This window comes from Clostridium senegalense, from assembly GCF_018916625.1.
In the GTDB taxonomy this organism is placed as follows: Bacteria; Bacillota; Clostridia; order Clostridiales; family Clostridiaceae; genus Clostridium_J; species Clostridium_J senegalense.
Map to the genome: position 1 here is coordinate 115,343 of NZ_JAHLNC010000001.1, position 115,343 is coordinate 230,685.

General features: G+C 26.2%; 108 protein-coding genes, 1 pseudogene and 1 riboswitch (1 of these 110 cut by a window edge). Of the genes and pseudogenes, 20 read left to right on the forward strand and 89 right to left on the reverse strand.

Translation table 11 applies throughout. The features are described from left to right. Window positions 1–11 precede the first annotated feature (11 nt). The 5 genes from KQI36_RS00610 to KQI36_RS00630 all read right to left on the reverse strand — a co-directional run bounded on the left by KQI36_RS00610 (window position 12) and on the right by KQI36_RS00630 (window position 3,346). Window positions 12–266: a hypothetical protein gene (locus KQI36_RS00610; protein WP_010291986.1), complete on the reverse strand. Its 255-nt coding sequence runs from the start codon at window positions 264–266 to the stop codon at window positions 12–14. Between the two features lie 178 nt (window positions 267–444). Continuing rightward, entirely contained in the window at window positions 445–1,086 is a 642-nt protein-coding gene (locus KQI36_RS00615; protein ID WP_216449205.1) for a lactate utilization protein, read from the reverse strand. A gap of 275 nt (window positions 1,087–1,361) precedes the next feature. Further along, a complete protein-coding gene (locus KQI36_RS00620; RefSeq protein WP_216449206.1) occupies window positions 1,362–1,967 on the reverse strand; it encodes an NUDIX hydrolase in 606 nt (201 codons plus the stop codon). A 290-nt stretch (window positions 1,968–2,257) separates the two neighbouring features. Then, the gene (locus KQI36_RS00625) at window positions 2,258–2,683 is read right to left on the reverse strand and encodes a type II secretion system protein (RefSeq protein ID WP_216449207.1); all 426 of its coding nucleotides are present in this window, start codon (window positions 2,681–2,683) and stop codon (window positions 2,258–2,260) included. Between the two features lie 246 nt (window positions 2,684–2,929). Continuing rightward, complete coding sequence (locus KQI36_RS00630; protein ID WP_216449208.1) at window positions 2,930–3,346, reverse strand: hypothetical protein; 417 nt, start codon at window positions 3,344–3,346, stop codon at window positions 2,930–2,932. 424 nt (window positions 3,347–3,770) lie between these two features. On the opposite strand from KQI36_RS00630, the gene KQI36_RS00635 reads away from it, so the two are divergent. The 4 genes from KQI36_RS00635 (at window position 3,771) to KQI36_RS00650 (ending at window position 6,878) form a co-directional block, all read left to right on the forward strand. Then, window positions 3,771–4,481, forward strand: coding sequence for a ribonuclease H-like domain-containing protein (locus KQI36_RS00635; RefSeq protein ID WP_216449209.1), 711 nt, complete (start codon window positions 3,771–3,773; stop codon window positions 4,479–4,481). Window positions 4,482–4,669: 188 nt separating this feature from the next. Beyond that, window positions 4,670–4,936 (forward strand): FeoA family protein, encoded by a 267-nt coding sequence (locus KQI36_RS00640; RefSeq protein ID WP_010291996.1) that lies wholly within the window; start codon window positions 4,670–4,672, stop codon window positions 4,934–4,936. Between the two features lie 2 nt (window positions 4,937–4,938). Further along, window positions 4,939–6,714, forward strand: a complete 1,776-nt coding sequence (gene feoB, locus KQI36_RS00645; RefSeq protein WP_216449210.1) for a ferrous iron transport protein B — start codon at window positions 4,939–4,941, stop codon at window positions 6,712–6,714. A gap of 23 nt (window positions 6,715–6,737) precedes the next feature. Next, window positions 6,738–6,878, forward strand: a complete 141-nt coding sequence (locus tag KQI36_RS00650) for a FeoB-associated Cys-rich membrane protein (protein WP_147582140.1) — start codon at window positions 6,738–6,740, stop codon at window positions 6,876–6,878. 103 nt (window positions 6,879–6,981) lie between these two features. On the opposite strand, the gene KQI36_RS00655 is transcribed toward KQI36_RS00650, so the two are convergent. Beyond that, window positions 6,982–7,587: a LysO family transporter gene (locus KQI36_RS00655; RefSeq protein ID WP_216449211.1), complete on the reverse strand. Its 606-nt coding sequence runs from the start codon at window positions 7,585–7,587 to the stop codon at window positions 6,982–6,984. Between the two features lie 18 nt (window positions 7,588–7,605). Beyond that, window positions 7,606–7,947, reverse strand: a complete 342-nt coding sequence (locus KQI36_RS00660; RefSeq protein WP_216449212.1) for a LysO family transporter — start codon at window positions 7,945–7,947, stop codon at window positions 7,606–7,608. Window positions 7,948–8,229: 282 nt separating this feature from the next. Here KQI36_RS00660 and KQI36_RS00665 point away from each other — a divergent pair, with 282 nt between their 5' ends. After that, window positions 8,230–9,024, forward strand: a complete 795-nt coding sequence (locus tag KQI36_RS00665) for a hypothetical protein (protein WP_216449213.1) — start codon at window positions 8,230–8,232, stop codon at window positions 9,022–9,024. A 538-nt stretch (window positions 9,025–9,562) separates the two neighbouring features. Here KQI36_RS00665 and KQI36_RS00670 read toward each other — a convergent pair. The 19 genes from KQI36_RS00670 to argS form a co-directional block, all read right to left on the reverse strand. Further along, a complete protein-coding gene (locus KQI36_RS00670; RefSeq protein ID WP_216449214.1) occupies window positions 9,563–10,954 on the reverse strand; it encodes an RNA-guided endonuclease TnpB family protein in 1,392 nt (463 codons plus the stop codon). Window positions 10,955–11,653: 699 nt separating this feature from the next. Next, window positions 11,654–11,848: a hypothetical protein gene (locus KQI36_RS00675; protein ID WP_216449215.1), complete on the reverse strand. Its 195-nt coding sequence runs from the start codon at window positions 11,846–11,848 to the stop codon at window positions 11,654–11,656. A gap of 446 nt (window positions 11,849–12,294) precedes the next feature. Next, entirely contained in the window at window positions 12,295–12,930 is a 636-nt protein-coding gene (locus KQI36_RS00680; protein ID WP_216449216.1) for a chloramphenicol acetyltransferase, read from the reverse strand. A gap of 15 nt (window positions 12,931–12,945) precedes the next feature. Further along, complete coding sequence (locus tag KQI36_RS00685) at window positions 12,946–13,491, reverse strand: nucleotidyltransferase family protein (protein ID WP_216449217.1); 546 nt, start codon at window positions 13,489–13,491, stop codon at window positions 12,946–12,948. Window positions 13,492–13,836: 345 nt separating this feature from the next. After that, entirely contained in the window at window positions 13,837–14,877 is a 1,041-nt protein-coding gene (locus tag KQI36_RS00690) for an aldo/keto reductase (protein ID WP_216449218.1), read from the reverse strand. Between the two features lie 149 nt (window positions 14,878–15,026). Continuing rightward, window positions 15,027–15,821: an arsenite methyltransferase gene (gene arsM / locus KQI36_RS00695; RefSeq protein ID WP_216449219.1), complete on the reverse strand. Its 795-nt coding sequence runs from the start codon at window positions 15,819–15,821 to the stop codon at window positions 15,027–15,029. A 241-nt stretch (window positions 15,822–16,062) separates the two neighbouring features. Then, the gene (locus KQI36_RS00700) at window positions 16,063–16,329 is read right to left on the reverse strand and encodes an ArsR/SmtB family transcription factor (protein ID WP_216449220.1); all 267 of its coding nucleotides are present in this window, start codon (window positions 16,327–16,329) and stop codon (window positions 16,063–16,065) included. 155 nt (window positions 16,330–16,484) lie between these two features. Then, window positions 16,485–17,354 (reverse strand): uroporphyrinogen decarboxylase family protein, encoded by an 870-nt coding sequence (locus KQI36_RS00705; protein WP_216449221.1) that lies wholly within the window; start codon window positions 17,352–17,354, stop codon window positions 16,485–16,487. A 27-nt stretch (window positions 17,355–17,381) separates the two neighbouring features. Continuing rightward, the gene (locus tag KQI36_RS00710; protein ID WP_216449222.1) at window positions 17,382–19,109 is read right to left on the reverse strand and encodes an ASKHA domain-containing protein; all 1,728 of its coding nucleotides are present in this window, start codon (window positions 19,107–19,109) and stop codon (window positions 17,382–17,384) included. A gap of 2 nt (window positions 19,110–19,111) precedes the next feature. Then, entirely contained in the window at window positions 19,112–20,110 is a 999-nt protein-coding gene (locus KQI36_RS00715) for an MtaA/CmuA family methyltransferase (RefSeq protein WP_216449223.1), read from the reverse strand. Between the two features lie 26 nt (window positions 20,111–20,136). Beyond that, window positions 20,137–21,213, reverse strand: coding sequence for a uroporphyrinogen decarboxylase family protein (locus tag KQI36_RS00720; RefSeq protein ID WP_216449224.1), 1,077 nt, complete (start codon window positions 21,211–21,213; stop codon window positions 20,137–20,139). A 91-nt stretch (window positions 21,214–21,304) separates the two neighbouring features. Then, window positions 21,305–21,949 (reverse strand): corrinoid protein, encoded by a 645-nt coding sequence (locus KQI36_RS00725; protein WP_216449225.1) that lies wholly within the window; start codon window positions 21,947–21,949, stop codon window positions 21,305–21,307. Between the two features lie 63 nt (window positions 21,950–22,012). Next, window positions 22,013–23,089, reverse strand: coding sequence for a uroporphyrinogen decarboxylase family protein (locus KQI36_RS00730; protein WP_244991443.1), 1,077 nt, complete (start codon window positions 23,087–23,089; stop codon window positions 22,013–22,015). Between the two features lie 266 nt (window positions 23,090–23,355). Continuing rightward, the gene (locus KQI36_RS00735) at window positions 23,356–23,739 is read right to left on the reverse strand and encodes a hypothetical protein (protein WP_216449226.1); all 384 of its coding nucleotides are present in this window, start codon (window positions 23,737–23,739) and stop codon (window positions 23,356–23,358) included. A 12-nt stretch (window positions 23,740–23,751) separates the two neighbouring features. After that, window positions 23,752–24,171, reverse strand: coding sequence for a hypothetical protein (locus KQI36_RS00740; protein ID WP_216449227.1), 420 nt, complete (start codon window positions 24,169–24,171; stop codon window positions 23,752–23,754). 163 nt (window positions 24,172–24,334) lie between these two features. Then, entirely contained in the window at window positions 24,335–25,246 is a 912-nt protein-coding gene (locus tag KQI36_RS00745; protein ID WP_216449228.1) for an alpha/beta hydrolase, read from the reverse strand. Window positions 25,247–25,587: 341 nt separating this feature from the next. Further along, window positions 25,588–25,884 (reverse strand): hypothetical protein, encoded by a 297-nt coding sequence (locus KQI36_RS00750; protein WP_216449229.1) that lies wholly within the window; start codon window positions 25,882–25,884, stop codon window positions 25,588–25,590. A gap of 146 nt (window positions 25,885–26,030) precedes the next feature. Beyond that, window positions 26,031–26,903 carry a DegV family protein gene (locus KQI36_RS00755; RefSeq protein ID WP_216449230.1) on the reverse strand — a complete coding sequence of 291 codons (873 nt, stop codon included), beginning with the start codon at window positions 26,901–26,903 and terminating at the stop codon, window positions 26,031–26,033. Between the two features lie 878 nt (window positions 26,904–27,781). Continuing rightward, a complete protein-coding gene (gene argS, locus KQI36_RS00760) occupies window positions 27,782–29,476 on the reverse strand; it encodes an arginine--tRNA ligase (protein ID WP_216449231.1) in 1,695 nt (564 codons plus the stop codon). Between the two features lie 591 nt (window positions 29,477–30,067). Here argS and KQI36_RS00765 point away from each other — a divergent pair. Further along, a complete protein-coding gene (locus KQI36_RS00765) occupies window positions 30,068–30,934 on the forward strand; it encodes a cation diffusion facilitator family transporter (protein WP_216449232.1) in 867 nt (288 codons plus the stop codon). A gap of 105 nt (window positions 30,935–31,039) precedes the next feature. Here KQI36_RS00765 and KQI36_RS00770 read toward each other — a convergent pair whose 3' ends face one another. From KQI36_RS00770 to KQI36_RS00805, 8 genes are all read right to left on the reverse strand, one after another. Continuing rightward, complete coding sequence (locus KQI36_RS00770) at window positions 31,040–32,059, reverse strand: hypothetical protein (protein WP_216449233.1); 1,020 nt, start codon at window positions 32,057–32,059, stop codon at window positions 31,040–31,042. Between the two features lie 113 nt (window positions 32,060–32,172). Further along, on the reverse strand, window positions 32,173–32,997 hold the full coding sequence (locus tag KQI36_RS00775; RefSeq protein ID WP_216449234.1) for a hypothetical protein: 825 nt from the start codon (window positions 32,995–32,997) through the stop codon (window positions 32,173–32,175). A 180-nt stretch (window positions 32,998–33,177) separates the two neighbouring features. Then, window positions 33,178–33,888: a hypothetical protein gene (locus tag KQI36_RS00780; protein ID WP_216449235.1), complete on the reverse strand. Its 711-nt coding sequence runs from the start codon at window positions 33,886–33,888 to the stop codon at window positions 33,178–33,180. A gap of 139 nt (window positions 33,889–34,027) precedes the next feature. After that, window positions 34,028–35,644, reverse strand: coding sequence for an ABC-F family ATP-binding cassette domain-containing protein (locus KQI36_RS00785; RefSeq protein WP_216449236.1), 1,617 nt, complete (start codon window positions 35,642–35,644; stop codon window positions 34,028–34,030). A gap of 428 nt (window positions 35,645–36,072) precedes the next feature. Then, window positions 36,073–37,341, reverse strand: a complete 1,269-nt coding sequence (locus tag KQI36_RS00790) for a DEAD/DEAH box helicase (protein ID WP_216449237.1) — start codon at window positions 37,339–37,341, stop codon at window positions 36,073–36,075. Window positions 37,342–37,659: 318 nt separating this feature from the next. Further along, the gene (locus tag KQI36_RS00795) at window positions 37,660–39,162 is read right to left on the reverse strand and encodes a hypothetical protein (RefSeq protein WP_216449238.1); all 1,503 of its coding nucleotides are present in this window, start codon (window positions 39,160–39,162) and stop codon (window positions 37,660–37,662) included. Next, window positions 39,155–40,666: a YncE family protein gene (locus KQI36_RS00800; protein ID WP_216449239.1), complete on the reverse strand. Its 1,512-nt coding sequence runs from the start codon at window positions 40,664–40,666 to the stop codon at window positions 39,155–39,157. Before KQI36_RS00800 ends, KQI36_RS00795 begins: the two co-directional genes overlap by 8 nt. 236 nt (window positions 40,667–40,902) lie before the next feature. Further along, complete coding sequence (locus KQI36_RS00805) at window positions 40,903–42,408, reverse strand: hypothetical protein (protein WP_216449240.1); 1,506 nt, start codon at window positions 42,406–42,408, stop codon at window positions 40,903–40,905. Window positions 42,409–42,571: 163 nt separating this feature from the next. Between KQI36_RS00805 and KQI36_RS00810 the strand changes: the two genes are divergently transcribed. Both KQI36_RS00810 and KQI36_RS00815 read left to right on the forward strand, forming a co-directional pair. Then, window positions 42,572–43,333, forward strand: a complete 762-nt coding sequence (locus KQI36_RS00810) for a hypothetical protein (protein WP_010292045.1) — start codon at window positions 42,572–42,574, stop codon at window positions 43,331–43,333. Window positions 43,334–43,488: 155 nt separating this feature from the next. After that, window positions 43,489–44,055: a DUF4489 domain-containing protein gene (locus KQI36_RS00815; RefSeq protein WP_216449241.1), complete on the forward strand. Its 567-nt coding sequence runs from the start codon at window positions 43,489–43,491 to the stop codon at window positions 44,053–44,055. A 305-nt stretch (window positions 44,056–44,360) separates the two neighbouring features. Here the strand turns inward: KQI36_RS00815 and KQI36_RS17935 are convergent. Then, window positions 44,361–44,628, reverse strand: a pseudogene (locus KQI36_RS17935) (transposase); the annotation flags it as partial. 443 nt (window positions 44,629–45,071) lie between these two features. Here KQI36_RS17935 and KQI36_RS00820 point away from each other — a divergent pair. Together KQI36_RS00820 and KQI36_RS00825 are read left to right on the forward strand one after the other, a co-directional pair. Continuing rightward, window positions 45,072–45,869, forward strand: coding sequence for a hypothetical protein (locus KQI36_RS00820; RefSeq protein WP_216449242.1), 798 nt, complete (start codon window positions 45,072–45,074; stop codon window positions 45,867–45,869). Window positions 45,870–46,025: 156 nt separating this feature from the next. Next, window positions 46,026–46,550: a DUF4489 domain-containing protein gene (locus KQI36_RS00825; protein ID WP_216449243.1), complete on the forward strand. Its 525-nt coding sequence runs from the start codon at window positions 46,026–46,028 to the stop codon at window positions 46,548–46,550. Between the two features lie 484 nt (window positions 46,551–47,034). On the opposite strand, the gene KQI36_RS00830 is transcribed toward KQI36_RS00825, so the two are convergent. The 7 genes from KQI36_RS00830 to miaB all read right to left on the reverse strand — a co-directional run bounded on the left by KQI36_RS00830 (window position 47,035) and on the right by miaB (window position 56,693). Then, a complete protein-coding gene (locus KQI36_RS00830; protein ID WP_216449244.1) occupies window positions 47,035–48,312 on the reverse strand; it encodes a methionine gamma-lyase family protein in 1,278 nt (425 codons plus the stop codon). Between the two features lie 161 nt (window positions 48,313–48,473). Next, the gene (locus KQI36_RS00835; protein WP_216449245.1) at window positions 48,474–49,040 is read right to left on the reverse strand and encodes a hypothetical protein; all 567 of its coding nucleotides are present in this window, start codon (window positions 49,038–49,040) and stop codon (window positions 48,474–48,476) included. A gap of 174 nt (window positions 49,041–49,214) precedes the next feature. Further along, window positions 49,215–49,481, reverse strand: a complete 267-nt coding sequence (gene hfq / locus KQI36_RS00840) for an RNA chaperone Hfq (protein WP_010292053.1) — start codon at window positions 49,479–49,481, stop codon at window positions 49,215–49,217. A 218-nt stretch (window positions 49,482–49,699) separates the two neighbouring features. After that, window positions 49,700–50,644, reverse strand: a complete 945-nt coding sequence (gene miaA / locus KQI36_RS00845) for a tRNA (adenosine(37)-N6)-dimethylallyltransferase MiaA (RefSeq protein WP_216449246.1) — start codon at window positions 50,642–50,644, stop codon at window positions 49,700–49,702. A gap of 25 nt (window positions 50,645–50,669) precedes the next feature. Beyond that, the gene (gene mutL / locus KQI36_RS00850; RefSeq protein WP_216449247.1) at window positions 50,670–52,592 is read right to left on the reverse strand and encodes a DNA mismatch repair endonuclease MutL; all 1,923 of its coding nucleotides are present in this window, start codon (window positions 52,590–52,592) and stop codon (window positions 50,670–50,672) included. A 38-nt stretch (window positions 52,593–52,630) separates the two neighbouring features. Then, complete coding sequence (gene mutS / locus KQI36_RS00855) at window positions 52,631–55,297, reverse strand: DNA mismatch repair protein MutS (RefSeq protein WP_216449248.1); 2,667 nt, start codon at window positions 55,295–55,297, stop codon at window positions 52,631–52,633. Between the two features lie 70 nt (window positions 55,298–55,367). After that, window positions 55,368–56,693, reverse strand: coding sequence for a tRNA (N6-isopentenyl adenosine(37)-C2)-methylthiotransferase MiaB (gene miaB, locus KQI36_RS00860; protein ID WP_216449249.1), 1,326 nt, complete (start codon window positions 56,691–56,693; stop codon window positions 55,368–55,370). Window positions 56,694–57,352: 659 nt separating this feature from the next. Here miaB and KQI36_RS00865 point away from each other — a divergent pair. Genes KQI36_RS00865 through KQI36_RS00875 form a run of 3 tightly spaced genes read left to right on the forward strand, consistent with a single transcriptional unit; the run spans window position 57,353 to window position 60,034 of the window. Next, a complete protein-coding gene (locus KQI36_RS00865) occupies window positions 57,353–58,582 on the forward strand; it encodes an aminotransferase-like domain-containing protein (protein ID WP_010292062.1) in 1,230 nt (409 codons plus the stop codon). 48 nt (window positions 58,583–58,630) lie between these two features. After that, window positions 58,631–58,819 carry a hypothetical protein gene (locus tag KQI36_RS00870; RefSeq protein ID WP_010292063.1) on the forward strand — a complete coding sequence of 63 codons (189 nt, stop codon included), beginning with the start codon at window positions 58,631–58,633 and terminating at the stop codon, window positions 58,817–58,819. Between the two features lie 18 nt (window positions 58,820–58,837). Next, a complete protein-coding gene (locus KQI36_RS00875; protein WP_216449250.1) occupies window positions 58,838–60,034 on the forward strand; it encodes a pyridoxal phosphate-dependent aminotransferase in 1,197 nt (398 codons plus the stop codon). Between the two features lie 29 nt (window positions 60,035–60,063). Here the strand turns inward: KQI36_RS00875 and KQI36_RS00880 are convergent, their stop codons facing one another. The 9 genes from KQI36_RS00880 to KQI36_RS00920 form a co-directional block, all read right to left on the reverse strand. Continuing rightward, complete coding sequence (locus KQI36_RS00880; RefSeq protein ID WP_216449251.1) at window positions 60,064–60,951, reverse strand: GNAT family N-acetyltransferase; 888 nt, start codon at window positions 60,949–60,951, stop codon at window positions 60,064–60,066. Between the two features lie 112 nt (window positions 60,952–61,063). After that, complete coding sequence (locus KQI36_RS00885; protein ID WP_216449252.1) at window positions 61,064–62,980, reverse strand: bifunctional 4-hydroxy-3-methylbut-2-enyl diphosphate reductase/30S ribosomal protein S1; 1,917 nt, start codon at window positions 62,978–62,980, stop codon at window positions 61,064–61,066. Between the two features lie 131 nt (window positions 62,981–63,111). Beyond that, the gene (cmk, locus tag KQI36_RS00890) at window positions 63,112–63,768 is read right to left on the reverse strand and encodes a (d)CMP kinase (RefSeq protein ID WP_216449253.1); all 657 of its coding nucleotides are present in this window, start codon (window positions 63,766–63,768) and stop codon (window positions 63,112–63,114) included. Between the two features lie 16 nt (window positions 63,769–63,784). After that, entirely contained in the window at window positions 63,785–64,141 is a 357-nt protein-coding gene (gene aroH, locus KQI36_RS00895) for a chorismate mutase (protein WP_216449254.1), read from the reverse strand. Between the two features lie 3 nt (window positions 64,142–64,144). Next, a complete protein-coding gene (locus KQI36_RS00900; protein ID WP_216449255.1) occupies window positions 64,145–65,368 on the reverse strand; it encodes a BaiN/RdsA family NAD(P)/FAD-dependent oxidoreductase in 1,224 nt (407 codons plus the stop codon). Window positions 65,369–65,727: 359 nt separating this feature from the next. Beyond that, window positions 65,728–67,080 (reverse strand): NADP-specific glutamate dehydrogenase, encoded by a 1,353-nt coding sequence (gene gdhA, locus KQI36_RS00905; RefSeq protein WP_216449256.1) that lies wholly within the window; start codon window positions 67,078–67,080, stop codon window positions 65,728–65,730. A gap of 848 nt (window positions 67,081–67,928) precedes the next feature. Further along, window positions 67,929–68,804 (reverse strand): MurR/RpiR family transcriptional regulator, encoded by an 876-nt coding sequence (locus KQI36_RS00910; RefSeq protein WP_216449257.1) that lies wholly within the window; start codon window positions 68,802–68,804, stop codon window positions 67,929–67,931. A 491-nt stretch (window positions 68,805–69,295) separates the two neighbouring features. Then, on the reverse strand, window positions 69,296–69,838 hold the full coding sequence (gene mnmM / locus KQI36_RS00915; protein WP_216449258.1) for a tRNA 5-(aminomethyl)-2-thiouridylate-methyltransferase MnmM: 543 nt from the start codon (window positions 69,836–69,838) through the stop codon (window positions 69,296–69,298). 4 nt (window positions 69,839–69,842) lie between these two features. After that, a complete protein-coding gene (locus KQI36_RS00920) occupies window positions 69,843–70,568 on the reverse strand; it encodes a pseudouridine synthase (RefSeq protein WP_216449259.1) in 726 nt (241 codons plus the stop codon). Window positions 70,569–70,729: 161 nt separating this feature from the next. On the opposite strand from KQI36_RS00920, the gene KQI36_RS00925 reads away from it, so the two are divergent. Next, entirely contained in the window at window positions 70,730–71,821 is a 1,092-nt protein-coding gene (locus KQI36_RS00925; RefSeq protein WP_216449260.1) for an iron-containing alcohol dehydrogenase family protein, read from the forward strand. Window positions 71,822–71,891: 70 nt separating this feature from the next. On the opposite strand, the gene KQI36_RS00930 is transcribed toward KQI36_RS00925, so the two are convergent. From KQI36_RS00930 to KQI36_RS00940, 3 genes are all read right to left on the reverse strand, one after another. Beyond that, entirely contained in the window at window positions 71,892–72,041 is a 150-nt protein-coding gene (locus KQI36_RS00930) for a hypothetical protein (protein WP_216449261.1), read from the reverse strand. Between the two features lie 136 nt (window positions 72,042–72,177). Then, entirely contained in the window at window positions 72,178–72,750 is a 573-nt protein-coding gene (locus tag KQI36_RS00935; protein WP_216449262.1) for a GNAT family N-acetyltransferase, read from the reverse strand. 36 nt (window positions 72,751–72,786) lie between these two features. Continuing rightward, window positions 72,787–73,539 (reverse strand): nucleoside phosphorylase, encoded by a 753-nt coding sequence (locus KQI36_RS00940; RefSeq protein ID WP_216449263.1) that lies wholly within the window; start codon window positions 73,537–73,539, stop codon window positions 72,787–72,789. Between the two features lie 201 nt (window positions 73,540–73,740). Between KQI36_RS00940 and recQ the strand changes: the two genes are divergently transcribed. The 3 genes from recQ to hcp (KQI36_RS00955) all read left to right on the forward strand — a co-directional run bounded on the left by recQ (window position 73,741) and on the right by hcp (KQI36_RS00955) (window position 79,070). After that, on the forward strand, window positions 73,741–75,888 hold the full coding sequence (recQ, locus tag KQI36_RS00945; RefSeq protein WP_216449264.1) for a DNA helicase RecQ: 2,148 nt from the start codon (window positions 73,741–73,743) through the stop codon (window positions 75,886–75,888). Between the two features lie 318 nt (window positions 75,889–76,206). Further along, the gene (gene gap / locus KQI36_RS00950; protein ID WP_216449265.1) at window positions 76,207–77,238 is read left to right on the forward strand and encodes a type I glyceraldehyde-3-phosphate dehydrogenase; all 1,032 of its coding nucleotides are present in this window, start codon (window positions 76,207–76,209) and stop codon (window positions 77,236–77,238) included. Between the two features lie 179 nt (window positions 77,239–77,417). Continuing rightward, on the forward strand, window positions 77,418–79,070 hold the full coding sequence (gene hcp, locus KQI36_RS00955) for a hydroxylamine reductase (protein WP_216449266.1): 1,653 nt from the start codon (window positions 77,418–77,420) through the stop codon (window positions 79,068–79,070). A gap of 127 nt (window positions 79,071–79,197) precedes the next feature. On the opposite strand, the gene hcp (KQI36_RS00960) is transcribed toward hcp (KQI36_RS00955), so the two are convergent. The 4 genes from hcp (KQI36_RS00960) to KQI36_RS00975 all read right to left on the reverse strand — a co-directional run bounded on the left by hcp (KQI36_RS00960) (window position 79,198) and on the right by KQI36_RS00975 (window position 87,292). Continuing rightward, a complete protein-coding gene (gene hcp, locus KQI36_RS00960) occupies window positions 79,198–80,898 on the reverse strand; it encodes a hydroxylamine reductase (protein ID WP_216449267.1) in 1,701 nt (566 codons plus the stop codon). Window positions 80,899–81,311: 413 nt separating this feature from the next. After that, entirely contained in the window at window positions 81,312–84,737 is a 3,426-nt protein-coding gene (locus KQI36_RS00965) for a pyruvate carboxylase (protein WP_216449268.1), read from the reverse strand. 245 nt (window positions 84,738–84,982) lie between these two features. Next, the gene (asnA, locus tag KQI36_RS00970) at window positions 84,983–86,002 is read right to left on the reverse strand and encodes an aspartate--ammonia ligase (protein WP_216449916.1); all 1,020 of its coding nucleotides are present in this window, start codon (window positions 86,000–86,002) and stop codon (window positions 84,983–84,985) included. A 603-nt stretch (window positions 86,003–86,605) separates the two neighbouring features. Beyond that, window positions 86,606–87,292, reverse strand: a complete 687-nt coding sequence (locus KQI36_RS00975) for a Bax inhibitor-1/YccA family protein (RefSeq protein WP_010292102.1) — start codon at window positions 87,290–87,292, stop codon at window positions 86,606–86,608. Between the two features lie 200 nt (window positions 87,293–87,492). On the opposite strand from KQI36_RS00975, the gene KQI36_RS00980 reads away from it, so the two are divergent. Both KQI36_RS00980 and KQI36_RS00985 read left to right on the forward strand, forming a co-directional pair. Continuing rightward, on the forward strand, window positions 87,493–87,846 hold the full coding sequence (locus KQI36_RS00980) for a ribonuclease G (protein WP_216449269.1): 354 nt from the start codon (window positions 87,493–87,495) through the stop codon (window positions 87,844–87,846). Window positions 87,847–88,479: 633 nt separating this feature from the next. After that, window positions 88,480–89,733: a pyridoxal phosphate-dependent decarboxylase family protein gene (locus KQI36_RS00985; RefSeq protein WP_216449270.1), complete on the forward strand. Its 1,254-nt coding sequence runs from the start codon at window positions 88,480–88,482 to the stop codon at window positions 89,731–89,733. A gap of 34 nt (window positions 89,734–89,767) precedes the next feature. Here the strand turns inward: KQI36_RS00985 and KQI36_RS00990 are convergent, their stop codons facing one another. From KQI36_RS00990 to KQI36_RS01085, 20 genes are all read right to left on the reverse strand, one after another. Then, entirely contained in the window at window positions 89,768–90,766 is a 999-nt protein-coding gene (locus KQI36_RS00990) for an FUSC family protein (RefSeq protein WP_216449271.1), read from the reverse strand. A gap of 255 nt (window positions 90,767–91,021) precedes the next feature. Then, window positions 91,022–91,966: a siderophore ABC transporter substrate-binding protein gene (locus tag KQI36_RS00995; protein ID WP_216449272.1), complete on the reverse strand. Its 945-nt coding sequence runs from the start codon at window positions 91,964–91,966 to the stop codon at window positions 91,022–91,024. A 40-nt stretch (window positions 91,967–92,006) separates the two neighbouring features. Continuing rightward, entirely contained in the window at window positions 92,007–92,762 is a 756-nt protein-coding gene (locus tag KQI36_RS01000) for an iron ABC transporter ATP-binding protein (protein WP_216449273.1), read from the reverse strand. Next, a complete protein-coding gene (locus KQI36_RS01005) occupies window positions 92,759–93,721 on the reverse strand; it encodes an iron chelate uptake ABC transporter family permease subunit (RefSeq protein WP_244991445.1) in 963 nt (320 codons plus the stop codon). The genes KQI36_RS01000 and KQI36_RS01005 overlap by 4 nt, the downstream gene beginning before the upstream one ends. Further along, on the reverse strand, window positions 93,711–94,664 hold the full coding sequence (locus KQI36_RS01010; RefSeq protein ID WP_216449274.1) for an ABC transporter permease: 954 nt from the start codon (window positions 94,662–94,664) through the stop codon (window positions 93,711–93,713). Before KQI36_RS01010 ends, KQI36_RS01005 begins: the two co-directional genes overlap by 11 nt. Window positions 94,665–95,000: 336 nt before the next feature. After that, window positions 95,001–96,194 (reverse strand): ABC transporter permease, encoded by a 1,194-nt coding sequence (locus KQI36_RS01015; RefSeq protein WP_216449275.1) that lies wholly within the window; start codon window positions 96,192–96,194, stop codon window positions 95,001–95,003. Next, window positions 96,184–96,918, reverse strand: coding sequence for an ABC transporter ATP-binding protein (locus tag KQI36_RS01020; protein WP_061994775.1), 735 nt, complete (start codon window positions 96,916–96,918; stop codon window positions 96,184–96,186). The genes KQI36_RS01015 and KQI36_RS01020 overlap by 11 nt, the downstream gene beginning before the upstream one ends. A 189-nt stretch (window positions 96,919–97,107) precedes the next feature. Then, complete coding sequence (locus tag KQI36_RS01025; protein ID WP_244991446.1) at window positions 97,108–97,842, reverse strand: GNAT family N-acetyltransferase; 735 nt, start codon at window positions 97,840–97,842, stop codon at window positions 97,108–97,110. Window positions 97,843–97,953: 111 nt separating this feature from the next. Next, window positions 97,954–98,259, reverse strand: coding sequence for a hypothetical protein (locus KQI36_RS17670; RefSeq protein WP_243151897.1), 306 nt, complete (start codon window positions 98,257–98,259; stop codon window positions 97,954–97,956). A gap of 224 nt (window positions 98,260–98,483) precedes the next feature. Then, window positions 98,484–99,026, reverse strand: coding sequence for a GNAT family N-acetyltransferase (locus KQI36_RS01035; RefSeq protein WP_216449276.1), 543 nt, complete (start codon window positions 99,024–99,026; stop codon window positions 98,484–98,486). A 156-nt stretch (window positions 99,027–99,182) separates the two neighbouring features. Next, on the reverse strand, window positions 99,183–100,370 hold the full coding sequence (locus KQI36_RS01040; RefSeq protein WP_216449277.1) for a sensor histidine kinase: 1,188 nt from the start codon (window positions 100,368–100,370) through the stop codon (window positions 99,183–99,185). Between the two features lie 4 nt (window positions 100,371–100,374). Further along, window positions 100,375–101,049 carry a response regulator transcription factor gene (locus KQI36_RS01045; RefSeq protein ID WP_216449278.1) on the reverse strand — a complete coding sequence of 225 codons (675 nt, stop codon included), beginning with the start codon at window positions 101,047–101,049 and terminating at the stop codon, window positions 100,375–100,377. 92 nt (window positions 101,050–101,141) lie between these two features. Then, entirely contained in the window at window positions 101,142–101,447 is a 306-nt protein-coding gene (locus tag KQI36_RS01050) for a hypothetical protein (protein WP_216449279.1), read from the reverse strand. Between the two features lie 316 nt (window positions 101,448–101,763). Beyond that, on the reverse strand, window positions 101,764–102,291 hold the full coding sequence (locus KQI36_RS01055) for a GyrI-like domain-containing protein (protein WP_216449284.1): 528 nt from the start codon (window positions 102,289–102,291) through the stop codon (window positions 101,764–101,766). A 347-nt stretch (window positions 102,292–102,638) separates the two neighbouring features. After that, window positions 102,639–103,193 (reverse strand): GNAT family N-acetyltransferase, encoded by a 555-nt coding sequence (locus tag KQI36_RS01060; protein WP_216449285.1) that lies wholly within the window; start codon window positions 103,191–103,193, stop codon window positions 102,639–102,641. A gap of 236 nt (window positions 103,194–103,429) precedes the next feature. Continuing rightward, on the reverse strand, window positions 103,430–104,143 hold the full coding sequence (locus KQI36_RS01065) for a class I SAM-dependent methyltransferase (RefSeq protein WP_216449287.1): 714 nt from the start codon (window positions 104,141–104,143) through the stop codon (window positions 103,430–103,432). A 130-nt stretch (window positions 104,144–104,273) separates the two neighbouring features. Next, window positions 104,274–104,594, reverse strand: coding sequence for a DMT family transporter (locus KQI36_RS01070; protein WP_061994787.1), 321 nt, complete (start codon window positions 104,592–104,594; stop codon window positions 104,274–104,276). A gap of 117 nt (window positions 104,595–104,711) precedes the next feature. Then, a riboswitch (guanidine-I (ykkC/yxkD leader) is annotated at window positions 104,712–104,816 on the reverse strand. A 126-nt stretch (window positions 104,817–104,942) separates the two neighbouring features. Beyond that, window positions 104,943–105,452, reverse strand: a complete 510-nt coding sequence (locus KQI36_RS01075; RefSeq protein ID WP_216449288.1) for a hypothetical protein — start codon at window positions 105,450–105,452, stop codon at window positions 104,943–104,945. Between the two features lie 52 nt (window positions 105,453–105,504). Then, on the reverse strand, window positions 105,505–105,930 hold the full coding sequence (locus tag KQI36_RS01080) for a hypothetical protein (RefSeq protein ID WP_216449293.1): 426 nt from the start codon (window positions 105,928–105,930) through the stop codon (window positions 105,505–105,507). Between the two features lie 215 nt (window positions 105,931–106,145). Then, entirely contained in the window at window positions 106,146–106,601 is a 456-nt protein-coding gene (locus KQI36_RS01085; RefSeq protein WP_216449294.1) for a GNAT family N-acetyltransferase, read from the reverse strand. A gap of 256 nt (window positions 106,602–106,857) precedes the next feature. On the opposite strand from KQI36_RS01085, the gene KQI36_RS01090 reads away from it, so the two are divergent. After that, the gene (locus tag KQI36_RS01090) at window positions 106,858–107,112 is read left to right on the forward strand and encodes a hypothetical protein (RefSeq protein WP_216449295.1); all 255 of its coding nucleotides are present in this window, start codon (window positions 106,858–106,860) and stop codon (window positions 107,110–107,112) included. 162 nt (window positions 107,113–107,274) lie between these two features. Here KQI36_RS01090 and KQI36_RS01095 read toward each other — a convergent pair whose 3' ends face one another. The 11 genes from KQI36_RS01095 to KQI36_RS01145 form a co-directional block, all read right to left on the reverse strand. Continuing rightward, the gene (locus KQI36_RS01095; protein WP_216449296.1) at window positions 107,275–108,147 is read right to left on the reverse strand and encodes a glycoside hydrolase family 25 protein; all 873 of its coding nucleotides are present in this window, start codon (window positions 108,145–108,147) and stop codon (window positions 107,275–107,277) included. A gap of 416 nt (window positions 108,148–108,563) precedes the next feature. Beyond that, window positions 108,564–108,719 carry a hypothetical protein gene (locus tag KQI36_RS01100; RefSeq protein WP_157450842.1) on the reverse strand — a complete coding sequence of 52 codons (156 nt, stop codon included), beginning with the start codon at window positions 108,717–108,719 and terminating at the stop codon, window positions 108,564–108,566. A 264-nt stretch (window positions 108,720–108,983) separates the two neighbouring features. Then, on the reverse strand, window positions 108,984–110,744 hold the full coding sequence (locus tag KQI36_RS01105) for an ankyrin repeat domain-containing protein (RefSeq protein WP_216449298.1): 1,761 nt from the start codon (window positions 110,742–110,744) through the stop codon (window positions 108,984–108,986). Window positions 110,745–111,260: 516 nt separating this feature from the next. After that, window positions 111,261–111,545 carry a hypothetical protein gene (locus tag KQI36_RS01110; RefSeq protein ID WP_216449300.1) on the reverse strand — a complete coding sequence of 95 codons (285 nt, stop codon included), beginning with the start codon at window positions 111,543–111,545 and terminating at the stop codon, window positions 111,261–111,263. Between the two features lie 107 nt (window positions 111,546–111,652). Next, window positions 111,653–111,787, reverse strand: a complete 135-nt coding sequence (locus tag KQI36_RS17805) for a hypothetical protein (RefSeq protein ID WP_280527020.1) — start codon at window positions 111,785–111,787, stop codon at window positions 111,653–111,655. A gap of 195 nt (window positions 111,788–111,982) precedes the next feature. Continuing rightward, window positions 111,983–112,720 (reverse strand): hypothetical protein, encoded by a 738-nt coding sequence (locus KQI36_RS01120; protein ID WP_216449302.1) that lies wholly within the window; start codon window positions 112,718–112,720, stop codon window positions 111,983–111,985. Between the two features lie 174 nt (window positions 112,721–112,894). Beyond that, window positions 112,895–113,680, reverse strand: coding sequence for an N-acetylmuramoyl-L-alanine amidase (locus KQI36_RS01125; RefSeq protein ID WP_216449304.1), 786 nt, complete (start codon window positions 113,678–113,680; stop codon window positions 112,895–112,897). Window positions 113,681–113,682: 2 nt separating this feature from the next. Continuing rightward, on the reverse strand, window positions 113,683–113,880 hold the full coding sequence (locus KQI36_RS01130) for a hypothetical protein (RefSeq protein WP_216449306.1): 198 nt from the start codon (window positions 113,878–113,880) through the stop codon (window positions 113,683–113,685). Window positions 113,881–113,895: 15 nt separating this feature from the next. Beyond that, on the reverse strand, window positions 113,896–114,126 hold the full coding sequence (locus tag KQI36_RS01135) for a hemolysin XhlA family protein (RefSeq protein WP_216449307.1): 231 nt from the start codon (window positions 114,124–114,126) through the stop codon (window positions 113,896–113,898). Between the two features lie 142 nt (window positions 114,127–114,268). Next, a complete protein-coding gene (locus KQI36_RS01140; protein ID WP_199868918.1) occupies window positions 114,269–114,448 on the reverse strand; it encodes a hypothetical protein in 180 nt (59 codons plus the stop codon). Between the two features lie 485 nt (window positions 114,449–114,933). After that, window positions 114,934–115,343: the 3' portion of an HIT family protein gene (locus KQI36_RS01145; RefSeq protein WP_216449308.1), read on the reverse strand. Its footprint extends 37 nt past the window's final position; 410 of the gene's 447 nt are visible here — the last part of the coding sequence; the start codon falls outside the window, past its right edge; it ends in the stop codon at window positions 114,934–114,936.

Genomic DNA, 115,343 nt, shown 5'->3' on the forward strand with positions numbered 1-115,343 from the left:
AATAATATATGTTAAAGTTCTTCTATTAACTCCTCATTTTTAGTATATATTCCTCTGATATAATCATCACTATAAAGAATACTTATAGGAGAGGTTTTATCTTCTTTATAAGCTTCATATTCAGAAATATGTTTCAATGCTTTTTTGGATTTTTTAAGTTCCATAAAGGGACATTTGTTATCATTGCCTTCCCATTTATATAAATCACATTCCTTAAAACATTCTACATCTTCATCAATTGTGCTAAGCAAAGGACATTTAGCCATATTTCATCCCCCCATCCCAAGTCATTATAAGCTATACTATCATTATAATGTATAATTGACATAATATAAAGTATTTTTAGAAAATTATATCAGTTACTTAACATATTTTATATTTTATTTGATTTTTAATACTAATTCGTGGAATTTTTCAAAAAAAATTAGACCAATAAGGTCTAATCTAATATCCTAGTTCTTCGCCTACTATAATAACACTAATATCACTTTGCATAGGTCTTTTAGTTATAACTGAAGAAATTCTACAAATTCTACTTTGTGAATTACAATTTACACAAGTACCTTCTATTATACAAGGATTTTTCACACCTAACCTTTTGCAATTTTTAGGTGCTACATTATTTTGTATTCTTTTAAATCCTTCTTCAACATTTTCTACTATTTTATTTATTCCTGCCACAATTATAACCTTCTTAGGTCCAAAACTCATAGCTGCAACTCTATTTCCAGCTCCATCTATATTAACTAATTTACCATCAAGTGTGATGGCATTACTACTGCAAAGAAATAAATCACTTATTAATTCTTTTCTCATTATAGACAATTTTTCTTCTTTACTTAATCCTTCTTCACCATGATCAATTATATTTCCACCTAACTCTCTTATTTTCCTTTTTAAATTCATAGCCTTTATAGTTTGAGAACCACCAAATGCTATATTATCTCCAGATTTAATATGATACATTATAAAATTTTCTGCTTCTTCTTTCGTATCAACATATATTGCATGGAATTGATTTTTTTCTAAAGCCTTAACAACTTTTCTTCCTAAAGTATCATTATGCCAATGATGTATATGCTCCATAATTTCCCCTCCTAATCCCTCTTTGTTTAACCAAACTCTAATTATATTTATTTTTTACAAATATTAAACATATAATAATTTTTTAACTTAATATTCACATTTTCATTCAATTATTAACTAATTTTTTATTTATTTTTTATTTTAATATACTCTAATTTAATATATATATATTCACAATTATATCACAATATTACCAACATATATAAGCTTCAAATAAAGTTACTATAAGGCTTTAAATTTTAATTATAGTTTATTCATTAAATATTTTTTACTATTTATTTTGATTTTATTATATCTAAAAATTCTTTTAAAATATATGCAGTATAACCCCAAATTGTATATCCTTCAAAAGTATAAAAATATTGTTCTATTACACCTTCTCTAAATTTATAAGTTTCTCCTCCATTTATAAGTTCAAAAGGAAAACCATTTTTATCTATTGGACCTATTTTCATATTATATAATTTAGGTTCATATTTTAATAACTCGTCCAAAGGTATTTTTATAATTTTTTCCACTTCAAATTCACTAGGTTCTATTGCTCTTATTGAAGTTTTAGCTATAAATGGATATATTATAAGTCTATATGGTGTTACAAACTCGTCCATTTGCCCTATGTACTTTATATCCTCTTCTTGTAAATTTAATTCCTCTATGGTTTCTCTTATTGCAGCGTCTTTTTCACTCTCGTTTTTTTCAATTTTACCTCCAGGAAAACAAATATCTCCAGGCTGACTTTTTAATGTTTTAGCCCTTAATTCAAAAATTAAATTTAATTTTTCATTATCTTCTTGTAACAATATCATAACTGCTGCTTTTTTGTATTCACCCATCTTATTGACTTTTCTATTTTTAAATATTTTCTCTATATTATCTATCATTTTTCCACTCCCATTGTTTAAAATTTATAAGCTATCGGGAAACAAGCTCCCCCTTTAAATTTATTCAATAATTTTAAAATATTTTTTAAAATGTAGTTCTAAGTTCTAAGTGATTTGCAGCATGTTTCATTATTCTAGGTATCCAAGTTTTAGAATGGATAGTTTTAAAAGTCAACCTAAAATCCTATGCAACTTTTAATTTATACTCTTAATAAATATAGTCCTAAATTTAAATAAAACTTAAATACTATTTTAACTGAATATTTCATTTATTTAAACCCTTTATAAACTTAATTATTTCTATTACATTTTATACTAATAGATTTTCCTGTACCACTGCTAGTATAATCTTCTTTAACTGAAGGATATACCTGTCTACTTCCTGTAGTTATTACTATATTATCATTTGCCATTAAATATACAGTAAATTCCCCTGGAATTTGATTTCCTACTTTTGCTTGTTGCTTTATATCACCATTAAAGTACTCATAAATTTCTGTTTCATTTAGATTGTCTATAGTTTTTCCACAAGATAATTGAGAGTTTACAGCCATAGCTATATTTTTAGCTGTCGCAATGTCCGCTCTTTGTTTTGCATTTTGCTGAATTTGTCCAAATTTAGGCACTGCAATAATTGCAAGTATGGCTATTATTGATATAACTACTACTAGCTCTATTAAAGTAAAACCTTTCTTTTTTCTTCTTATGTTTTTCATAAATAAATCCTCTCCCTTTCCTATTTATTTAATAATTAGTTTTATTTATACCATTTCCATTTTTTATTAAATTAAACAATTTAAACATTAAAAAAAGCTAGCTTTAAAAACTAACTTTTTTTATTACCAAAAATATATTAGGAGATGAAATTTATTCTATATAATTTAAATAAAATTTTAAATAAATGGCTATCTAAAATTTATAATACATAAACTAAAATGTAATTTTAGATCCATATATTATAATTAACTTTGTAAAGATGTTCTATATGCCTCTTTAATTGCTCCTTTGTAAGCTTTAAGCAGATTCTCATTTATTTTAGGATTTAAATTTTCAATTTCTAACTCTTCTTTTATTCTATTAGAAATTATTTTTAAAATAGAATTTTTGTATAAATAATTCAAGCTTTTTCCTTCACATAACATTTCTACCTCATAAAGCCTCATTGGTATTTCTTTTATTTTAAATGCTAGCTTAAACTTTTCTATTATACTATCATTAATTCTTAAATAAACAATACTTTGTATGTCTGGGGATAAATTTTTATTTTCACTTTTAATCTTAAAAACTCCTTTGTTTTCTCTTAAACTCAAAATTTCTTCAACATCCATAAGTTTTCTTATAAGAATTTTCTCTTCTGATATATTATTTATTAACTCCATTTTTACATACCCCCTATTTTTTTTATGTAAATTAGCAAATTAAACTCATTGCACATAATCACTATAATTATGTAAAATAAATAATTAATTATTTATTTGGGGATATTTTTAAATATCATTCATTAATTTTAAATCTTATATTAGTTATATATTATTTTACAAAGTACAAAAATATAACACTTTTTAAAGTTTTTCATAAAACATTATTAACAACATGTATTTAGAATAAGATAAATTTGAAGTAAAACTTCATCTTTATTCAAAATATTAAATAAATTCTAATTGGTTTAATATAATGGTAATTTTTGATAAAATAGAATTTGATGGAAATACTTATTCTATGATATAATATTTTTTGTGTTATCGTCTAAAAAGACTATTAACTATATGTTTTACATAGATAATTTTTTAAGAAAAGAGTGATATGGTGATTATTAGGCACGAAAGTATCCCTGTTGGAGATTTTGATTTAGACTCATCTCTATTATTTGATAATCAAAATGATTTATTTAAAGATGCTATATTTTTTGATTTAGAACATTATGTATACAAAAAACCTATATGCATAGGTGTTTTTGGAAGTGCTTATTATGAAGCAAAAGATAATACATTAAAAATTACTCAATATATGCTACAAAATAGATTTGAATTAAAAAAATTATTGGATTTATCTGAAAAATATTTTAAAGATTTAATTGATAATCACAATAAAAAATATATAGTTACATTCTCTGGTAATAATGATTTTACAGTTATAAATTATCTTTATAAGAAATATAATATAAATTTTAGTATTGAAAATTCACTAAAAGACATAGACCTTCAAAAAGAGTATGAAAAAATTATGAATACTTCAATAGGCCTTAAAAACTTAGAATGTAAATTTAATATTAAGCGTGAAAGTGAAGTTATAAGTGGTTCTAATCTTGCAAAAACCTTTAGCAAGATTATGAAAGATGACACCTACTTTGATAGAATGCCACATGCTAAAAAAGAAAAAATACTTTTATATAATATGCAAGATGTAGTAAGTTTATTTTATATCTATGTAAATTGGAACAAATATATTTCAAATAAAGATACTGAGAATAGTAAAGATACAAATATATCATCTTTAAATGAAAGCTGTAATTAAGTGGTTTTATCCATTTAGTTACAGCTTTCATTTTTATTATAATTAAAATTTTATTTCTATTTTTAAATTTTATTATATAGATATAGAAAATTTTAATATTCTACAGTATATTTTAAAAAAATATTGACAAAATAACTTTCACTTAATATAATGATATTGAGAATTGTTTTCAATGAGGAGTGATTTTAATGACATTACAAGATTTAAAACCTGGAGATATAGGTTTTATTAAAAATATAAATTGTGATAAAAAACTTTCAAAACGATTATTAGCCTTAGGTTTTGTTGAAGGTACAAAGGTTTTAATGAAACAAACTGCACCTTTAGGTGACCCTATAGTAATAAATGTACGTGGTACAAATTTGGCTATAAGAAAAAAAGATGCTAAAACAATAGATATAGATTTAAATAATAATTCAAATGAAGAAAAATTCAAACTAGCTATGGAGGTATGATGATGGCTAATATTGCACTACTTGGTAATCCTAATGTTGGAAAAACTACTTTATTTAATGCATTAACAGGCTCAAACCAACATGTAGGAAATTGGGCTGGAGTTACAGTAGATAAAAAAGAAGGTTTTATAGATAAAGATATAAAAATTGTGGACTTGCCTGGAATATATGCTATGGATGCATTTTCAAACGAAGAAAAAATTTCAAAGGATTTTCTTAAAAGTGATGAAGTTGATTTAATAATAAATATAGTTGATGCTTCTAACTTAGAAAGAAATTTATATCTTACAAGTCAATTAACACAGTTTAAAAAACCAATTTTACTGGTTGTTAACATGATAGATGTTGCTCGAAGCAAAGGAATCAATATTAATTTTGATTTACTTTCTAAAAAATTAGGAGTTAAAATTATGCCTATATCTGCTTCTAAAAAAGAAGGCATTTCAGATGTAAAAGATTTTCTAAAATCAAAAGATTATTCTCTTTTAGATTTAAGTATAAATAATAGGCATAATTTTGAGTCAATGAATGAAGAAAGAACATATAAATATATTAGTAATATTTTAAACTCTTGTATAACTAAACCTAATGAAAACAAAATAACAATAACTGAAAAAATAGATAAAATCGTTCTTAATAAATTTTTAGCATATCCTGCTTTTTTATTTATACTATATATAATTTTTAAATTTACATTTAATTGGGTAGGAGCTCCATTGCAAGAATTGTTAGCAAGTTTCTTTGATGGACCATTTTCTAGTATGGTTTCATTACTACTTTCTAACACGAGCCCATGGTTTCAATCATTAATAGTTGAAGGTATTATTGCAGGTGTTGGCGGAATTATAACTTTTTTACCTATAATATTAACTTTATTCCTAGGTATGTCAATACTTGAGGATAGTGGATATATGGCTAGAGTTGCTTTTATAATGGATAAGATAATGAGAAAGGTTGGTCTATCCGGAAAAGCGTTTATCCCTCTTATGATGGGATTTGGATGCTCTGTTCCAGGAATAATGGCATCAAGAACTCTTGAAAGTGAAAAGGATAGAAAGCTTACAGCTCTAATCTTACCATTTATGTCTTGTAATGCTAGACTTCCAATTTACGCAATGTTTGTTCCTCTATTTTTTCCTGGTCATGAAACATTAGTAGTATTTTCATTATATTTTTTAGGCATAATTGTAGCATTATCAATTGCTTTATTATTTAAAAATACTTTATTTAAAAAGTCTGAAGAACCATTTATAGTTGAATTACCTGAGTACAAGCTACCTGAAGTAAAATCAGTAATCTTTTTAACTTGGGAAAAAGGAAAAGGTTTCTTAAGAAAAGCAGGAACAATTATATTTTCAATTTCAGTTTTAGTATGGTTCCTATCTAACTTTAGCTTTAGTGGTATGGTGGAAATGGATAAAAGCTTTTTAGCAGCCATTGGTACTTTCTTAACTCCATTATTTAAACCTTTAGGATTTGCAAATTGGCAAAATTCAGTTGCACTTCTAACTGGTCTTGGAGCAAAAGAAATAGTTATAGGTACTTTGGAAGTTCTATATCCAACTGGTCTTGAAGCATCACTAACAGCTACTTTAACAAGTATAAGTGCATTATCATTTTTAACATTCTGTCTATTATATACTCCTTGTGTAGCAGTTATAGGTACACAAAAGAAAGAATTTGGTGGTAAATTTGCAGCATTTGGAGCAATATATCAGTTTGCAGTAGCTTGGATTGTATCATTTTTAGTATTTAACATTGGAACACTTTTATTTTAAAATTTAAGGAAGGTGGTCACATGATGGAAATAGTAATAACAGCCGGTATTGTTGTAGTTGCTTTATATATTTTAATTAAACAAGGTAAGAAAAAACTTAAAGATGGTGGTTGCTCTGGTTGTAATGGTAGCTGCCAAGGTTGTAATATAAAAAAGAAAGATTAACATAAAAAGTTTAGAATGAATTTTTAATTTCATTCTAAACTTTTTTATTTAGTATGTTGATTTTAATATATTAACTGGTATTACTTTATTAAATCCTAAACTTTTATAAATTATAAAAGAAAGTCACAAAAACTGGTACTAGAGAACTTAATATAACTCCATTTATAAAAGATATAACTCCAATTTCACTATTTGTTGCCTTTGCAACTATTGGAAGAGTTGTATCCATAGAAGTTGCTCCACATGGCGCTATTGCTGTATAATTATTTAGTTTTTTTGCTAATATAGGTATTAAAATAACTGCCATAACCTCTCTAAATACATTTGATAAAAATGCTATAGCTCCAAGATTAGGATTAGCTACATTAGCCATATCTGTAAGCAATATAGCTGATAAACTATACCATCCAAATCCAGATGCTACAGCTAAACTTTCATTATAAGGCATTTTAAATATTATTCCACTTATTAATCCTCCTGCTAAACTACCTACTATTGTTCCAAAAGGAATTATTAAAACTTTAAGTCCAGTTTCTTTAATATCTCTTAATATCTTTTTATTAGAACCAACGTCTAATCCTACTAAAAATATTAACATGAATAAAGCCATATTAGCTATATTACCCATATTTCCTATAATTTGTTCTGGAAAAATAAATTTTCCAAATAATATTCCTATCATCATTGATATAAGTATTACAATAGTCAAACTTAAATCTCCTCCCCTTTAAATATTTTCTTCATAAGATGTTGTACATTCATCTATAACTTTACCATCATTGGAAGCATTGGTACCCTTATGCTTTTTAATAATTAATTTTTCACTTAAAAAATATACTAACACAATGCTACCTACTACTGATAATGCAGAAAATATGAATGCAATTAACCCTATAGAACCTATATTCTTTATAATTTCATCATTTGATCCTATAGATGCTCCCATAAAGAAAAGTAAAAACACAACACCTAATTGTTGTAGTTTACCATTGATTTTCAATTGTTTTTCTTTCAATGGCTTTATGTACCCTAAAGTCATGCCAATTACTAATGCAATTAAAATTTTCATAGCTATCCCCCTTAGTTGAAATTTTTCGAAAATTATCACTTTTAAATTATATCATTTTTTTAAATCTTTTAACATATTATAACTACGTTTTTGTTTACAACAGTTCTACTTTAGAATATTTTTTATACACTTAATAATAAGAAATATTTATATAATATTAAATTTTATAATTCAATAAACGTATAATTTAAAAACATATATAACTAAAAAATTAGTTCTATTTAAAGAGATTTTAAATTAGTAAAAATTATAGTGTAAAATGAATTTTAGGAGTTGATTTTTATGCCTATTGTAACACCAATATATTTAAATCCACCATACTTAGTTTCTATATTTAAAGCTACTGTAATCGCTCTTGCTAACACTGAATTTTTTATAAATAAAAAAGAATTTTCTATCAAGTCAACATTGCCATTAAGCGAGCTTACCTGTGGAAGAATTACTCAAGGAAATGGAACCATAGAATATACTCAAGCTTTTGTAACTGTAACTATTGAATCTATTTGTCAGTGTCCAACTACAACTTTTTTAAGACTGCATGAAATGCTAGAAGAAAATAATCTTATAAAAAACTTAAATAATTTAAATGATTTAAAATCCCTTAAAGCAGGAGATATGATTGAAGTTACTACTTTATTATTCAAAGATCCTGAAGTGAAAAATCTTTGCTCTATTGCTAATTCACTAGAACTTCAAATGTTCTCTAACATTGATTGTAATACAGTTGACCCTACAAAATTTTTAACATACTTAAAATCTACTTTAACTGATATAGATACTAATCATTGTGTAGATTATTTTTCTCAACTACTGTTTTATAAATATAGATTAGTAATACCTCTTAGTAAAGATAATTTTTCTTCATTAAGTTGTATAGAAAATAAACCTGTAACCATCTTCGGTAAAGTAGCTTATATAGATTCTATCTTAAGAGATACTATGGTAGATGATGTTATAGAGCCTATAAAAAAGTTTATATCAACAAATAATTTAACTTTTCCATATGCTGAAAACTTTGATTTTCCAGAACCTACTCCTATCTACATAGGCATAGTTCCATTATGTATTCATGTTTAACTTTTACTTTTTCAAGTATATAGGGAAACAAGCTCAAATTTAAATTTATTCAATAATTTTAAAATATTTTCATACAAGATTCAGCATTGAATTCTAAATGATTGGGAGCATGTCTCACTATTTTAGGTATCCAAGTTTTGGAATGGATAACTTTAAGAGTCAACTTGGAACCCTATATAATAAAACCTATAGACTTAAACTTTTCATTATTCTAGTCTATAGGTTTTTATGTTAATCATCTTTTAGCCATGTCTTAACAATATTAGTTTCCTCTTCTGGTTCTAAAAATATGTACAAACGTACTTAAATTAGATAATTCGCACTTATTCTATCTTTTGATAGTTTTAAGCCTTGGATGTACCAGTTCATAAAGCTCGTTATAACTAATTTCTAGTTACAACTCACTAAATTATCCTACAACCGCATTTTAAAATTTTATAATTTAAAGATTTATTTAACCCCTAGCTTTTCTAGTAAAATATATGCTTCATTTCTGAGATACATATATTTGTGATTAAATTATCTTTTTTATATTTCATTAGCTTACTTTTATTCTTTTTTCTAAAATATCTTTAACTTTTTTATAGTTAGTATATAAAGTAATATCCTTATCATATTTTCTATTTAATATATTTTTACTTGCATTAATATCAGCGTGAAATTTATTACATTTAGGACAAATAAACATATCACCATCTCTTCTACCAAAACTTCCACAAATATTACATATTTTACTTGTATAGGCTGAATTTATATAAGTATATTTAATACTATAAAAATCGCATTTATACTCTAACCTTTCTCTTATATAACCTTTAATCCATCTTGATAATTTACGTTTTACACTTTTAGGATATTTGTCATTCCAATTAACAAAATCTAAATTTTCCATAACTATTTCTTTCGGTTTTTCTTCTTTTATTAATTGATTTAACGAATAGTTTACATAAGATTTTACTGTTTGGTCATGTTTTAATTTATTATGATTATATTTTACTTTTCCTAAATTGTTTTCTTTTATTTTATTAGCTTTCTTAATATAACCTTTATCTAAATATTGATTGTATAAAGCCCAAAATCTATTTCTTTGAGCATTAACTTTATTTAGCCTTTCAGTTTCTTTACTAAGATAATTATTAAGATTTTCTCCATAAAAATTTTCACTTGATACTGCAAATAAACATCTATATCCTTTATCTATTCCTATAATATAGGTATTTTTATTCTTTCTAGTTTTTATTTTCAAAGGACAATTTATAGTTATTCTATTATCTATAATTTTAACTATCATTGTTTTATCGTACTTATTGTTGTCAGTTAATCCTATAGATAGTCTTTTACCTTTCGTTGTGGAGGTTATATTAATACAGTTATTTTTGTAAGAATATAATCCAGTATCTATAGAAAATGTTTTTCCTATTTTAGAATATGGTATATGTCCTTTATATTTTCTTGTATATCTTCTAATAAGATTATTTAGATATTTAAAATTTAAGTTTTTCTTCTTAAATATCTTAGGAATATCAAAGCCTATATAATTTAATACTTTATAATAGTAACTATTAAATTTAACAATGTAATTTATATAATGTTTATCTTCATCTGACAAATTTCCATTAACTTTAACTTGCTCTTTAACTTTACTTTTAATATTAGACCATTTAGACTTAATATTTTCCATAGCTTCAGTTAATGCTAATTTCCAATAACGAGCAGGTAACTTCCATTGCTTTGCAAATTCTGATTTTACCCATTCATTTCTTATTTGTCTTTCTTTACTTAATAATGGGATACTATTAATTCCACTATATCTTGAATAAACATAATTCTTTACATTCTTATATTGGTTAGCTATAAATTTTAATTCATTTAACGTTTCTGTATCTAATATATAAGAATATTGTTTAACGTTTTTAATAATAGTTCCCATTATCTTTCACCTCACTTTTTTCTAGTATCTTATATAGCTTATTTATAAGTATTCCCACATTATTAACACTTATTATTTATAACGCTATATTGATAAGATGAATAAAATGACTATTAGTAATTGCGTTTAATTTAATAGTTAAAGATTTAGAAAAATAATTTTAGATTTACTATAAAGTAGACCTATTTTTATAAAATTTTAAAATACGGTTGTTTAATTATCTAATTCACATTTGTATATATTTTTAGAGTGTTCAATACGGTTCGTTACTCCATATCAGTTCTCTTATGAACTTCTCATACTTTCATATGAGCACAGACTATATCACTATCCTAATATAAAATATTATAATTTTAATATTAGGACACTCCCCATTTCCCCACACTTGCAGGTACGAGATTCCTCTCTAGTCGTTGAGCCTTCCCCTATTCGGGGCTTGGTTGCTGATTACCCATTATTACGGTGTTTAGGATTTAACCATGCACTATCTAACTAATTTTTTCTACTTTCGTAACCTTCACGTTTAGGCTTATTTCATCCTTACGTTGTGGTTTAGTTAGCTTTAGGGACTTCCAGCAGTTAAAGGAGTTTTGGATGATTTTAAATCACCACTCTACACTCTTTACGAATGTAGGGAGCTTTTGTTTTTAAAATATACTTTTGTCTATATTTATTTTTATTTGAGTATATTTTTAACAACTAATTAGTTGCTCCTAATTCTATAGTCCCTTTACTTTCCTCTATAACCTTTTTCAATGCATTTATATCTTCTGATTTTGTACTTTTTTTGCTACTAACTTTTCTTTTATTCTTTTTCTTTCTTCTAAATGGAGAAGTTAATATATCTATAATTTCATCTATTACTTCACAAAATAATGATTTTTTTCTGCTCACTTTATCAGCTCCGTATACTACTTTTTATTATTTTAAAATACTATAAACTTTTCTTTTTTATAATCTTTATTATTTTCACCAGTAACCATATAATACCACCCCATATTATTATGTTTATTATAAAAGCAATAGCCACCGAAATATCAAATTCCAAAACATCACCTCATTCAATATACCCTTTATTTAGTTACAATTATATTAATATTCTCTAACATCTTAAATCACTTTTATTCCCACATGTTTATTAGATAAATTACTTATATCTTTTATAATATCTTATTTTACATTCGCTATTGAATAAACCTTACATTTCCTAAAATCACCACCTAAACGCTTCAACCTCCACCTTTTTTACTTACATATAATAGTATAATTCTTAAACCATCATGTCCATACCTTTATTTTACATAATTTCATCATTTTTCTCAATGCTATCATAGTGACTTTTAAAGATAAATTTCTGGATTATTTAATATTTGTTGAATTTTTTCAAAGTACATTCCTATATGAACACCATCTACCAAAGCATGATGTGCTTGAATTGATAATGGCATTTTTATTTTTTCATTTTCTTTAAAATACTTTCCCCATGCTATTCTTGGAATAGTATCAACTGGGCTCATGTGTATAGGATGTGACATACTAGTAAATGATACCCATGGAATACTTGTAATAAATAAGAAATCATCTCTGTTAGGCTCATCTTTAAGATCTACAAACTTTTTTCTTTTATCAATCTCATTAGTCCCTCTACTTACAAATTCATTAAAATCTTCACTAAAGTCTACAGGACAAAAATTAAATACTCCATCATCATTCATTATTGTAAATGATGGACTAACAACATCATGTACTATAACTTTTTCATCTCTAACTCTATATTTAAATTCATTTATAAGATTGGCTGTTTTAGTAACGACATATACAAAGGATATAAAAAAAGGTTTTCTTTTTGTTTTTATATAATTATAAAAATTTGTAATATCTATATTAGCACATACACTAATGTGTGGATAATCTAAATTTTTAAAATGCTCATATTGTTTTTTTCTCTTCCATTGGTCTATATTTAACTCTTTCAAATCAAACTCTCCCTACTACATTAAATTTAACATTTCATATTCCAAATTTTTAGACACTTTTTGTTTCAATGCTCTTTCAAGTATCTCCTTATTTTCTACTCCATTTTTTATAAAATATTCTTTTATTATAGGAACTCGTCCCTTTGGGTCACCCATTAAATAGTATGCTACAATCCAATCTTCTAATGATGATACATTTACTTTTACACCACCTATATCCATTTTGTCTACTATGGTTTTTTCATCTAATAAAAAGGAGTATACATTATCATTACAAACTATTTTAAAATCACCCATAAACTCTATGTTTATGCCATTAATCTTATATCTAAAAAATGCCTTTGTTTTAAAATTATCTTTATATTTAAGTTCTAGCTTTTCATACCTTGCATCCATTACATTCTTTACTTTTTCTACATCTTTAAAATTTATTAATATATCTATATCATTGGGACATTCCCATAAACCTTTATTATAAAGTACTAACGAACCTCCTACTGCCCATAAACAATTCAGTTTATTTAATATTGCACTAACCTCTTTTAACACATTAAAATACATTTTTTCACCTTCTTTCTCTAGGTATTATACAATTTTTTGTTATATTCATACAACATATTTCAAATTAAATATGACTATTTAGAATATAATAAAAATATAGCACCTAAAAAGATGCTATATTTCATGAAATAGTTCTAATTTAATTTTTAAATTATCTATTCCAAAACTTGGATACCAAAACAGTGAGACATGCTCTGAATCACTTAGAATTCAACACTTAATCTTGTATGAAAATATTTTAAAGTTATTCAATAAATGCTTGTTTCCCTATACAAATTGAACTTTAATTTACATATTAAAATTAAAGTTTGAATTTAAAGTAGCAATAAATTATAAATTAGGATTCTATAAAATAGCATCCATATTTTTTATTAAATTCTCTCTTCTCTTACTTCCTATCATAGCAGCATATACTCCTTTAGTATTTATAACATAATCTATAAGTTTTTTATAATCAAATTCACTGTTGTCAAAATCCTTACATTGATTAAGTGGAGAACTTATTGTAACAAATAAATCCAATCTATTTGCAGCTTCTATCGGAGTAACATATCTGTTGTTTACCTTTTGAGTCTTACTTGTAGATGCTTCAGTATTCTTTATATTATATGGCATTTGAATAAACTTAAAATGATGTCCTTCTCCCCCTACTTTTTTTGCTAAACTTACTACTTTTTCTAAAGAAATATGCATTGGATTATTTTCTCCTACTCTAAAAGCATACCAAGTTGCCATACCATAGAATCTTATTCTACCATTTTTAACTTGCTGTTCATAAAATTTAAATAGCTCTTGTAATTGATTATAAAATTCTTTTTCTTTTAATATACTCATTGATAACTCCGGATTGTGTATATACATAATATCAATAGTACTTACTTTTAAATTTTTCATACTATTTTTTAAAGAAAATTCATGTAGTGCACTATCAATTGAATATATAACTTGATTTTCTTCTATTATTTGATTTTCTCTTTTTATTGAAGGTTCTTTTAAAATTATATTATTTATATAATCACTACAACTAATACCTAAATCATAATTGTTATCAATAATACCTGCCTTTGATGATATAACAATTTCATTTCTCTTAATTAACCTTTTTTCATTTATTAAATATTCTAAGGCTTTTCCTATATCTTTTTCTGATCTCATTTCTCTATAAATGGCTGCTGTATCAACATAATTAACGCCATGACTTAATCCATAGATTATACTATCTACATAAAGTTCTGAATGAACTTCCTTAGTCTCCCCAAGATATGTGCCAATGGCTATTGGTAATGTATAAAACCAAGGGGTTCTTCTTAAAATAGAATTATCCACACTCATTTTGTTAAAGTACATCTTCGTACCTTCTAAAGTTGCATATCCATTTATGTCCATAAATCAACCTACCTTTTTAATATTATCTCTATAGTATATTCATATATTAGACTATATATGGTATAAGCTTAAATTCAAATCTATTTTAAAATTACAAAAGGATGATTTATAAACAATTATAAATACATCCTTTTAATATCCTTTATAACTTATTTTTTTACTGCTTTAACAGCTGCAGACATAATATACTCTCCAACTTTTAAATTATGTCCCCATTTTTCTTCATATTCCTTAGGTACTTCTTTTACATCTATTGTTATATCTTCAAAACCAGCTTTATAAAGATATGCTTCTAATTCCTCAACTGAGGATGCACCTGTAACTCATCCACAATAAAGCTTTTCATCATTTTTCATTTCCTCTGTAAGCTCTTTCATTATTACTATATCTGATATAGCAATTCTTCCACCTTTTTTTAAAGCACGATAAGCCTCATTATATACCCTCTGCTTATTAGTAGATAAATTTATAACACAATTAGATATGATAACATCCACTATAGCATTTTCTACTGGAAGATTCTCAATCTCACCAAGTCTAAAATCAACATTTTTATACCTATTTCTTCTACTCGTAGCTCTTGCCTTTTTTAACATCTCAAAGGTCATGTCTACCCCTATTACCATTCCTTTATCGCCTACTTTATCAGCTGCTAAAAAACAATCAAATCCTGCTCCACATCCTAAATCTAATACGGTTTCACCTTCCTTTATATTTGCTATAAGCTGTGGATTTCCACACCCTAGCCCCATATTTGATTCTTTTGGTGCAGATTCTAGTTCTTTCATTGAATATCCTATTTTACTTGATATATCTACTGGTGAATTTTTTATTGTTAAAGTTTTATTGTTACAGCAACTCTCACTTGCACCATTAGCTATTGCAATTGACTTGTAACTTTTTAATACAGCACTTTTTATCTTTTCATCACTTAAATTTTTCATACTATATTCTCCTTTTGTATTTATCTAATATCATTAACTTTGATTATTTATAGGGTTCCAAGTTCACTCTTAAAGTTATCCATTCCAAAACTTGGATACCTAAAATAGTGAGATATGCTCCGAATTACTTAGAATTCAATACTACATCTTGTGCAAAAATATTTTAAGGGTGTTGAATAAATTTAAATTGGAACTTGTTTCCCTATAATTCTCGTTTTCCTTTTTTATTTAATATATATTATCACCTATTTGCAATCACTTTAGTTAATTCTAAAATTTTGAGTACTTCTTCATTTTTTATACTATAATACATCCACATTCCCACCTTACGAGAATCTAAAATATTTGCTTCTTTTAATATTTTTAAATGTTGTGATAAGTTAGACTGAGTAAATTCAACATCTTCATTCAATTTGCACACACATAACTCTTCTTTAGATAATTTTTCTACTATTTTTAATCTTATTGGATGGGCCAAGGCCTTTAAAATTTTTGTTTCCTTCTCCATAAAATCCTCCTTAAAGAAAAACATACTATATAAGTATTTTCTAATATACTTATATAGTATGTTTTTTATTTATTATTGTCAATACATTTTTATTTTTCCTATAAAAAAACCAGCACCTAATACATTTTAGTAATTAGCGGGCTGGTTTCTAAATTTTATTTTAATTCTAATAATGTTATTATGTTATCACTTTTATTTAAAAAAGTTCTTTTTATACACCAATGTCCAACAACAATTAATTTATCATTTTCTTTATTTAGTGATAAATTAATTAAATTCTCTCCATAAGTTAACTCTTCATTTCCGTGAATACATTTTTTATTAACAAAGTCACATTCTTCTAAGGATGTAGATGTTCTACCACATATGTGAAATAAAACATTATTACTTATTAAAATGTCTTTCACACTTCTTATAATATTACACGTCATAGTACCTGTTAACTCTTTAAAATATTTAGGTCCAATTATATCTATATTACCAACAGGGTCTGCATACGATATAACTTTAACTCCATTTTTAATAGCTTCTCTAATATATTCTACTATACCTTCTTCTATCAAGTTTAAAAGTTTTTCTATAGCATCTTTATTTTTTCTATATAATTTATAAAACAACCTACTATCCATAAGTGAAGTAACTATTGTCATAGGACCTTCTACCATTAATACAACATTTTCCTTATCTTCACTTAAATTCTTTACAGAATCTAATACTTCTTTTATTCTACCTTTAGAAAAATTTATTGGCCTTATTTTTTCTAAATCCTCAACACTATTAATTAAATATTCCCCAACTCTTGATGATGTGTTTTCATCTGCTAATTTTATTATACCTCCAAAAGCTTCAGCCTCTATAGTATTACAAAATGGCACTTTACAAAATACATCATTTCTTATTTCTTTTATTTCCTTGGAAATTTTTGACATAAATTCGTTGGTATTTATCCTAGTGTAAAAGTCTGGATAGCAATCACATATTGTTTTAGGTATACTTTCTATATTATCACTAACACATTTAAACATATTTTTAATCACCTTTATTTATAAATTTTAAAAACTTAATTCTTTTACAAAATGCTTTTGAAATTCTTCACTAGTTGAAAGTTCTAATATTGATATCTTTTCTTTTAAGTCTATCATAGACTTTAATACATCTTCATTTATAGTTGCGAGCCTTGCTCCTTCTAAAGATGTGTTTCCTAAGAAATCTATTTTACCACTAAATCCTTTTGGAATAAGCCCTATACTGGTAATGCTTTCACCTTTAACATGATATCCGAAAGCTCCAGCTATATATGCATTTTTCACATTTTCTATTGATATACTCATTTCTTTTAACAACATAGTTATTCCTGCTGCAATTGCTCCTTTAGCTAGTTGAATTTGTCTAATGTCCTTTTGCGAAATATATAGATTATCTGTTATATAAAATTTTTTCTCTTTTAATTTACTTTTTAATTCATCTGGTAATTCTTTATTAAATCTCCCACTGCTTAATATTACATTAGCTTTTACAAGTTCTGCAGCTATATCTAAAAGACCACTACCACATATTCCTATTGGCTCTGAATCTCCTATTACTGAGTATTCAATATGATAATTTTCATCTATTTTAAATCCTTCAATAGCTCCTTCTTGAGCTCTACATCCACAACTTATATTCATACCTTCTAATGCTGGACCAGCTGCTGTGGATGTACCCATTATCTGTCCATTATTTATAGCAACTATTTCTCCATTAGTTCCTATATCTACAAATATGCTACACTCACTACTTCTATCAAATCCACTAGCTACAACTCCAGCAATTATGTCTGCGCCAACGTAAGCAGATCCATTAGGTAGAATTAAAATTGTACCTTCATGATTTATATCTATATTTAAATCTGTAGCTTTTATTTCTAACCCATTCAAAAATATCGGTCTATATGGCGCTTTTGCTAATGAAATAGGGCTAATTCCCAATAATAAATGTAACATTGTAGTATTACCTGCAATAGCTATATTATAAATGTTTTTTCTTTCCCCTATTCCTCTTATAAGTTCTCCACTTAATCTATTTATTTCTAGTATAATTGCCTTTTGTAAGTCTTCTAAACCGTTAGGATTCTCCATACAATATGTTATTCTTGTTAAAACATCTCCACCAAATTCTGTTTGAGGATTTAATGAAGATAATTTATTTAAAATTGTTCCATTTTCTAAATTTATAAGATAACTGGATATTCCTGTTGTTCCAATATCTATTGCTACTGAGTAAACTTTTTCTATCTTACTATCTATATCTAATATTGTTGCTTTATTTTTCACAACTTCAAAAGAATCCACATTTTCTGATTCTAACTTGTAAATTTTTTCATAAAGTTCTATTGAAGATACATCCCCATTTACATACTCTATATATGGTATTGAAACTTTATTATCTAGATTATTTACTAATTCTTTTTTTATTTTAGGTAACACTTTTACATCTATTGATTTACCTTTAGTTACTGTTTTTAAATTTTTATTGTTTTTAATAAATTGTACATCAACATCCCCTTGAATCTTTGCTACACATGCAAGTCTTTCATTTTTTTCTTTATTTATAAAAGGTAATTCTATAGTATCTATTTCATTTAATTTACCCTTTGCAATAACTTTACATTTTCCACAAATGCCAATACCATTACATGGAGTTTCTAATTTTAAATTGTTGTTTCTTATAACTTCCAGTATAGTTTTTCCTTCTTCACATTGTACCTTTAGATTCTCATCTATAAAATGTGCTATTGCCATTCCTATCTTCTCCCTTTCACATAATCCGTCATAGCTCTTAAATTTTCTTTTGGAGTTGACATACCAAGTCCACAGGCTGGTGAAACTATATCAACACCAGAGTTAATACAATTTTCTGTTACCCTTATTATTCTTTCTTTATCACCTTGATGTAATAGTAAGGTACTTACATTCCCCATAAGTGCTTTATTTATTTGTTTTCTTGCACTTCTCATATTTACTATAGAGTCAAAACTTACTGCATCAATATCTAAGTCATCTAAACTTTCTATAATATTTTTTGTATCACCACAAATATGGATTATTACAGGAGTATCTAGTTCATGTATTTCAGTTAAAAACTTCTTATACATAGGATACGCAAATTTTTCAAAGTTTTTTCTTCCTAGAATTTCACCTGTAGCTGTAGGATCTGATATGGCTATAACATCTGCTCCTGCATTAATCATAGCTTTTGCATAATCTATAGAGTAATCATTTACATATTCTATAAATTCATATGCTAAATCTGGATTTTTTCTAAACATTTTTATAAGCTTTAAAGGATCTACAATAGAAGTTGCAGTACTTATGGGACCAGTTATATTACCTATCACTGGTACTTCATTATTTTTAAGTTTTTCTATAGCCTTTAAAACAATTGGCATTCTTTTATCTTTTATAGGATTTATATCATATTTTTTAATAATTTCCCCTATCTCTTCTTCATTATATTTGGTTACTCTTGGCTCTACTGTTTTATCTCCGAAACTCAATTCTATACCTAATGGTTCTGCCTCAACAGTCATACAAAATGGTACTCCATAATTTTCAAAGCCAATTTCTTCATTCACCATTTTTGCTGCCATTACCATACCTTCTAAATCACAATTATGGTTTTCTTTAATTTCTTTTAATATATCAGTAACAGCTGCATTCATCATACCACCTGGACATATAACTGGAGGCCTGTCTACCTTTTCACCTTTTAAAACTTTTAATAATCTTTCCTTTTCATTCATAACTAAAACCTTCCCTTTTTAATTTTTTAAAGTTTACTTATGTCTATAGGATATCTTCCATATATTCTAGCTGCATTCATAAGCGCTTCTATATTTTCAATTTTAGTTCCAGTAGGAATTTGACATCCAGTTCTTAATATATATCCTTTAGGACTTCCATAACCTTTTTTTATACAACTTTTAGCTTCATTCATAATTTCTTCTATGGTTCCATTCTTTATAGTTTCTACTGGCTTAACATTACCTGAAATACAAATTTTGTTACCTAATATATCTTTTGCATCTTTAACATCCTCAATATTATCTATACTTATAGATGTTATTCCTGTTTCAGCTACTAAATCCCAAATTTCTTTACTTTTACCACAAATATGAATACCCATTCCTCCACCAGTTATTTCTTTAACCTTGTCAACACATTTTTTCTCATAAGGCATAGAAAATTCTTTATATTGCTTTATACTTAAAAGACTTGTAGATGATACTGGGTCTGACATTGAAAAACCTACACCCAAATTTGATGCAGCTTCTATAATTTTCATATTACATTGTGTAACAATATCCAAAAGAATATGAAGTTTATCAGGATTTTTTATCATAGCTCTTAAAAGTTTGTCTGTTCCTATAACAGCTGAAGCTGCGCTTAGTGGGCCTGCTAGATTAAATCCCACATTTACAACTTTAGAAAGTCTATCAACCACTTTAGCTAATGCTTCTAAACAAATAGGAATCTTTCCATCTTTAAATGGGTTAATAACATCTAAATTATCTACATCTTTTATATCCTTTAATATCGGTTCTCCAACATAAGATATATTATTCTTTGGAAAAACTAATTTACTTCCTAAAGCTTCTCCAACACCTCTTAAGGTTGTATTTATTCCAACTGAATCATGACCTAATTTATTAAACAGAAATTCTTCTAAATCTGCCATTTTATCTGCTGAGTGATAATACTCATTAATTGTTATTCCTATAAGTGGTGCCATAGACTCTCCCATATGAGGCATACATGGTATTCTATCAATTTCTAATCCCTTTGAAAAAGCTGACATTCTTTCTTTAGAAGTCATTTCATCTTTTTTAATAATAATTTTCTCCATATTTTCCTGCAACTCCTTTTAATATATAAAAATGCTCTATAAAAAATTAAGAGCATTTTTCCATATAATAATTATTAAATTATTTATATTTCTAGATTACAAAGACTTCTTTTACTTTTCTAACTGCCTCATTTGCATCAACTGTATAAAAATCTGCACCTATTTCACTAGCAAATTTTTGAGATACCGGACCGCCACCTATCATAACTTTAAATCTTTCTCTAATATTTTTATTTTTTAAATTATCTATAACACTCTTCATTCCTGGCATAGTCGTTGTCATAAGTGTTGACATACAAATGATATCTACCTCTTTTTCTTCTGCCTCTTCAACAAATCTAGTAACTGGAACATCCCTGCCTAAATCATATACAGTAAATCCTGCTGCTTCCATCATTACTTTTACTAAATTTTTTCCTATATCATGAGTATCCCCTTCTATAACTCCTATAACAACTTTTAATGGTTTGTCTAATATTCCTCTATCTAAATGAGGCTTTAAAATATCTAACCCTTCATTCATTGCATCTGAACAAATTAGTACTTCTGGAAGAAAATATTCCTCTTCCTCATATAATTTTCCTACTCTATCCATACCTTTAATTAATCCATTATTTATAGTTTCATAAGCAGGAATTCCCACTTCTAAAGATTTTTCACATAACTCTCTAGTTACATCTTCCTCCATATCTACTATGGCATCACTAATATTTTTAAATAACTCTTCTTTATTCATAATAACTACCTCTTTTCCAAAACTATATAATTACTTTTATTACCTTTTTATTACCTTTTCATATTAAAGTTCATCTACATTAATTGGGTATCTTCCGTATATTCGAGCTGCATTCATGAATGCTTCTATATTTTCAATTGGTGTTCCCATAGGAATTTGACATCCTGTACTTAAAACATATCCCTTAGGACTTCCATAGCCCTTTTTTATACATAATTTAGCTTCATTCATTATTTCTTCAATTGTTCCATTTCTCATAGTATCTACAGGCTTAACATTACCTGAAATACACACTTTAGGTCCTAATATTTTTTTAGCTTCTTCTATATCTTCAGCATTATCAATACTAAAAGAAGATACTCCAGTTTCTAAAATTGATTCCCATATCTCTTTGCTTTTACCACATATATGTATGCTAGTTCCTTTTCCAGAAAGCTCTCTCATTTTATCTACACACATTTTTTCATAAGGCATAGAGAATTCTCTAAATTGTTTTACACTTATTAAACTTGTAGATGACACTGGATCTGACATTCCTAAATCTACACCTAAATTTGCAAAAGCTTTTACTATTCTTAAGTTTGTTTCTGTTACTATTTCTAACAATGTATGAACTTTCTCAGGATATTTTATCATTCCTTTTAATAAGTTCTCTGTTCCAACTACAGCTGCTGCTGCACTTAGTGGTCCTGCTATATCACTTCCCACATCTACTTTATCACCTATTTTTTTCACTATAATTTCTAGCGCTTTTAAAGCTAATGGCAATTTTCCATCTTTATATGGATCTGCTGGTGAAAGATTATCTACTAATCTTATATCTTTTAATACTGGTTCTTCTAAATAAGATACTCCATTATTAGGATAAGCAATTTTGCTTCCCATAGCTTCTGCTACTCCTCTTAAAGTAGTTCCTACCCCTACTGAATCATGACCTAATTTATTTAATAAAAATATTTCAAGTTCTGCCATGTATTCTGCAGAATTATAATACTGATTTGTTGTTATACCCATAAGTGGTGCCATTGTAACTCCCATTTGTGGCATACATGGTATCCTGTCTATTTCTAAACCTTTAGAATAAGCAGCCATCCTTTCCTTAGGCGTCATTTCATCTTTCTTAATAATTAACTTGTCCATAAGGCCCCTCCTTTTCACTGTTCTTCAACTGTATTTTAAAGTATTTATCAATTCTATTCCAATAGAAAAAGGCTATAGAATATACAATATCTATCAGTATATTCTATAAAGTTACATTTTATTACTTATTTTTCTATTAACATTTTTTCATATTAAATATAATTTATTAAATAATAAAAACCTACATTAAAATATTGTAGGTTTCTTATGTATATTAAAATTTTACATAAAATTATGAAGTAGTATTTTAGTTTGATTCTATATATTTAAAAACTTTCTACTTTGCAATCTTCCATATATATTACTAATCCTAAAAAACCATTGTTAATCTTTTTTAAAGTCCCCTTTATTAAAATATTATCACCTTTTTTCAAACTTTCTATCTGCTCAATATCATAACGTTCAAATTCAAAATTTCCTCTAATAATATTGTAATCTTCAATAGATTTTATTATTATTTTTTCATCTTTTTTTTCAATTTTATCAATAGTAGTTTTTACTACTATTTCAGTATCTTTAGTTCTATTATATTTAACTTCATTATATTGCATCATCACTATATCTTTTAACGTCATAGGTTCTATTGCAATTACATTTTTACACCAAAATACAGTTATTATAATTGCAAAAATAGCAAACTTTTTCTTCATATTTACAGCTCCTTAATTACTCTCTATATTTTCATATATTGTACAGTTATCTAATTTTAATGTTCTAACTCCACATTCTGTCAAAACACCCTTTATTGATACTTCTGTCCATACTTTTAAATCACATATTTTTTCTATATCAGAACTTTTCATTATACATTTTGCTCTTTTATCTAAATCAATTGTAGGTGTATTTTCTAATGGAGAATTGTGCTCCTTTATAAATATTGCTATCTCATCATCCTTTTCAGTTATTTTGTATATCTTTCCATAAACTACAATTTCATTATTTAAATACTTTTCTTCATATAGTTTTTTGTTATCATACTTTAAATCAAACACATTTTTTACATCAGTTGGATTTCCATAACAATTTGAATACCCTATTAAACATATTAAGATTGAAATTATAGTAATACTTACTCTTTTCAAATTAATCCCTCCTCCATGAATTTTCCATATTTAAAATTAATATTCTACCTATGATTGTTTTTTATTCATAAATCTTACCAAAATTTTTAATTACTTATAAAAATAAAATTAGCTGTCTAAAACATAAAATTATTATTTTAGGCAGCTAATTTAGATTTTGATTTTAATTTAAAACATTATTTATAAATTCATGAACTGTATCTTCATATTTTTTCTTATCCTTGTCATATGCAACAACATGTCCTGCATTTTCAATTATAAGTAATCTATCTTTTTTTCCATTTTTAACTTTATACATTTCCTTACTCATAAAGCAAGGTACTGTAGTATCTGCTGTTCCATGTATAAACAAAGTTGGAATTTCACTTTCTTTTATATCATCTATTGGTGATACATCATTCATTGAAAACTTACATTTGATTTTAAATACCATATTTAGAAATGGATATATCGGTGTTAGAGGCACTTTGGCTTTTTTAAATTGATATTTTAAAATTTCCTTTCCATTTGAGTATCCACAATCAGCTATTATAAAATTTATTTTTTCTTCATGTATACCACCATACATAAGAACAGTTGCAGCACCCATAGATTGACCACATAATCCTATAATAACATCTTCACCTAACTTTTCTTTAATTTTTTCAACCCATATATCTAAATCTTCTCTTTCTAATATACCATAGGTTGGATATTCTCCATCACTATCACCATGCGCTCTTACATCTATTTGTAATATGTTGAATCCATCTTTTAAAAATATATCGATGTATTGAAGAGTTAAATAATGGTTTGCTGTATATCCATGGCATAATATAATAACCTTTTTGTTATTAGGAAATTTATTTATATAATATCCCTTAAGTTTATATCCATCCTTACTTACAACCTCTAAATTTTCATATTCTATACTATCATATAAACTTATATCATAGCTCCCTCTATTTTTTAAAACATTAAAAGCTTCTTCTTTATCTTTCTTTTTTCCTAATATAACTTTTCCATAAGAGTAATTAACTAAATATACTACTGTTAATACTAAAACTAACAATAAAAATATAATTATTTTAATCATAGTAAATCATCCCACCTTACACTACTTAAACAATACAATTATATTCAAAAGAATTTTTTCAGTCAACAAAGTATTCTTATATATAAGGTTTCAAGTTAAATTTTAAGCTTATTCATTTATCACCTGAGAAAACTTTAAATTAGTAATGAGACATACTCTAAATAACTTAAAGTTCGATACTAAATTTTGTATAAAATTTATAAGGTGACAACAAATTTTAAATCTGTTGTCACCTTATTTTATATAAAAATTTTTATAGAATAAATCCATAAAAATTAATTATTAGTTTAACATCATTTCTATTAATATATATTTTTAAAATAATTATTTATTCTAATTTTCTATTTTTTACATATATATATTAAAATAATTATTATACATAAGCCAATAAAAAAAGGACTACATACTATAAATGATAATACTGCAATTATGCTGGTTAAAATACCACCTATAGTTACCCCTATAATACCTAATGAGGCTATCACTGGGAGAATTATAACTAATATAATTATAGATGCTATTATACTCATTAAAATACCTAACCCTATTCCAACACCTTTTATAATAAACTTACAGGTAATACAAATTATATAAAATATGAAAATTACCATAGCTAAAAAACATAAAATACTTATCATAATATTAATACCCCCCCCTATATTATAATAGTATTATATAATTAAATTTATTTTACATTTTTTGTACAATTTAACATATTTTTAATATAATTTCAAAATAAAAAGTTTACTTTATGTCTTAATAAAGTAAACTTTCTACCAATCTTTTAACTATTTCTACTCTCACCAATAAAAATAACAGCAAGCGTTCCCGGTCCACCATGTGCTCCGATTACAGCTCCCATAGAATTTAAAATAACCGTTTTTATATTATTTTCTTTTAAAACTATTTCTTTAAGTTCATTTGCCTCTTTTTCACAATCTGCATGGGCTATAAATATAATTTGATTTTCTATATCAAATGCTTTTTCTTTAACTTGAGAGCCTAAATATTTAATTGCTTTTTTTCTTCCTTTTATTTTTCCAGCTTGAATAACTTTACCTTCATTATTTATAGTAAGTATAGGTTTTATATTCAATAAAGATCCAACTGTTGCTGCTGCAGATGAAATTCTTCCACCTCTTTTTAAGTGGGATAAATCATCTACAGTAAATGCATGTAATATCTTACCTTTATTTTCTTCTATCCAATTTACAACTTCATATTTATCCTTACCGTCTTTTAACATCTCACAAGCATAGTAAACTAAGGCTCCTTCTCCTAAAGATGCACTTATAGAATCTATTATGCTTATATCTGCATTTTCATATTTTTCTAAAATATTTTGTTTTGCTATATTAGCACTATTAATTGTACCACTTAAACCTGAAGATAATCCTATATATATTATACTTTTACCTTCTTTAACATATTTTTCAAAAACTTCTTCAAAAGCATAAATGTTTACTTGAGATGTAGATGCCGTTTTACCATCTCTTAATTCCTTATAGAAGTAATCATATTTTAAGGTATCACCTAAGTCATCTAAAATATACTCATTATTTAAATTCACACCTAAAGAAAGAAATTCTATATTATTATCTTTAATATAATTTAATGGCAAATCACAAGCCGAATCTGTTATAAGCTTTATATCCATTTACTTTCGCTACTAAAATATGCATTTTAGTAACTTCCTCCTTCCAATCCCTTCATTTATATCTTTTTTCTCTTTATAATCCATATTAAATCATTTTCTAAATTTCTGTTTATTAATGACCTTTAAGATAGTTTGCTATTTTAAAATATTAATATTCAATAAAATTTAAATAAACGATATCTTATCAAGATATCACATTATAACATAACTTATTTTGATATTCAAATGGTTTGATTATCAAAATAAGTTCGCCGTCTAACTATTTATTGCAAAATACATTTTGGGAACTATTATAGGGTTCCAAGTTGATAGCTAAAATTATGTAAGGAATTTATTGTTAGAAAAAATGGTAAATATAACTTTAAACCGTCATTCAGTTAGTTATTTCGAGAAATTCTAATAATATTTTTTAAAATTTTATAAGAATTTCTAAGTCACAACTAAAAATCATAACTAACTTAAAGTTCTATGTATCATTAAAAAATATCTTAGGTAAGCGAATAAATCAAAAATTCAGTTTGGAACCCTATATAGTGAAACAAGCTCAAATTTAAATTTATTCAATAACTTTAAAATATTTTCATACAAGATACAGTGTTGAATTCTAAATGATTCAGAGCATGTCTCACTATTCACTCTTAACTTTTAACTAAAATAATCTGTTAGTTATTGATAAAATATTAATTTGAGTTTTCTCATTTTATAAATGAATAAGTCTAAAATTTAATTTGCAATCCTACAGTGTGTTGTTAATCTTAAATTTTCTTAATTTAATAAATTACACATATAAATCATTGCTTAAATAAATGTAATTATACATAAAAAGAGCTATTGACTAATTAACTTTTATTAGTTAATTTTCCAATAGCTCTTATTTTCTACATTTTTTCTACGACTTCTAAACCTATTAAAGATAATCCATTTTTCAATACTTGAAGTGTTGCCTTTACAAGATTAATTCTTGCATTTTTAATTTCTTCACTTTCTGAGTTTGCTATATTGTGAGCATTATAAAATTTATTGAATGCTTTAGCAACATCTATACAATATCTTGTTACCATACATGGTTGAAGTTTATCTAATGCAAAATTAATTACATTTTCTAAATTTCCAAGTTCTTTTACAAGTTCAAATTCCTCTTTAGAAGTTAATTTGCTATAATCTATATTTTCTTCTAAACCTTCTCCAACTTTTCTTAATATACTTTTTCCTCTTGCATAAGTATATTGTACATAAGGACCTGTTTCACCTTCAAAACTTAGCATCTCATCCCAGTTAAATACTATATCTCTTTCTCTATTATTTTTAAGATAAGTAAATACTATTGCTCCTATACCAACTTTTTTAGCCACTTCTTCCTTATTTTCTAATTCTGGATTCTTTTCATTTATTATTTCTAAAGTTTTAGCTACTGCTTCATTTAATAAATCTTCTAAAAATACAACATCACCTTTTCTTGTTGAAAGCTTTTTATCAGCAAATCTTACAAGTCCAAATCCTACATGTGTACAATCATTAGCCCACTGATGACCCATAAGCTCTATTGTTTTAAATACTTGATTAAAATGAAGCGCTTGATCCTTTGCAACTACATATATATTTTTATAAAAATCATAAGTTTTTTTTCTATAAAATGCTGCTGCTAAATCACGAGTAGCATATATTGTAGCTCCATCTGCTTTTTTTATTATACAAGGAGGCATATTATATTCATCAAGCATAACTACCTTTGCTCCTTGGCTATCTGTTAAAAGTCCCTTTTCGTCTATTTCTTCTATAACTGCATCCATTTTATCACTATAAAAACTCTCACCTGCAAAAGAATCAAAAGATACATTTAACATTTTAAATAACTTATCAAATTCTTTTAAACTTAAATCTCTAAATCTAGTCCAAAGCTTAACTTCTTCTTCATTGCCATCTTCAAGCAATTTAAAATGTCTTCTACCTTCATCATTAAGAGATGGATCTTTTTCTGCTTCATCATGAAACTTAACATAAACCCTTAACATTTCTTTTATAGGTTCTTTTTCTAATGCTTCTTCATCGCCCCAATTATTATAAGCATATATAAGTTTACCAAACTGTGTTCCCCAATCACCTAAATGATTTATTCCTATAGCATTATATCCATGAAACTTAAATAATTTATATAAAGAATTTCCAAGCATTGTAGTAAATAAATGTCCTACGTGAAAAGGCTTTGCAATATTAGCTGAACAATACTCAACTATTACATTCTTTCCATCTCCATCATTATTACTACCATATAAATCTTTTTCTTTTAGAATTTTTTCTATAGTATTTTTTATAAGAATTTCTTTATTAACAAAAAAATTTAAATATGGTCCAAAAGCTTCAACTTTTTCAAAATTATTATCCTTTATTTTTTCTTTTAATTCTTGTGCAATCATCTGCGGTGCTTTTCTCATTGATTTTGCTAATGAAAAACAAGGAAATGCATAATCACCCATATCTGACTTTGGTGGTATTTCTACTAATTTTTCTAACTCATCTATTGATATATCTACATTTGAAGATAATATACTTGCTATATGATTTTTGTAATCCATTTAAAATTCCTCCTAATTTTTTATAATAAAAAAACCGCCTCTTTACAAAAGTAAAGAGACGGGTAAATATCCGTGGTACCACTCTATTTGATCCTAATTATAAGATCCTCTCAAAATTTAACGCTATTTAGCGGCAATTCTTTGTTACCTTTTACTAAAACTAACTTTCTAAAATTGCATCTCCAAGGGTCTATTCCTATAGCAATTGCTACGCTTTCATGTCACCACTTAAGCTTCTTTGAAATATAAGGCTCACACCAGTTCCTTACTCGCTTAATTTCTTTAAAGAAAGTACTATCCTTTTCATTGATTTTTTCATTAAATTATATATTACATTATATACATATACTTAATTTTGTCAATAGTTTTTATCATTTATTTTTTTTATATAATTTTAAAATTATCTTTCCCCTTATGCATTATATATATTCATTACTAAATAACCGTTGTTTTCATTCTCAATTGATAATAAAATCCACATATATTTTTATTTAGTTTTTATTCACAAAACAGGAATTTTAGTATATTATAGTTAGTATACTTATATATAAATAAACTATTTATGTTATATCAATTGATAATGGAGGAATTATGAATAACAATTTAAAAATCGGAGTAAAAGTTAGTAAAAACACTATAATAGTTAACGGACTATTATCTTTTGTAAAAATTTTCATTGGAATTATATCAAAAAGTAATGCAATGATAGCAGACGGAATTCACTCTTTTTCAGATATAATAAGCACTTTAGGTGTTATTATAGGTTTAAAACTTTCTAGCAAACCTGCTGACGAATCTCATCCTTATGGACATGAAAAAATAGAAAGTTTATCTTCACTATTTTTATCTATATTACTTTTCATAGTAGCTATTGGTATTGGTTTTACTGGTATTAAGAACATAATTTCAGGAAATCTTAATGTTCCAACTTCCATTGCAATATTAGGAGCTATAATTTCTATAATAACTAAAGAATGGATGTATTTTTACACAATGAAATATGCTAAAAAAATAGACAGCCCATCTCTAAAAGCAGATGCATGGCATCATAGATCTGATTCATTATCATCAATCGGAGCGCTTCTAGGAATTTTAGGCGCTAGAATGGGGTTTCCTATATTAGATTCATTAGTAGCTTTAGTAATCTCTATTTTAATAATTAAAGTTTCTTATAATATAGCAAAAGAAAGTGTATCTCAACTTATAGACCAATCTGCAGATAAAAATACAGTGTTAGAAATAGAAAACAAAATAAACTCTATAGATGGAGTTGAAAATATAGATAAGTTAAGAACAAGGCTTCATGCTAATAAAATTTATGTAGATGTTTCAATTTCCGTAAATTCTAACCTTACGGTAGATGAAGGCCATTCAATAGCAACAAAAGTTCATAATTTAATAGAAGAAAACTCTAATATAAAACATTGTATGGTCCATATCAATCCATATAAAGCTTAATTTTTTAATCTTAACAAAGAAGCGCAATATATTAATGCGCTTCTTTATATTAATGCCAATCTAATAAATATTTGAATAACTTTAATAATCTAAGGCTTGTAACTTCTACATCAATACTTTTTTTTCTTCTAATATTTCAACATCATAATTGAAAGAATTCACAAATTTATATTTACTTTTAAATATACCATTTTCCTGTGAATAATGTACAAATTCTGTTAGTATATTTTCTGTATATCTTGATATAATCATTTTTATATCTTTTATTACAGTTTTATTATTTGTAAAAGGATCAAACTGTAAATCTATCTCCTTAGACCCTTCCAAAGGAATATAAATCACATAATATCCGCTTTCACATGAGAAACCATGTTTTATAATATCCTTAGGTTTTAAATACTTTATTGTTATAGGTAAAATTCCTTCATATATTAATATCCCCTTATTATTTCTATTACTTTTTACACAGTTTGAATTTAAAATAAAAAGCTCACTGCTAACACTCAATATTTTTAGTACTGGAAAATTAAATTCCACATTTGCTACTACTAAGTCATTAATAATTGTATTAGCTAATTGAACTTCTACTTTTTTTATACTTTTATCATCTTGTGATTTTTTCAAAACAGCATCGTTTTTCTCATATCCTTCTATTGATGCACTATCACAAACTTGTATTTTACTTAAATCAACACTATTATAATCAGGCTTAGCTTCATATGAATCTATATAGTTTTTTTTATAATTATCATTATATTCTTTGTTGTTTTTATTAAAGTCTTCAATTAAAATTCGTTTACAACTTTTTTTTCTTTCATTTTCTTTTAATTCTTTACAATGATTTTTTTTATAATAATCATCTTCATTTAATGTCCTACTTTCTTTATAATGTTTTTTAATATTTGTATTATCAACTTCCGTATTCTTACTATGTTCTTTTGAATCTATCTTATAAGTACTACTATCCTTAATTTTATTTATTGTTTTTTTTTTATTTTTAGATGTTTGATCAATTTCTTCTAAATATAAATATAATAATATATAGTTTAAAGTTTTAGAATCAATTTTAATTTTTTTTATTATCAATTCCACAGCTATTTTTATTAGTAATATTTCTAATTCCATATATACCCCACCATAACATTGCTATAATATTATTTTATTTTAAAAATGCAGAGTTGTTACAACTCTGCATTATTTTTTAATTTTCAATATTCAATTATATATATTCTTCTATCCTACTCTTGATTATCTTCTACTAACTGATCATCTTCTACTAACTGATTATCTTCTACTGCTTCATCAGCATCTACAACATAGCATCCTTTACCATCAGAATCTCCACTATAATGCCATCTTTCTATTTCAATTTTAAATATATCAAATTCAAGAGTTAATACTATTTTTTCTGTTAATATAGAATATAGTTCTCCTTCACAGCAGTGTTCATCACATTTTCTTAAAATGTCTCCTTCTCGTATTGACCATGATATTAATTCTGCAAAAGGCGGTCTAAATAATGTTACACTTTCAAATTCCTCTCCATCACATAATGATTGACCCATAAAACCTTTATCACATGGTTCTATTGTATTGTTGAAATATTCAAATCTTCTTCTTTCTCTTGCTTCCGGTCTTGGCAATCTTATACGCCTATCTAATGGACTAGCAAAACTAAATGGTACTTTTATAATTATATCATTTAAATTATTTCTGTAAGTTCTACATCTACTTGTGTCTATTGTTGGATCTATAGGAGTAGCATATTTTATATCTTTTATAATATATCCTTCAACAATTAGCATATGATCTATTATTTTACATTGGTTTATTATAGGAGTTCTTTTTATTCCTTTTATTTCAACAAATCCCTCTGGAATTTGAACGTGATCAATTATTACACCACTAATTTTTGCTTCACCTATTTTTCTTATTTTCTTTTCACCATGTCTTCTATGAGAAGTTCCTGTAGGTGTTAATATAGTAGATTCTAGTTCTATATCACTACAATCACGTGTTGGACATCCACTTGGTAATAAGTTTGGTATACAATTATTGCTCATTATTTTTTCACCTCAAAATATAGTATAATCACAATATATAAATAAAGCCGCATTACAAGCTTTATACTATAATATATTGTATTTATTTGTTTTGGTTACAAACCTCTACATTTTTTTACAAACAATTTATTATAGCTAAACATGTTTTGAAATAAAATAATTATTATTTTTTATACATTATTAAATAACATTTACTTCTACATATTTTTTTACATATATATCAAAATCTAAATTTAATGAAATTTTCTCACTAAATATTTTATATACTTTGGTATCTTTATTTCCTCTTTTATAATTATCCACTCCATCTATTGTCCAACCAGTTAAATCACCATAAGGCAAATCATTAAAGGTCAAAGAATTTTTAAAATAATTTTCACATATTGACAGTGTATTGAAATTTTCTTCAAAATATCTTTTTTTATTATCCTTATTGAAAACTTTATCATTTCTATTTTCTACAAACCCATTAGAATTAAGTTCACTTATAATAGTAGAAATATTAAATGGAACTTTTATTTTTACATTTCTTAAATAATTTTCACAAAAATTATGTGTTTCTAAATCTCTATCACTATATTTAGGTGTAGCATAAGAAATATCTTTTAATACATATCCCTCCACAATTAAATTATCAGATAGAATTTTGCAACTTTTTATAAAAACATCTCTTTTACATTCTTCTATACTTATATAACCTTCTGGAATTGTTACCTCTTCTAATATAGTAGTCTTCATGAATACAGTAGCAAGTAAAACAGGAACCTTTGCTTTATTTAACTTTTTTTCACCAGAATTCATTCCACTACTTCCTATCTGCTTACCTTCTATCGTTATATCACTACAATAATTATTTACAATACTTTTTTCTACTTCTATGTTCATACTCATATAAAAATCACCTCAAAAGTGCTATTTATACTATTCTATTCCCCCTTTAGAAGTTAGGTTCCATTTTTATCCATATACTTCTATTCTTATACATAAAAAATGACTTAAGATAATTTTATTATCTTAAGTCATTTTTTAATTATTTTTTATACATTTCTTGAACTTTACTTTGAATTTCATCACTTTCTAAATACTCATCATATGTCATAGTTCTATCCATAATTCCATTTGGAGTTATTTCTATAACTCTGTTAGCTATTGTTTGAATAAATTGATGGTCATGTGATGTAAAGAATAGTGTTCCTGTAAAGTTTATAAGTCCATTATTTACAGATGTTATTGATTCAAGGTCTAAGTGGTTAGTTGGTTCGTCTAAAATTAATATATTAGCAGAACTTAACATCATCTTAGATAGCATACAACGAACTTTTTCTCCTCCTGATAATACAGAAGATTTTTTTAATGCTTCTTCTCCAGAAAATAACATTCTTCCTAAAAATCCTCTTATAAAACTCTCAGATTTTTCTTCAGAATATTGTCTTAACCAATCAACTAAAGTTAAGTCACAATTCTCAAAATACTTTGAGTTATCGATTGGAAAATAACTTTGAGAAGTTGTAACTCCCCATTTAAACTCACCACTATCAGCTTCTAGTTCTCCCACTAAAATCTTAAATAAAGTAGTTTTTGCAATACCTTCACCTAAAAATATTATTTTATCATTCTTATTTACTCTAAAGCTAATATTATCTAAAACTTTTACTCCATCTATAGTTTTACTTAAGTTCTTAACTTCTAAAATGTCATTTCCAGCTTCTCTTTCTGGTTTAAATCCAACAAAAGGATATCTTCTTGTAGATGGTTGTATATCATCTAATGTGATTTTATCTAATTGTTTCTTTCTACTAGTAGCTTGCTTTGCTTTAGATGCATTTGAGCTAAATCTAGCTATAAAGGCTTGAAGCTCTTTAATTTTCTCTTCTTTTTTCTTATTTTGATCCTTTGACATTTGAAGTGCTAACTGACTTGATTCATACCAAAAATCATAGTTTCCAACATAAAGTTGAATTTTTCCAAAATCCACATCTGCCATATGTGTACATACTTTATTCAAGAAGTGTCTGTCATGGGATACAACTATTACAGTTCCTTCAAAGTCTAATAAGAAGTTTTCAAGCCAAGTTATAGATTTTATATCTAAGTGGTTAGTTGGTTCGTCCATTATTAAAATATCTGGTTTTCCAAATAAAGCTTGAGCAAGTAGTACTTTAACTTTTTCTGGACCACTTAAATCTTTCATTAATTTTGTATGTAATTCTTCAGTAATTCCTAAACCATTTAATAATGTAGCTGCTTCACTTTCAGCTTCCCATCCATTTAATTCTGCAAATTCACATTCAAGTTCTGATGCTTTTATTCCATCTTCATCTGTAAAATCTGGTTTTGCATATAGTGCATCTTTTTCATCCATTATTTGAATCAATTTTTCATGACCCATCATAACTGTTTTCAATACTTCTACTTCATCATATTCAAAGTGATCTTGCTTTAAAACAGCCATTCTTTCACCAGATGTTATAGATACTTCTCCAGTATTTGCCTCTATTTCCCCTGATAATATTTTTAAGAAAGTAGATTTTCCTGCTCCATTTGCTCCTATTATTCCATAACAATTTCCTTCAGTAAACTTTATATTAACATCTTCAAAAAGTTTTCTTCCACCATATCTTAAACTAATGTTAGTTGCTTGTATCATTAATATGTACCCTCCAAATAATTTAAATTTATTCTTTTGTAAATATAACTAATCATCTAAAATCAGTATTTTTTTACAATTAGTGTTCTGAGTATAGACACGTTCACTATTATAGCATATAGCTTGCTTTATTTACAATTATAAATTTAAAATCTCTTAAATAACCATTAATCTTTATGAACATGTAATTCCAAGTTCACTTTTAAAATTTTCTATTTCAAAACTTTTCCAATTAAAATAGTGAGATACTCTGTAAATAACTTAGATTTTAACATCACATTTTATATAAAAATTTTAAAGTTTATTTATAAAATCTTATTTATCAATTAATAAATAAGTTAAAAAGTAATAAATAAAACTGAAAATCAATTTCTTAAAATAAAAACACCATCAACCTTTATATATTTGATAGTGTTTTTCTACGATAATTACTTATTCTTTTTGTTTTTCCAATATTCACTTGAGTTATGTTGTTTCTTATTTTCTTTATAATTTTTTTGTTTGTCTTTTTTACCCTTGCTACTAACTTTATTATATGTCTTCATTTGTTTTTTTTCTTCATCGTTAACTATATTGCCAAAATATAATTCTTTTAAGGGAATGGTTATCTTAAATTTATTTTCTAATTTAGTTATTAATGGCTTTTCTATTTCTGTAATTACTGACACAGAAATACCTTTATTTTTTCCTCTTCCACATCTACCTGACCTATGAAGATAATCCATTTCATTTCCAGGTAAATCTATATTTATTATATGTGTTATTCCTCTTATATCAATTCCTCTAGCTGTTAAATCTGAGGATACCAGAATATTACTTTTTCCATTTATAAATTCATCCATGGATTTTTTTCTGTTTGATTTAAAATCTCCTCCTGAAATGGATACAGCTTTTAATCCATGATATTTTAATTTATCTGTTATAACTTCTACATCATTACTATTATTTATAAACACGATTGCTTTTTTAGGTTTTAACGCTGCAACTAATTTTCTTACCATTAATGTTTTATCTCTTTTATCACATAAAAAACACATATGTTCTATATTTTTATTAGCCATTGGAACTTTATCTTCTTTTATTATAACTGGATCTTTCATAGATTCATTGGCAAACTTTAACACTTCTTCTGTAACAGTTGCTGAAAAGCATAGAAGTTGCCTATCTCTTAAAGTAGTTTTTATTACAGCCTTTGTAACCTCGTTATTATTTTCATCTAAAAGTTTATCACATTCATCTAAAACAATTGTTTTAACTGTATGAGCTGATATTTTTCTTTTTTTTATAAGTTCTAATATTCTTCCGCCAGAACCAATTATTATATGTTGTTTTTCTTTTAACTTTTCAGTTTGACGTTTTATATTTACATTTCCAATTATAGTTGTAGATGTTATGTTCATTTTGCTATCTTTAGATAATTTATCTATAACTTTATGTACTTGTACTGCCAACTCATGTGTTGGTGTTAATATTATAACTTGATTTTCTTTTTTATCTATATCTATTTTTTCAAATATTGGAAGCAAATAAGCTAAAGTCTTTCCACTACCAGTCTCACTTTCACCAACTAAATCCTTATTTTCTAGTATATGCTCTATAGTTTTTCCTTGTATTGATGTAGGAACTTTTATCCCTTGTAATTTTAGAGCATTAATAATATTTTCTTGTATTTTTAAATTTTTAAAATCTTTTTCCATATATATCTCTCTCCTTAAAGCTTAAATATAAGGCTATATTTTTATATCTTCATCTATTATAGTGTCCATTGCAACTATTATACTTGCAAATTATATCATTATAAATGAATTTTTACAAAACAAACTGTAATCTCTACTATAAAAGTTTTAGAAATTACAGTTTTTTAATATTGAGTCATTATTATTTTATCTTCAATATATTTTTATATATTGAATTTTACTCATATTTATATAAATTAATAAATTATTAAACCAAAATAAAAATTCTTCCTTATATAAAATATATGCTATGTCCTTTTATTTTCATTCATTTTTTATTTAATCCTCAAATAACCATTTAGTCAAAGAGAATTTTATTTGTGCAGATTTTTCATTATTACTTTCATTTATAAGCTTTTCTGAATTAGATAAATTTTGAATCTCCATAAGATTTATTTGCTTTTTTAAAATTTCATTTTCGTTTTCTTTTTCAACTAATTTTTCTTCAATAGATATTTTTTCTTTATCCTTTAATAGTAGCTTATTCTCTAAATATCTATTTTTTTCTTTTAATTTATCATTATCATTAATGTATATCTTACCCTTCTCTTTTTCCTTATAAAATTGATATTTAAACTTTATTGCTTGATTTTTTTCATACTTTATAGCTTGATTCAATCTTTTTAATTCTTCTTCTACAATTTTTAATTTTGCTTGAGATTGTTCTTTTTCCATTTTAAGTATTTCTATTTTTGTAAAATAATCTTTTAATTCTACCATTTTATAATCTGAATCCTCTCCCGTATCATCTTCTTGTATATTCATTGATTTTTCTAAAAGTTCTTGCAAAAACATTTGTTCTTGTCCATTTACACTAATTGCGTATATCTCATAGAAACAATTTTTATCTTTTATATCTTCTAAATATTCTTGGTAAAATACTTTTATAGGCACTTCATTATCAAAGTGCTTATATACCCTTGGATTACTAAAATTTTCTCCATGATTTTTAGAAAAACATCCATAAAGATCGTCATTACAAATCCACAAAGCCCATAATACACCCTTTAATATTACTAATACACAAGAGTCAATCTTTTCACATTGAAACAGTATAACATTTCTTTGTAATCCTATTTCTTTATACTGATAAATTACTGTATTACTCTGATTATCTTGAGTAATAAACAGATAATGATTTCTGCTTTCTTCTACGCAAAAAGTAAAATCTACGTAAGGTAATAATGATGTATATATAACTTCTTGCTTTCCCCATCGCTTTTCTATAATATGAAAATTTCTAGAAGTTAATTTATATCTCCCATCTAACATAGTGTTTAATAATAATAGATTTGATTTAGAATCTTCATAAATAAAATATGGAGTTTTATTGCAATAATCTAACTTATTAATTACTTGTGGATTACCTAGATTCACTCCATTTTCAGTAATTTGGTGAACTAGCACTTCTGAATAAGTATGTTTATCTATTATGTTATATAACAAATGAATATGATTTAAATGAAAGAATGCTCTAATATATATAGGCATAATTGAATCATACTTCATATGAAGAAGCGTTTTATAATTCCATTTTATTCCTTCTAATGTACATAAAATAATATCACCACAAATATCCTGACAGAAAACATTAATTTTCCCATTGCACTCCTCTAATACATAGAAGTATTTTAAACTTTCTTTATAAATACTCTTCTTATCGGACCAGTTATGCTTTATAAATATTTGATAATATACCCCTTTTTCACTATCATAAGAAAATTTTAGGATTGTATTATCTTTTTGCTTAATGAAATAACAATCGTATTTTTCGTTAATCATTATTTTCCCTCATTTTTTCATCTTCCATTTGCCACATCTTACAGTCCTTACAAAATGGAATAACTACTATTTCATCCACAATTGCTTTTGTTGAAATTAAAACACTAACATCAAATTTCAAATTTTTATTAATAATAATCGGAATACTTGTCAATTTAGCAAAAGAATTGATTACAAATTCTACTCCCTGCTGCTCTACATAAGCAGGTATATATAATGTAGCTTTCTGAATTCCCTCCAATTTTCCTTCAATAGTATATTTTCGTTGTTGTTTGTCAATACATTCTATGCAATATGGGATATAAAAATTATATTCTATTATTGAATAATCTTTTCTATCATCTATAACACTTCTATTTTTTGTTTCATTTATAATTTCACATTTTTTAAATATAATTTCTTCTATATTTATAATTTCTGTTTCTTCTAAAGATATATTAACTGACACTTCAGGGAAAATTATCTTTTCTTGATAGTTTGATAAAACTTTTTTAACAAGTATTGTAGTTTCATTTTTTTGTTTCAATTTATCTTCTGAATTCGTAAAAATAAAAGATTCATCTTGTACCTCAAATTCACCATGACTAACCACTCCAATATCATATGGAAGACTATTCTTTTGTTTAAATGTAAATGTATCTACAATAGTGTTACTAGAAGTATCTATTATATCAATTACTCCCTTTCCATCATTACTTCTACTAGTTACAAGTAATTTCTTTTTATCAGGAGATAATCGAAGTCTTTGTAATTCTGTTAGAGTTGTTTTTATTGTTGCTACACATTCTTTTTTTAATATATTTATAACATCGATTCTATGTAATCCACTATTTGCTACATATAAATTTTTTTCATCCTGCTCCAGGGCAGTAATAGCAGATCCCTTTTCTAAATGTATATATGAAATACCTCCACTTTCAATATCTAACACGGAAATATTACTTGTATAATTCAATCTATTAACTCCTTTGTTAGAAATATAAATCTCCTTTTCATTTTCCGATATGAGAATATAGTTAGGTGAAGTCCCAACATCTTTGTATTTCTTAATTAAATTAAAATCTGATGTATCATAAACTTTTATTTCATTTTGTAAAATATCCAACACAAATAATTTTTTCTTATCCTTATCAAGTTTTAAGCTATCTGCAGCAATAAAACCTGTTAAGCATTCAATTTTTTCACCAGTTTTTAAACTATAAATACATACTTCTTCAGTATCGCAAACATAAATATTCTCAGTGATTGAATCCACCTGTATATTACCATTATTAGGCATATGCCATGTTTTATTAGAATCATATAAGTCGTTAATGAGCGTGACTTTACCATTTCTATCACTGGCTATATACACATTGTTTTTTTCATCTACTATGATATTTTGTGGCCTTGGACCTATTTCAATTTCCTTTATAATAGAATAATTTTCTCCATCAATAATAGACACCATGCCTGTACCTAAATTTGATACATAATAAATTGTCTTTTTTCCTTTATCAATCATAAAGTCGCTCTCCCCCTCAATTACTTATACTAAAGAATATGCTTTATGAGTGCTTATTATTCAATAAAAAAATATGAAAAGATCTGGTTAAGCAGATCTTTTCAACTAATTCATAGTTCTCATTTTTTTCTTATCTTACAATCCTATATACTGTAGTGGGCTACATATTTTTTTTAATGCAAATTATAATAATTCTCTACTTTTTTATTGTATATCCTAAAATCTTAAAAGTGATTCTATATTTCACTTGATCTTTTTCCTAATAATCTCTCCATAATGGATTGATTCTTTTCAAGTTCAAGTTCTTTATGCAATTTTTCCTTTTCTTCACTTATCATCTTAATTTGTTGTTTAATTACTATATTTTCTTCTTTAAATTCTTCTAATTCACTTTCAATACTTGTTTTAATCTCTCTTTCTTCCAATAGCTGCTGATTTATATCCTCTAAGTCTTTTTGAGTCTTCTGCTGCAATTCTAAGAATATATTATAATTTTCTTCCACCTTATGTTTTTGTTCTAATACTTTTACAATCTTTTCTTCATAATCTTTCATAAATCTTTGCTTCTTTTGCAATTGTATCTTTAAGGAATCAATTTTTCTTTCTAAACTCATCTTCTCTGATGCTATCCTAGATAATTCAAGTTTTAAGTTTTTAACTGTTTTTTCTTCATATGGTGTATCTGTGTTAACTTTATCTACCTCATCATATTTCAACAAATCCTTATTATCTACTACAAACCAACTTGGAATCAATAGACTCAAATCTAACTCATTAGTTCCATAAACTCCCATTGATTTAATTGAACTCTTATCATCAATACGAATAAAACAATTATATCGACTTACTGCAAGTTCGTCTCCTCTATCAAAGTAGCATGCACTACTCCACTTTCCATCATTAAAAACTGTGTAAAAAATCTTGCCTTGCTCTAACCAACAGGAATACAATTTATTATTTTTAATAAATAATAAAGGTTCCTCTAATTTATCATTACTTTCATGAACTCTGAATTCTTGAATATTTCCAGTCATATCTATATAAACGTGGTCAAGAAAATTTATAGACTCTTCTCTAGACTTATTTAATATATGAATATCTTCTTGATCTCTTAATACTTCAAATCCTATATCATCACCTTGAATACCATAAAGCCTATTTACAGAGCCCCATTTAAGATTTTCAAAGCTATAATAATTTAAGGATATCTCATCACCTTCATCAGTAATAAAAAACATATCAATATTATTATTTTCATTTACATTTATTAAATAGTGTTCTCTTAAATTAGGTACTAACATAATATCCTGCAATGTAGTGCTTCTAGTTTCTCTTCCATTCCATATACAATGCATTAACACTCCATGATTACTACCATCACTATCATCATTACCTACTAGCAAATAAAAAATATGCATATTATCTCCAATAATTTCAACTTTTAAGTTTTGTATTTTAAATTCATCAATTTGTATTTTATAAAGAATCGTTCCTACCCATTGTTTATCTTTCATGGTACAGTATTTTAATTCTCCTTTAATGTTGCTGTAGACTATATGTATCGTTTCATCTTCCTCTACATACACAGCAAATCCTAATACATCTCTATCAATAAGACTTTCTTTCGTCCACTTTCCTTCTCCATACATAATTTTGTAAACTAATTCTTTATTATTATTTTCAAAAAATTTCCATATATTATTTGCATAATCAACATATATCCATGGATATATACTACTCATTCCACTCCCCCCTTTATAGAATTATATTTTTAGTAAAAACTTATTATGCCCTTCTGTAAAATAAAAAATTATTTTTCACAACTTTTATTGCTTAACATACAATATATTATAAACAATAAAAAAATTTATATTTACTATATTTTTTTGAAGAGGAGGAGAATTTATGTCCATTAACTTGAGGAATTTTTCACCACGTCCCGGTCTTGTAAATAAACAGGGACGTTTACCAGATCCTTCTGAATTAGTCTGTATTGAAGTGCCTAAAATCTTCGATCAATGCTTAATAAAAAGATGTCTTGTATATGGTCAAGGTCATGACACAAATATGACAGATTGTGATTTAAGAAGTAATCCATTAACAAATCCAAAGAGATATATTAATAGTAGAGATTTTAATTTAGAATTAACTTCAGTAGATAAAATTCCACTTATAGGAAAGCCAGGATTTAAAAAACTAGTTATTTCTTACAAAATTTCTTTCTATTCAGATTATATTGATGAAAATGGTGTCAATCAATGTGAATTTTTTGAAATTAATAGAACAGATGTAATTGGTAAATTTTACTGTCCTGATTCTATAGCTCAAATTTCTGCTAGTACTGTACCAGTTCAAAATGCTGAAGATTTAGATTCTAATATAATAAAACTTGAAATGGTTGCTACCGCTCTAGATGGTCAACTATTAAAGGATGAGAACTGTAACGATGTTTTAGATATTACTTTAGGGTACTACATCGTTGTAAAATGTGAGCTTATTGTACAACTTTTAGTTCCTGCTTACGGCTACTGTCCAGTTCCAAAAGAACCATGTGCAGAAGAGCCTGAAGAAAATCCATGTGCAAGATTTGAAAAAGCTCCAATTCCTAAGTTCTATCCAGATCAAAATTTAGAGCCTTTATTCCCAGATTGCGATGACAATTATTGAAAATATAATTAGTAAAATGAAATCAATACATTATCATCACCATTCTCCTATAATAATCATATATTATAGGAGAAGTATTAAAAATTACTATATATGAATTAATTTGCATATAGTAATTTCTAATTAAATTTATCTAATTAAAGGAGGGTTCATTTATGAATTCAATGTCAAAAAACTGTTGTACCGATAACCATAAGTGTTGTAATCACAACCATAATTGTTGTAATGATAACCATAATTGTTGTAATGATAACAATAATTGTTGTAAAAAAGACGATAGACCATGTCCAACTATTATAAAATGTGGAACTCCTAGTGCAACTACAATTCCTGCTGGTTCAGTAGCTGGAACACAATTTACAGTTAGTTCTATTACTTTAAATAATTCTTGTTTATGTAGACCTGTTACTAAACTAGAGTTTGCAAGTAATCTTGTTGCTCCAGTTGCTTTCACAGGAATTATAAACTTCCAAGTATTTAAACTTTGTAGAGGTCAATTTGCACCTGTTCCTGTTGGACCTGCATGGACATTTGAATTAGTAGCATTACTTTCATCACAAACATTCTCATTCTTCGTTTGTGACTGTGATTCTTGCTTTGATGATTGTTGTACCTATACTGTAGTTGCAACTGTTACTAGTGCAGTTACTGTTGGTACTCTTAACATCAACAACGCAAACCTTGGCGCAATAACAACATGTAATTCAAGTAATTGTTGCTAATAATTAAGTAAAAAGCTAATTAATTTTATATATAGAGTAGGTGTAACACACAATAGTGTTACTGACCTCTTCAACTCTTGATGTATAAATTTAATGCAACTAATTCTTGATAAATTTATCTAATTAATAATTTATTTAACTGTTTGGTGGCTGTATTAGATTAGAGTACTTAACTCAATTTGATACAGTCTATTTTAATATTTTGGTATTTTATTTATGGAGTTTTATGTATTTAATTTTAAACGGCAAATTTTCAGGTACAACAAAATATAGGGTAAAAATATTTATCCATAATTTAAATTTTATTACGAATATGGCTTTTTATGAACTAGCTTACCATTGGATTTGTGAAGAGTTTTATTATATAAATTATTGACATTGTATCTAAATACCATTAATAAAAACTTAGTTATAACCTTAATATTTCCACACATAACAAATCTTCTAAAACCGTAGTCTTCTTTAACCCCCCCAAAACACCTTCAACTTGAATTCACCTATTCATCCTTAAAATAAATTCCTTCAAAGTTGCTATATTTTCAAGATATTTTTTCTTAGACATATAAAATTTTTATAGCTACATGCAATTATTTATTTTTTTGGTTCCTTTTAAAGCAATTTATTCCTATTAAAATATATATAATATATATTGAAGTTTTAGTTATAATCACCGGACTACATGCAATACAGATAATTTATTCTATGACTATAAAAACTTTTTACTAGGCATCCTACTAGTATAGTAAATTTTATGCATTTTTTTCATTTCTGTATATTATTTTACAAACTAATTCTTTATTGTTAACTTAAAAAAACCCTAGATATCATTAGCATATATGGATATATCATAATTACTACATCTCATCCTTTATAAAATTATATTCTTAGCCAACACTTATTATGCCCTTCTATAAAACAAAAAATTATTTTTCACAACTTTTATTTTTTAACATATAATACATTATAAGCAATAAATAAACTTATATTTATTATATTTTTAAAGAGGAGGAGAATGTATGTCCATTAACTTGAGGAAATTTTCACCACGTCCCGGTCTTGTAAATAAACAAGGTTGTTTACCAGACCCTTCTGAATTAGTCTGCATTGAAGTACCTAAAATTTTTGATCAATGCTTAATAAAAAGATGTCTTGTATACTGTGCAGGTTCTGATACAAATACAACGGATTGTGAATTAAGAAGCAATCCATTAATAAATCCAAAGATATATATTAATAGTAGAGATTTTAATTTAACATTGCTTTCAGTAGAAAAAATTCCGCTTATAGGTAAACCAGGCTTTAAAAAACTAGTTATTTCTTACAGAATTTCTTTCTATTCAGATTACATTGATGCAAACGGTATGAATCAATGTGAATTGTTTGAAATTAACAGAACAGATGTAATTGGAAAATTCTATTGTCCTGATTCTATAGCTCAAATTTCTGCTAGCTTTATACCGGTTCAAAATGCTGAAGATTTAGATTCTAATATAATAAAACTTGAAATGGTTGCTAACGCTCTAGATGGTAGATTACTAAAAGATGAAAACTGTAATGATGTTTTGGATATTACTTTAGGCTACTACATCGTTGTAAAATGTGAGCTTATTGTACAACTTCTAATTCCTACTTATGGCTACTGTCCAGTTCCAAAAGAGCCATGTGAAAAAGAGCCTGAAGAAAATCCATGTGAAAGATTTGAAAAAGCTCCAATTCCTAAGTTCTATCCAGATCAAAATTTAGAGCCTTTGTTCCCAGATTGTGATTGTGATTGCGATTGCGATTGCCATTGCGATTGTGATTGTGATGCTTGATATTATAATTAGTAAAATGACATCAACAGATTATCATCACCATTTTCCTATAATACTTATATAATATAGGAAAAACATCAAAAAATTACTACGCAATTTAATTTGCCATTTAGTAATTTCTAATTAAATTTATCTAAATTAAAGGAGGGTTCATTTATGAATTCAATGTCAAAAAATTGTTGTAATGATAATCATAAACATTATACTGATAACCATAATTGTTCTAAGAAAGAAAATAATCCATGTCCAACTATTATAAAATGTGGAACTCCTAGTGCAACTACAATTCCTGCTGGTTCAGTAGCTGGAACAACATTTACAGTTAGTTCTATTACTTTAAATAATTCTTGCTTTTGTAAACCTGTTACAAAACTAGAATTTGCAAGTAATCTTGTTGCTCCAGTTGCTTTCACAGGAATTATAAACTTCCAAGTATTTAAACTTTGTAAATGTCAACTTGCACCTATTCCTGTTGGACCTGCATGGACATTTGAATTAGCAGCATTAGTTTCATCACAAACATTCTCATTCTTCGTTTGTGACTGTGATTCTTGCTTTGATGATTGTTGTACCTATACTGTAGTTGCAACTGTTACTAGTGCACTTACTGTTGGTACTCTTAACATCAACAACGCAAACCTTGGCGCAATAACAACATGTAATTCAAGTAACTGTTGCTAATAATCAAGTAAGAAGGTAATTAGTTTTTTATATCTAAAGTGGTGTAACACACAATTAGTGTGACTGGCCTCTTCAGATTCTTATGTATAAATTTAATGCAACTAGTTCTTCATAGATTTATATATTTAACTGTTTAGTGACTGTATTAAATTAGAGTTTTTAACTCAATTTGATACAGTCTATTTTAATATTGAGGTATTTTATTTGTTTTTTACTGTTATCATAATTTATCACCCAAGTTATAGGGTTCCAAGTTGACTTTTTAAATTATCCATTCCAAAACTTGAATACCTAAAATAGTGAGACATGCTCCGAATAACTTTAAATTCAACACTGTATCTTGTGTGAAAATATTTTAAAGTTATTGAATAAATTTAAATTGGAGCTTGTTTCCCTATATTTTTTCCAAAAACAAAGAGTGTCGACTTTTCGACACTCTGAAATCTATACAATAAAAATTATAGCAATTAAATTTGCTTTATTTTTACATCATTTTAGACAAAGCTATTAATATTCCTGTTTTAGCATGTTCAAAAGTTAATCCACCTTGTAGATATGCAATATATGGCTCTCTTATTGGTGCATCTGCTGAAAGTTCAATAGAAGATCCTTGTATGAAAGCACCAGCGGCCATAATTACTTGATCAGTATATCCAGGCATATCCCATGGTTCACATTCAACATGAGAATCTACTGGAGAACCTTTTTGAATTCCCTTACAGAATTTTATTAACTTTTCTTTATCATTAAATTTTATTGCCTGTATTATATCGCTTCTTTCATCATTATATTTAGGTAATACTTCAAAACCTGAAAGTTCCATTATTCTTGCACAAAATATAGCTCCTTTAACTGCTTCTATAGCTATATGCGGCGCTAAAAATAATCCTTGAAATAAGCTTCTCATAACACCAAATGTAGAACCACATTCTCCACCAATTCCTGGTATTGTCAATCTATAAGCTGCTTGATTTACATAATTTCCCTTACCAGCTATATATCCTCCAGTAGGTGCAATTCCTCCACCTATATTTTTTATAAGAGAACCAGCTACTAAATCTGCTCCAACATCTGTTGGTTCTATAGTTTGAATAAATTCTCCATAACAGTTATCAACAAAGCATATAACTTCTGGGTTTATTTCTTTTACAGCTTCTATTATAACTTTTATTTCATTTACTAATAATGAATTTCTCCAACCATAACCTGTTGATCTTTGAATATGTACAAGTTTTATACTACTATCTTCTTTAATTGTAGTTTTCATAAGTTCTATGTCAACTTTATTATTTTTTAATTCTATTTGTTTATATTTAACACCATATTCTCTAAGTGAACCTATATTTTCTTCACCACTAATTCCTATTATATTATGTAATGTATCATAAGGTGATCCACAAACACTAAGCATAGTATCATTAGGTCTTAAGTTACCAAATAATGCTGCTCCTATAGCATGAGTTCCATTAACAAAATGTGGTCTTACAAGTGCTGCTTCTGTATTAAATATCTTGGCATAAACTCTATCTAAAGCATCTCTTCCTATATCTCCATATCCATATCCTGAAGAATTTGTAAAATGCATCTCACTAATTCTTTCTTCTTGTAATGCATTTAAGACTTTCATTTGATTATATTCTTTTATTTCATCTAGTTTTTCAAATTCACCTTTAACATCTTCTAATGCTTTTTGCGATAATTCGAATATTTCCTGATTTATATTGAAACTTTTAATTAAAAAATCTTTAGTTATGTCTAACATTATGTTCTCTCCTTATTACTTAATTAACATCATAATACTACCATAGTAAAAAACAATAATCAAATCCTATAATAAAACAAAGAAAATGAGGTGTAGCGCTTTAACTTCCACCTCCATAGAATTTTCTATAAAATTAAACACTTGCGATGTAATTTTATTTTTTATTTTGATTTTTCAACTATAAAGTTAATTAGTTTCTCTTTATTTCTCCATTTATTTGCTATTTTCTTAGGGTCTGGTGTGTATTTTTTCATTACTTCTTTTAATTCCTTTATATCTAATTTTGATAAGTACTCTCGTACTTTTTCTTCCCCAGCACTTTTAATTTGATCTATAGGATTATATGGCTCCTCAGTTTCTGTCTTTATATAATCTTCACACTCATTATTTCCATTTAAAATAATATTTAAATTTATTTCTTTTATTTTATCTGTATTTTTGTTTAAAAACTCCATAACTTCTCTTAAATCTTTTTGAGATGTATTTAAAATTTCACATTGTATTTGCTCTACAGATTCATCAAACTCAAATCCTAAATCTTCTTTTAATTCATCCTTTATGTCTTCATGAATTTCTTCTTTTTCTGCTAAATTCACTTTAAAATCATTTTCTTTTTTATATTGATTAATAATTTTTTTAACATATTTTCCTTCAAACCCAAGAGATATTATTTCTTCTATACTTTTACCTTCCTTGAAAGACTGCAATATTTGAGATTTCTTACTCATCTTAATTCTCTCCCTCCATAATAATAAGTAATAAATTGTTCTTGTAATAATATATTCACAAGCCTTTCCTATTATTATTACAAATAAAAAAACTCAGCTATTTTGCCGAGTTTTTTTAAATAATTTCAATAAAATTATATTTAAATCCTTAACCTAAAAATAATTTAATTAATTTTAAAATTCATGTTGAGATTCTTTATTCTCATTATTATTGTTGTTATTGTTAAATAATATAGCCTTTGCAGGAGTTATTGTAGATATTGCATGTTTGTATATTAGCATTTGTTTTCCTTCTGAAAATAAAACAACTGTAAAACTATCAAACCCATTTACATTTCCTTTTATTTGAAATCCGTTAGTTAAATGAATTGTAACAGGAATTCTGTTCTTTCTTGCACCATTTAAAAATATATCTTGTAAATTATTTGTTGATTTACTCATTTTAAGCACCTCCATAGTTTTTAAATACCCCAATTTTCACTATTTATTATAGATAAACACAAATGTATCAATTAGTCTTTCAGTTAACTATTAACTGTACATATCTACCATAGTTTTGGTTTTAATCAACAATAATGTATTCTAAAATTTAGAAAGCTTCCTTGTATATTATTCTATATTACTCAGGAAAATCCTTCCTATTTTATTCTATTGTTATATTAATTATTACACAATTCTCTTTTTTTAAAATCATTTTTTATAAAATTTACAATTTCTTCATCATTAGTAAAATTATCTTTATCAATCCATACTACTCTTTTGTCTTTCCTAAACCAAGTTAATTGTCTTTTTGCATAATTTCTACTAAATTGTTTTATCATATTAACAGCACATTCTAATGAAATCTCTCCATCTAAGTATAAAAGCAATTCTTTATACCCTATACCTTTCATAGACTGCATATCTTTTGTGTATCCTTTATCTTTTAATTTCTTTACTTCATCTAAAAGACCATTTTCCATCATTATGTCTACTCTTTTGTTAATTCTTTCATATAACTTTTCGCGATTCATATTCAAAACATAGTAATGAACATTATAAGGTATATCATATATATTTTGTTCTGATAAATACTTGCTCATTGTTTTCCCTGTAACCTTATATATTTCCAAAGCTCTTATAACTCTTTTTAAATCATTAGGATACAGTTTTTCATAACTTTCAATATCTATGTCCTTTAACATGTTATGAACGTAATCTTTACCTTTTTCATTAGCAACTTTCTCTAACTCTTTTCTATATCCTTCATCCTTACTTGTGTCTCCAAAACTATAATTAAATATTAATGAGTTTATATAAAGACCAGTTCCCCCTACAACCATAGGAACTTTTCCTCTTTTATCAATATCTTCTATGATATTCTCTGCATTTTCCTTGAATGCAGCAACACTAAATTCTTCATTAGGTTCTATAATATCTATAAGATAATGTGGCACTCCATCCATTTCATCTTCTAAAATTTTAGCTGAACCTATATCCATATCTTTATAAATTTGCATAGAATCACAGGAAATTATCTCCCCATTAATTTCTTTAGCAAGCTTTATAGATATTTCTGTTTTTCCAACTGCAGTAGGTCCTGCAATAATTAATAAATTTTTCATATACCTCACCCAAACCTATAATGTATTATTGTATTCTCTTAAATTTTTTTTCTATCTCCGTTAATGTCATTTTTATAGTTGTAGGTCTACCATGCGGACAAGTAAATGGATCATCCATATATCTTAAATCTTCTAAAAGTTTTTCCATCTCATTTATAGTCAACTTATCATTAGCTTTTACAGCGGCCTTACATGCTAGTGTTGCAATCTTATTATATTTTATATCTACAGTATTTCCAGTTCCCATGTTTTTAAGGTCATCTAAAATATCATAAAATAATGTTTTAAAATCCGGCTTACCTAAAAACATTGGAACTTCTCTAATACTTATTGTATTATTGCCAAACTCTTCAATATTAAATCCAGCTTTTATAAAAACCTCCCTATTTTCTTCGTAATATGGATATTCATCAAAGCTTAATTCTAATATTATAGGAGTAATTAACAATTGACTAACTACTGATAAATTTTCTATAGATTTTTTATATTTTTCAAAAAGATATTTTTCATGAGCAGCATGCTGATCTATTAAAATAAGTTCCTTATTACATTCACCTACTATATAAGTGTTATTAAATTGCCCTATTATTCTAATAGGTGGAAATTTAGAAATTAATTTTTCATTGCAAATAGGAGTACTTTTTTTTAGATTTATTTCTTCATTACATTTTACATAATTATTATTAACTGCCTCTATTTTATCTTCAGCAACGTTTATATAGGCATTTAACGTAGCTCTTCCTTTAAATTCCTCTTTGTCCTCTTTTACCATATTACTCTCTATATCATTATTTTTTAAATCCACTGGTAAAATTTCTAACTTAATCTTGTTTAAATCTATATTATTTTGAAAAAAATCCTTATGTATACTTTCTTGCTTATACTCTACTTTTGGAATTTCTTCTACTTTCTCTAATTCTTTTAAATTAACCTCTTCATCTATTTCAAAAGATTCTCTTAAATACTCTCTTAAAGCCTGATGAACTGCATTAAAAACTAACTTAAATATACTTCTTTCATCATAAAATTTTATTTCAGCTTTAGATGGATGTACATTGGGATCAATGTATTCTGGAAATATATCTAAGAATAATACAAAAAACGGAAATTTATTTACTGTAAGGAAGGACTTAAATGCATTTTCAACTGCTGCTGTTATAGTACTACTTTTTATAAGCCTCTTATTTACAAAAATACTTTGTCTATTTCTACTTCCTCTACTTATTTCACTATTTCCTATATATCCATATACAGATGCTATGTCATTATGGCTTTCAAAAGAAATTATATTTTCACTTACTTGTTTCCCATATAAAATTCTTATAGTATCTTCTATGTTTTCAGTTCCATAAGTTGTTATTACATTTTTACCGTTATTAATAAGTTTGAATGATACTCCATAATTTGCAAGGGCTAATCTTAATACTAAATCAGAAATTAATGAGGACTCTCTTTGTGGAGATTTTAAGAATTTTTGTCTTGCTGGAACATTATAAAATAAATCTTTAACTTCTATAAGGGTTCCATCATTAGAAGGTGCATCTAAAAGACTTTTTTTCTCTCCACCATTTATTATTATTTCTACACCAAAATCATCTTCTTTTGTTTTGCTCTTTAATTTAACTTTTGAAACAGCAGCTATACTAGCCAATGCTTCTCCTCTAAATCCAAAACTATTTATTTTATATATATCATCAAGTTCTTTTATTTTACTTGTAGCATGTGGCATAAAAGCTTTTTCTATATCTTCTTTATATATCCCATATCCATCATCGCATATCCTTATAAGCTTATTACCACTATCTTCAATTTCAATTGTTATGTTGCTACTGTTAGCATCTATACTATTTTCAATCAATTCTTTAACAACTGAACTTGCTCTCTCCACTACTTCTCCTGCTGCTATTTTGTTAGTTGTAGCTTTATCCAAAACATTTATTCTTTTCATAAATTCACCTCCTATATTAAATCTAATGCTTGAAGTTTTTATAATTTTTTTGCTTTTATAATTAATTCATTTAATTTATTTACACATTCAATTATTGTCATATTTAATAAATCAATATTTTTCATTTCTTCTATAAGTTCATTGTTTTCAACAGTTTGTAAAAATCCTAATTGCTCAGCAACAGCATCTTCTTCCTTTTTTAGTTTATCTATAGCAACTTCTTTACAAGGAGTTTCTTCTTCTTTTTCTTCCTTATATCCTTTATCACTTATTTCTAAAATTACATCTTTATCTTTTTCTTTATTATCACATTCTAATTTGCATAGAATTTCCCTTGCTCTATCTATAACAGTTTCAGGTATACCAGCAAGCTTTGCAACCTCTATACCATAAGACTCATCTGCCCCACCTTCTATAATTTTTCTTAAAAAGATTATAGAGTTATCAATTTTTTTTACTGCTATAGAGTAATTTCTAACGCCCTCTACCATTCCTTCTAATTTTGTTAATTCATGATAATGTGTAGCAAATAAAGTTTTGCATTTCATATTTGAGTTTTTACAAATATATTCTATAACAGACCATGCAATACTTAATCCATCATAAGTACTAGTACCTCTTCCTACTTCATCTAATAATATTAAGCTTTTATTTGTAGCATTTCTAAGAATATTAGAAACTTCCCACATTTCTACCATAAAAGTACTTTTCCCACCAGCTAAATCATCGGAGGCCCCTATTCTTGTAAAAATTTTATCACAAATAGATATATCTGCAAATTTAGCCGGAACAAAACTCCCTATTTGAGCCATCAATGTTATTAGTGCAACTTGTCTCATATATGTGGATTTACCTGCCATATTAGGTCCTGTTATTAATAGTAATTGATTATTTTTAGTATCTAACTTAGTATCATTAGCTACAAACTCATTTACATCTAACATTTTCTCAACCACAGGATGTCTTCCATCTTCAATTTTTAATATTCCTTTAGTATTAATATTAGGTTTTATATATCCATTTTCTCTTGCAACTCTAGCTAAAGAACATAGACAATCTAACTCTGATATAAGTTTAGATGATATTTTCATTCTATCCACATGATTTTCAACCATATCACGTATATCTACAAATATTTCATACTCCAATGACATAAGCTTATCTTCAGCACCTAATATTTTTTCTTCCATTTCTTTTAATTCTGGAGTTATAAAACGTTCTGCGTTAGATAATGTCTGTTTTCTTATATATCTGCCTTCTGGTACCAATGCTAAGTTTGCTTTGGTTATTTCTATATAATAACCAAAAACTTTATTATATCCTACTTTTAGAGACCTTATGCCAGTTTCTTCTTTTTCTGTACTTTCTAAATTAGCAATCCATTGTTTCCCACAACGTTTTGAATTTCTAAAATCATCTATCCTCTCATCAAATCCATCTTTTATTATATTTCCTTCTTTTACAGATATAGCTGGATTATCACTTATTGACTTGTCTAATATTTCATAAATGTCTTTTAAATCATCTAATTCATTTAATACCTTTATAAGCAAATTACTTTTAAAATTTGTTAAAACTTGTTTTATTGTAGGTATTTTCTCAATAGAATTCTTTAATGAAATAAGTTCTTTTGCATTTATGCTCTTTGAGCTAATTTTACCTACTAGTCTTTCTATATCATATACTTCTTTTAATGCATCTTTTAAATCTTCTTCTTTAGATATATTTTTTACAAGTTCTTCAATTGCATCCTGTCTCAAAACTATTTTTTCTTTATCTACAAGAGGTTGATCTACCCAATTTCTTAGTCTACGGCCCCCCATTGCAGTGCTTGTTTTATCTAAAACCCATAATAAAGATCCTTTTTTATTTTTATCTCTTAAACTTTCTGTTATTTCTAAGTTTCTTCTTGAACTTCCATCTATAACTAAATAGTCATTTATGTTATAGCTTTCAATTATATCTATATGTGACATTTTTACCTTTTGAGTTTCTATAATATAATTTAAAAGACCATTTATTGCAGTTAATAACACTTTGTTCATTTGTATATCATTAAAATTTCTAAACTGTTCTGTTATTTTAATTTCTTCTGTATTAAAATACTGATCATCTAAATATGATATTGAAGCTTCAAATCTATCATTTATATCAAAAACTAAATCTTTAGTAATACTTGTAGATAAAACTATTTCTTTAGGATTAAATTTTGCAATTTCATCTAAAATTATTGTTTTATCATATTTAAAATCACTACAATAAAATTCTCCTGTTGAAACATCACAAAATGATACAGCACAATTATCTTGTAAAATAGAAATTCCCATTAAAAAATTATTTTTTCGATCTTCTAAAAAACTACCTTCAGTATAAGTACCAGGAGTTAATATTTTCACCACGTCTCTTTTAACTATGCCTTTTGCAACTGCTGGATCTTCTACCTGTTCACATATGGCAACTTTATATCCTTTAGCTACCAATCTACCAATATATGTTTCTGCAGAATGGAACGGTACACCACACATTGGAGCTCTTTCTTCAAGCCCACAGTCTCTTCCAGTAAGAGTTAATTCCAATTCTTTAGATACAAGTTTTGCATCTTCAAAAAACATTTCATAAAAATCTCCTAATCTAAAAAAGACTATTGCATCTTTACATTTATCCTTCACACTAAAGTATTGCTTCATCATCGGCGTTAATGCCATAACTTGATCCTCCTTATTAACTTTTATCCAAACTTATAAAGTATAAAAAAAGCGACAATGTCGCTCTTTTTTATACTTCTTCCCCAATTAACGAGAATGATTGTGCCTTTATTATTTTAACATTAACAAGTTTTCCTATATTTTCTTTATTTCCAGCAAAATTCACAAGTTTACCTGTTCTTGTTCTTCCTGCTAACTTACTTTCATCGTTTTTGCTAAGTCCTTCAACTAAAACTTCAACAATCTGTTGATCGTAAGCTTTATTTTTTTTAGCAGATATTTCATTTACAGCTTCCACAAGTCTATTGAATCTTGCTTTTTTAGCTTCTTCTGGTACTTGATCTAACATTAAATCTGCTGGTGTTCCTTTTCTTTTAGAATATAAGAATGTGAATGCTGAATCATATTCAACTTCCTTAACTAAGCTTAATGTTTCTTCAAAATCTTCCTCTGTTTCACCTGGGAAACCAACTATTATATCAGTAGTTAAAGCTACATTTGGTATTCTTTCTTTTATTTTTCTTATAAGTTCCATATATTGTTCTCTGTCATAATGTCTATTCATTTTCTTTAAAATTCTAGATGAACCTGATTGAACTGGTAAGTGTATGCATTCGCATAGTTTATCGCATTCAGCTATTGCTTCTATAACTTCATCACTTAAATCTTTTGGATGAGATGTCATAAATTTCACTCTTTCTAAACCTTCTATTTTATTAATTCTTCTTAATAATTGAGCAAAGTTTATTTCTGGTTCTAATCCTTTACCATATGAGTTTACATTTTGACCTAATAAAGTTATTTCTTTATATCCCTCTTTAACCATATCTCTTATTTCGTTTTCTATTTGCTCTGGTTGTCTGCTTCTTTCTCTTCCTCTAACATGAGGTACTATGCAATATGTACAGAAATTGTTACATCCATACATTATAGTAACAAAACCTTTTATACTACTTGCTCTATCTATAGGTTGACCTTCTATTATATCATCTTCTTTATTCCAAACTTCAACTATTGGTCTTTCCCCACCTAATGCTCTACTTAAATATTCATTAAATTTATAAGCATTGTGTGTACCTATTATAATATCAACATATGGAAACTTCTTTATTATACTTTCTGCCATTCCTTCTTGTTGCATCATACAACCTGTTATAGCTATTACAGTTTCAGGTTTTTCTTTTTTAAGCTTTTTAAGAGCCCCTAAGTTACCTTCTACCTTTTGTTCTGCATTTTCTCTAACACAACAAGTATTATATACTATAACATCTGCTTCTTCTTTTTTCTCGGTTCTTTCATGTCCTAATGGCTTTAATCCACCAGATAGTTTTTCAGAGTCCTCTTCATTCATTTGACAACCCCAAGTTTCTATAAAATATTTTAATTTTTTATTCATTCCTTCATTCTCCTTTGTAAAATTATAACCATTTTTATATTATCATAAACTTTTCCTTTTAAAATAAAAATGTGTTAATTTAAGTATCTAATTATTATCTAATTATATATAATTTAGTGACATAATTAAAGTTTTTTATCATCTATTACCAGTTATTTTTATATGTCTTAAAATTAATTATTTTTAGAAAAATCCATTTTAAATTTTTTATGCTTTTTATTATGTTATTTTGATGAATTTGTTAATTTTTTAACTATTTAAAGATGTTTTAAAACCTCTTTTATAAACATCTTCTTAAAATATAAAGTTATAATTTTTCCATTTTTCTTTAGATTACTAATTATAAAAATAAAATTTTTTTAAGAATTTTTTATTTAATTTGTGTAAATTTTTTTTCTTACATTTTAAAATATAAGTTTATATTGCTTAATATATTTTTAATGATAATTTTAGTTTTTATAAATTATCATGAAATATATTCCTTAATTTTCAAATTAAGCATAATTATGTTTTATTAATATATACATAATTATAAAAGAATAACTCCTTGAAAAAAATAATATTTGATATATAATTAAATTATAATAGAATATTTAGAATCTTTATAAAGTTTTTTATATTTTTTAAATTCAGGCTTTTTATTTATTGGGGGGTGCATTATGAATTTAAATTTTTCTGACAGAATGTCTAATATTAAGGCTTCTGAAATAAGAGAACTTTTAAAATTAACAGAACAACCTGAAATAATTTCATTTGCAGGTGGTCTACCTGCTCCAGAATTATTTCCAAAAGAAAAAATTGGAGAAATAGCTAAAGAAGTATTATTTAATGAAGGGGCTTTTGCTCTTCAATATACTACAACAGAAGGTTTTGCTCCACTTAGAAAAATAATTGTTGAGGAAAGAATGGCTCCATCTGGAGTTAAATGTGACATATCTAATATTATGCTAACAAATGGTTCCCAACAAGGCTTAGAGTTTTCAGCAAAACTTTTTGTAAATAAAGGTGATGTAATAATTTGTGAAAGCCCTAGTTACTTAGGTGCGATAAACGCTTTCAAGGCCTACGAACCTAAATTCATCGAAATATCAATGGATAAAGATGGTATGATCATAGAAGAACTTGAAAAAGCTATAAAAGAAAATGACAATGTAAAAATGATTTATACTATTCCTGATTTTCAAAACCCAAGTGGTATAACAATGTCTTTAGAACGAAGAAAACGTTTAGCTGCTTTGGCTGCAAAATATGAAATACCTGTTATAGAGGATAGTCCTTATGGTGAATTAAGGTATGACAACGAAAAATTGCCTGCTGTAAAAGCATTTGATGAAAGTGGCTTTGTAATTAATCTTGGTACATTTTCAAAAACATTCTGCCCTGGTTTAAGACTGGGATGGATAGTTGCAGATACTAAAATTCTTCAAAAATATATATTAATTAAGCAAGGTGCAGATTTACAATGTAATACTTTAAGTCAGGTTATAGCTGCAAGATATATGGAAAAGTATAGCCTTGATGAACATATTGCTTCACTTATAAAAGTTTATAAAAAACGTAGAGACTTAATGATTGACAGTATGAAAACTTACTTTCCAAAAGAAGTTAAATTCACAATACCTGAAGGTGGCCTATTTACTTGGGTTGAACTTAAAGAAGGTTTAGATGCAAAAGCTATAATGGAGGATGCTTTAAAAGAAAAAGTAGCCTATGTTCCTGGCGGATCTTTCTTCCCTAATGGTGGCAAGAAAAATTTCTTTAGACTTAACTATTCTAATATGAATGAAGAAAAAATAGTTGAAGGAATAAAACGTCTTGGAAGCGTTTTAGATAAATACTATTGTAATTGCAACTCATTAGAGGAAACAGCGGCAGTTAAGGAAGACTAATAATAACTCCTCCTTTTGGGAATAATATGAACAAAAGGAGGAATTTTTGTGAAAAATGTAAAAAATTCAAACAACAACAGTTCTACACTAACAAATATGTGCTATAATGGTATCGTTGACAGAAGTTATTTTAGTGGTAAGTTTAGAAATACATCTGTTTTTGATGTAAAAACTTACGCTAACTCTTTTACTGATATTGTTGATAATAATTTAACTGATCAAAATAATCTTTTTTAAAATTGGAGGATTAAATTAATGAGATTTTCAAATCGTATTCAAAAAATGAATTATTCATCAATCCGTAAATTAGTACCTTATGCTACAGAAGCTAAAAAAAGAGGTATCCATGTTTACCACCTTAATATTGGTCAACCTGATATCGAAACTCCTAGTACTTTCATTGAAGCTGTTAAAGAATTTAATGAACCTGTCTTAAAATATGCACAATCTCAAGGATTGGATAATACAATAAATAGTTTCAGAAAATATTATAAAGAATGGGATATAGACTTTGATTATGATGAACTATTAATAACTGCTGGAGGCTCTGAAGCTATATCTTTAGCTTTTATGGCTATAGCTGATGTTGGTGATGAAATAATAATTCCTGAACCATTTTATGCTAACTACAATGGTTTCGCTCAAGTGACAGGAGTTAATGTTGTACCATTTTTAACAACTGCTGAAAATGGATTCCATTTACCTAAAAAAGAGGATATAGTAAAAAAAATTAATAGTAAAACTAAAGCAATTATGATTTCAAATCCTGGAAATCCAACTGGAGTTGTATATACTAAAGAAGAAATCAGAATGCTTGCTGATATAGCAAAAGAAAACGATATCTATCTTATCTCTGATGAAGTGTATAGAGAATTTGTTTATGGTGATGATAAATATACATCTGCACTTTATATGGAAGATGCTTTAGATAGAGTTATATTAATAGATAGTATTTCCAAACGCTATAGTGCTTGCGGTGCTAGAATTGGTTTAGTTGCTTCTAAAAATAAAGATCTTATAAAACAAATTTTAAAAATTTGTCAAGCAAGACTTTGTGTTCCAACTATAGAGCAATTAGCTGCTGCTAACCTAATCAATACTCCTAAAGAGTATTTTGATAAGGTTAAAAAGGAATATGAAAAAAGAAGAAATGTAATGTATGAAAAGCTTTGTAAGATTCCTAATATAGTATGTGAAAAACCAAATGGAGCTTTTTATATTATGGCTAAATTACCAATAGATGATGGTGAAAAATTCACAAAATTCATGCTTTGCGACTTTAATCATGATGGTAAAACAGTTATGGTCGCTCCAGCTGAAGGTTTTTACTCAACTGCTGGACTAGGCAAAAACGAAGTAAGACTTTCTTATTGTTTAAACTGTGATGATATTTCAAATGCAATGGACATCCTTGCATTAGGTATTAAAGAATATAATAAGCTTAATAAATAATTATATAAAAAGAGATAATTTGTTTTTAATCAAATTATCTCTTTTTCTTTATTAGTCTTTGTAAAACCTAACATTTTATACCTTGATACAACTTCAAATTCATGTTTTTTATATAATGTTAAAGCTGCAATATTTTTTTCATTACATTTTAAAAAAACATCTTTGTATCCCATATCTATAGCTATATTTATAAGCTTTCTCAATATAAACCTACTATATCCTTTTCCCCTAAATTCTGGTATAACTCCTAAATTAACAATATACAAGTTTTCATACTCTTTTATAAGTTGCCCATATCCAATAGCTTCATCTTTATACATTAAAAAATAAGAGGCATTTTCTATATAATATTCTTGGTTTTCTTCAAAAACTATATCACAAACTTCAATATCAGCTCTACCTTTTGCTTTAAAAATTTTATTTTGTATGTTTTTTCTTAATTCTTCATCTTTTCCATTTTCAAATAATTTCAATTGAAGATTCTCTTCTAATGAAATGTTATATTCTTGTAAAATTTCCTTTTTCATTTCATATAATAATTCAAATTTTTTAAAACCTAGTTTTTCTAACATAATCAATTCCTCTTGTTCAAAGGTTCCTTCTATTTCAAAATAAGCACCTACTGGAAACTTATTAAAAAAACCAGTATATAACTTAATATCACAATTATTTTCAAGAATTATTCTATTTATCTTATAACTTTTAAATTCATATCTGGTAACCCACATATATCCTACATATTTTTCATTTTCTTTTAAAAGTAAAATATTTTTATAACGAAAAAGCTTCATCATAAAAGGAAGTTTTTCATATTCATCTAAGAATTTATGATGTAATTTAGTAAATTCATAGTCTTTACTTGCTAATCGTCTAAAATCTTTTAAATTTATTAAATTTAAAAATTCATACCTATACATAATTATTTATGATGCCTCTTTCAAAAATTAATAATACTCTCTAAAACTATATTATTAATTAAACTATAATTATATGCAAATAAAATACATGGCCAAAGCCATGCATTTTATATTACATTTCGTCTACTGCTTTAATGCTTAAAGAAATTCTTTTCTTTTCTTCATCTGCTTCTAAAATTACAGCTTTAACTTCTTCACCAATTTTTAAAACTGAACTTGGTCTATCTACTTTAGATTGACTTATTTGTGAAATATGAACTAAACCATCTACACCTGGCTCTAATTCAACGAAAGCACCAAAATCTGCAAATCTAACAACTTTTCCAAGTACAACATTTCCTACTGGATATTTTTCATTTACTCTTGACCAAGGATTTTCTTGTAATTTTTTTAAGCTTAATGCAAGTTTTTTATTTTCTTTATCCACATCTAAAACATATACTTTTATAGTTTCTCCTATTTTAACAACATCCTTAGGATTTGAAACTTTATTCCAAGACATTTCTGATATATGAAGTAATCCATCTACTCCTCCAACTTCAACAAATGCACCAAATGTTGATAATCTTCTTACTGTTCCTTCAATCACTGTATCTTTCTCTAAATTATTCCAAGTTTCTACTTCTTGCATATCTTTTTCTTGTTGAAGTAAAGCTCTTCTTGATGCTACCATTTTTTTAATGATTCTTCCGCGTTTTTCAAATTCTATTAATTTGACTGTAACTTCTTCACCTTTAAATGATGCTAAATCATTAACTCTTGAAAGTGAAAGATGTGATGCTGGTATAAATACTTTTATTCCTTTATATGTAGCTATAACTCCACCTTTTACAACTTCTACAATCTTAACATTTATTTGTTCGTTATTATTGTATATTTCCTCTAATTCTTTTTGAACGCCTTCTCTTTCAATTTCAGTTTTTGAAACAACTATATATCCATCATTGTTCTTAACTCTTATTATTTTAGCTTCTATTTCATCGCCTACAGTTAATATTTCATTTAATTTAGCGTCTTCATCTCTAGTAACTTCACTCTTTGGAAGATATCCTTCATTTTTAGCTCCACGTATTGTTAAGTAAGCTTCATTTTCATTAACCTTGAAAATTTCTCCTTTAACTATTCCACCTACTCTTATTTCCATATCTGTATTCATATACTTTTCATACTCTAACATTTCATTTTCATTAACTTCATTTTTCATTTTTAACATAGCCTCCTTGATTATCCAGTCTGGTGTTGATGCCCCAGCTGTGATGCCAATCCTATTTATATTGTTATAAAAATCCTGTGGTATTTCACTGGCATTTTCTACATGTATTGTGTTTTCACAATTTTTCTTACATATCTCATAAAGTTTAGTTGTATTAGAGCTATTGTATCCACCAATTACAACCATAGCCTCTACTTTTTTAGATATATCTTCTGCTGATTTTTGTCTTACTTCTGTAGCATTACAAATAGTATTTAATGCTATTATTTCCTTAGAACTTGATACAACCTTTTCTAAAACCTTTTTCCAATTAGATTGTTTTTCTGTAGTTTGTGATACTACACATATTTTTCTTGGAAGATTTTCTAATAAATCATCACCTTTAGATATTATTGCAGTATTATCACACCATCCATTTATACCTATAACCTCTGGATGATTTTTATCACCTACAATTAATATTCCATATCCTAACTCAAAATATTTCCTTACTTCCATCTGTATTTTAGTAACATATGGACATGTAGCATCCACTACTGTTAATCCTTTTGACTTAAGATTATCCAGCACACTTTTTGACACTCCATGTGATCTTATTATTATTATATCTTCTTCATTTAAATTATCTACTTGGTCAATATCTATATGATATATATTGTTTTCTTTTAATAAATTTACTACATCATTATTATGTATTAATGGTCCAAGCGTATATATGTTTTTTTCGTACTCTTTTTTTTTCTTTAGGGCTGTATCAACAGCTCTTTTTACACCAAAACAAAATCCCGCTTTATCCGCTAAAAATATTTCTTTCATAGCCCACCACCTTAATGTAGGTTTCCTACTTATACTATTTTTTCCTTTGTAATTTCATTATTTTCATTAATTTGATATATTAATATCATACTACTATTTTAACACATTGTATATAAATACACTAATACTATTTAGTTTTTTTTATTTTTTACATGATTACAAATTAACTCCACAACTTCGTCTATTCCTAAATATGAAGAATCTATTTCTATTGCATCATCTGCTTTAGTTAAAGGATTAAGTTCCCTTGTAGAATCTATAAAATCTCTTTTTTTAATATCTTCTAAAACGTCTTCGAATTTTACTTCTACTTTCTTTTCTGTTAATTCCTTACATCTTCTCATTGCTCTAGTTTCTGCACTAGCTGTTAAATAAAATTTATGTTGTGAATCTTTTAATACTACTGTACCTATATCTCTACCATCCATTATAACATTATAATTTTCAGCTATATCCTGTTGCATTTTTACAAGTTTCTCTCTAACCATAGGAATAGCCGCATAATTAGATACATTTTTGCTTATAATTGGCATAGTTAATTGATTAGTTATATCTTTTTTATTTAAAATAAGATTATCACCATCAAAATACATTTCTGCATTATTTAATAATTCCATAAGCTTACCTGTATCTTTATATGAAATGTTATTCTCTAATGCCATATATGTTACTGCTCTATACATAGATCCAGTATTTATATACATAAGCCCTAAATTTTTTCCCACTATTTTAGCAATTGTACTCTTTCCTGCTCCCGCTGGACCATCTATAGCAATAGCCATCCTCATATTTCATTCTTCCCTTCTAACTATCCTTAATATCTAACCTCAATATTTCAGCATTTTTTAAATAAACAAAATGTACTTCTCTTTCATCTTCATCACTAATAACAGTAACTCTTATGCACATATTTAAGCTACCTTCAACTTCCATCTCATTAAAATGCATAATGCTAACTTTATTTAATTTGAATTTTTTTCTAATGAATGCTCCTGGGTAAGCCTTTGTTATATCTTTAGTGCACGAAAATATTAACGCTTTTATTTTGCATAGATCTAAATTATTTTTTTCTATTATTTTTTTCATTAATTCTATAGAATTTTTTTCTATGTCTTCTATTGTATTTTCTTCTATTGTTATAGCCCCTCTAATTGATAACATAATTTATTCGCTCACTTTCATTCCTGCAAGGTATCCTGTAGAAAAAGCTATTTGAACATTATAACCGCCAGTATAAGCATCTACATCTATTATTTCACCAGCAAAACTTAAATTTTCTATTATTTTTGATTTCATCGTAGATGGATCTATTTCCTTTGTGTCAATTCCTCCAGCAGTTACTATAGCTTCTGATACAGGTCTTAACCCTTTATAAGTTAAATTGAAATCATGTATTAAATCTACAAATTTTTTTCTTTCTTCTTTTGTTATAGCATTTACCTTTTTATTTTCATCAATTCCACTTAATTGAACCATAATTGGTATAAGCTTTTTAGGGAATAAACCATCTAAGGAATTTTTAAAGTCTCTATTTAAATTTTCCTTAAAATCCTTCTGAACTCTCTTATCCAATTCTTCTACTGTTAATGCCGGCTTAAAGTTTATAGCTATTTTATACTTTTCATTTTCTTTTATATTACTACTAGCACTTAATACTAGTGGTCCCGAAATACCAAAATGAGTAAATAACATTTCTCCTAATTCTTTAAATACTACTTTGTTTTTATTATTCTTAATGATTAATTCTACATTCTTAAGTGATAATCCTTGAAGATCTTTTATAAAATCATCACTTAATTCAATAGGTACTAACGAAGGTTTTAATGCTATAATATTATGACCTATTTTTCTTATTTCTTCTAATATAGTACCATCTGAACCGGTCTGCGGATAAGAAGCTCCTCCTCCACAAATTATGAAATGATCTCCATATATTTTTTTCCCATTAGATAATATTAACTCTGTTATTTTATTATTATCCAAAACAAACTTTTCTACATTAGAATTAAGCATAATTTCAACATTAGAGTTTCTCAATTCATTTTCTAATGTTTTTATTATATCAGAAGATTTATCTGAAACTGGAAACACTCTGTCTCCTCTTTCTATTTTAAGTTTTGTTCCTTTACTCTCAAAAAAGTTCATAGTATCTTCATTAGTAAAAGAGTATAAGGAACTATATAAAAAGTAAGGGTTAGTTGGTATATGATTTATAAATTCACCAATATCTTTTGCATTTGTAACATTACAACGACCCTTTCCTGTTATAAAAAGTTTTTTGCCAATCTTTTCGTTTTTTTCAATTAGTAAGACTTTATTGCATTTTGCCGCAGAAATAGCAGCCATCATACCTGCTGGGCCTCCTCCAACAATAACAACCTTTGACATTGCGCCACCACCTATTAACTTGATGTTATTTATTTTAATTTTTCTATTTTATAGCTTATATAAGTTTCAATACATTATTTTATCATATTAAATTTTAAAATTATTTAGAGCAAAACTTTTTATAATTCATAAATGTAGTAAACTTCAACATTGCTCCACTTTTAAGTTCTATATTTAATATACTCATTTAGTTATAATTTAAAACCTATAGCTTTTAAATTATACTCTAAATAAATAGCATGTATCAATAGTAACAGGTAATTTTTTAATCTTTAAGAAAAAATTTTAAAAAACAAAAAAGGGTGTCTAACCCTTTTTGTACAAAATTATTATAAGACACCCTTTAAATATATTCTATATTAGTATATTCCTTGTGCATACATAGCTTCTGCAACTTTTAAGAAACCAGCTATATTTGCTCCTGCAACTAAGTTATATCCAAATCCATATTCTTTAGCAGCATTTTCTGCATTATTATGAATATTTTTCATTATTTGATGAAGTTTAGCATCAACTTCTTCAGCTGTCCAAGAATATCTCATACTGTTTTGAGCCATTTCTAAAGCAGAAACTGAAACTCCACCAGCATTAGCTGCTTTAGCTGGTCCAACAGTTAAACCTTGATCTAAGAAATATTGTAATGCATCATTAGTACATGGCATATTAGCTGCTTCACAAACAAATTTAGTACCATTTTCAACTATTTGTTTTGCATGTTCTATGCGAATATCATTTTGAGTTGCACATGGTATTATTATATCAGCTTTAACTCCCCATGGTTTTTCTCCTGCATGGAATTCACATCCAAATTTATCAGCATAATCTTGAGCTTTATCTCTTCCTGAAGCTCTCATTTCTAGTAAATAATTAACTTTTTCATCAGTTATAACTCCTTCTGGATCATAAACATATCCATCTGGTCCAGATATTGTTACAACTTTACCACCAAGTTCTGCAACTTTTTTACAAACACCCCAAGCAACTTGTCCAAATCCAGATATAGCAACTGTTTTTCCTTTTATATCTGTACCTTGATGATGTAACATTTCTTGACAGAAATAAGTTACTCCAAATCCTGTTGCTTCTGGTCTTACTAAACTACCACCAAATGATAATCCTTTACCTGTGAAAACACCGTTTTCAAAAGCACCTCTTAGTCTTCTATAATGTCCGTATAAATAACCAATTTCTCTTGCGCCTACACCCATATCTCCTGCTGGAACGTCTACATCAGGTCCTATATGTCTATATAACTCAGACATAAAGCTTTCACAGAATCTTCTTATTTCAGCATCTGATTTACCTCTTGGGTCAAAATCAGATCCACCTTTACCTCCGCCTATTGGAAGTCCTGTTAGGGAATTTTTTAATATTTGTTCAAATCCTAAGAATTTTATTATTCCTAAGTAAACTGATGGATGAAATCTTAATCCACCTTTATAAGGTCCTATAACTCCGTTGAATTGTACTCTAAATCCTCTGTTCACATGAACATTACCATTGTCATCTGTCCAAGGTACTTTAAACATTATTTGTCTTTCTGGTTCGCAGAATCTTTCTAGTAAGTTTGATTCAACATATTCTGGATGCTTGTCTATAACTGGTGCTAATGTATGAAAAACTTCTTCAACTGCTTGTATAAATTCTGGCTCCCCATTATTTCTCTTTCTAACATTTTCTAATACTTGATCAATGTAAGCTTTAGTATTCACGGCTATTCCCCCCAATAAATTTGTTGTAATTTTAATTAATTTTTTAAATATTTAAAAAATTTTAAATTTTAAATATTTTCTTTCTTTAATTGTATACCTTTCCATATGGTAATTGCAAGGCATATTTTTATATTTTTGAGTAAATGATTTTTTGCATTCATTAATTTGAAAATTTTATATTTATAAAAGATTCATTTTTTTCTAATTATTATAATAATTCATATTTTCTAGTAAATCAATACATTTATAACTGTTTTATATTGTCTATGTACTTTTTATAACATTATTCAAAAATTTTGTAAAGCTTAATCTTCGTCAAAATTTTACCATAGTTTTTTGTTAAAACACTAATACTTCTTATTATAAACTTATTTTTCTAAATTACTAGTAATTTCATTTTTGCAATATTTTTAAAAATATTATAATTTTATTATATATTTTTAAAAATTAATACTTTTTACAAAGTTATACTTAAAAAAATTTATTTATTATAATTTTAATAAAATAATATTTTGTTTTTTAAAAATAAGTAATTTAATAATTACTATCTATAATTATTAAAATTTTTTTAACATTCTTATATAATAAAGTATTATTAAAATTTTTCATAAAATTTTGTATACGTTTTTATGAAAAAAATTTTTTTTGCAACTTATTATTTAATGATGGGTTTCTTTTATTTTTATAAATTAAAATTAATAACATAATACTATTTAATTAAACTTTGTTAAATTTATATTTATTTTATGTAATTTTATGTAATTTTGTGGATTTAAATTCAATTTAATATAATTTTATTTTATAATAAAAAAAGATTATAAGCTCACTTATTGGAGCTTATAATCTTTTTATCTATCTTCTTTTTTATAAGAATAAACCTGATAATTTTGCCACATATTTTCTAAATCAGCAAATGTTTGAGAAATTTTATCCTTTTCTCTTAATCCTACTGCAATTATCAATGCATTTATTACACTTAACGGTGCTACTAATGAATCAACAAATGATGCCATATTACTTTCTGCAACAAGAGTATAATCAGCTTTAGTAGCTAATGGCGATAATAAACTATCTGTAATAGCTATAACTTTAGCACTTCTTGATTTTGCAAAATTTAATGCTTCAATAGTTCTCATAGCATATCTTGGGAAGCCAATTCCTATTATGCAATCATCCTCAGATAAATTTAGCATTTGTTCGAATATATCGCTCATACCATAAGATACTATTTTTACATTATCTAATATTAAATTTAAATAGAAACCTAAAAAATCAGCTAAAGCTGTAGAACTTCTTAATCCTATTATGTAAATATTCTTCGCTTCAAATATAGTATTTACTGCTTCATCAAAAGCGGAATGATTTATTTTTTCTAAAGTAACTCTTATGTTTTCAATATCTGATTTTAGAACACCTTTTAGTGCATTATTATGACTTATAAAATCATTTGAAAGTTCTATTCTTTGAACTGTTGTAAGTTTATTTTTTATAAGCTCTTGAAGAGCCTTTTGAAGTTCTGGATAACCTTCATAGCCTAATTGATTTGCGAATCTAACAACTGTTGATTCACTTACACCTACACTATTTCCAAGTTTAGCAGCTGTCATAAACGCCGCCTTGTCATAATGCTTTAATATATATTCTGCAATTAGTTTTTGTCCTTTGCTAAGTCTTGGAAACTTAATTTGTATTAATCTCATAAGATCTTGATTATTATTTTCCAAGTTACAACCCCCGTTCGTTCGCTAACGCTTTTTATTTTAATACTTGAGAAGTACTACATTTTTAACCAAATATTTTCTCCAAATCAAATTTTAACACTTTATGAACCATATATCAATCAAATATTTCATTTTTTAGTATTTTGAATTTTAAAATTCATATCCATTTTATCCCAATAATTTCATTCATAAATATTTATATTTTAAAACCAATTGTTTCATTTTAAAAACATTCTTTCTAGTTTTATAGTTGTATATGTTTTTAAGCTATATTAAAAGATTTTTGTAATTTGCATATAGTTAATTTTCTACTTGTTTACTTATAGTATTTACTAATATTACTTATTTTATTTCCAAATTTATATTTTTTAAAAAAGATATGCTAATAAAAATGAATTTAGCATATCCTTCTTTTGCATTTCAAATATTTTATATAAGGTTCCAAGTTAACTCTTAAAATTATTTATTTCAAAACTTGCATAACAAAAATAAAACTATTTTTTTTCTATAATTAGAAGTTTAGGAGCTGATTCACTTCTATTTAAAACCTCATGCAACATAACACCATATAGTTTTTTATCAAGATTTTTAACATATTCCATAATTGCCATCTCTTCTTTTTTCCCCTCATCATGGCCTACATAAATAGCTATTGAAACTATACCACCTGAATTTAACAATTCTATTCCACTCTCTATACTTTTTATAGTACTCTCTACCATAGTAGTTATAGACTTATCACCCCCAGGTAAAAATCCTAAATTATACATAATTGCATCTACATTCTCTTTTATGTATTCTTCTAATTTACTATGACTGTCATTTATTAATTCAACTTTATTGTTATTTCTTTTTTTATAATTATCTACTGCTATTTTTTGTATATCAAAACTATAGACTTTATTAAAATTTTCACTTAAAAAATCTGTGTCATATCCATTACCTAATGTACCATCAATTGCAACATTTTTATTTTCAGTAAAGTTTTTTACTATATGTTGCGAAAGCATACTTACGTCACTTACATACTTAAACATAAAACTACTCCCCTTTTAGATGTATAATTTCATTATCTGTTAAAAATCTATATTTACCTTCTTTAAGATTACCTAATTTAATGTTTCCAACAGACAATCTCTTAAGCCTCACAACCTTATGATTTATCGCATCACACATCTTTCTTACTTGTCTATTTTTACCTTCATGAATTACTATCTCTAAATCACACAATAGGTTTTTCTTATCTTTATCATTTATTTTTAACAGCTTACACTGTGCTGGAGCTGTTATATACCCTCCTATATCTACACCTTTACAAAGTTTTTCTATTTCTAATTTCGTAGGTATACCTTTAACTGTAGCTATATAAACTTTGTTTTTTTCCACTCTAGGATGTATTACTCTGTTATATACATCTCCATCATTGGTAAGTAATATAAGTCCTGAAGTGTCATAATCTAATCTTCCTATAGGATATATTCTTTCATTTACATCTATCAAATCTATTATGGTTTTTCTTCCTTTTTCATCTTTAACTGTAGATACATATCCCACTGGCTTATTAAGTGCTATATATACCTTTCTTTTTTCTGGTCGTATTTTTTTACCGTCTACTTCTATAACATCCTTATCTTTATTTACCTTTATTCCAAGTTCTTTTATAAAAACACCATTAACTTTAACTCTTCCAGCTTGTATTATCTCTTCACATTTTCTTCTTGAGGCAACACCGCAACTTGCCATATATTTTTGTAATCTTTCTTCCAAATTCTCACATCCTAAATAATTTCAAATATAAGTTATTATAATATCTTAAATTTTAAAATGCAAATTACGCTTGAAATCATATACTATTTATTTAATAATTAAATTATGTTATTATTCCGAATCTTTATTCTTTAAATTATATAATTTTAGGAGGAAAATTTATGAACAATACATTTTATATGCCTACAAAAATAATTTTAGGTGAAAATTGTTTAAATAATAATAAATATTTATTAGAACCCCTTGGAAATAAAGCTCTTTTAGTAACTGGAAAACATTCTTCTAAGGCTAATGGTTCTTTAAATGATGTTAAAAAAATTTTAAAAGATTTAGATGTTGAATATTACTTATATGATGAAGTTGAAGAAAATCCTTCTCTAGACACCATTAACAAAATATCTGATTTAGGAAAACTTAAAAATGTTGATTTTGTAATTGGAATTGGTGGTGGTTCACCTTTAGACGCATCAAAAGCTGCTGCTGTACTTATTAATAATACAGATGCAACAATAACCGATTTAGGAAATAATCCTTCCTTATCAGCCATTCCAGTAATAGCCATTCCTACTACTGCTGGTACCGGCAGTGAAACTACACCATATTCAATAGTCACTGATCATAACCTAAAAACCAAAAGAGGAATATGTCAAAAGGTTTTTCCTATAATATCCTTTTTAGACCCATCTTATCTTATTAACATACCAATATCAATAAGAGTAAATACAGGAATAGATGCACTTTCTCATTTAATAGAAGGTTATTTATCCTCTAATGCTAATATACTAAGTGATAGTTTAGCAGAGAAAGGACTAGAATATTTTGGAGATTGTATTTATTATCTTCAATCTGAAAAATTAAATTTAAAGCAATGTGAAAAATTACTTGTAGCTTCTACAATTGCTGGTATGGTAATTTCTCAAGCTGGAACATCATTACCACATGGAATGGGTTATGCTTTAACATATTATAAAAACATTCCTCATGGTAAAGCTAATGGATTATTGTTAAAAGAATATCTTAACTTTTGTAGTGATAAACTAAAAGTCAATAAAATACTTTCACTTCTTAAATTTAATAATTTAGATGATTTTGGAACATTCTTAGACAAATTGTTTGATGAAAAAGTCTCTTTATCAGAAAAAGAAATTATAGAATACTCATATTCTATGGTCGGCAATACTTTAAAACTTAAAAACCATCCTACAAAAGTTACTGTTGAAGATATAGCAACTATTTATAAATCTGTATTGTAAGTCTATATTTTAAAAGAAGAGATTATTTTCATTATTATATAATCTCTTCTTTAACTTCAAAACACTTACTTTACTTATTTTTCTCTTTCTTCTCATATTTTTTTAGTTCATCCATAAATTTATATTCCTTTGTATTTTTATTCTTCTTTTTTCTTTTATCAATCTGTTTATATTCTAAATAATTACTATTTTTAAACACCTCACTAATTCTTAGCATCATAACTCCCTCCAATCTTAACTTAAATATATTTTCGTACTTATATATATTTCTTTAAGATATAAACATGGAGTTTTATACTGAAATTTCAACTTATTCACTTATCTAATATATCTTTGATAATAAATAAATTTTAGAATTAGTTAGTATTAATTTTTTTATATTTATCCTTCCATTCTCTTTTTAAGATATCCATATATAAAGCATCTTCAAATGCTTCACTTTTGCTATCAAAAAAAGCTTCCCTAATTATACCTATAGGTTTAAACCCTAATTTTTTATACAAACCTTGAGCTTTTCTATTATCAATCATAGTAGTTAATTCAATTTTATTTATATTAAAATTTTTAAAAATAAAATCTATAAAATGAAATAATGCATCTTTTCCATATCCTTTTCCTTGTTCATTTATCTCACAAATTTTTATTCCAAATTCACATTTTTGATTTTTTAAATCTAAACCACAATAATTAATCTCGCCTATGGGTGTTAAACTATCTTTTTTACATATTATAAATCTTTTATTTTCTGGAGAAAGCTCCTCTTTTATTATTTCCCTGTTAACTATATTTTTAATTGCTTCTTTACTTTGAAGTGTTCCAAATGCTAATCCTGCATGTTCCATTAACCCGCCATCATTCCACCATCTATATAAAAGTTCTTCATCGCCCACTTCCAGTGGTCTTATAATTGTTAAATTTCCTATTATCATAAAAAATCTCCAATCTTCAAACTATATTTTTATACTTTATAAATTTTTTATTACTGATTCTACAACTTTAGTTGCTTTTTCAAGTCCACTTAACACAATTTCTCCCCCAAAACCTGGATTCCATTTATGCCATAATTCATCGCTTATAGCTAAAATATTGCACACTTTTGTATTTGTAGCTTGTCCAAAAGCATACATAGCTGACGTTTCCATATCAACTCCACATACTCCTACTTTAGAATGTTTTTCTATTTGGTCTAAAGTTTCCTTATATATAGCATCAGTAGTCCATTGTGATCCTACAGTATATTTATATCCTATATTCTTTAGAGAATTTTCTATTTTACATTTTAATTCTTCACAAGGATATACATTATCTTTATGATCTAGATAATGGTATGAAGTACCTTCTTCTCTTATGCTTTCATAAGGTATTAATAAATCACCAAGTTTTAAATTTTCATTTAAACTACCTGCAAGACCTATACCTATAAATACTTTCCCTCCAAGTTCCCTAAGTTCTTCCATTGCTGCTATAGTCGCTGGTGCACCTATACTGCTATAAAATAGAGTTACTAACTTTCCGTTAACATTTATATTATATATTTCATGTCTTTTTCCAAAAGTGTTATATGATGGATTAACCCCATTATACTTATCCTTTAAATAGTCTATAACGTTATTAAACCAAGATAATATAACAATTTCTCCAACCTTAATATCTTCTAATTTTACATTTTTACTTTCCAGTACATAGTTAATGTAATCTTTAGCTGTAAATCTTTCCATTTAATTCACCACTTTCTATAAATCATCTCCACTATAGTATTACTATTAATAATATCATTATTTTTATTTTTTTTGAAACAATCATAATATTTCATAAATTATCTTTTTCTTATATATCAGTTTTAAATTTCCTTAAATTAGTCTATGATAATAATAAGATATATATACTTTTATTATCAATTTTATGAGGTGAGTTTATTAATGATTAATAAGGCTTTAGAAGTTTTAAATAAATACTTTGGTTATAATAGTTTTAGAAAAGGACAAGAAAATGTAATTCATTCTATTTTAAATGGAAATGATACTGTAGCTATAATGCCTACTGGTGGTGGTAAATCTATATGTTATCAACTCCCAGCAATTTTATTTGATGGTATAACAATTGTAGTATCACCATTAATTTCTCTTATGAAAGATCAAGTGGACAATTTAAAAGCTACTGGAATAAGTGCTGGGTACATAAATAGCTCTCTTTCATCATTAGAGTATAAAATCGTAAAAGAAAAAATATTAAACAATAATTTAAAAATACTTTATGTAGCACCAGAACGATTGTTATCTCAAGATTTTATAACATTAATATCTAATGTTAATGTACCATTTATAGCTATAGATGAGGCCCACTGTGTTTCTCAATGGGGTCATGATTTTAGATCTAGTTACACAAAAATAAATGAATTTATAAATCTTTTAAAAACCCGTCCAACTGTTGCTGCTTTTACTGCTACTGCTACAGAAGAAGTTAAAAATGATATGGTTAAACTTCTTCACTTAAATAAGCCTTCCATATTTATAACAGGCTTTGATAGAGAAAATTTAATACTAAAAGTTGTTCAAGGTGGAAATAAAGAAACTTTTATTTTAAACTACTTAAAAACTCACAAAGAAGATTCTGGCATAATTTATTGTGCTACACGAAAAGAAGTAGAATCTCTTTGGGAACTTTTAAATAACAAAGATATTACAGCTTTAAAATACCATGCTGGTCTTTCTGATAATGAGCGTTTAGAAAATCAAGAATCTTTTCTTTATGATAACTGTAATATAATAATTGCTACTAATGCTTTTGGTATGGGAATAGATAAATCTAATGTAAGATTTGTAATACACCATAATATGCCTAAAAATATCGAAAGTTATTATCAAGAAATAGGTAGAGCAGGAAGAGATGGTGAAGAAAGTGAATGTATTCTTCTTTTTTCTCAATCAGATATACATCTGCAAAAATATTTAATTGATGTAAGTACTTATAATGAAAATAGAAAATTAAATGAGTATAATAAGTTGCAACTAATGGCAGATTTTTCGTATTCCAATGATTGTCTTAAAAAATTCATCCTAAACTATTTTGGTGAAAATTATAATCAAGATTGTGGTAAATGTAGTAACTGCCATTTCGAAGGAGAATTTGTTGATAAAACAGAAGAAGCTAGAAATGTATTATATTGTGTTTATGAAATGAAACGTCCCTTAGGTGTAACATCTATTATAGATATACTTAAAGGTTCTAAAAATAAAAAAGTCTTAAGACTTGGCCTCGATAAACTTAATACTTACGGAATAATGAGTAATGTTTCAAAAGATTACTTAAAAACTTTTATTCATACTCTTATCTCCCATAGATATTTAGAAAGCCTACAAGGTAATTTTCCTACAGTAGGACTTACCGAAAAATCTATTCCTATCCTTAAAAGAGAAGAAAGTGTTATATTCAAGGAGTTTGTAAACAAAGAATACGTAGATGCAAATAATGAACTACTTACAATTTTAAAATCTTTAAGAAGAGATATTGCAAATGATGAAAACATACCACCATATGTTGTTTTTTCTGATAGCACCTTAAAGGAACTTAGTATAAGACTGCCTATTAATAAAGAAGAATTACTTGATATAAGTGGAATTGGTGAACACAAGTGCGAAAAGTATGGAACTATATTTTTAAATGCAATAAACACATATGTAAATGAAAATAATATAACCTTAAATTTTGTTTTTACTAAAACAAAAAATGATTCTCAATCTAAAGGTTCTTCTCATAAAGGCAAAACTATAGAAGTTACAATGGACTTACTAAGTAATAACCCGTCTATCGAAAATGCTTGTAAGCAACGTAATCTTCAAATAGGAACTATACTTGAACATATAAAAAAATATTTAGAAGAACATGAAAGTACTAATTTGCCTCTAGATTTTTCTAACTTGTACGATGAAAATAATGAAAAAGAGATTTTAGATGCAATAAAACAAGTAGGAAGAAATAGATTAAAGCCTATTAAAGAAATAGTAAATCCTAATATAACTTATGATGAGATAAAAGTAGTTATATTTAAGAATTATTTCGTTTCATAAATGAATTTAATTACCTTTATTAACAAATAAATTTTATTATTAATACAAAATTCAAAAGTGTACACTTTTTATTACTACAACATACTATATAGTATTATATTTAATATATAGTATGTTGTTTTAAAGTATTTAAGAGCATTTAAGAGATATTGTTATCTTTTTCAACGGTATTCAACTTATTTTTATTTTTATTATGCTATACTTTATTTGATTTTTTTCTATTTATGTTGTACTATATTCTTGTAAAGAAAATACGTAATTAATTGATTTAATAATAAATTTTAAAAAGTTTTTAATGAATACTCAGGGGGTAGTTTTATGATAAATATAGGTATAAATGGATTTGGAAGAATAGGAAGAACGTTTTTAAGAATAGCTTCTGAAAATCCTGATAATAATTTTAATATAGTATCAATAAATGCTAGAGCTGATGTTGAAACATTAGCACATCTATTTGTTTATGATTCATGTTTCGGAACTTTCAAAGGTGATGTAAAAACAACTAAAGACTCTCTAATAATAAATGGAAAAGAAATCAAAATAACAAGATGCGCAGAACCAAAGGATATTCCTTGGGAAGCTCTTAACGTTAATTTAGTTATAGAATCTACTGGAAAATTTAAAACTAGAGAAGAACTTATGGGCCACGTAGATGCTGGTGCAAAAAAAGTTATATTAACAGCTCCGGGAAAAGATGAAGATATAACTGTTGTTATGGGAGTAAATGACGATAAGCTAGATGTATCTAAACATACTTTAATTTCTAATGCATCTTGCACAACAAATTGTTTAGCTCCAGTAGTTAAAGTGTTAAATGAGAAATTTGGTATCGTAAACGGATTTATGACTACTATTCACTCATATACAAATGATCAACAAATACTAGATAAAAGTCATAAAGATTTAAGAAGAGCTAGAGCTGCTGGTCAATCAATAGTTCCAACTTCCACTGGTGCTGCAAAAGCTGTTGCAAAAGTTTTACCAGAACTTAGCGGAAAACTTAATGGTTTTGCTTTAAGAGTACCAACAGCAGCAGTATCAATAACTGATTTAGTTTGTGAACTTGAAAAAGAAGTTACTGTTGAAGAATTAAATGACGCATTTAAAAATGCATCTGAAAATGAATTAAAAGGAATCTTAGGATATTGTGATTTACCTTTAGTTTCTGTTGACTTTAAAGGAGACGATAGATCTTCAATACTTGATGCACTTTCAACTATGGTAAACGGAAAAATGGTTAAAGTTGCTGCATGGTATGACAATGAATGGGGATATTCTGCAAGAGTTGTGGATTTAGCTAATGTGGTAGCAGAAGCCTTAAATTCTGAAGTAGTTTGTAAAACTGCTTAAAACTTAAAACAACCTCTAAAATAACTACTTATACGAAAGTATAGTAGTTATTTTTTTATTTTAAATTTTAGTTTACTTTACCTATACAAATCAATTTTATCTTACTTCCAAAAGGAATATTTATACTTATCTTTACCAATACTAGATTTGATTACTAAACTTATATAGGAGGTTTTTTTATGGAGAATGATATGTTTTGCTATCAATGTGAGCAAACTGTCGGAGGAAAAGGCTGCACTAAAGTAGGTGTTTGTGGTAAAACACCAGATATTGCAAACCTTCAAGATTTACTTATATATCAATTAAAAGGTATGAGTTTTTATGGACTTGAACTTATTAAAAAAGGTGAAAAAATTGATAAAAAGTACGTATCTTTTATAGAAGATAGTTTATTTTCAACCCTTACAAATGTCAACTTTGATTTAGACTTTTTTGTTAATCAATTAAAAAAATCTAAAAAATATAAAAATGAACTAAAATCTAAGATAGATAATATTACTGATGAATCTGATATAGCAAAGTATCAATTACCTGACACTAAAGAAGAAATGTTACGGGACTCTAAAATAGCAGGGATTATGTATAATCAAAACTTAGATGCTGATATTCGTTCAGTAAGACAAACAATAATTTACTGTCTAAAAGGAATTAGCGCATATTCTCATCAAGCAAGGTTTATAAATTATCATGACGATGATGTTGATAATTTTTATTTTGAAGCATTATCAGCTGTTATAAATGATTCATTATCATTAGAAAATCTAATTAATGTAATGATAAAAGCTGGTAAAATGTCTGTTAAATGCATGGAGGTATTGGATAAAGCTAATAACGAATTATTCCAATCTCCATCTCCTCAAAAGGTGAATGTAAAAACTAAAAAAGGACCTTTCATAATAGTTTCTGGTCATGATCTAAAGGATTTAGAAATGCTTCTTGAACAAACCAAAGATAAAGGAATAAATGTTTATACCCATGGTGAAATGTTACCTGCTCATGGTTATCCTAACCTTAATAAATACACCCACCTTGTAGGTAACTTTGGTGGGGCTTGGCAAGATCAACAAAAAGACTTTGACAATATTCCTGGATGTATTCTAATGACAACTAATTGTCTTATGAACCCCCGTGATTCTTACAGCGACAGAATTTTTACAACTAGCGTTGTTGGTTGGAAGAATATAAAGCATATTCCTAAGAAAAATGATGGAACTAAAGACTTTTCAGAAATAATAAATAAAGCCTTAGAACTTGGTGGCTTTAAGGAAGATGAAGTTCCACAGGAAATTTTAGTAGGGTTTGGACATAAAGCAACATTAAGTCATGCAGAAGAAATAATAAAACTTGTTAAAGAAGGAAAAATTAAACGTTTCTTTGTAATAGGTGGTTGTGATGGCGCTAGACCAGGTAGAAATTATTATACCGAATTTGCTAAACAACTTCCAAATGATTGTATAATTTTAACTTTAGCTTGTGGAAAATACAGGTTTAACAAATTAGATTTTGGTGATATAGATGGAATACCTAGACTCTTAGACATAGGACAATGTAACGATGCTTATTCTGCAGTAAGAATAGCATTAGCTCTTGCAGATGCTTTTAATTGTACTGTTAATGATCTTCCTCTATCTATTGTACTTTCATGGTACGAACAAAAAGCTGTTGCTGATTTGTTAGCATTACTTTCATTAGATATAAAAGGAATTTACCTTGGCCCATCCCTTCCAGCATTTTTATCACCTAACGTACTTCAATATCTTATAGACAATTTTGATATAAAACCTATAAGCACACCAGAAGATGATTTAAAATCAATCTTTAGAAATTCATAATATAAAAAAGACTGCCAAAGCAGTCTTTTTTATATTATGAATTTCTATTTATATTGTAAATTAATAAGTGATAAATTTACTTTAACATAAAATTTTATTTAAAACATATATCTCATTATTTGTTTTATTAAGACATGAACATGTTTATATCATCATCAACATTTGTTATTCCACCAATTCCAAAGTTATCAACTAATACTTTTGTTACATTTGGTGATAAAAATGCTGGTAATGTTGGTCCTAAATGTATATTTTTAACGCCTAAATGCAATAGTGACAATAATACTATAACTGCCTTTTGCTCATACCATGCTATATTATAACTTATTGGTAAGTCATTTACACTTTCAACACCAAATACTTCTGCAAGCTTTAAAGCTATTACAACTAATGAATATGAATCATTACATTGTCCTGCATCTAGCACTCTAGGAATTCCATTGATATCTCCTAAATTTAATTTATTATATTTGTATTTTGCACAACCTGCTGTTAAAATTATTGTATCTTTTGGTAACTTTTCTGCAAATTCTGTATAGTAATTTCTTGATTTAGCTCTTCCATCGCATCCAGCCATAACAAAGAATCTCTTTATATCTCCAGCCTTTATAGCTTCAACAATCTTATCTGCTAATGCAATTACTTGATTATGAGCAAAACCACCAACAATTTGTCCCTTTTCTATTTCTGTAGGTGCTTTACACTTTTTAGCCATTTCTATTAATTGAGAAAAATCTTTTTTACCAAATTTGTCAGTTTCTATATGCTTACATCCTGGAACACCTGTTGCTCCTGTTGTAAATAATCTATTCTTATAAGAATTGGATGGAATTACAACACAATTTGTTGTCATAAGTATAACCCCATTAAACTTTTCAAATTCTTCTTTTTGTTTCCACCAAGCATTTCCGTAATTACCTGCAAAATGTTTATATTTTTTGAACTTAGGATAATATTGACCTGCTAACATTTCACCATGTGTATAAACATCTACTCCCGTTCCTTCTGTTTGCTGAAGTAACATTTCTAAATCTTTTAAATCATGTCCTGATATTAATATTCCTGGATTATTTCTTACCCCTATATCTACTGTTGTGATTTCTGGATGACCATAAGTTTTAGTATTAGCGCTATCAAGTAATGCCATTCCATCCACACCATATTTTCCTGCTTCAAGAGCTATCCCTACTAAATCATCTACCGTTAAAGTATCATCTAAAGTTGCTGCTAATGCTTTTGCCATAAATCCATGAATTTCGTCACTATTGTATTCTAAATTCATGGCATGTTTCATATATGCTGATAATCCCTTTAATCCATAAAGTATAAGTTCTCTCAAACTTCTTATATCTTCATTTTCAGTTGCTAACACTCCAACTGTTTCTGATTTTTGCACAAAAGCTAATTCATTATTCCCCTTCCAATGGGCAGCATCTGGAATAATTATTTCTTTAGTATTCATACCTAATATTTTTTTTAAAAAACCACCAGTTACCTTAGTCTCACCTATAACCCCACCAGCTTTTAAAACCTTAACTTTTAAGCTTTCTCTCAATTTTAAAGTTTGTTTAATTCTTTCTAAAAGATCTTCTCTATGAAAATTTGCATTTGTAATTGTTGAAAATAAATTTTCTGTTATACATTTGTCTACTTCTTTATCTATCACACCAACTTTTCTACCTTCATTACTTATAATCGCAAGACCTTTAGTAACGTATACTAATAAATCCTGAGTCTTTGCTACATCTTCAGTTTTTCCACAAACACCTTTTACTGTACATCCCTTACATCCTGCTGCTTCTTGACATTGATAACAAAACATTCCCATTATGAATTCCTCCTTGATTTCTCATACTATTTCTATGTATTATAAGGTTTTAAGTTTTAATTTTAACTTATATTTTTTTAGTTTAGAAAAAACATGTATTAGTTGTATTTATGTTAACTCTTACTATACTTTATGTATTTGTAATAAAATCTTTATGTATAAATTAAACCTTCAACTTACATCCTTATATATCATTCTTTTAATATCTGTCTTCCACAATTGAAAGTATACTATTTTTCAGATTACATTTCGGTAACTATTGTTACACATTCTTTTAAAATATAAAAATGTTATTTTTTTATTTTAATATTTTTAATGATAAAATTCGTTTTTGAAAATAAAAATAAGAACCTAGTTAAACTAAGTTCTTATTTTTATTATAGTACTTTTTATTAAAATTATTTTTATTAAAGCTATTTTAATTTAATTATGAGTTGACCACTTTCAACTTGGCTACCCTCATTAACTAACACTTCTTCTATCTCTCCAGAAATTTTAGATACTATATTAGTTTCCATTTTCATAGCTTCTAAAATCATAAGTTTTTGATTTTTTTCTATTTTATCCCCTTTTTTAACTAACACCTTAACAACTTTTCCCGGTATACTAGCACCTATTTCTGTATGATCCTCTTTACTAGCAAACACAATTGACTTTTCATTTTTATTTTCTTCAATAGCCCTATCTTTTACATCTATTTCTCTTCTAAATCCATTTACTTCAAATATCACTTTTCTCATACCTTTTGAATCTGGATTTAGAACTTTTATTAATTTTACTAAAAATACCTTACCTTCTTCAACTTCAATTTCTAAAGTTTCCCCTTCCACTATTCCATGGAAAAATGGTACACTTGGCATATTTGAAAAATCACCTTTTGTCTTCTTATACTCTACATATTCTTTAAATACCTTTGGATATAAAGCATATGCTATAATATCTTTTTTCTCTGGAGTTATTTCTAATTCTTCTCTTAATATTTTTTCTATCTTTTCAAAATCTTCATCCTTTAAAAGTTCTCCAGGTCTACATTCTATAGAATCTTCATCTTTTAAAACAATTTTCTGTAAATCTTTTGGGAATCCTCCATTAGGTTGTCCCATCATACCTTTAAAATAATCTACAGCTGAGTCTGGGAATGATAATATTTCCCCTTTTTCTAATATATTATTAGAATCAATATTATTTTTAACCATAAATATAGCCATATCACCTATCATTTTAGATGATGGAGTAACCTTAACAATGTCTCCAACCATACCATTTACTTCTTTATACATATCCTTTATTTCTTGGAACTTATGACCAAGACCAAAACTCTTAACTTGTTGTTTTAAATTAGAATATTGTCCTCCTGGAATTTCATATTTATATATTTCAGCGCTTGTAGCCTTTAACTCGGACTCAAAGTCTTCATAAATAGGTCTTACACTTTCCCAATAATCAGATATCTGCTGTAAACTGTCACAGTCTAACTTTGTATCACGTTTTGTATTTTCAAGAGCTGCTACAACAGAATTTAAAGCAGGTTGACTTGTAAGTCCTGACATACTATTAAATGCAGTGTCTACAATATCTACTCCAGCTTGTGCTGCCATAAGTACAGTGGCAACCCCATTTCCACTGGTGTCATGCGTATGTAAATGTATTGGTATATTTATCTCTTCTTTTAATGCGGATATAAGTTCATATGCAGCATATGGTTTTAAAAGCGCTGACATATCTTTTATACCTAATATATGAGCTCCCATAGATTCTATTTCTTTAGCCATTTTAATATAATAATTTAAATCATATTTTTTTCTACTACTATCTAAAATATCTCCTGTATAGCACATACATACTTCAGCAACTTTTCCTGTTTTTAAAACTTCATCTGTTGCTACTTCCATACCTTTTAACCAGTTTAGTGAGTCAAATATTCTAAATACATCAATACCTTTATCTGCAGATTCCTTTATAAATTCTCTTATAACATTATCTGGATAGTTTTTATATCCAACTCCATTGGCACCTCTAATTAACATTTGGAATAATATATTTGGAAGTTTCTTTCTTAATATCTCCAATCTTTCCCATGGATCTTCTTTTAAGAATCTATATGCAACATCAAAAGTTGCTCCTCCCCACATTTCAACTGAAAATAAATCTTTTGCAAGATGAGACATTGGTTCTGCTATCATCGCCATATCTTTTGTTCTAAGTCTTGTTGCCATAAGTGATTGATGAGCATCTCTCATTGTTGTATCAGTTAAAAGTAATTTCTTTTCATTTTTGATCCACTCAGTAAGACCTAATGGTCCTTTTTTATCTAAAATTTGTTTGGTTCCACTTAAAGACTGAGACTTAGGAAATTTAGGTATTTGAGGTATATCAAAATCTTTATGACTATGCTTGCCCTCATTAACTATTTTTTCGCCTAAGAAATTAAGTAATTTAAGTTCTTTATCTTCTTTAGGTATTACATTTAACAATTCTGGATGATTTTCAATAAAGCTTGTTGTGCAAATACCTTTTTCAAATTCTTCACAACTTAAAACATTTATTAAAAAATCAGAATTAGTCTTAACACCATCTATTTTAGTTTCTCTAACCGAACGTTTTGCTTTATTTATTGTTTCTTTAAAAGTTCTTCCATGAGTTATTACTTTTACTAATAAGCTATCGTAATATGGACTTATGACAGCTCCAGTAAATCCATTGCCACCATCAAGCCTTACACCAAATCCTGAACTAGTTCTATACATATCTATCTTACCTGTATCTGGGAAGAAATTATTCATAGGGTCCTCAGTAGTTATCCTACATTGTATAGAGTATCCCATGCAATGTACGTCTTTTTGACTTCCTATTCCAATTTCTTTAGAACCTAAACTAAATCCTTGTGCTATTAAAATTTGACATTGTACTATATCTATAGATGTAAGCATTTCTGTAACTGTATGCTCTACTTGTATTCTTGGATTCATTTCAATGAAATAATAGTTTCCATGACTATCTACTAAAAACTCTGCTGTTCCTGCACTTCTATAATTAACAGCTTTAGCTATCTTTATCGCATCATTACATATATTTTCTCTTAAACTTTCAGGTAATGAAAAAGCAGGAGTATATTCTACGAGTTTTTGATGTCTTCTTTGTATAGAGCAATCTCTTTCATAAAGATGAACTATATTACCATATTTATCTCCAAGCAATTGAACTTCTATATGTTTAGGGTTTTCTATATATTTTTCTATAAAAATATCATCTATTCCAAAAGCTTTTTTTGCTTCGTTTCTGGCACTTATATATGCATCTATAAGCTCTTCCTCGTTACGAACAATTCTCATACCTCTTCCGCCACCACCAGCAGCAGCCTTTAACATTATAGGATAACCACATAAATTAGCAAGTTCTTTTGCTTTTTCTGCTGACTTTATTGGCTCATTTGTTCCAGGTATAATAGGAACTCCAACAGATTCTGCAACTATTTTACACTTTATTTTTTCTCCTAGTTTATCCATCATTTCAGATGTTGGTCCTATAAATTCTATATCATTTTCTTCACACTTTTTAGCAAATTCCATATTTTCAGATAAGAACCCATATCCTGGATGAATTGCATCAACTTGCTTTTTCTTTGCTAATTCTATTATTTCATCAATAGAAAGATATGCTTCTACTGGTCCTTTTCCACGTCCTATTTGATAAGCTTCATCTGCTTTTGTTCTAAATAACGCACCTTTATCTTCTTCTGAGTATATAGCTACTGTTCTTATTCCAAGTTCATGACAGGCCCTGAATACTCTTATAGCTATTTCCCCTCTATTTGCAACAAGAATTTTTTTAAAACTCATTTAAATCCACCCTTTCACTAGTTCTAACATAATATGTATATCATTTTATCTATATAATATAATTATACGATTTTAATTATCCAAATATTTTTAAAATTTAAACTATATAATAGTTATCTTTGTAGTTTTCAAATTATAATCATAAATAATTTAACATTCAATCTATTTTTTGTTAATATAGAGCCCAACGGTAAATCATTTAATATGAATTTGAATAATTTACTATTAGACCCTATATAATTTTCTTATAACAATTCTATATTGTTTTCTTTACATTTCTTTATCATTTCTTTATTCCATATACTAGCTTGAACTTCTCCTATATGTGCTTTTCTTAAAAAATACATACAGATCCTAGATTGTCCTATTCCACCACCAATAGTATATGGAAGCTTTTTGTTTAATAACATCTTATGATATTCTAATTCTTTTCTATCTTCACAGCCATTTATTTTTAATTGTTTTAAAAGAGAATTTTCATCTACTCTTATTCCCATAGATGAAAGTTCTAATGGCTTATCTAGAATAGGGTACCAAAATATTATATCTCCATTTAGTTCCCAATCATCATAATCAGGAGATCTTGTTCCATGCTTTTCTCCAGAGTTTAAAACTTTTCCTATTTTACTTATAAAAACTGCGCCTTTTTCTTTTGTTATCAGTTTTTCCCTTGTATCCGAATCAACATCTGGATACATATCCTCTAACTGCTGAGATGTGATAAAATATATGTTTTCCGGCAACATAGGCTTTATATGTGAGTATCTTTCACATACAATTCGTTCAGTTTCTTTAAAAGTTGTATATATTTTATTTACTACATCTTTTAAATAAACTTCACTACGTTGCTCTTTACTTATTATTTTTTCCCAATCCCATTGATCTACATATATGGAGTGAGTATTATCTAAAATCTCATCTCTTCTAATGGCATTCATGTCTGTATAAATACCTTCATCAACCTCAAATCCATAATTACTTAAGGCTATTCTCTTCCATTTAGCAAGAGATTGTACAATTTCCAAATTATCTTCTTTTATGTCTAAAGCATCAAAGGAAACTGGTCTTTCCACTCCATTCAAACTGTCATTCACTCCAGTATTTTCCATTACGAACAATGGAGCTGATATTCTTGTAAGATTTAAGTTTTCTGCTAAACTTTTTTCAAAATAATCTTTAATAAATTTTATAGCTCTTTCAGTTTCTATAATACTTATTTCTGAATTATAATTTTTTGGAATTATTAAGTTTTTATCCTCTTTCACAAATTCATGTTTATCTTTTTTTACTAAAGTATATTCCCCACCTGAACCATCTCCTAACAATTTTTGATTTATTTTTTCATTTCTAAATTATATATTATATTTTAGCGTAAAAATCAATCTCATAATTAATTGTATTTTAACGCCAAATTTAAAAAGAAAACTTATTTTGTATCAGCTTTTGTATCAGCTATTAACATAGTACATCTTTTTTATCAAAATTGCAATATATTTTTAAATTAATTTCAATATTTTTTATTGATTAGTTAATTTAAAGTATTTTTTCTTTATTTTCATCATTTAAATTTGCTTTTTAACATACTTTATAGTGTTTTTTAGTGTTTTTATTCCTTTTATAACTTAATTGTTTTTTTTACATGAAACATAGCCATCATAAAAATTTCATTATTGTAGCATTTTATTCATTTGTGATACACTTTTGTTGGTTTTTTTTATATTTTTAGATTTTTTTTATATTTAAACTCCTCGCAACCTTGTATTTATAATAGTTTAAATAGTGCTCACATAAAACAAATAATATTAAAAATAAAAAAAGTATTTAAAAATAAATTTAAAATTTATTTTTAAATACCTTTTACTATTCATCTATCTTTTTCTACCTAACAATCTTAATAAATATATAAATATATTTATTAAGTCTAAATAAAGATTTAGTGCTGCTAATATAGCAAATTTATTAACTTCAACTGGTGAAAGTTCATATGAATACTTATGTATAATCTTTATTTTTTGCATATCATAAGCTGTTAAAGCACAGAATATAATCATTCCTACATAATTTATAAAATTAAAAAGTCCATCATTAGATCCTAAAAGCATATTTATTATACTTACAATAATTATTCCTACAAGAGACATAATAGCAAATCTTCCTAAAGTTGATAAATCTCTTTTAGTTGTCATCCCTATCATTCCTGAGCAAAGGAACATTAAAGCTGCTATAAAAAATATAAAAATAATTGATTCTAAAGAATATGCTAATAATATAGCTGAGAACGTTACCCCACTAATTACTGAGTACAATAAGAATAATATAAACCCAGTTTTAACAGACATGCTTTCCATTTTTCTAGTTATTAAACTGACTAATCCTATTTCTACAACAATAGCTACAAAAAATGAATACTGATTATAATATAAAAATATTATAAAATCTTCATTAATACATAATGCATATGAAACTATAAAAGTTAATATTAATCCCATAGTCATGTAAAGTAATGTTTTTCCTATAAACTTATTTTGACTAACTTGAAAAGAATTTCCTTCCATTTTTTTAATTCCTCCTTCAATTAAAATTAAAATTTTTTATTTAATTCTACCATTTTAGTTATATTTTTTCAATATATTACTTGTAATTTATGTTATTTTTTTAAAAAAATTTGAAATTTTTTAAAAAATATGCTAGTATATCTATGGATTTATTTGTTTTTTTGAAAAAAATGTATAATTTTGTTTTAGGAGGATTTATTATGGAAAATGATAAAAATTTTGTCCCTAGTGAAGTTAAGAAATGGAATTGGGGAGCTTTCATGTATAATATTTTATGGGGAATAGGAAATCGTTCCTATCTACCACTTTTATGTCTAATTCCTCTTTTTAATATAATATGGATTTTTGTATGTGGTGCAAAAGGTAATTCTTGGGCATGGAAAAAAGGTGATTTTGAAAGTGTTGATGAATTTATGAAAATTCAAAATACATGGTCCAGAGCTGGATTATTTTCATTTATATTAACTATGATTATTATAGTTTTATATCTATTGATAGTAATTTTTGCATTTATTCCTTTATTAAGTAATTATGGAGAATACTATAATTATTAAACTATATATTATATAATGAAAGAAAAAACTATGTGTAGCTAAACTCATAGTTTTTTCTTTTATATTTTATAGAAATATAATTTTTTAAAGTTAATTTAAAACTTTTTATTAAGTTAGACATTTCACACATTATTATGTTATAATGAATTGCATATAAAATATATGTTAATTTTTTTTAAACAATTTTTATTATTTCTATAATAGAAATTTATTTTTTTGCAAAGTTTTTGTAAAGGTTTTACTAATGATTTTTACTAAGTTAGTGTTTTCATACTTTTCATACACTAATTTAATAAAAATCCATTAGCTTTTATATAATTAAAATATTTTGAATAAAGTTAATAATCAATATAAACGATTTCTATAATAAAACATTAAATTCTAAAAGAAATTTAGTTATATATAGGGAAACAAGCTCAAATTTACATTTATTCAATGATATCAAAATATTTTTATACAATATTTAGTGTTGAATTCTAAGTGATTCAAAGCATATATAACTATTTTGGGTATCTAAGTTTAGATGGAATAATTTTCAAAGTGCACTTGGAACCCTGAAATTAACTTTCCTTAAAATAAAGTAAAAGTAAATTGGATTTAATTTTAAATTAAAATATTAGAGGGGATGAAAGAATGAAATATTGGAAAAAGTATACTGAGGAAGAATTAAACCAAAAGGTTTCAGAAGCATTAAGTAGAACTTTAAATTATGACAATACTAATACTATAGGTATTCCTGGAACAAAATTAGATAATGCAATGTTTTATGACGGATTTGATTTTGTTAAAAAATCACCATATCTTAGAACTTTTATACAAAATCCTAATCATATAGGCTGCCATACATATGATAAAGCAGATATATTATTTGGAGGTACTTTTGATATAGAAAGAGAACTAATTCAACTTTTATCAAAAGATATACTTAATGGAGAAGATGAAGAATTTGACGGTTACATTGCTCAAGGTGGAACAGAAGCAAATATTCAAGCTATGTGGGTTTATAGAAATTACTTTAAAAATGAAAAAAATGCTAAACATGAGGAAATAGCTATAATAACATCTGCAGATACACATTACTCTGCATATAAAGGTTCTGATTTATTAAATATAGATATTATAAAAGTTCCTGTTGAATTTTATACTCGTAAAATCCAAGAAGAGGTTTTAGATAGTATAATAAAAGAAGCAAAAGAAAATGGTAAAAAATATTTTATAGTAATTTCAAACATGGGTACTACTATGTTTGGTTCTGTAGATGATCCTGATTTATATGCAAATACTTTTGATAAATATGAATTAGATTATAAAATCCATGTAGATGGTGCTTTCGGAGGATTTATATATCCTATCGGAAATAAAAATTGCAATACAGATTTTTCTAACAAAAATGTAGATTCTATTACATTAGATGCTCATAAAATGCTTCAAGCACCTTATGGTACTGGTATTTTCTTATGTAGAAAGAATTTAATACATAATACACTTACAAAAGAAGCTACTTATATAGAAAATTTAGATGTAACAATAAGTGGAAGTCGTTCTGGCGCTAATTCTGTTGCTGTATGGATGATTCTTGCTACGTATGGTCCATTTGGATGGCTTGAAAAAATAGATAAATTAAGAAATAGGACAAACTGGTTCTGTAATGAATTAGAAAATTTAAATATTACTTATTATAAAGAAGAAATGATGAATCTTGTAACTATAGAATCTAAATATGTAAATGATGAAATTGTAGAGAAGTATTTCTTAACTCCAGAAGTTCATAACGATACTAATAAATGGTATAAAATAAATGTTATGGAACATGTACATTTAGAAATATTAAACTCTTTAATAAATGATTTAAAAAATCATTTAAATTCTTCTACAAAAACAGCATAAAAAAGCGTGCAATTGCACGCTTTTTTATTATATATTAACATTTCAATTCCAAATTACACTTTTCATCAGTAATTGTACTAAACGGTAATACATAATTATTAATTACTTTTGATATAATAGCCCCTATTATTATAAATATAATTCTTTCTAAAGTTATAAAAAAAAGTTGTTGCCCTATAGCAACTGTTCCTAATGCTGATATGGTAACACAAATTATCATTTTTTTATACTCAGTTATATAAGTGTTAGCATATCCTACCACCATTAATATTAAACTTCTTAATACTGACGATTCTATAATGGTAAATAACACTATAAATATTATACTTCCAATTAATGTTCCCTCTATTCTTTTAGATATTCTTTCATTACAATTATCTTTATATGGCTTTGTAAGAGAAAATACAGTATACATTATCCATCTTACTTCTGGTAAATCAATTTTCTCCATAATAAATGTAGAAATTCCCATAACTAATGCCATTCTAACTCCATATGAAAACATTAAACTTTTCTTTGTGAAATTTTTCTTATATTTAAAAACTTCATTCTCTAATTTAAATTTATTTATACTGACATCATTTTTTCTATTTATTATATATTGTAGTGTTACTGAAAATAAAGCACCGAAAATTAATGCTGCTAACCTTATAATAAACTTTTTATCATCAACAGGAGTATTTAACATAAACATATATTGAAGTCCAAAAGGTATATATAATCCCTCATTTAAATTATATGAACAAACATATGCAACAATAAACATAACTGTAGTGTTTAAAATCAAACCTAATATTAATGACTTATATGCTAAGAATGAACATAATCCTAAAAATACATTCATAAATAATATTTTTGAAAAACTTACAACAAATTTTTCACTAGGCTTTTTTTCTATTATCATTAATGCTAAAGTTATTACTGTAACACCTATAAGAGTATTTTCTTCTCCAAATATAATTTTGAATAAACCTATAAATGCCACTATCATAATAAATAAAATACTTTTTGATAAAATCATTTTTTTATTCATGTTGAACCTCTTTTCTTTTCATGCTATTGAGGATTTTATCATAATGTAAATTTTTTTTAAAATTTATTAACATTCGTTATATGCTAAACTATTCTTTTATTATTGTATATAATATTGCTATTGATAACGTACTTTTAATTTATTAATTTTAATATTTTTCTATACGATACATACATTATAAATATTTTTATCAAATTTTTATAAACTTATAAATAAAACTAAAAAGGTTATTGCCATTTGGCAATAACCTCTTAACTATAAAGATTTTTTTATTTCAGATATCATTATTTCTGTAGAGCTAATTCCACTTCCCCCTAAGTACCATACTTTTGGATCAAGATATATTATCTTTCCATTTTTATATGCATTTGTATTTTTAACTATATCTGTTTCCATTATTTCTTTAGCTGATTTTTGTTCTCCTCCAACAATTACACTTTTATCTATTACAAATATATATTCTGGGTTTTTAGATAATATATACTCATAAGAAACATTTTCACCATGATTATTTTCACCACTTAAGTTTTCATCTGCACACTTAAATCCGAATTTATCATATATCATACCAAATCTAGATCCTTGTCCAAACACACTAATAGATCCTTTATTTACCATAAATATTAAAGCATTATTTTCCGAACTTGTAGTCTTTTTATTTATTTCATCTAACTCTTTATTAATCTTTTCAACTTCTTTTTTTCCAAACGCATCTTTTCCAAATATTTTTGCCAATATAGATATATTATCTTCTAAAGATTTAAAATGATCATTATTAACTGTTCCAAGGCCAATAGTTGGTGCAATCTTAGAAAGTTCTTCGTAATATTTACCTTGTCTTCCTTCTATTATTATTAAATCTGGTTTTAGTTCATTTATTTTCTCCATGTCAAACTCTAATAAAGCTCCTAAATCAGAATATTTTTCATCATTATACTTTGATAAATATTCTGGTAAATTAGATTTAGGTAATGCAATTGGCTCTATTTCCATTTTATCTAATATATCTAAAGAACCATAGTCTAAAACTACAATTTTTTCTGGATTACTTTTAACCTGTGTTTGCCCATATCTATGTTCTATTACCATATCTCCAACTAAGCCTTCACCTTTACCTTCATTTGAAAATTTTAAAAAACTGTATCCCCCTATTAAAAATAAAATTATTATTAAAATACTTATTAAAACCTTTTTACTCATTTCTTCCTCCCTGATTTTGAATTTCATTATCAATTATTCCTTAAAAATAAACACATATTTTATTTCCATTTATATCTTTTATATTAAAATTTATTTTATAAATATCTTCTAATAACTCCTTATTTATAATCTCCTCCTTCAATCCATTTTTCATTAATTTTCCATCTTTTAAAACTACCATATTGTCTGAATAACAAGACGCAAAGTTAATATCATGTATAACTATAATCACTGTTTTTTTCAAATCTTCTGTTAATCTTTTTAAAACTTTCATCATTTGAACTGAATGTTTCATATCTAGATTATTCAATGGTTCATCCAAAAGTATATAGTCTGTATTTTGAGCTATAATCATAGCTATATATGCCCTTTGTCTCTGACCTCCACTTAATTCATCTAAATACTTATTTTCTATATCCGAAAGTTCCATATATTTTATGGCTTTATTTATAAATTTTTTATCTTCATTTGTAAGTTTCCCCTGTGAATATGGAAATCTTCCAAATGATACTAATTCTTTTATTGTAAGCCTCACATTAATATTATTACTTTGTTTTAATATTGATATTTTTTTAGATAATTCAACAGTATCCCACTTAGAGATTTCTTTGCCATCGATATAAACTTCTCCTGAATCTATACTAGTTATTCTACTTAACATGGATAAAACAGTACTTTTTCCTGCTCCATTAGGACCAATAAAAGATGTTATTTTTCCTTTTTCTATATCAAAAGATACATTGTCTACAATTTTTTTATTACCATAACTTTTACATATGCCTTTTACTTCTATCATATATTGCTCTCCTTTAATAATAAATATATAAAATACACTCCTCCTATAAAATTTATTATTATACTAACTGTACTACTATAATTTAAAATTCTTTCAACAATAAATTGTCCACCTACTAATGCTAAGATACTTATTAAAATTGATCCTATTATAAGTAGATTGTGTTTATATGTTTTAAACCATTGATACGACAAGTTTACAATCAATATACCTAAAAATGTTAACGGTCCTACTAAAGCTGTTGATACAGATATTAATATTGAAACTATAATAATTATTTTATAAGATAATTTATCATAATTAATACCTAAATTTATTGCATTTTCTCTTCCTAGCAACATAACATCATATTTTTTAATATCATCATACACAACTCCAGCAATAACTACCGTAATTATCAGACTAAAAAATAATATATTAATATTTACATTGTTAAAGCTCGCATATAATACTGTCTGTAAAGCCTCAAATTCATTGGGATCTATTATAACTTGCATAAAAGTTGTTGATGTTTTTAATAACGTGCCCATAACCGTTCCTACTAATAATAAAAAGAATATATTTCTTTTTCTAAGTACTACTAATTTGTATAAAGTTAATGTTCCAATTATCATAAGCATAGTAGAAAATATAAAATTTATATTTTTATTCAACATAAATATGGAAGAAGACCCAAACATAAGTACAATAACTGTCTGAAAAAATATGTATAATGAATCAAGTCCTAAAATACTAGGAGTTAGAATCCTATTATTAGTCATTGTTTGAAATACTAATGATGAAAAAGCTATAGACGAGCCAGAAATTATTATTGCTATAATTTTAGGTATTCTCTTTGAAATATTGTAATTAAAATTACTTTCATTTAATCCTAAAAATATAAATAGCATAATTAATATTAAATTTATAATAGCTAGTAAATAAATTTTACTTTTTACATTTATATTTCTACTTTTCATTATTGTTTCTCCTAAAAATTAACCAAAGAAATATTATAGATCCTACTGACCCTACAGTAACACTTATCGGTATTTCATATGGAAATATTATTAATCTTCCAACTACATCACAACATAATACAAAAATAGCTCCAACCAATGCTGTAGTACTAATATTTTCAGATAGGTTGTCCCCTTTATATATAGAAACTATATTAGGAACTACTAAACCTAAAAAGGGTATATTCCCAATAGTTATTACAACTAATGATGATATTAATGCAACTATAATCATACCTATAGTAACTACTTTATTAAAATTTAAACCTAAATTTTTAGATATATCTTCACCCATTCCTATAACTGTAAATTTATATGCATATATATATGCTACAGTTAATAAAGGAATAGTTAAAAATAATAGCTCATAATTTCCTTTAATAATCATAGAAAAATTTCCCTGCATAAAAGAATTTACATTTTGAACTAAATTATATTTATAAGCTATAAAATCAGTAATTGAACTAATTACATTTCCTATCATTATTCCTACCAATGGTATAAATACTGCATTTTTATATTTTATTTTTCTTAAAACTTTCATAAATATAAAAGTTCCAATTATAGAAAATATAAATGCCATAATCATTTTCTCTGTCAGTGTAGTAGTCGAGAAAAACATAACTGCTATTAAAACTCCTAACTTTGCAGAATCTACTGTTGCTGCTGTAGTAGGTGATACAAACTTATTATTACTTATTTGTTGCATAATAACTCCACTTATACTCATACCTACTGCTGAAAGTATTATACTTATTAGACGTGGTATTCTTGATAAGTATATTATTTCTAATTGCATAGTATCTCCATTTAACAAGTTCGAAATATTTAATTCATGAACTCCAACAAATAAAGATACTATGGACAATAGTACTAATATAACTACTAAATATTTATCCTTCATACTTTGAATTTAATAAAGCTTAAGATATTGCTTTAATTTGTGTTACAAAAATCTATTAATGATTTATTGTAACTCCCCTTTCTATAATTTTTAAGTTATAACTATTAATAATTATTATCGATAAATATATGATAATGAAATTCATTATCATTGTCAACTTATTTTTAAAAGTTTTTTAATAAAATTTAACATTTATTATCTAAAATCTGTTTTTTTCTCTTAAATATGCAAAAACTCTATTGATAACAAGATAAGTTTCAACAATTTCTATAAATAAAAATAAAAAGTAAAAAAATAAGAGAGCTTATTTTTTCTAAGCTCCCTTAACTTTTAATTTTAAGTTCTAAAAATTACATTTTCCTTATTAAACATATATCTAGCTATAGCTACTGATATTACTATATACGCAATCATCCATCCTAAAACAACAAGAATATGTTGAATATTTATAACTCCTAGTGTTACCTCTTTTAATATAGACATAACATTTGCTATTGGTATGTGAAAGTAGATATTATCTATATTTTTTCCATCAACTGTATACATTAAAAAAGTTGGTACAAAAGCTAAAATAGTTAATGGTGTAGTATAAGTTTGAGCCTCTTTAAAAGACCTGGCATATATGCTTATAGCTAACTCTAAAGCTCCAAAAGCCATAGATGTTAGTACTGTAAATAGGAATATTATAAGTATTGTTAACGGAGATAGTCCTATATCAAAATTTTCTACTCCTCCACCAAAAACGCCTGGGCTTATTTTAAACGAAATTATAAGTCCAGCAATTGCTGCAATAGCAGTAATAATTCCAAGTACAGTTATAGCAAAAACCTTTCCATAAAGTATAGATAATCTGCTTGCTTTTGTTGTCAAAAGTGGCTCTAAAGTGCCTCTTTCCTTTTCTCCAGCGCCTAAATCTGTAGCAGCCGGCAGTGGTCCTGTAACACAATATAAAACTATAAATAAAGGTATAATCATAGACATAATCATCTTGCTTACCCCATCATCTTCTTCAACGATAGTCTTTTCATTTATATTTACAGGAAGTAATACGCTAGGATCAATACCTTTATTGGTAAGTGTTGTTTTGACCACGTTTTGTGAAAACTCACCTATGTATTGATTAACCTTAGAAAATACCATACTAGAAGTTTGACTTGAATCATCATATATAACATCAATATTTGTTTGAACTCCATTTTTTATATTTTCTTCAAAATTATCTGGTATTGTTATAACTACTGCGATATCCCCATCTTTAACCTTATCTTCTGCTTCATCAAATTCTATAGTTTTTATATTAAGATCATTTTTTTCTTTCAAAAATTTATCCAAAGAGCTTTTACCTTTGTCTTCTATGGCTATGTTAAAATTTTCTTTTTTTGCAGTTTTTTCTATACCTGCACTCATAAAGTAAAACATTATAGGCAATAGTAATAGCGGAATTAAAACTCCTACTAATACTGTCTTTTTATCTCTAAATAAATCTGATAATTCCTTTTTAAATATTAGTCCAACTGTTTTAAAACTCAATACCGTCACCTCCAATTAGACTTACAAATACCTCTTCTAAATCTTCATTGTTGTATTTTTCTTTAAGTCCTTTTATTGTGCCACTCTCAACAACTTCCCCCTTATTTATGATGACTATTCTATCACATAATTTTTCAACTTCATTCATACTATGGCTTGAAAATATTATAGCTTTATTTTCTTTTTTGCATTTTAATATAAACTTTTGAATTATTCGTGTTGAAATTACATCTAGGCCAATAGTAGGCTCATCAAATAACATAACTGAAGGATTATGTACAATAGACCTTGCAATAGCAACCTTTTGTTTCATACCTCTGGAAAATTTCCCCACTTTCCTATCTATATATTCTTCCATATCAAGAATTCTTACAAGTTCCTCTATATTTTTATCCGCTTCTAGTTTGTTCATACCATTAAGTAGTGCAAAATATCTTATATTTTCTCTAGCAGTAAGTCTATCATAAAGTCCTACCTCTCCGCCAAATAAAATTCCAATTTCACCTCTTACTTTGTCAGCATCTTTAAATATATCATGACCATTTACAAGACAAGTTCCTTCTGTAGGTTTTAACATTGTAGCTATCATCCTTAAAGTCGTAGTTTTTCCTGCTCCATTTTCACCTAACAAACCTACAATCTCACCCTTTTGAACATTAAAGCTTATCCCCTTTAATGCTTCAACTCTGCCAAAGTTTTTTTTAATCCCCTTAACATCTATCATTTTTTCACCTCTTTAATAATAAAATTTATATATTATTTATAATAACTTATATTTTAAATATATTATATCATATTGATATGTTTTCAATAAATTCCTCTACAAAAGCTCTTTACACGGTTTTTATATACATCCTTTACAATACCAAATCTTTCATTTAATATATAATACTATTTAATTTAAATCTAATTCTCATAAAAATTTAGCTAAAAGCAATGTATCTTCATAATTTCCATTAATTTTTATATTTTTATTACGGACACCCTCCACTATAAAACCAAATTTTTTATAAAGCCCAATTGCAACAACATTTTTACTGAAAACTTCTAATTCAATTTTTTCTATTTCATTTACTTTTGCCCATTCTATTACACGCTTAATTAAAGCACTTCCTATTTTTAACCCACTATATTCTTTTAAAATTGTTATTCCAAATGTTGAAACATGTCTTGTCCTAATTGAATTCCCTTTTTGTAATGTAGTACATCCAACTATTTTTCCTTCCATTTCCGCAATTAAAAATAATGATGTTTTTTTAATATATTCTATTTCTTGTTCAACTGTTAAATTAAATTCTTCTGACTCTTTAGTAAAAAACTGTACTTCTCCCATTACTTTTTTCACTAATTTTATAATTTCATTAGCATCCCCTATTTTTGCTTCTCTAATTATTAATTTTTTAATGCTTTGTACCATTATTATAACCACCCCAATTTTTTCATATAAAAACTCAAATTTAATTGCTATGAAATGTATAATAAGAACTTTCAATACGGTTCTTCTAAAAATTTCATCACATATTGATATTAATTCTTCTTGATTTATAATTATCCTTTTAAAAATATATTTCCATTCTCCATTTAATTTTGTAATGTTTTCGTAGAAAATAAAAGTAATATTAACTAAATAATGTATTTTAATATTCATAAGAATTAATCTTACAATTAATTAATAATAATTTCAAATTCAGTTCTCTATATTGAATTTTTTACAATAAAAAAAAAGGCCCCTTAATGGGCGCTTCAAAAACTAAGGCAATTAACTTAATCCTAATTGCTTATTCACTTGTTTGTTAGATCTGGTAGAAGCATCTATTATTTTTTGATAAAGTGTATCACCATCATATCCTTTTTTCATATATTTGCTTTCATAATATTCAAATGGCTTGTTAGTGTTATTATAATTTAAATGGTTTGCTAGTTCTTTATCTTTCATTAACTTTCTAGCTTGCATTCTATATTTATTCCTTAAAAAATGAGCTTGTTGAGCTTGTTTCTTTATTGATAGTGACTTATCTATCTTATTAATTATATTTCTATCTTTGCTATTGTACCATATTCGCACTTCTACATTACTTAGTTTTCCTATTAACTCTATATACTTTTTAAAATCATTAGCTGTTATAACCTCTTTAACCTTTCTTTATTATTTTAAAATCACTATATTATTATACACTATATATTACATTTTGTAAAAGTTAATACTATATATGCTAAAAATACAGCAATTCATTTTTGAATAATTTTATAATAAATTCATTTGACTACATTTTTAGTTTTTAAAATAACTTACTTATTCATTATTCTCCACTTACTTTTTAAAATGGTCATTTCATATAAATTCCAATATCCACCTTTTGCTTTTCTTGCATTTTTTATAAATTTTTCTTTTAAAAACCCAGACTTCTCATAGCATTTAATTGCACTCTCATTAAAATCAAACACTCCAAGAGTTATTTTTTCAAAATTGAAATTTTCAAATCCAATCCTTAATAATTCTTTTAATGCCTGTGTTCCAATCCCTTTATACCTAATATTTTCTTCTCCAATTAAAAATCTACATACTCTACCTATTTTATTAGTTTTATCCACTTCACGAAGTTCAATGGTTCCTATAATTTCATTTGTAGAAACTATAATTATTTTATAAAGAAATATATTAGAATTATGCTTTTTAACATCGTTAAAATAGTAATCTTTAACTTGATTAATAGTTAAAGGATAATTATAACTAGGTCCAGCCCATTGCAATAAATAATCTGATGACTTATTGTTGTTCCACTCTACAATTTTTTCTAAATCTTTTTCTTTTAAATATTCAAGTTTAACCATTTTTAAATACCTCTCAATAATTTATACTTTAATTATAAGTTATTACATAGCGTAAAGGTCAATCTTAATAATTTAAATTAATGTTAATGATTTAATATGTTAGTTTAAGTTAGAATAAGTAACTTCATTTACTCTATAGTTTCTACACTATTCTTATTATTTTAATTTAAAATCTTCCATGCTTAGTATAGTTTTTTTATTAAAAACAATTTTAAATTCTGTCCCTTTATTAATTTCACTATTAACTGACAGTTTACCATCATGTTTATCAATAATGCTTTTTACAATTGATAGCCCTAATCCTGAACCTTTAATTTGCTGTGAATGTGACTTATCAGAGCGAAAAAATGGTTCGAAAATATGTTCCCTGTCATCTTGTGAAATTCCAATACCGTTATCTTTTACATTTATAATAATTTTATCTTTATTTAGCATTGATGAAATATTAATATACCCATTGCTTTTTCCATATTTTATAGAATTTTCTATTATATTAAAAAAAGCTCTATATAATAAAGTTTTATTTCCATGTATATTGTTCTCTTGTATATCTAAATCTATTGTTATTCCTTTACTCTCTATTCTAAATGATAATTCACTTAAAATTTCTTTGAATAAGTTTTTTAAATGTATTTCATCATTAAAATCTACTAATTCAGAAGATGTAAGCTTTAATAAATCATCTACTATTTTAATAAGTCTATTAGTGCTTTTTTCAACAATATCCGCATTTTCTTTATAATCTTCTACACTTGGCATATCATCAATTTTTAAAACTTCTAGTGATGCTTTAATTGTAGTAAGAGGTGTTTTTAATTCATGAGCAGCATTTGCTGAAAATCTTTTTTGGTTTGCAAATGATTTTTCTAATCTTTCTAGCATTGAGTTAAAAGATTTAGCAAGACTACTTATTTCATCCTTACTATCTTTTACATCAATCCTTTTATTTAAATTTTGATCATTAATATTATGAACTGTATCACTAAGTTGTGAAAGTGGTTTTAATGCTTTACCAACCATAATATATGTGCCACAAATACCAGCAATTATAATTCCTATCATTACAATTATACTTTGAATAGAAAAATTTTTTTGAGCCTCTACAGCCTTAATCCGTACATCTATATTTCCAATATTATTTTCCTTATTAACCGATTCAATAAATTCTTCCCTATTTATATAATCGCTGTTTTCATTTTCAATAATTTCCCTATCCATATTATTTTTCAAAAAATAATAATTTGCACTACTAATAGATATACCAGTTAGAGATATGGCAATCAGTATTATAATAATACCTACCAAAACAGTAATTCTAGTTTTTAAAGTAATTATTCTTTTCATATAATCACACCTTCTCATCTGTAAGAATATATCCCTGACCTCTAATATTTCTAATTACATCCCCTTCAGATACTGATAGTTTTTTCTTTAAAGAATGAATGTGAAACTTAAATGAGTTTGAAAACAAATCTACGTCACTATCCCAAACATGTTCAATGACCTTTTCTGCGCTTATAACTTTATTTTTATTGTACATTAAATACTCTAAAATGGAATATTCTTTTTTAGTAAGTTCTACTATTATATCCTTAACTTTTACTATTTTGCTAGCAGTATCAATTGTTATTTCTCCACAAGAAAGTTTTACATTTTGTTGCACAAAAGCACGTCTTAATAAATTTCTTATTCTCGCTTCTAATTCTGCAAACTCAAAGGGCTTAGCAAGATAATCATTGGCACCACTATCTAAACCTATAATTTTATCCTCAACATCGCTCCTTGCAGACAAGATAATTACTTTTAATTCATTATCAGTTTTCCTTATGTCTTTTAATACATCAATGCCATCTATTTTAGGTAAATTTAAATCTAATATAACCAAATCATAATCATTTATTTCTAAAAACTGTAGTGCCTCTTCACCATCATATGCATTATCAACTGCATATCCATGTTTTTTTAACCCCTTCGTTATAACTTTCGATAACATTTTTTCATCTTCAACAAGCAAAAGTTTCATAAAACACCTCCTAAATATTCAAAGCCACACAAATTTGTGTGGCTTTTTATGATATATTTTAACCATATATATAATACTTATTTATTTCCTATTTAATTTTCAATGATTTGTTTATTCATTTCTACGGCACCTTCTGGCTTATCAGGCATTTCTCCTTGCTTATACGTTTTAACTTCACCATTTAAGTCTTCTTCATTATCACTATTAACATCACTTTTCTCTAATTGTATGGCATCCTTTGGCATCTCAGGTGCCTTCCCTTCTGCGTAAGTACCTATTTTTGCTGAAATTTTATCAACAATATTTTCCCCACCTTGACTTGATGCAAAAACACTTGTTGTTGTACCTACTAACATAGCTACTGTTAAAAGTTGAATACCTAATTTTTTCATTTTCATATTAAAATCCTCCTTGTTTTTTATTGATGTTCTATATCATGGCTTTATTATACATAAGTTAAAGTTAGATTAAAGTTAGATTTTAAAATGAAATTTATTATATTCTATTGTTATAAAATAACTATTCAAAATATTTCATATAGCCATGTATGTTCATATCCTGGAAATTTATCAATATTAATATAATTTTTTATTACAAAATTAATTAATTATAAAATCTATTTAATTCAATAAATATAACTTCAAAGAAAATGACATAAGCTATAAACTTATGTCATTTTCTTTGTTTAAATAAATTATTTTTAATAAATTATTTTTAATTAATTATTTTCCTATTTCTCACAGGAATCCATACTTCAAAACCACATTTATTTGATTTTTCTTCTTCTGGACAATATACTTGAATTTCATAATTCATTGACTTTTCATAACCATTTGTAGGTAACCACTCTGTATTAATCACCTTCATTAAACTTTCTATAGTGTTATTGTCCTTACTTAAAAATTCCTTAGTCTCAAATACAACCCATGTACTTGCTGGAATTTTAAATGTATCTAAATCTTTATAATCCTTACCATCAGCTTCTGCACCAATAGCTATAACATTTTCTCCATTATCTAATGTTTTCCTTGCACATATTCTCCAAAATGGTGGACGATAAAGCTTATACTCATTCCCAATTTTCTTATCCATTCCCTTATTAAGAAATTCATCCCAAAATAACCATATATCTATATTCTTTTCTTGATAATTATTAATTTTAGCATTTGTAATACATTCTTCAAAAATTCTAGTAGCTCCTACAATCTCAATTTCTTGTTTTTCAATAATATGATACTCCATATTTCTACCCCCTTTTATTTCCATACAAAAGTCAACTTTATAATAGAAATTAAATTTTTCTATAAATCTATTTTTAGTATGAAATGGATGACATACATTTTAGAATAACTATTTAGGGATGTATAACAATATTTTACAGCCATTTACAATAGTTTGCAACTTATGTATCTTAAATTATATGTTTTATATAGTAAAATATAAAAATAATTCAATACGTAATTCTACGCTTAGTTGTAAATCAGAGAATGTTGATTTTATAGAAATATAATATTTAAAGCTACTCAAAAAATTAATGAGTAGCTTTATTTCATAACATATGACTACTTTATTAAGTTTTAGTATTATTTCTAATATTCATCTCTTAATATTGAATAATACTTGCAATCAACTAAGTTACAACTATTATCCTTAATGAACTTTCTTAAAGTTCCCTCATAAATTAAATTACACTTTTCCATTACTCGTCCTGATGCAAGGTTATTTACATCAAAACGTGCTCCTATACGTTGAAAACCTATTTCATTAAAACCAAATTCAATTACTTTTAATAATGCTTCTGTCATAATACCTTTATTCCAAAATGCTTTACCTATACAATATCCTACCTCACAGTTTTCATCATTATTATTAATCTCTAGTAAGCTAATATTACCAATTGCATGTCCAGTTTCTTTTAACTCAATAGCCCATTGGTATTGTTCCATATTTTTATAATTATTTATCCACATTTCTATGAGTTGTTTACTTATTTCAACACTTTTATGTGCAGACCATGAAAGATATTTAGTTACTTCCGAATCAGATGCCCAATTATTAAACATGTCTAACGCATCTGCTTCTTTAAATTTTCTTAAAATAAGTCTTTCAGTTTCTAGTTTTTCTGTTCCCTTATGTTTTAACACAATCTTATTCACCCCCTATTATAGAATTTTGAATTGACTTTTTAAATTACTCATTCTAAAATTTAGACAACCCAAATAGTGAAATATACTCTGAATCACTTAGAATTGAACATTCTATCTTGTATAAAATAAACCTTAAATGGAAGCTTATTTCACTATAGCATCACCAATGAAAAACATCATAATTTTTAATTTATTTTATAAAATAAAAAAAGTAAGCTTTTCTAAAAGCCTCTTTATTTTTTCTTCATTAGTACTGTCCATAGAAAACTTTTCCCAAAAACATTATCATTATATGACTCTTTCATTTCCCTAAATTCAATTATTTCAAAATATGGTTCCAAAATTTTTTTCAATTTATATTCAGTAAACCCAAGGCCTCCATGCATTGAATAATCTCTATATACATCATAATCTGAAATATTTGCTCCACCTTTCAAATTGAAACAAGTCATTGCAAAATATCCATCTTTTTTTAGATGTTTTAATATAATATTTAAATATTGATTTCTTCTATGTGGCTTTATATGATGAAAACATCCACTATCATATATAAAATCAAAGCTATCTAATTCATTCTCAAATTCAAATATGGATTGACATAAAAAGTCTACATTTATAGAATTTGCTTTAGCTGTTTCAATAGCCCATTCAATAGTAGTATTGGAAAAATCTATTCCTATAACATCCCACCCATTTTGTGCAAGATATAATGAATTTCTTCCATTTCCACAACCTATATCAAGTGCCTTTCCTTTATTCAACATACCTGGATCAAAATACGAAATAAGATTTTCATCTGGAATATTTTCAAAAAACGGTACAGGTTTATCCTTATTAGAATAAAAATCATTCCACCATTTGTTCTCTCTTTTTTCCATTAAGCTATCTAACATAATAAATATGTCATCTTCACTATTTACAATTTCACTATCAATTGTATTACTCATCTATATTCCTCCTATACTAATTTGTATTTTTAACAAATTTATTATAATTATACTAAATATTATTAAAAGAGTAAATATTTCAAATATTCAAATTCAACCATGAACTATCTCAAATATATTAAAACTTCAATTAATGAGATGATACTAACTTCAATCCCACAATTCCAATTACTATAAATCCAATACAAATTAGTCTAGTAATACTTATTGGTTCCTTAAATAATATTATCCCTAAAATTACAGTACCAACAGTACCAATTCCTGTCCAAATTGCATATGCAGTACCCAATGGAAGATTTTTTAATGATAATGATAAAAAATAAAAACTTGCTATCATTCCCAATACAGTAAATGCACTTGGCATAAATTTTGTAAACCCTTCTGAATATTTCAAGCCTAAAGCCCATCCTACTTCAAATAAACCTGCTAAAACTAAAAATAACCATTGCATAATTTTCATTCCTTTCTAATATTAAATAGTTAAACGTAATTTATTTCTTTTAAAATTTTCAACTTATTCCCCTCCTTTTAATGACAAATAAAAAAAGCCAAGGTCGATACGCAAAATATCTCCCAGGCTTTTATCCTTCCGTGAATACAGTTAAACTGTACGTTTTATCTTGGACCAGACCAATTTTTAATTTAAAATTGCGGAACCCTATAAAACTTTTAAGACATATATATTTTTATGTATCCTAATATATCAAAATTTATTAAGATAGTCAATATTTATTAATGTTCTTATTTTCAACCTATATAAGAAAAATATGAAATTATTCAAAACATAATTTTCTTCAAATTACATATATACAAATCTTAATGAATAAACTTTACTTTCTACATCAATACCTTCTATTATCACAGTAGTTTCATAGTTATTATATATACACTCAATCATGATAAACTCTCTCAACATTTTCTTTTTATGTTTCTTTACTGATTCTTCTTCATTAAATATTATAGCTTTTTGCCAAGGCATTTTTTCACTAATATCTTCTTCATTACTTACATATATATTTTTTATATTATCTGCCTTAATAATTTTAGTTATTTCTGAAAATACAAATTGAATTTCATTATCCATTAAAATCATTGATTGTAGCATAGCTTTTCCCTTATCTTTAAACCCTGATATATATCTAAGTGAATCAGTAAATTTCATTATATAATTTTTATTATTTCTTTTAATTTCAGCTTTTATTTCTAACTCTTCTTTTTTCTCCATATCTTTTTCTTCTATTTTTCCTATTAAAGCTAAAAGTAGTATTCCCCCTACAAAAACAAAAATTAATTTTTCAAAATTGTTCATAACAAATCCCCTTAAAATTTATTTTGCAGTAAAATAAGGCATAGTGATACTTTTATGTTAATTTAATTTTAATATGACCTTTAGCATTATCACCATTAATTTCTACTTTTAATTTTTCATTGTTATTGGGAATTGAAATAGTTTTATCAACAGTACCATCTTCCTCAAATAACACTTCACTATTATTATAAATTTTAATGTTTAAGTCTCCATGTTCAACATTAGAGTCAATTTTCATTTTATAAGAATTCTTTAAAGAGCTTATTTCTTTTAACTCTGTTCCATCAAATTCTTGAAATTTAATATCATAAACATTATTTTTAGTTTTATCAGTCCACATTATTGTTTGGGCACTCCAACCTATTTCATTTATACTAAAATTCTTCTTTTGATTAATATTTACATATGAATATCCCCCAGCAATACAAAACAAACAAGCTAGTATACATCCAATCATAATTTTTTTCTTTTTTACCATTGTTTACACCTCTTTATTCTATTTTATTTATTACTTTTAGTATTTATTTGTAAAAATGTATTATCTTCCTACAATTAAATTATACTAAACATTTTACAAACAATAAACCTCCATTATTTTTATATTTCCAGTTTATAAAGCTAAAAAATGCTTAAAATCCCTTTATTTATTTTAAAATATAAAAAGGGATTATCCAAAATAACTTTATATTTCATTTATATTTCTAATTCCATAACTTCATTTTCTATTAAAAATCCATGACGTTTATAAAAGTTTATCGACCTTTCACTTGGCCAAACAAATAACAATTCTATTTTATTATCTAATGCCCATTGTTTCACTTTTTTTATAAGCTCCGATCCTATACCTTTGTTTCTAAATTCTATTTTTGTATAAACATTTGTTACATATCCTATTTCTGCAAACAACTTTTGTGGTTTAGGTACCTTTCTTATTCTATTTATATATATATTTGAAACAATTTTATTATTATCTTCAGCTATCCAATATTCCCAACTTCCAGTTTTTAAACCATTCACTAAAAATAAATTACACTCTTTAATAAAATCTTTTTTTGAAATCTGAAAATTTCCTTCTTCTTCATATTCATGCTGCCATCTCATTTCTGAAAGTGTCTGAATATCTTTTTCCGTTGCTAATCTATATATCATACTATCCTCCCTCTCACATAGCATAAAATTTATTGTGATTTTCTAATACTATTACTTTATATTAATAAGTTTCTTTCCATAATTGCATTTACTATAATAGTTGAATGGATTTTTTCATAATGCCCATTAAAATATTCTATATTTATTTAATTATCCCTCTTTCTAATTTAATGTACTCCCATAATTTGAATATCAAATGCATTATAATCTCATATTATAATATATAAATATATATTAATTTTTGGGGGGATTTTTTATGTCATGTAACAATTGGAATAATAACTGTTGCAATGATTGTAACAACAATTGTAATAATAATTGGAATAATAACTGTTGTAATGATTGGAACAACAACTGCTGTGATAATTGGGATGACTGCAACAATGATTGCAATAACAATTGGATTAACAACTGTTGCACTGATTGGAACAATAACTGTTGTAATGATTGGAACAATGACTGTTGTGATAATTGTGGCTGCGGCCTATTTGACTGGATATTTTGGTGTTAAATAAATATAAATATAATTTTATATTTTCTACACTAACTAAAAATCATCTAATATAATATTAGGTTTTAATATAATACCCACATATTAAACTAGACAAGCTTAATATGTGGGTATTTTTATATTATTTATTCTATATTAGTAACTTTTAATTAAGAATTAATCTTATCTTAACCCTACTCTTTCCTCAGCAAGCTTAAGAGTTTCTTCTCTATTTTTACCACGTATATAAACATTAGCCTCTACACCGGTTAATGCTCCAACACTATAAACACTTTTACCCATACCTTTTACATATTCTTCATGATTAACCACAATGCAATCTTCTAGTTTCCATGATAGAATTTTAGCTATACATTCATCTGCGTCTGATCCTTTAGCATAAACAACAACATTTCTATAAACTTTCAAATTTTTTTCACTTCCATTCAAGCTAGATTTTTTTATAATAGATTGATAGTCTACATAGCAATAATTTGTATCAACTTGTCCATTAATCCCATCAAAAGTTCCACTATCTGTAAACTGCCATATACCATAATTACCTCTATAATTACAATTAGAATTATATTCTGCTACCCATTTATCATATCTATTAAATATATCACTTGTAAGTTTATTATTAAACCAATAAGTGTTAGCATAAATTCCAACATGATATCCAGCAGCTTCTATAATATCGCAAAATGTTTTAGCTATAGATGCTATAACACTGTTATCTAAAGTGCCTGTAGTTCCTTCGTCCTCTAAATCAAGGTATACTGGATAATCTAACTTGTAACCTTTTATATTTCTTAAAACGTGTTCTGCTTCACTTTTTGCATGGTCTATTGTAACTGCATAAGAGTATATATAAACCCCTACAGGAATACCTAAACGAGTACATTCTTGTATATTTCTTTTAAATTGACTATCGTCTTGGCTAGTCATGTTATCTCCATAGCCAACCCTAATAATAGCAAAATCTATTTCACCTTTTACCTTGTCCCAATTTATAATTCCTTGATGTTCACTTACATCTATTCCTTTTAATTTCAAGTCGTTCTTCCTCCTTTAGCCTATTCATTGGTTCAATTGTGATAATATTACCTATTATTTTAAATAGAGCATTAAAAAATTTTAATTTAAAAATGAGTAAAAAACTACTAAAAATAAAAGATAATATTCTATATATAGTTTTATTTTTCATTCTAAATATCTTTGTATAATAATTAGACTTATTTTTTAAAGTGCTATAATATAAACTATGCTTTAATTAGTACTTTGCTTAATAATCTTTAAATTTAAAATAAAAATAAAGGAGACATCAAAAAACTACCTGCAATAATTAGAATCCTATCTTTTGATTAATTTTTTAGTACCATTTAAATATACATTAAGTTCTACATTATATAATTCATCACCATCTTCATAGGTACTCATCCCCATCCCAATTTTATGATTTTTCCTATGTATTAAAATAGCATCTTCACTCTTTGTATTGAACCATTTACAAAGATAAGCAGTAACTCTTTTATAAGCATTATTCCCATATAAAATATAATTTCTACTATTTGAAAAACTTCAACTATTCTTTTTCTCTTTTTATCAATTTTTTTTAACATATTCATAATATATATCCTCCATTACTACCAAAGTATATAATATAAAATTTATTAGCTATTCATAACTCAATTTATATTTTTCTATTTAAAACCATATATCTAGAATTATTCCCATTTTAATAATTCTAAACATTTATTTTCTATTTACTTTTCTATTTTTTAATCTAAAACAAAAATGGTCTGTATTAGAATAAAGTATAAAACTTCATTCTAATACAGACCATTTTTTATATGATATTTTACTTATTCTAAAGCTTGTACAATTTTATATCATTTTGAGTTTTCATCTGTAACACCATAAACATTACTTGTTACTATGCCATTATAACAAGTGCCTTTATCATTTTTACTTCCATCACTATAATATCTAGAATAGTCACCAGTGATATTTCCATCTTTTAAATCTGCAGCTATATATACAGTCTCAACCCCTTCAGAACTTTCTAAACACCAATAGAAACATCCATAACCATTAAATTTACCTTTTTTAAATTCCCCATCATATAATTTTCCAAAATCTTCCCTTCCATATCCATATCCTTGTAAATATAATGCTCCAAATCCATCAAAAAAACCATTTTCAATTTTACCTTTATACATATAATTTTTTTCTTTTATACTAAAAAAATATTCTACTTTGTCAGTTTCTTTGCCTTTATTATAATATACTTTTGAAATAGCACTTATCTTATTTACCTCACCATTAACTGTTGAAAAAAGCCCTGCCCTAATTATACTACTATCAATGTTTAATTCTACTTTTGTCTTTTTAAATCCATTCCCTCCATGCTCTAAAATCAAATCTTCTATTTCTTTCTTTTTTAATCTATTTGCAACATCAAATGGAGTTTCTCCATTTTCATCCTTCTTATTTAAGTCCACTCCATGCTCTATTAATTTCTTAACAACTTCAGTCTCTCCTTCTTTTATAGCAATATTTAGTGGTGTATCACCATTGTCATCAACTTCATTAATATCATTTCCAAGTTTTATAGACATTTCTGTCTTTTTCATATTTCCATCTTTAACAAACTTTGTTAACGGTGTAGTCTCTAATTTATTATAAAATCTAGAACATAGTGCAACTATAACTAATACAACTATAAAACTGCTCATATATATAACTTTTCTTTTTCTAACTTTTTTTTGTTTCTCTACAAACTCTTGCTCTTTTAAAATTTTATTTTTTTCTTCCTCTGCCTCAATTTTTTTCTGTTCTTCAATCTCTTCAAGAATTTTTTCCCTAGATAATTCCGTAAATACATATTCCTTATCTAAATTACAACGCACACAACTTTTTACGTTCTCATAATTAGGTCTTCCACATACGCAAATCCATAAATTATTCTCTTCTTTAGCATAACAAATCCCTGTTTTAGTATGTTTCTTTAATGTCATCAATTCTTCATTTTCAGTTATACATTCAATTTCTCTTTCTATTTCATTTTTCTTGTTTTTGTAGATAAAATTTCCATTATTAAAAGCAATTTCTTTTATTGAAATATTTAATTTTCTGATATCTTTTTCTGGTAACAGTACAGGATTTCTATTATTAAATTTACATCCTAATTGTCCATCAAGATCTTGTATATAGCATGTAAAAGTATCCTTTCCCTCAACTTTTACTACTTCATTGAATGAATTAAAACCTTGTATCTCTAATTTTATAGCTGAAATTATTCCTTGATGTAAATTTCTAAACAAAATATTAAAGTATATATTACCATCATTTTTTGATAGAATATCCCATTCTAAAACTTCAACTGGCGAATTTAAATCAATATTATTTTCTAAATTACCATGACTTAAAACTTTAAATTCTAAATTATTTGTGGTATCGTTGCTATTTATATTGGAGTTATAAATATTCTGTTCTGGTAATGATATAGCATGAAGCATAGCTATAATCCAAAGAAAAAATCCATATATATACCAAGCAGCAAAATCCTTTCCTTTTCTTTTGGCAACATTAGCTGGCAAAATTGCTAACACTCCATCAATTATAATAAATAAAATTATATAACCTTCCATATTGTCTCCTTTTATGTAAAAATTTATATTTCATATAAAATTTTAACTTATTAAATAGTTCTTGTACATAAATTCGACAAACTTAGAATAAATCTAACGTGCTTTGACATTTTTTAATTTTACATATAAAAAATAAAGGTAGCTCCTAAGAACTACCTTTAAATCAGACTAAACTTGCTGCATCTTTAAAACTTGTATATCTATTAAATCCAACCTTTCATCCTATAGTAATTACCTTCTCTGCTTTTAATCCACTGTTTATAAAATCAAATTCATCATAGGACACTGTTTTTTTGTGCCATAATTACTGCGTTTAATGCGTCTAATAGCATCGTAATTTAGATTATACTACTAAATATAAAAAACTATTTTCATAAATATATTCTTTTATTCTTAATGTCTCCAAAAAAGAAAAACAGGCAAGGTATTTTTTTATCAAGAGTAATTTTAAAGAAACTTGAAAAAATAATATTTATAATATATTACACATGTATAGTATATATAATTTAAAAGCGATTATTCTTTATTTTTCAATTCTAAAAGTATAGGTGTTATATTAAGTACAATAGATATAATAGTTAAAATCCATAATGTAGTTTCCATATAAGGAACTACATCTAATAAAGCCGTCCAATCATTCACTTTTACCCATCCAGATAAAAGTGTATACTCTGAACAAAGTGTCAATGCTGTAAATGATAATCCTATTGCCATAACAAGTTTATAATTCTTTCCTACTTTATACATATAAAGATTTACAAAAGTAGATATTAGAGCAATCCCACCAAATACTATCCACACATTTTTACCTCCATTATTTCTTTATTTATTTTGTATAAATTTACAATTGCGAATTAATTATAATGTAGTTTACATTAAATTATAACTTTTTATAGATATTAGCATAATTAATCTACACTTGTTTCTCTAAGATATTCAAAGTATAGTTTTAAAGAATAGCAATATGTCTTTTCTTTATTATCAATATACTTTAAATATTTTGCTACTGGTATTATAGGTAGTACAGTATCATCAACTAACAAGTATCTTCTTTGGTTCTTCTCTAAATTTACATCTTATACTCTCAATACTTACTCTCCTCTACATAATTTATACTTATAGTATATAAAAAAAGATATGAAATTAGTGATTCTATTACACTATCTATTCCATATCTATAATACTATATTTAAATTTCTACCTCACCTATTAATACTTTATTATATTTAATATATAATTTATAACAACCTTATTTCTTCATTTATTCGTTTGATTTCATCATTCATTTTATTTATATCCCATAGTTCTGTTAATTTTAAAAATTTTAAAGCATTTTCAAAACTAGTTACTTTATATCCTTTTTCTCTAAGAGATTTTACATTTTGTGCTGTTCTTGAATTACAAGAGAATATTATTGCAAACTTAGCATTTTCCGCTTGAGTTTTATAGTATCTTCCATTATTTTTGCTACATATATTTGAAATACATTCTTCTATTTCTAAAAATTTTTTTCTGTTTCCTCCACAATTAATATTTCCCAAATCATTTTCACTTTTATTAACAATACAACATATATATATATCATTGTCAATACTATCATACTCAAGCTCTTCTTCATATACTTGCTTCAATTTTATTAAATCTTCCTCTTTTTCTTTTTTATATTGCTTTTCACGGTCTTTAATTATATTTAGAAAATGTTTATAAGCACTTGGAGTTATCCAAAATGCAAACTTTCTAGTAAATATTTTTCTATATAAACCATCTTTACTATATCCAACTTCTTCTATATAACTTGAATCAAAATACATACTGTTATTATTAATTATTATTTGATTACTATTTGAAGGTAACAAAACTTTTACATCCTTTAATGTTGTATTATAATCTATATTTAAATAATCTATAATGAACTCTCTGTCATATTTTAAACCTTCAGTTTTATCTTTACCAAATAATTTGCTCAAAAATCCCACAATTACACTCCCCTTATTTATAGATTTTTTAATAATTTTATCATCTATAATAACTGTGTGGCAAATCAAATTCAGTCTTTTCAAGGAAAATAAATCCAATACATATAATACTCTCTCTAAATTATATGTTAAGATATAAAAATAAAGGTAGCTCCTAAGAACTACCTTCAATAATTATAAACCTATTCTTTTGATAACGTTTTTTAATGTATCAAATCTATCTGAACCTTTTAAATATACATTGGCCTTTATATCATCTAATCCACCACCAACTGCATAAACACTTCTTCCCATTCCAACTTTATAATCCTTTTTATGGGCTAAAATAGAATCTTTTTTATTTACATTCAACCAATCATTTAAATATTCTGCTGCTCTTTTATCTACATCATTACCATATACAACTACATTTCTATGAGATTTTATTGGATTATTTTCAACCGTTTGACCTGTTAATCCTTTTACTATTGCATTAGCTACTTTTTCAGCATTAAATATTGACATATCTTTTGAATTATCACAAAAACATACCTCAACTAACATAGCTTCACAGCTTGTATTACCTATTACATATAAATCACTACCATCTTTTATCCCCCTATTGGTAAATCCTAATGCAACTAAGTTATTTAAAATATCATTTGCTTGCTTATACTTCTTAGCTCCATATGTGAACACTTCTGTTCCATAAGCTTGAGTATTAAAACAATTAAAATGAATTGATACATAAAAATCTAATTTATTACTATTGGCTACTGATACTCTTCTTCCTAAACTATCTCCTAAACTTGAACAAGTATCTACTGTACAATTAATAACTGTATGACCTAACTGTTTAAGCTTTGATATTACTAAGCTTCCAACTTCTCTAGTTAAATCACTTTCATTTCTTATCCCTACTGATCCATAATCATAACTTCCTCTATATTGAGTATGACCACAATCAATTCCTATTTTCATATTTATTCACCGTCCCTGCTATTTTCTTTTATAGCTTGTCTAGTAGAACTTTGTCCAAAATAAAATGCTATTATCATTGAAAATATAGTTAAAAATTCATTGCTACTTATTCCACCTTTAAGTGCCAATATACAAAATACTACAGTAGTTAATAATGCTATGATTTTCTTAATCTGCAACATATTTTTAAATTGATTCATCTAGACCATCCCTTTCTATAGCAAACCTCTTTGTGCTGCATAAAAAAAGAAGCTTATAAAAGCTCCTATAAGTAATCCTATAAACCATTTCATAACTGTAGTTAATTGTTTTAAGTTTTCACATAGATTTTTTATTTCTATTTTAAGACTTGCATTATCCTGTTCAAGTTTATCTAATCTATTGGCATGGTTGTTTAACCTAGTATCATGAGTTTTTAATTGATGTTGTATTAATTCATAGTTCATTTTTCCACCTTCCTTTATATAAATATTAGTTATAAAAAATATTTGTTTATTATCATTCAAAATAATTAACTTTAAAATAAATTGTTCTATAAAAACAAGAAAAGATTAAAGCCATAAGTGTAAACTCTAATCTTTTCTTATCTCATTTTTTATTTAACTTCTCCAATATGATTAATGTACATAATATTATTGTAAAATGGATAGACAATGTTAATATAATTATTTCTCCATTCTTGCCTGCTAATATACTTCCTAAGCCATATATAAATACCATTAGAACTACTATTGATAGTAGTAATGCAATAATTACTTTTTTTAACATAAGTATCTCCCACTTCAAATTTATTTTTTGTTTTATTATAATTAAATTGTAATTATTTCCGTAATAATTATAAAATTTTATATTTTTTAATATATATTACATTTTTTATAATTTCAAAAAATAAAATATATACTTTTTGTATTTTATTTTTTTAAATTATAAAAACATATTTTTGTGTTTTCTATAATCATTGAAATAAAAAAAGAACCTCTACGTTCTGAGGGCGCTTTTTCAGTGCCCTCATCTCTAATCCCTACTTTGTCTTAATTTTCATATAAAAAATGGACAATAGAAAAGTGATCTCTTTTTCTATTATCCAAATTAAGTTTTTTCAAATCATGTGAAGCAAAATTGCTATTACACTTTTATATTATATATACTATTTGAGCAATATTACCTGAGCATACATAATTTAATAATAAATATTACATAAAACATATTTTTATTTTAATTATTACATATCACACAATTAATTTACTTAATGCTTATTTTGAACGTATACGCATAATTTCATTTTTAATCTTTTCCTTCAATTCTTTTCTTTCATCCTCATCAGGCCTTGTAGACTCATCAAATAATTCTTCATTTGACAATTGATATACTGAGCTAATTATAGGTGTATCACCTTTTACCCTAGGATATAAATGCCAATGAATATGAGGGCACCCATTTCCAAGTAGTTCGTAGTTCATCTTGTCAGGTTTAAACATATTAGAAACAGCTTCAGCTACTATAGACATTTCTTCAAGATATTTAATTTTAAAAGATAGTTCTAAATTATGTAATTCAGGACCATGCTCTTTACAAATGAAAAGGGTATAGCCCTTGAACCTCTGAAACCATCCTAAAACTACATATCCTGTTTCAAGTTCCATAATAAAGTATGGATCATCCT

What these genes read in the sequence shown, in the direction of transcription:
- hfq (WP_010292053.1), bottom strand. Translation starts at nt 49,481, where the DNA reads ATGAGTAAATCAACAAATAATTTACAAGATATATTTTTAAATGGTGCA.
- KQI36_RS00830 (WP_216449244.1), bottom strand. Translation starts at nt 48,312, where the DNA reads ATGTTAGACATAACTAAAGATTTTTTAATTAAAAGTTTCAATATAAAT.
- KQI36_RS00665 (WP_216449213.1), top strand. Translation starts at nt 8,230, where the DNA reads ATGCCTATTGTAACACCAATATATTTAAATCCACCATACTTAGTTTCT.
- KQI36_RS00640 (WP_010291996.1), top strand. Translation starts at nt 4,670, where the DNA reads ATGACATTACAAGATTTAAAACCTGGAGATATAGGTTTTATTAAAAAT.
- KQI36_RS00785 (WP_216449236.1), bottom strand. Translation starts at nt 35,644, where the DNA reads ATGATACAAGCAACTAACATTAGTTTAAGATATGGTGGAAGAAAACTT.
- KQI36_RS01105 (WP_216449298.1), bottom strand. Translation starts at nt 110,744, where the DNA reads ATGGAAGGTTATATAATTTTATTTATTATAATTGATGGAGTGTTAGCA.
- hcp (WP_216449266.1), top strand. Translation starts at nt 77,418, where the DNA reads ATGGAGAATGATATGTTTTGCTATCAATGTGAGCAAACTGTCGGAGGA.
- KQI36_RS00630 (WP_216449208.1), bottom strand. Translation starts at nt 3,346, where the DNA reads ATGGAGTTAATAAATAATATATCAGAAGAGAAAATTCTTATAAGAAAA.
- gap (WP_216449265.1), top strand. Translation starts at nt 76,207, where the DNA reads ATGATAAATATAGGTATAAATGGATTTGGAAGAATAGGAAGAACGTTT.
- KQI36_RS00835 (WP_216449245.1), bottom strand. Translation starts at nt 49,040, where the DNA reads ATGAGTAAGAAATCTCAAATATTGCAGTCTTTCAAGGAAGGTAAAAGT.
- KQI36_RS00980 (WP_216449269.1), top strand. Translation starts at nt 87,493, where the DNA reads ATGGAAAATGATAAAAATTTTGTCCCTAGTGAAGTTAAGAAATGGAAT.
- hcp (WP_216449267.1), bottom strand. Translation starts at nt 80,898, where the DNA reads ATGGGAATGTTTTGTTATCAATGTCAAGAAGCAGCAGGATGTAAGGGA.
- KQI36_RS00820 (WP_216449242.1), top strand. Translation starts at nt 45,072, where the DNA reads ATGTCCATTAACTTGAGGAAATTTTCACCACGTCCCGGTCTTGTAAAT.
- KQI36_RS00940 (WP_216449263.1), bottom strand. Translation starts at nt 73,539, where the DNA reads ATGGAAAGATTTACAGCTAAAGATTACATTAACTATGTACTGGAAAGT.
- KQI36_RS00875 (WP_216449250.1), top strand. Translation starts at nt 58,838, where the DNA reads ATGAGATTTTCAAATCGTATTCAAAAAATGAATTATTCATCAATCCGT.
- KQI36_RS00745 (WP_216449228.1), bottom strand. Translation starts at nt 25,246, where the DNA reads ATGATTAAAATAATTATATTTTTATTGTTAGTTTTAGTATTAACAGTA.
- KQI36_RS00750 (WP_216449229.1), bottom strand. Translation starts at nt 25,884, where the DNA reads ATGATAAGTATTTTATGTTTTTTAGCTATGGTAATTTTCATATTTTAT.
- KQI36_RS01065 (WP_216449287.1), bottom strand. Translation starts at nt 104,143, where the DNA reads ATGAGTAATACAATTGATAGTGAAATTGTAAATAGTGAAGATGACATA.
- KQI36_RS00990 (WP_216449271.1), bottom strand. Translation starts at nt 90,766, where the DNA reads ATGAATAAAAAAATGATTTTATCAAAAAGTATTTTATTTATTATGATA.
- cmk (WP_216449253.1), bottom strand. Translation starts at nt 63,768, where the DNA reads ATGAGGATGGCTATTGCTATAGATGGTCCAGCGGGAGCAGGAAAGAGT.
- KQI36_RS00965 (WP_216449268.1), bottom strand. Translation starts at nt 84,737, where the DNA reads ATGAGTTTTAAAAAAATTCTTGTTGCAAATAGAGGGGAAATAGCTATA.
- KQI36_RS00660 (WP_216449212.1), bottom strand. Translation starts at nt 7,947, where the DNA reads ATGAAAATTTTAATTGCATTAGTAATTGGCATGACTTTAGGGTACATA.
- aroH (WP_216449254.1), bottom strand. Translation starts at nt 64,141, where the DNA reads ATGTTATCAATTAGAGGGGCTATAACAATAGAAGAAAATACAATAGAA.
- mnmM (WP_216449258.1), bottom strand. Translation starts at nt 69,838, where the DNA reads ATGTTTAAGTATGTAAGTGACGTAAGTATGCTTTCGCAACATATAGTA.
- KQI36_RS01140 (WP_199868918.1), bottom strand. Translation starts at nt 114,448, where the DNA reads ATGTTAAAAAAAGTAATTATTGCATTACTACTATCAATAGTAGTTCTA.
- KQI36_RS00985 (WP_216449270.1), top strand. Translation starts at nt 88,480, where the DNA reads ATGAAATATTGGAAAAAGTATACTGAGGAAGAATTAAACCAAAAGGTT.
- recQ (WP_216449264.1), top strand. Translation starts at nt 73,741, where the DNA reads ATGATTAATAAGGCTTTAGAAGTTTTAAATAAATACTTTGGTTATAAT.
- KQI36_RS00795 (WP_216449238.1), bottom strand. Translation starts at nt 39,162, where the DNA reads ATGATTAACGAAAAATACGATTGTTATTTCATTAAGCAAAAAGATAAT.
- KQI36_RS01020 (WP_061994775.1), bottom strand. Translation starts at nt 96,918, where the DNA reads ATGATAGATGTTAAGGGGATTAAAAAAAACTTTGGCAGAGTTGAAGCA.
- KQI36_RS00690 (WP_216449218.1), bottom strand. Translation starts at nt 14,877, where the DNA reads ATGGACATAAATGGATATGCAACTTTAGAAGGTACGAAGATGTACTTT.
- KQI36_RS00975 (WP_010292102.1), bottom strand. Translation starts at nt 87,292, where the DNA reads ATGGAAGGAAATTCTTTTCAAGTTAGTCAAAATAAGTTTATAGGAAAA.
- KQI36_RS00610 (WP_010291986.1), bottom strand. Translation starts at nt 266, where the DNA reads ATGGCTAAATGTCCTTTGCTTAGCACAATTGATGAAGATGTAGAATGT.
- KQI36_RS00780 (WP_216449235.1), bottom strand. Translation starts at nt 33,888, where the DNA reads ATGAGTATGAACATAGAAGTAGAAAAAAGTATTGTAAATAATTATTGT.
- miaB (WP_216449249.1), bottom strand. Translation starts at nt 56,693, where the DNA reads ATGAATAAAAAATTAAAATATTTTATAGAAACTTGGGGTTGTCAAATG.
- KQI36_RS01130 (WP_216449306.1), bottom strand. Translation starts at nt 113,880, where the DNA reads ATGAATCAATTTAAAAATATGTTGCAGATTAAGAAAATCATAGCATTA.
- KQI36_RS01005 (WP_244991445.1), bottom strand. Translation starts at nt 93,721, where the DNA reads ATGAAAAGTAGAAATATAAATGTAAAAAGTAAAATTTATTTACTAGCT.
- KQI36_RS00670 (WP_216449214.1), bottom strand. Translation starts at nt 10,954, where the DNA reads ATGGGAACTATTATTAAAAACGTTAAACAATATTCTTATATATTAGAT.
- KQI36_RS01025 (WP_244991446.1), bottom strand. Translation starts at nt 97,842, where the DNA reads ATGAATATTAAAATACATTATTTAGTTAATATTACTTTTATTTTCTAC.
- KQI36_RS00790 (WP_216449237.1), bottom strand. Translation starts at nt 37,341, where the DNA reads ATGGAAAAAGATTTTAAAAATTTAAAAATACAAGAAAATATTATTAAT.
- KQI36_RS01045 (WP_216449278.1), bottom strand. Translation starts at nt 101,049, where the DNA reads ATGAAACTTTTGCTTGTTGAAGATGAAAAAATGTTATCGAAAGTTATA.
- KQI36_RS00825 (WP_216449243.1), top strand. Translation starts at nt 46,026, where the DNA reads ATGAATTCAATGTCAAAAAATTGTTGTAATGATAATCATAAACATTAT.
- KQI36_RS00615 (WP_216449205.1), bottom strand. Translation starts at nt 1,086, where the DNA reads ATGGAGCATATACATCATTGGCATAATGATACTTTAGGAAGAAAAGTT.
- KQI36_RS01070 (WP_061994787.1), bottom strand. Translation starts at nt 104,594, where the DNA reads ATGCAATGGTTATTTTTAGTTTTAGCAGGTTTATTTGAAGTAGGATGG.
- KQI36_RS00735 (WP_216449226.1), bottom strand. Translation starts at nt 23,739, where the DNA reads ATGAAGAAAAAGTTTGCTATTTTTGCAATTATAATAACTGTATTTTGG.
- KQI36_RS00625 (WP_216449207.1), bottom strand. Translation starts at nt 2,683, where the DNA reads ATGAAAAACATAAGAAGAAAAAAGAAAGGTTTTACTTTAATAGAGCTA.
- KQI36_RS00720 (WP_216449224.1), bottom strand. Translation starts at nt 21,213, where the DNA reads ATGGAGAAAATTATTATTAAAAAAGATGAAATGACTTCTAAAGAAAGA.
- KQI36_RS01125 (WP_216449304.1), bottom strand. Translation starts at nt 113,680, where the DNA reads ATGAAAATAGGAATTGATTGTGGTCATACTCAATATAGAGGAAGTTAT.
- KQI36_RS00620 (WP_216449206.1), bottom strand. Translation starts at nt 1,967, where the DNA reads ATGATAGATAATATAGAGAAAATATTTAAAAATAGAAAAGTCAATAAG.
- KQI36_RS00725 (WP_216449225.1), bottom strand. Translation starts at nt 21,949, where the DNA reads ATGAATAAAGAAGAGTTATTTAAAAATATTAGTGATGCCATAGTAGAT.
- KQI36_RS01055 (WP_216449284.1), bottom strand. Translation starts at nt 102,291, where the DNA reads ATGGAGTATCATATTATTGAAAAACAAGAAATTGAGATTGTAGGAGCT.
- KQI36_RS01085 (WP_216449294.1), bottom strand. Translation starts at nt 106,601, where the DNA reads ATGATATATAGATTAGCAACGGAAAAAGATATTCAGACACTTTCAGAA.
- KQI36_RS00710 (WP_216449222.1), bottom strand. Translation starts at nt 19,109, where the DNA reads ATGGCAATAGCACATTTTATAGATGAGAATCTAAAGGTACAATGTGAA.
- KQI36_RS00755 (WP_216449230.1), bottom strand. Translation starts at nt 26,903, where the DNA reads ATGGATATAAAGCTTATAACAGATTCGGCTTGTGATTTGCCATTAAAT.
- KQI36_RS00995 (WP_216449272.1), bottom strand. Translation starts at nt 91,966, where the DNA reads ATGAGTAAAAAGGTTTTAATAAGTATTTTAATAATAATTTTATTTTTA.
- KQI36_RS00900 (WP_216449255.1), bottom strand. Translation starts at nt 65,368, where the DNA reads ATGTCAAAGGTTGTTATTGTTGGAGGAGGCCCAGCAGGTATGATGGCT.
- KQI36_RS00765 (WP_216449232.1), top strand. Translation starts at nt 30,068, where the DNA reads ATGAATAACAATTTAAAAATCGGAGTAAAAGTTAGTAAAAACACTATA.
- KQI36_RS00685 (WP_216449217.1), bottom strand. Translation starts at nt 13,491, where the DNA reads ATGTATTTTAATGTGTTAAAAGAGGTTAGTGCAATATTAAATAAACTG.
- KQI36_RS00880 (WP_216449251.1), bottom strand. Translation starts at nt 60,951, where the DNA reads ATGTATAGGTATGAATTTTTAAATTTAATAAATTTAAAAGATTTTAGA.
- mutS (WP_216449248.1), bottom strand. Translation starts at nt 55,297, where the DNA reads ATGGCATTAACGCCGATGATGAAGCAATACTTTAGTGTGAAGGATAAA.
- KQI36_RS00805 (WP_216449240.1), bottom strand. Translation starts at nt 42,408, where the DNA reads ATGAGTAGTATATATCCATGGATATATGTTGATTATGCAAATAATATA.
- miaA (WP_216449246.1), bottom strand. Translation starts at nt 50,644, where the DNA reads ATGAAAAATTTATTAATTATTGCAGGACCTACTGCAGTTGGAAAAACA.
- KQI36_RS01035 (WP_216449276.1), bottom strand. Translation starts at nt 99,026, where the DNA reads ATGGTTAAACTTGAATATTTAAAAGAAAAAGATTTAGAAAAAATTGTA.
- KQI36_RS00935 (WP_216449262.1), bottom strand. Translation starts at nt 72,750, where the DNA reads ATGATAATAGGAAATTTAACAATTATAAGACCACTGGAAGTGGGCGAT.
- feoB (WP_216449210.1), top strand. Translation starts at nt 4,939, where the DNA reads ATGGCTAATATTGCACTACTTGGTAATCCTAATGTTGGAAAAACTACT.
- KQI36_RS00715 (WP_216449223.1), bottom strand. Translation starts at nt 20,110, where the DNA reads ATGAATGAAAAGGAAAGATTATTAAAAGTTTTAAAAGGTGAAAAGGTA.
- KQI36_RS00770 (WP_216449233.1), bottom strand. Translation starts at nt 32,059, where the DNA reads ATGGAATTAGAAATATTACTAATAAAAATAGCTGTGGAATTGATAATA.
- KQI36_RS01075 (WP_216449288.1), bottom strand. Translation starts at nt 105,452, where the DNA reads ATGAACAATTTTGAAAAATTAATTTTTGTTTTTGTAGGGGGAATACTA.
- KQI36_RS00925 (WP_216449260.1), top strand. Translation starts at nt 70,730, where the DNA reads ATGAACAATACATTTTATATGCCTACAAAAATAATTTTAGGTGAAAAT.
- argS (WP_216449231.1), bottom strand. Translation starts at nt 29,476, where the DNA reads ATGGATTACAAAAATCATATAGCAAGTATATTATCTTCAAATGTAGAT.
- KQI36_RS01010 (WP_216449274.1), bottom strand. Translation starts at nt 94,664, where the DNA reads ATGAAGGATAAATATTTAGTAGTTATATTAGTACTATTGTCCATAGTA.
- KQI36_RS00810 (WP_010292045.1), top strand. Translation starts at nt 42,572, where the DNA reads ATGTCCATTAACTTGAGGAATTTTTCACCACGTCCCGGTCTTGTAAAT.
- KQI36_RS00650 (WP_147582140.1), top strand. Translation starts at nt 6,738, where the DNA reads ATGGAAATAGTAATAACAGCCGGTATTGTTGTAGTTGCTTTATATATT.
- KQI36_RS01000 (WP_216449273.1), bottom strand. Translation starts at nt 92,762, where the DNA reads ATGATAGAAGTAAAAGGCATATGTAAAAGTTATGGTAATAAAAAAATT.
- KQI36_RS00885 (WP_216449252.1), bottom strand. Translation starts at nt 62,980, where the DNA reads ATGAAAGAAATATTTTTAGCGGATAAAGCGGGATTTTGTTTTGGTGTA.
- KQI36_RS01040 (WP_216449277.1), bottom strand. Translation starts at nt 100,370, where the DNA reads ATGAAAAGAATAATTACTTTAAAAACTAGAATTACTGTTTTGGTAGGT.
- KQI36_RS00865 (WP_010292062.1), top strand. Translation starts at nt 57,353, where the DNA reads ATGAATTTAAATTTTTCTGACAGAATGTCTAATATTAAGGCTTCTGAA.
- KQI36_RS01090 (WP_216449295.1), top strand. Translation starts at nt 106,858, where the DNA reads ATGTCATGTAACAATTGGAATAATAACTGTTGCAATGATTGTAACAAC.
- KQI36_RS01100 (WP_157450842.1), bottom strand. Translation starts at nt 108,719, where the DNA reads ATGAATATGTTAAAAAAAATTGATAAAAAGAGAAAAAGAATAGTTGAA.
- KQI36_RS00800 (WP_216449239.1), bottom strand. Translation starts at nt 40,666, where the DNA reads ATGATTGATAAAGGAAAAAAGACAATTTATTATGTATCAAATTTAGGT.
- KQI36_RS00775 (WP_216449234.1), bottom strand. Translation starts at nt 32,997, where the DNA reads ATGAGCAATAATTGTATACCAAACTTATTACCAAGTGGATGTCCAACA.
- mutL (WP_216449247.1), bottom strand. Translation starts at nt 52,592, where the DNA reads ATGAAAAGAATAAATGTTTTGGATAAAGCTACAACTAACAAAATAGCA.
- KQI36_RS00730 (WP_244991443.1), bottom strand. Translation starts at nt 23,089, where the DNA reads ATGGACAAGTTAATTATTAAGAAAGATGAAATGACGCCTAAGGAAAGG.
- KQI36_RS00635 (WP_216449209.1), top strand. Translation starts at nt 3,771, where the DNA reads ATGGTGATTATTAGGCACGAAAGTATCCCTGTTGGAGATTTTGATTTA.
- KQI36_RS01050 (WP_216449279.1), bottom strand. Translation starts at nt 101,447, where the DNA reads ATGAAAATGAAAAAATTAGGTATTCAACTTTTAACAGTAGCTATGTTA.
- KQI36_RS00705 (WP_216449221.1), bottom strand. Translation starts at nt 17,354, where the DNA reads ATGTTTAAATGTGTTAGTGATAATATAGAAAGTATACCTAAAACAATA.
- KQI36_RS01080 (WP_216449293.1), bottom strand. Translation starts at nt 105,930, where the DNA reads ATGGTAAAAAAGAAAAAAATTATGATTGGATGTATACTAGCTTGTTTG.
- KQI36_RS01135 (WP_216449307.1), bottom strand. Translation starts at nt 114,126, where the DNA reads ATGAACTATGAATTAATACAACATCAATTAAAAACTCATGATACTAGG.
- KQI36_RS00930 (WP_216449261.1), bottom strand. Translation starts at nt 72,041, where the DNA reads ATGATGCTAAGAATTAGTGAGGTGTTTAAAAATAGTAATTATTTAGAA.
- KQI36_RS00700 (WP_216449220.1), bottom strand. Translation starts at nt 16,329, where the DNA reads ATGGAGAAGGAAACAAAAATTTTAAAGGCCTTGGCCCATCCAATAAGA.
- KQI36_RS00815 (WP_216449241.1), top strand. Translation starts at nt 43,489, where the DNA reads ATGAATTCAATGTCAAAAAACTGTTGTACCGATAACCATAAGTGTTGT.